This is a genomic window from Enterococcus sp. DIV1726a (assembly GCF_051710985.1).
Lineage (GTDB): Bacteria > Bacillota > Bacilli > Lactobacillales > Enterococcaceae > Enterococcus_B > Enterococcus_B hirae.
Genome location: NZ_JBIOLS010000001.1, coordinates 2515172 through 2617500, shown reverse-complemented (window position 1 = coordinate 2617500; position 102329 = coordinate 2515172). Strand labels below are relative to the sequence as shown.

Below are 102329 nucleotides of genomic sequence, written 5' to 3'. Positions count from 1 at the left end.
ATAGCGAGAAGGATACACCTGTAACCATGCCGAACACAGAAGTTAAGCTTCTTAGCGCCGATTGTAGTGAGGGGTTGCCCCTTGTGAGAGTAGGACGTCGCCACGCTTAAGTTATCCATGGAGGTTTAGCTCAGCTGGGAGAGCATCTGCCTTACAAGCAGAGGGTCAGCGGTTCGATCCCGTTAACCTCCATATGAGCCGTTAGCTCAGTTGGTAGAGCATCTGACTTTTAATCAGAGGGTCACAGGTTCGAGCCCTGTACGGCTCATATTTTTTGCGGGTGTGGCGGAATTGGCAGACGCACTAGATTTAGGATCTAGCGCCTTACGGCGTGGGGGTTCAAGTCCCTTCACCCGCATAATATGATTTTTTTAATGACATGCCGGCTTAGCTCAGTTGGTAGAGCATCTGATTTGTAATCAGAGGGTCGAGGGTTCAAGTCCTTTAGCCGGCATCATAAACACGCGGAAATAGCTCAGTGGTAGAGCACCACCTTGCCAAGGTGGGGGTCGCGGGTTCGAACCCCGTTTTCCGCTTTGCCAAAGTAACAACGCCGGGGTGGCGGAACTGGCAGACGCACAGGACTTAAAATCCTGCGGTGAGTGATCACCGTACCGGTTCGATTCCGGTCCTCGGCATTACAAATATGCGCCCATAGCTCAACTGGATAGAGTGTTTGACTACGGATCAAAAGGTTAGGGGTTCGACTCCTCTTGGGCGCGTTTATATCAACGGGAAGTAGCTCAGCTTGGTAGAGCACTTGGTTTGGGACCAAGGGGTCGCAGGTTCGAATCCTGTCTTCCCGATAGATAATAATTTTCACACGGGGCCTTAGCTCAGCTGGGAGAGCGCCTGCTTTGCACGCAGGAGGTCAGCGGTTCGATCCCGCTAGGCTCCATTTCATTTGAATAATGAATATCTTTTTTCGCGGTGTAGCTCAGCTGGCTAGAGCGTCCGGTTCATACCCGGGAGGTCGGGGGTTCGATCCCCTCCGCCGCGATTTTTAAAGAGCCTGGACCTTTAGCTCAGTTGGTTAGAGCAGACGGCTCATAACCGTCCGGTCGTAGGTTCGAGTCCTACAAGGTCCATAGTGACGTTGTAAGTTCCATATTGGAGGATTACCCAAGTCCGGCTGAAGGGAACGGTCTTGAAAACCGTCAGGCGGGTAAAACCGTGCAAGGGTTCGAATCCCTTATCCTCCTTACTTTGTGAGTTACTATAAAGTAGTTGATTCGCAATTATATTATCGCGGGATGGAGCAGTCTGGTAGCTCGTCGGGCTCATAACCCGAAGGTCGTAGGTTCAAATCCTGCTCCCGCAATTGACTTTGAATTTTCAAAGTCGACAATTAAAAAAACTAAAATCATGGTTTGGTAGTTCAGTTGGTTAGAATGCCTGCCTGTCACGCAGGAGGTCGCGGGTTCGAGTCCCGTCCAGACCGCCATGCGGGTGTAGTTTAGTGGTAAAACCACAGCCTTCCAAGCTGTTGTCGCGAGTTCGATTCTCGTCACCCGCTTTTAGTTTTTTTATGGGCCTATAGCTCAGCTGGTTAGAGCGCACGCCTGATAAGCGTGAGGTCGATGGTTCGAGTCCATTTAGGCCCATTAGTACAAAATCTTATTGGTTTTGGGGAAGTACTCAAGTGGCTGAAGAGGCGCCCCTGCTAAGGGTGTAGGTCGGGAAACCGGCGCGAGGGTTCAAATCCCTCCTTCTCCGTTTCAATATTTTACCTGGCCCGTTGGTCAAGCGGTTAAGACACCGCCCTTTCACGGCGGTAACACGGGTTCGAATCCCGTACGGGTCATGATTATAGTTTTATATTGGAGGATTACCCAAGTCCGGCTGAAGGGAACGGTCTTGAAAACCGTCAGGCGGGTAAAACCGTGCAAGGGTTCGAATCCCTTATCCTCCTTTCTTTGAGAGTTACTACAAAGTAGTTGATTCGCAAATTATATTATCGCGGGATGGAGCAGTCTGGTAGCTCGTCGGGCTCATAACCCGAAGGTCGTAGGTTCAAATCCTGCTCCCGCAATTGACTTTGATTTTTCAAAGTCACCAAATAAGAAACTAAATATGGTCTGGTAGTTCAGCTGGTTAGAATGCCTGCCTGTCACGCAGGAGGTCGCGGGTTCGAGTCCCGTCCAGACCGTTTGGCTCGGTAGCTCAGTTGGTAGAGCAATGGATTGAAGCTCCATGTGTCGGCAGTTCGATTCTGTCCCGCGCCATAATGCGGGTGTAGTTTAGTGGTAAAACCACAGCCTTCCAAGCTGTTGTCGCGAGTTCGATTCTCGTCACCCGCTTTTAGTTTTTTTTATGGGCCTATAGCTCAGCTGGTTAGAGCGCACGCCTGATAAGCGTGAGGTCGATGGTTCGAGTCCATTTAGGCCCATTAGTTTCACCTGGCCCGTTGGTCAAGCGGTTAAGACACCGCCCTTTCACGGCGGTAACACGGGTTCGAATCCCGTACGGGTCATTAAAGATACTTTCTAAAGTATCTTTTTTTATTTGTAAGAATGATTTCAAAAGACTTAAGATAGTTATCGTAGGCGATGATTGTTTTAGGTCTTTTTATTTGATTCTATAGGTGATCAGAAATAGAATGAAAAAAATTTGATTCTGCTGCAAAGGATTTGTTGTATACTTATGCTCCTAAACTTTGAACCTTTTTTATTTGCTATTCTTTAAACATGTAGCATAGTGAAGCGAAATGATTACCTGGGATAAAGGAAATAAACAGCATAATCAGTGAACTATTCAAATTTTTAAGTAATTACGTTAAAAAAACAAGCGTAAATTTCAAATATCTGCTATACTTGGTTCGTTGCAAGTTCCCGAGAGGATCCGTCATCGGCGGAGATGCCTTGTAACCGAATTTAACTAGGGGGAATCACTATGGGAGAAAGACATTTATTTACCTCAGAATCTGTTTCTGAAGGACATCCAGATAAAGTTGCTGATCAAATCAGTGATGCGATCTTGGATGCAATTTTAGCAAAGGATCCAAATGCACGTGTGGCTTGTGAAACATCTGTTACCACTGGTCTTGTATTGGTATTTGGAGAAATCTCAACCACTGCCTATGTGGATATTCAAAAAGTGGTACGTCAAACGATCAAAGAGATTGGCTACACACGAGCAAAATTTGGCTTTGATGGAGATACAGTAGCTGTATTAGCTGCAATTGATGAACAATCACCAGATATCGCTCAAGGTGTTGATGAAGCACTTGAGATTCGTGACGAAGCGAAGAGAGATGTATTGGATGAGATCGGTGCTGGAGACCAAGGATTGATGTTTGGTTTTGCAGTCGATGAAACACCTGAATTAATGCCTTTACCAATTGCATTAAGCCATCGTCTAGTTCGTCGTTTAGCTGATTTACGTAAATCCAATGAATTAACTTATCTACGTCCAGATGCAAAATCACAAGTAACAGTTGAATATGATGACAATGGTCAGCCAGAACGAGTGGATACCATCGTTATTTCAACACAACATGATGATGCAGTGGACAATGAAACAATTCGTCATGACGTCATTGAAAAAGTAATAAAAGAAGTTATTCCAGCTGAATTACTTGATGACAACACAAAATACTACATCAATCCTACTGGTCGCTTTGTTATTGGGGGACCTCAAGGAGATGCTGGGTTGACGGGAAGAAAAATCATCGTTGACACATATGGCGGCTATGCTCGTCATGGTGGTGGAGCATTTTCTGGGAAAGATGCTACTAAGGTTGACCGTTCAGCAAGTTATGCCGCTCGTTACATTGCGAAAAACATTGTAGCAGCTGGTTTGGCAAGAAAAGCTGAAGTTCAGTTAGCCTATGCGATCGGTGTTGCACAACCTGTATCTATTTCAATCAATACTTTTGGTACGTCAACTGTTCCAGAAGAAGACTTGATTGCCGCTGTGAGAGAAAACTTTGATCTACGACCTGCAGGTATTATTGAAATGCTTGATTTACGTCGTCCAATTTATCGTCAAACAGCAGCTTATGGTCATTTCGGTCGTACGGATATCGAATTGCCATGGGAAAAAACAGATAAAGTTGATGCAATTAAAGCAAGCTTAGCAAAATAGCTTTTTGATGGCTGGAATGGTTCTCTTTATGGGATCATTCCAGTTTTTTTTATCCAAACGACTGAAGAGAAATCCATGGTCGTTTTTGATTCGTGTTTTTGATAAATGATAAAGCCTATTTTTTTTGGCTAAAATTTATTTGGCAACAATAAAAAAAGGAGGAATAAGATGAAAAGAGAAACAAACGTCAAATTAGTAACGATCAGTGTGTTTATTGCAACTTTCATGACAGCAATTGAAGGAACGATCGTGACCACTGCGATGCCTACGATCGTCGGCTCTCTTCACGGTATGGAGATCATGAATTGGGTATTTTCGATTTATTTACTAACGAATGCGATGCTGACACCGATCTATGGCAAACTTGCAGATAAAGTGGGGAGAAAACCTATTTTTATCTTTGGAACGCTATTATTTATTATTGGTTCTTTATTTTGTGGACTTTCTCAAACCATGATGGGGTTGATTGCTGCTCGTGCTGTTCAAGGAATGGGCGCTGGAGCAATGATGCCAGTGGCGTTAACGATCATTGGCGATTTATATACGATTGAAAAAAGAGCAAAAGTTTTAGGTTTGAACAGTTCGGCTTGGGGAATTGCTAGTGTTTTTGGACCATTAGCTGGAGGTTTTATTGTAGAAACGATCAGTTGGCATTGGATCTTTTTTATTAATGTACCGATCGGGCTTTTATTGATGGTTTTGATCTGGCTTTATTTGAACGAACCACAGAGAGAACATGAGTCGAAACCGATGGATCTATTCGGTAGTTTTAGTTTGATGGCGATGTTGGTTGCTTTACTTCTTGGGTTTCAATTGTTAGGGGATCAAGGATTTACTCCAGTAGTAATCGGGCTTTTGATCGGAAGTCTTCTTCTATTATTTTTATTTATTGCAGCCGAAAAAAGAGCCAAAGACCCTGTGATCATGTTGCATCTTTTTGCTAATCCACTATTTGTGGTCGTGAATCTAGCAGCTGCTTTAGCTAGTGGGTTCTTAATGGGCATCGATGTGTATATCCCGATGTGGATGCAAGGGGTATTGGGGCTAAATGCTGCAGTAGGGGGATTGGTCTTAGCACCGCTTTCACTTGTTTGGATGGTCGGTTCTTTCTTAGCAAGTAAATGGATGACTCAAATGGCGACGAATTGGGTATTGCGAATTGGTCTATTGATTGCCTCTCTAGGAGGTGCCTGGCTCTGGTTAATGCCATTTGAAAGTAATTTTTTATGGTTCTTTGCTATTTCAACGGTCATTGGTGTAGGACTAGGAATCACCATGACTACCTCAACTGTTAGTGCCCAAAATAGTGTGTCTCGAGATCAACTAGGGGTAGCTACCTCGTTCAATACATTGGTGCGGACGATTGGACAAACTGTGATGGTGGCAGTCTTTGGCTTATTGATCAATGGAGTAACACAACGGGAGCTGAATGCGACTAATTTGACGAATGATGCAGATATCATGAATAAGCTAGTCAACCCACAAACAGCTAAAAACATTGCGTCAGAGTTGATCACGCCTTTACGGAAGATTTTATATGAAGGATTGCACCAAGTCTATTTTGTGGGGCTATTACTAGTAGTGATTGCTTTTGCATTGACATTTGTCGTTCGTGAAAAAAGTGATAGAATAAGAGAGTATTAGTACAAGAAAGTAGTACTAAATGTTACTTTGTGAGGTCGTTTGACCAATTATTTCACAACGATAACCGGTGTTAGAATAGTTGTTTTATCAAAATTTGTCATTATTGGTCAGGTCAAAAACACTATTTTTCACACCTTAGAGAGGATGTTTCAACGTGGCATTTATTCAAGCAAATATTTATTCGAATGTTTTAGAGATGGAAGTAAACCTGAATGTAATCCTTCCACAAACAACAAATAAAGTGATCGGTACGAGTTCACAACAAGCGACAACAGATGTTCCTGTGTTATACCTTCTGCACGGAATGGGAGGAAATCATAGTGTCTGGGAGCGTCGGACGTCGATTGAAAGATATGTCGCAGACCATGGATTAGCGGTCATTATGCCTTCTACTGATCTAGGTTGGTATACCGACACGGCCTATGATATGAAATACTGGACGTTTATTTCAGAAGAGCTTCCCGAAATCTGTCATGAACTGTTTCCACAATTAACGACAAAAAGAGAAAAGACTTATGCTGCTGGATTATCAATGGGTGGCTATGGTGCTTTGAAACTTGGGCTGGCAAAACCAGAAAATTTTGCTGCAATCATTTCTTTATCAGGAGCCATTTCAGTAGGCAATCGGATGGATGATTTATTGATGATTCGAAAGGCAAAATTCTGGGAGGGCGTATTTGGACCGTTAGATCAGATCAAAGGTTCAGTTAATGATCCTCAGTATTTATTAGAAGAATTAGTAAAGAGTGACAAAACAGCACCTCGTATCTACTTGGCATGTGGGGAATCAGATTTTCTTTATCAAGCAAATCAAGAAATGACTGATTCATTGAAAGCAAATGGGATTGGCGTAACCTTCGAACATGGTCCTGGCGAACATAACTGGGTATTTTGGGATCAGTGGATTCAACGTGCTTTGGAATGGTTATTTGAAGAAAAATAGGTGAAGAACCCTTGATCTTTCTTAGCTTTTGAGACTATTTTCCAGGACGATCGCTAAGGCTCGGACATTGTCTTGGCCTTAGCTTTTTTATAGGACGAATCATCAGGTAATAATTTGAAAGAGGTGTTTTTTTGGAAGAGATAAAGCATTGTAAAGAATCGATAGTCATTCAAACACATCGGATTTTTCCATTCGATCTTAATCCTTTTGGGTTTTTATTTGGTGGAAAATTGATGACGATGATCGATGATGCTGCGTCGATCTCTGTGACAAGACATTGTCGCAGAGGTGCAGTTACCGCTTCTTTAGACAGCTTGAATTTTTTGAAGCCATTGCATGAAAACCATTCTGTGTGTGTAGAATCTTATGTAAGTGGTACTCATCATAAATCGATGGAAGTATTCGTTAAAATTATTGGAGAAAATCTGACAACTGGGGAGCGTTACTTAGCCGCAACTTGTTTTACAACATTTGTCGCTGTTCCGTCTCATATGAATGAAGAAACGGAATTTACAGTACCTAAAGTCATACCTGACACGGCAGAAGAAAAACTAGTGTGCGCAGGATACGAAAAACGGCGCAAACAGCGCTTACAAGAACGAGAAGACTACCGAGCTTTTGCTGCTCAATTATCAACAGACCTTCCTTGGTTAAAAAATGAAGGAATAGATGATTAGAATGCTTCATCTAGGATAAGTGAGATGGCTAAACTAGTAGCTAAACTGACTATTACTTGTGGAATAGGAAGTTTTATTCACGTAGTCAACTCAAACAGTAAACAAAAAATCATGAAGGCAAGTTCGCGAACTTGCCTTCATGTCTTTTTTTGTTTACGATTCTTTTTGTACAGCCAACCCTTGAAGATAGATCGTCACGCTATCAAGAAAGAGTTGTTTTTCATTTTCTTGGTTCTGGTGAGCGGTGATACTAGCCTTTAGTCCAACTAGTGCATTTTCTTCGACATAACTTCTCATAGAAAGAATAGCATCTTTGAGTAAGTGATTACCGGTCATGATTTTGTGCCGAAGATTCTGTTCATGCTGTTGATCCATCAGTTGACCAATCAACAAGTTATGAAGAGCAAACACTGCTTGACGACTACGGTCAATCGAAAAGCCCGCTTGGATAAGAATCTGGATCATCATTTCTAAGTGTTCCAAACGACTCGCATAAGAAGGAACGGTATTGATTTCTAGCTCTGCACCACAAGGAAAGCGGGTGTAAAGGTCGTAGTAGTTTTCCATGAATTGAACAAGACGTTCTTGCCAAGGTAAACGAGGCTCGGGAATGATTAGTTCATTTTCCATGAATTCAGCCATTTTTTGGAGCAAGTCTTGCTTATTTTTGAAATACCAGTAAAGCGCAGGGGCTTTTACTTGAACTTTTTGAGCAAGGTTTCGCATAGATAGTTTTGATAGTTCTTGCGTTTCTGCCAGAATCGCAAAAGCAGATTTGATAATCATTTCTTGGGAAAGCTTTGGTTCCAAATTTAATCAACCTCTTGTATTGCAATATTTTTTTAAACATGGTAAATTGTTAGTCGGCCTTATTTTACAGTGTTAAATAAGACCTGTCAATTTTAATAAAAAGGGGTGTAACAACCAATGGGCTTAATTTTAAGACATGCAAAAAAATACAAAGTTGCTGTATTTATTTCATTGTTTTCTGTAGCGATTATGGTAAGTGCCGCATTATGGCAGCCGAAGCTTTTACAACAAGTATTAGAAGCTATTATTACAGAAGATAACGACAAGATGAAAACGATCGGTGTATACTTGATCAGTTTAGCTTTATTAGGACTGGCAGCTGGAGTTTCAAATACGATTTTTTCAGCGAAAGTGGCACAAGGGATTAGTGCTGATATTCGGGAAGAAGCATTTCGTAAAATCCAGACTTTTTCATTTGGAAATATCGAAAAATTCTCTGCTGGAAATCTGGTAGTTCGACTAACAAATGATATTACACAAATTCAAAACCTAGTCATGATTTCTTTACAATCGCTCTTTAGAATTCCATTTCTGTTTATCGGGGCTTTTGTTTTGGCAATGATGACGATGCCGCAATTATGGTGGATCATTGTCGCATTGATCGTAGCAGTTTTCTTGATTACAGCTTTATCATTTACCAGAATGGGTAAACATTTTATGATCATCCAAAAACTGATTGATAAAGTCAATAGTATTGCCAAAGAAAATCTTATGGGGATCCGTGTAGTCAAATCTTTTGTCCAAGAAGACAATCAATTGAAAGAGTTTAGTAAAGTCAGCGAAGATCTAACGAAACACAACATCATTGTGGGAACCTTGTTTTCTGTGATGATTCCATCCTTTATGTTGGCTGCTAATTTAGCAGTAGTTGGCGCAATCTTTTTTGTTAGTGATCTAGCAAAAGATGATCCAACCTTAATCGGTGGTTTGGCTTCTTTCATGAACTATTTGATGCAGATCATGATGGCAATCATTATTGGTGGAATGATGATGATGATGACATCAAGAGCTGCAGTTTCATTGAAACGGATCAAAGAGATTTTAGACACAGAACCAGATTTAACATACCAAGATGTGCCAGAACAGGATTTAACTGGATCAGTCACTTTTGATCATGTTTCTTTCCGTTATCCTGGCGATGATGCAGACACATTGAAAGACATCAGTTTTTCGATCCAACCAGGGGAAATGGTGGGGATTGTTGGTGCAACAGGAGCTGGTAAATCGACACTCGCTCAGTTGATTCCACGATTGTTTGACCCAACAGAAGGAAAAGTGGAAGTAGGCGGTGTAGATTTAAGACAAGTCAATGAAAAAAGCTTACGTCACACTGTATCCTTTGTTTTACAAAAAGCGATCCTTTTCTCTGGAACGATTGCGCAAAACTTGCGTCAAGGGAAAAAAGATGCTTCTGAAAAAGATATGGAACATGCTTCTGCGATTGCTCAAGCACAAGAATTTATCGAAAAATTAGCAGATCGCTATGAGGCTCCTGTGGAAGAACGTAGTAGTAACTTTTCAGGTGGACAGAAACAGCGGTTATCTATTACCCGAGGTGTCATTGGTGATCCTAAGATTTTGATCTTAGATGATAGTACCAGTGCATTAGATGCACGTTCTGAAAAGTTGGTTCGTGAAGCATTAGCAAAAGAATTAAAAGGCACTACTACGATTGTGATCGCTCAAAAAATCGCTTCTGTTGTCAAAGCAGACCGGATTCTTGTATTAGATGAAGGCAGATTAGTGGGTGAAGGAACACACGAAGAACTAGTAGCAACCAATCGGGTGTACCAAGAAATTTTCGAAACACAAAAAGGAACGGAGGAGTAGCCATGACTGATTTAATAAAAGCCAGTAAGTTTTTCTATCACTATTTAAAACGGTATAAGGTCTCCTTTTTCTTTATTTTTGTTACAGTTATCATTGCCACTTATCTTCAAGTGAAGGCACCACAATATATCGGAGAAGCCTTTCAAGAACTAGCCAACTATGTTGGGGCTTTGATGCAAGGAGTCGATGATAAGAGTCGCTTCGTTTCCATTATTTGGAAACTATTAATGTTTTATGTTTTAGCGAGTGCCGCAAACTTCATTTACAGTATTTTATTTACGCAAGTGGTGGGTAAATCGACGAATCGGATGCGTATTGGTTTATTCAATAAACTAGAAAAATTGACGATCCGCTTCTTTGATTCTCATCAAGATGGGGAAATCCTTAGTCGATTTACGAGTGATTTAGATAATATCCAAAATAGTTTGAACCAAGCTTTGCTCCAAGTAATCACCAATATCGTTTTACTTTTTGGGATATTGATTATGATGTTCCGCCAAAATGTTGAGTTAGCTTGGGCAACAATTGCTTCTACACCAGTGGCAGTTTTGATTGCTGTTTTGATTATCCAAAAGGCAAGAAAATACGTTGATTTACAACAAGACGAAGTTGGGAAATTGAACGGCTATATGGATGAAAAAATCAGTGGTCAACGTGTCATCATCACCAATGGATTACAGGAAGAGACAATTGATGGTTTCTTAGAACACAATGAGACTGTTCGTAAAGCAACGTTTAAAGGACAAGCTTATTCAGGATTGCTTTTCCCAATGATGCAAGGGATGTCTTTAGTGAATACCGCAATCGTCATTTTCTTTGGTGGATGGTTAGCACTGAATGGGGATCTGGAACGCTCGGTTGCTTTAGGATTGGTAGTTACGTTCGTTCAGTATTCCCAACAATATTATCAACCATTGATGCAAATTTCATCTGGTTATAGCATGATCCAATTAGCAATCACAGGAGCACGTAGACTGAATGAGATGTTTGCTGAAAAAGATGAAGTAAAACCAGCGAATGGTCAATCCTTTGATGGGATCGATAAAGGCTTATCTTTGGAACACGTTGATTTTGGTTATAACCCTGATAAATTAGTGTTAAATGATGTATCTATTGATGTAAATAAAGGCGAAATGGTCGCGTTAGTTGGACCGACTGGCTCAGGTAAAACAACGATCATGAATCTATTGAATCGTTTTTATGATGTGAATAGTGGTGCAGTAACGATTGATGGGACAGACATCCGTGAGTATGATTTAGATGCTTTACGAAAACATGTAGGAATCGTTTTACAAGAATCCGTCCTATTCTCGGGTACTATTCGCGACAATATTGTCTTTGGGAAACCTGATGCGACAGATGAAGAAGTGATCAATGCCGCTAAGCAGGCGAATATTCATGACTTTATCATGAATCTAGAAAAAGGGTATGAAACAGAAGTATCTGAAGAAAACAACTTGTTCAGTACCGGTCAGAAACAATTGATCAGTATTGCCAGAACGATCATTACGAATCCTTCATTGTTGATTTTAGATGAAGCAACAAGTAACGTGGACACAGTAACAGAAGCTAAAATCCAAAAAGCCATGGACGAAGCAATCAAAGGACGTACTAGCTTTGTGATTGCCCACCGGTTAAAAACGATTTTAAATGCGGATCGTATTGTTGTTTTACGTGATGGAAAAGTAATCGAAGAAGGAAATCATCATCAGTTGTTGGCAGAAGATGGCTTCTATGCTGAACTTTATCATAATCAGTTTGTCTTTGAATAATCTGTTTTTGATGAACAAATAAGCTAACTAATAGACTACTTAGAAGAGGGAATGGCTCTTTTCTAAGTAGTCTTTTTTGCATATAGAGATCTCTTTGACTTTGGCTATTGTGTGATAAGAATCGTTATTTTTCAGACTTGTCTGAAAAAGTTGAAGTAAGCTGTTTCAAGAAACCTGTTATATTTCATGTTAAATAAGGCGCTCCTTAAAAACTATAAAAAGGCAGGTAATGGGTATGAAGGTAAAAATAAGGCAAGTGTGCTTACAATTGATGATGCTCTTGACGATTTTGGTTCCTTTGTCCAACCCGCTCTTTTTGATGGGGCCGCTAGTCCATGCTTCCTCAAATGGTCATTTCCAGGCAACTGGACAACCAACAGGTTTTCAGTTAGGTGAGGCTTACGGGAACAATGATAACGGCGTCCAATTGATGATCGATCCTGAAAAAGACGGCACGTATACGAGTGATTTGCCCGAAACAGGCGTTCCAAGCGATACGAATGTCCGCCTTCAAATCAATTGGTGGTTGGTCGATGACGATATTTATCCTAGTGGCGATCTAATGGCTAATGAACGCTATACGATCATTGAAAATATTCCTGACACATTATTGATTCCAGCAGGTGGTCTATCGGGCGAATTGATGGATGAAACTGGACGATTTTCTTTTGGCACGTTTTATGTAAATGAGGATCGTAGTATAGCGATCCAATTTAATACCCGTATTTATAATTTTAGTGAGATTCAGGGTTCGTTTTCTATTGATACGAGTTTTGATAATATTACCGAAGAATTGATCGTAGATTTGGGAGAATATGGTGTAGTTGAAGTGCCAATCATTGTTAAAGGAGAAGAGATCGTTGAAAAACAGGGAATTAGTTTTAATCGGGACACTGGAATTGTTGAATGGGAAGCGTTGATCAACGAAGAACATCGGGCGTTGACAAATGTGAAAATCACAGATTTCTTTGGTGATAACCAGGAATTTGTGTCAGTTAGTATCCAAAAGAAAGAAGTGGAGGATGAACAGTTCCATCCTTTATTAGCAAGTGATTATAGTCAAGCGCAACAAGACAACCAAATAACTTGGACGATCAGAAATAATGAAACACCTAAACGAACGGCTTATCGATTAATCATCCGTACCAGAGTCAAAGATCTGAGCCAACCAACTGTTCATAATCAACTCATTGTCGAAAGTGATGAATTAGGTCGGACAGAAACGAATGATGTCGAATTTGATATCGTAAAACAAGACTTTTCAAAACGAATAGCTAAAAATCCAAATGGATCAGACAAAATTGATTTTTATCGGGCGACAGATGAGCCTGGTCAACCAACAGGGAATCGCGAAGCGTATGACTATGTACTCGTGACTTGGCAAATCGACACGTATTATTACGTCGATGGTGAAAAAGACCCTATCGTCGATCGATTATCCGTCATTCCAGCAAATGCTGCGAGCCATACCTTTGAACAAAATTCACTGCAGATCACTGGAACGAATGCGGAAGGCTTTACAGTCGGTTTCAATGCAGAAAACACAGAGATGACGCTCACACCACCAGGGGATGCGAATGGCACCTACCGAATCACCTACCAAACGAGGATACAAACGACGGATGGACAGGTTTCAGCGGATACGATCCAGTTTTCCAACCATGCGATCCAAGGAAGTTTTGGTGAAGGTAGCGCTGGCGGAATCATTCCTAACCCAAGCATGCCAGGGATCGTAAAACGTGGAGTTGGGGGTGACCAGACTCAGCAGATCCAACATTGGGAGATTTTGTTCAATCAGGAAAATAAATTAGTTGAACAAGTAGAAATCCGTGATTCTTCCATCATCTTTGAAGAGGATCTCGTGCGATTGTTCGATCCTAATAACTATCACGGCTACTATGAGAACAATGTTCGTCCTTTTAAATGGATCTATTATGCTCGCTCATTACTAGAATCGACATTAGTCATCACAGATGACGTAGGCAACACATTAGAAAAGGATGTTGATTTTGAGTTGGTTTTGCATAATCTTTCTGAACCAGGCGAACGATTGATGTTGCCGGATGGGAGTTATTTACATCAAGCGAATAGTGCTTATCAAACAGGGTTTACGATCCGCTTGATTGGAGATTACGAAACAACGGATCGAACCATTAAGATTCATTTTTCAACGAAAGAGCATCAGTTATCTAGTAGAGGTTATTTAAAAATCTGGGATGAAGACCCTTCTCAGTTCAATAGAAGTAATTACTATTCCAGCGATCCAGTAGTCCAAGGGATCTATCCTTGGTTAGGTGGAACGTATATCCATCCAGATATTACGTTCTTCAACTACGCCAAAGCAACTTGGCGGCAAGGAGACGTTCAGTATTCTCAAGATTCAGTTGGTTATGGAACATTTGGCAATTGGCACTATAGCCTCATAAACGATGGACATAAAAAAGGGTTATTCCTACAGCCAGGGCAAAAGTATGAAGAAGCAATCGCTGAAGATGCAGAACAAGCTGATGCTGGAAATATCGGAACGTTTGAATATTGGACAGATGAAAGTTTTTCAAATGAGAGCCGACAACCGGTCTACACTGGAATCGTTGATCGATACCAAACACTGTTTCGTCTAGAATTCAATCCTTCCAGTGGTCCATTACCAGCAGGAACCGTCATTGAAGATGATTTTTCGACCCTTGCTGGTTGGGAGTTTAAGCCAGACTCTGTTCACGTCTTTCAGGGGACCGCCAACCTAGCTGGTCCGATTGATCCTGATACGAATCAACACCGCTGGAAAATAGCGGCAGGAGATTATGCAGGGAGTGAACGACTAGTGGAAGGTACGGATTATCGCCTAGAATATGATCCGCAAACACAATTGATGCGGATCGTTCTCTTAAAAGAGAGTCATCGACCAATCGTTATCTTCTTCATTGCCGATTATGTTGCCACTCAAGAACTAGCTGATAATCCATTACTAGCAGGTTCTTATAAAAATATAGCGACACTGACAAGTCCTGGTGGGCGCAAGACAGAAGTAGAAACGCAAGTCACGATACCGACAGAAAGTTTAGTGATCAAGACGGGTGAAGTAGCAGACGACGGCGAACATATCACCTACCGCGTGATCGTGAATCCAGGTGGCGCCAAATACCAGAATTTGTATCTCTTTGATCTCATGGATCATGAAGAAGAAACGACGCTTCTGCTAGATCCCGATACTGGAAAATATCGAATCAACGTTTTTGAAGGAAAATACAATCCCCAGACTCAGCAATTTGAAAAAATACGCCGTTTAATCGATGAACAAGATTTTCTACTGTTGGCACCACAACAACTCTTAGTCCCATATTTGCCAGAGTACATTGGCGTAGATGGGCGAGGTGCTTATCAAATCTTTGAATGGCAAGCAAATCCAGAAAATGATACAAGTGAAGCTCATTGGATCAGTCAGCAAACAGGAAGAGCTTTAAGTGAGCCAGGTGTGAAGGCAGAAACCGCCTTTGATCAGTTAAATGCGGACGGGTTGATCAACTTATCGCAAAAAACCGCTCATTTCCAATTAGTTGTAGGTGATAATACCGGTCAGTCAGAAGTGACAGATAAAACATTGATCGTAGAATATACTGCCCAAACAACCGCTGATTCTGTCAATAATCGTGCAGGTGTTTTCTTGAATGGAAAACAAAAAGTGACGGAAGAATCCATTACGGACATCACGACGGGCGAAGGTTATGCTTCAGGAATCCACCGAATCGTGGAATTCTATAAAGCCGATCACGAAGGAAATGACCTTACAGGTTCAGAATTCCGTTTAGAGAAAAAATCTAAAGATTTTTTCCAAGAACAATTTCCTGAAAGAGTATTAGGGACATTTACGGTAGATAATCCTACTCAGATCGGTGGTGTTCATGAAGAAGAGGCTTATGGATTGACGAACGGAATCTATCGTCTGACAGAGATTACTCCACCAGCAGGTCCGTTTGCTGTACTACCAGAGCCCATTTATTTCAAGGTACAGGCATCAGGAACGACTAGTAGAGAAGAGGAAATTTTTTTCACCGATGAACAAGGGATTCCAGTGACACAAGAACGAGCAACGATCCAATTAGACAATGGACAGTTCAAGTTGACTGTTGAAAACCGACCAAAGCCTTTCATGATCGAAAAAAATTGGGATTTTACCACGCCTAATGCGGCAGTACCAGAGGAAATCAAAGAAGATTATGAAATTACGGTCAATTTATTAAGGGAACAACGGCATGAACAAAGCGATGAGTGGCGCTTGGATGCTTCATTCACACCCATGACTTTTACTTTAAATCAGGAGAATGAGTTTAAAGTGCTAGTCGAAGAGTTAGCCGATCTAGGTGAGGATTATCGTTATATCGTAAAAGAAACTAGCATCATCAATACCAAAACAGGAAAAAACCTGCAACCATATTTTGATTTAAGTAGTGGGGAAGAGGGCGATCAAGTTGATAATCTCAATAAGATCGTGAAAGATGCTAATCAGAATTGGCAAATCATCCTGAAAAATAGCACGACACCTGAAAGTACCCCTGAACGTGTCTATGTGGGATTTGAGAAACAATTTGAATTCAGCGATTTAGATTACTCGAGCATTAACTACATTACCTTTGAGTTATTTAGAAGTGTCGAAGAAGGGGAAAAGCAGAAAATCCAAACGATTCTCTTAACGCCAGGAGATACAGGTGAAGGGTTGAAATGGATCAGTAACCGCTTGGAGAAATTTACTCCAGATGGTCAAGCTTATCATTATTACATTAGAGAAATAAGTATCACGGATCACGAAGGTAGTGACCTTTCTGAACGATTTAGGCTAGCTGATACAGATTACATTTTGTTACAACCACATGAAGCTGTCCAAAACTTGGACGAAATGGAAGTCGTACCAATCATGAATACGGAAACGTCTGGCTTATTGCCAATGACAGGTGGACCTGGACTTCGCTTCTTTCTAATTGCAGCCCTCACTACCATTGTTTTATTACTAGGTTGGTTGTTCTATCGCTTGAGAAGTAAGTGAAATAGCAAATAGTAATCAGGACGGTCTGATGGCATTTCAGCAAATGAGAAAGGAGTAGAGGATATGCAGAAAAAAAGAATGTTTCAATGGCTGCTGCTAGGTCTGCTGTTAGTAACCGGATTCTTCCCATATAGAGGCTATGCTACTGATCCTGAGACTGTGACGTTCATCTTACACAAGAGAGTCCTTGTAGATGAGTCGATCACAGATCCACAGACCTCTCCATCAAATGGCAGACAATTGACAGAAAATGAATTGGCTAACTTAAATGGCCTTGGTCTGAGTGTTCCTTATAATGGCGCCACGTTTCATGTCTATCATTTGACGGATTATTATCTTCAATCACAAGAAGATGCGCAAGCTTTAGCTAAACGCTTGGGACAAATGAACCCGATCCAGATCGAACAATTTATTGCAGAGCAGCAATTAGAAGAAGTGACAGGTAGTCCTGTCCTAACACAGACTCATGCTGAATTTGGCGAAGGAGTGGGTGTGGTCGATGTTCCCAGAAAGCACAACGGTCACTATGGAATTTATCTGATCGTTGAGGATCATTCCCAGCAAACTAGTTATTTCAATGTGACAAATGCTGCACCGATAATGATTGGCTTGCCTCTAATGGACCCATTAAATGAAGTAGAGCTGACTCAGATCCATCTTTATCCTAAAAATGCTGGGTATTTTCGACAACCGTATTTTTACAAATATGGCAAAGAAGAAGACACTGAGCAGACCGAACCTCTCGAAGGTGTGATTTTTTCCCTGTTTCGTTATAACGAAGCTGGGGAAAAAATCTATTTAGCACAAAATCAGGAGGCGTTAGGGGATGTGTGGAAACAAAGTGATGATCCCTTAAATGATGAAGCAATCGCAACCTTCATCTCTGATGCTACAGGGCGTGTCAAGATAGCAGACCATTTTTTGATCGGTGGTGAATACTATTTTGAAGAATTGCAAACTCTTCCGGGGTATGAGATCAGTGAAGAAAATCGGCAGATTCCATTATTTATCCCAAATACTTGGAAAAATGAATCAGGTGAGTTTTTATTCATGACACTTAATGAACAAAAAATGTCGGAACCTTTTTCTGATGAACAGGACGAATCGGTAGAGAAAGGACCTAGAATCTATAACATTTCACGAGCAGGAGAGTCTCAAAAGGACGATGATCTGCCAACGGATGCTGGGGGAGGACAAGGAGGAACAGCGACAGGGACGGAACAGTTATTCAATCGTCTGTTACCACGTACTGCAGAAATGAGACAAGCGCTAGCTATTTTAGGCATTGCGTTGTTATTACTGGCTTACTTGTTAAGGAAGTACATGAACAAAACTAGGAGGGAAGAAGATGACTGAAAGTAAAAAGAATAAATTCAGGATATTCGTGATGCTTGCTACGTTGTTGTTTTCGGCATTCAGTATTTTAGGAATGAGTCTTCCAGTAGCAGCAGCCCCAGAGCATGTGAATGTCACGCTTCATAAACGTGTTTGGCAGGATGAGATCCCGAAAGAAGCGTATCAACAAAATACTGGTGAACTAATGGAAAACTTTGGCGGCGATCCGTTAGACGGCGTGACATTTTCTGTCTATGATGTCACAGAACAATATTTTCGTTCTATCAGAGAGGATGGGAAAACAGCACGAGAAGCCTTGGAAAGAATCCAGTCTGATGCGGCTTTATATAAAAGAGCCCCTGATTATGCCAGTGGCCCTTTGCAGACTCAAGTGACAGCAACAGCAAGTGGCGAGACCGATCCAAACAGACAGGGGATTGCGGTCTTTGACCAATTACCTCGAAAAGATGCCCAAGGTAGAGATGCTGTTTATCTCTTTGTCGAAGAAGAATCACCAGCGAATATATATGAAATGGCATACCCACTACTTTTGGCTTTGCCAGTCTATGCTGGTGATGGAGAACTAACAGAGATCCACCTCTATCCTAAAAATATTTTGAAAGAACATTCGAAAACTTTAGTAGATAGCGGTCGGTTTAATGAAGTAACAATCACTCAAGATGGGAATCAAGTAACCTACTATGATGTTGGAACAGATGACATCTTAAATTATCTGTTGACGGTTGCTGTTCCCCGTGACTTAGGTAACAAAGCATTTTTCGAAATCACAGATACACCAACTAATGGGTTGCGACTAACGACCCCTGATTCAATCGAAGTATTGATTGATGGTGTAGCGGTACCTAGTAGTTATTTTACGATTGATACAGCTACTCCGAATGGTGGGTTTACGATTACTTTCCACATTGACAATGAGGAAGTGGTTGAATTATTACAAGGAAAAACGCTCACGATTTCTTATGACATGTCGCTCACGGGTGAAGCAATCACTCAACTATCTGATAATACTGCCACAATCGATTTTGGCTCGGATCCTACGATCTTAGATGGACCAAAAGTCAAGACGAATGAGCATCAATTTAGAAAAATCAATAGTCATGATGGCAATCCATTAAGTGGGGCGGTCTTTCGGATTTTTAAAGATTCTGATGGTCAAGTATTGTACGCACGTCTGAATGAAGAGAATGTCTTGATTGGTTGGGATGATGTCGGGACAGAAATAACCTCAGGACCAGATGGCTATTTTGATATTCGGGGCTTTAAAGCGGGAACCTACACGTTGGAAGAGGTGACGGCTCCAAGTGGTTACGTCATTTTAGATCCTTATACCACTTTTGAAATTGATTCAACTGCTTCAGAGACACCTTTAGTTACGATCGAAAACCAACCTCAAGGGCTTTTACCGGAAACCGGTGGTATGGGCATCTATATTTTCCTGCTGATCGGGGGACTGATTCTCTTAGCAGCCTACGTCGTTTATCGACAAACGAAAAAAAAGCCAATGTAAACAGGTTTTGAAGGAGGGAATATCCAATGTCCCAAAAACAGCGACCAAAAAAGTGGCTTCGGATCGTGATGTATCTCCTTTTTTTAACAGGTGGATTAATTGCGAGTTATCCTTTTTATGTCAATGCCTTCAACCAACTCGTTGATCATTATCGTATCAATGAGTCTCAAAAAACGAAAGCAGAACAGCAACAGGCACGAGAAAGAGCCAAAAAGTATAATCAAGAACTAGCAGAAAGAGGCATGGGAGCAATCACGCTCCCAACCTATACTGGTCGGAAAGAAGCGGATCTCGCTAATTATTTAGCGAATCACTTGATTGGTTCGATCCAAATCCCTAAGATTAGGGTCAGTGTTCCGTTGTTTGACCATGCAAGCCCAACGATCCTCCAATATGGTGCTGGTGTTTTGGAAGGGACGTCCTACCCTACTGGTGGTAAAAATAACCATAGTGTGATCTCAGCCCATAGTGGGATTCCTGAAAGAAAACTTTTTACGGATTTTGATCAACTTGAGTTGGAAGATATTTTCATTATCACCTATGCAGAAGAAAAGTTGGCCTATGAAGTGAATGACATCACTATTGTGACACCTGATGATGTTAGCTCTCTAAAAATTTATCCAGAGGAAGATCTCGTGACTTTAGTCACCTGTACACCATATATGATCAATTCCCATCGATTATTAGTCAGAGGACATCGAGTGCCTTATACAGAAGAACTAGCCCAAAAAGAAGCGAATGCAGAACAAAGACAATGGTGGCTCAATCTCATGATCTTACTCATTTTATTGCTCTTTGTAGGAAGTCTATCCCTGTTCATTCTGCGAGTCATACGTGAAAAGCCAATAGAATAGAAAAAGACATGTTGGATTACTTGAGAGAACCAACAATGAGAAAAAGCCCATAACCATAGAAAGCTTAGTGAAAACTTTCTAGTTATGGGCTTTTTTATATTCGTCAATTAACAAAACTGTCCAAAAAACATTGATAAGCCATAAAGAAGCGAACGGAGTAATTGAACAAAGCCAATTATTTCAACATTTTTTCTTCTCCACACAATACAAAATCGGTGGATTGTTTTTTTGATTAATAAATTGATAGTTTAAAACATTATACTGATCTTGAGGGAGCATTTGACAAAACTGTTGTACCATATCCAGTTCTGATTTTCCACCTTCATGACCATAGTAGACGACGATAATCATGCGTCCTCGAGGGGCTAAACGTTTCAGTATCTCTTCCATTGCGATTTTCGTTGTTTCAGGTAAAGTAATGATTGCTTTGTCACTCTTAGGAAGATAACCTAGATTGAAAATCCCTGCTTTGATTGGTTGCTCTGGAGCCACGACATTCCCCAGTGTCTCATGACCTTGTAAATAAAGAGAGACTCGATCGGTCAATGCTTGTTCAGCGAGTTTTTCTTTCGTGGATTGCAAGGCAGCAGGTTGGATATCAAAACTGTAAACATGTCCGGTCTTCCCGACCAATTCAGCCATAAAAAGCGTATCGTAGCCATTACCCATGGTGGCATCAATAGCATGGTCACCTGGTTGCAGGATTTCTGTTAATAACGTATGGCTAAAGTGTAAAGCAGTTTGTAGCATTAGCAACGCACTCCTTTACGAACATCAAATTTCCCTTGATAACTATTGCGACGAACCAATTCTTCATCTATCGCATTCAAGACTTCCCACTTTTTCAAACTCCACATTGGTCCGATCAACGAATCCCAAGGCGCATCACCGGTAAGCCGATGGATAATGATTTCTTGAGGGATCATTTCCAATTGATCACAAATCACATTGACATAATCAGGACGGGTCATCAGTTGTAAACGACCTTCATGATAATCACGAAGCATCCTTGTTTTGCGCATCAAGTGCATTAAGTGAAGCTTGATTCCTTGGATATCTGAATCAAGGATCGTACGTCGGACATTTTCACGCATCATTTCTAATGTTTCACCAGGTAAACCGTTGATTAAGTGAGTGCAGACACGAATGCCATGTTTTCGTAATTTATTCACACCATCAAGGTAAGTTTGGTAGTCATGTGCGCGATTGATCAGTGTAGAGGTTTCTTCAAAAGTCGTTTGTAATCCTAATTCGACCCACAGATAAAGCCGTTCATTTAGTTCTGCGAGATAATCCACGACCGCATCTGGTAAGCAGTCTGGGCGAGTACCAATCGACAACCCGACAACACCAGGAAGGTTGATCACTTGTTCAAAACGCTCGCGAATGATTTCTACAGGTGCATGAGTATTCGTGAAATTTTGGAAATAAACGATATATTGGGTTACCCCTGGCCATTTTTGATGCATCATATCGATTTCTTTATGGAACTGAATAGGTAATGGGTCTTCGGGAGCGACGATCATATCACCTGATCCAGAAACACTACAAAAAGTACAGCCCCCGTGAGCCACTGTACCATCACGATTGGGGCAGTCAAATCCTCCATCGATTGGCACTTTGAAAATTTTCCCGCCAAATTCATTTCTTAACGCATAATTCCATGAGTGGTAGCGTTTATTTCCATCTGAATATGTAAATTCCATTGTTATCCTTCTTTCTTAATGGTGCTAAATTCATCACTTTCTTCTACTCGTATTGAACGATTCAGATCATTATACCTGATGAATGACGTAAAATCTAAGCACTTTATAACGAGAATCGTTCTTAGGATCAAGTAAAGAGACAGATTAACTAATCATCAAAGAAAAAAGTTAACTGTCTCTCCACAATTTTTTATTGATTTGGATGATTTGTAACAAAAGTTCTCACTAAAAAATACTTGTGTGAGATCAAGACGTTTTCTGCGTGTTTAGCCATTTTTCTTTTTGGGTTCGATAAATTGGATACGTGAAGCATAACCACGAGAGGCTAAGTAAAAAGCCACCTAGAATATCACTTGGAAAATGAACGCCTAAATAAATACGGCTAATCCCAACACTTACTATAATAAACGCTAGAAGTATTTGAATCAATGGACGAAAGACCTTTTTTTGAATAATGACAGGAATTAGAAAAATCAGTGTACCATATAAAATCATACTACCAGCTGCATGACCACTAGGAAAACTGTAACTGTGCTCTACCACAAGGTGTTCAAGGGTTGGGCGAACGCGCATCACGAATAGTTTGATCACAGGATTGATGATCCCAGCAATGGCAATAAAATTAACCGCTAACCAAATCATTTCAGGTCTTTTTTTCTTCCACCATAACAAAAATGAAACCAGCAAGAAGACTAAGATGACCGTGAGTGGATTGCCAAATTTTGTCATAAACAGCTGATAAGCATTCCAATGGGGGTAGGGAGCGCGGATCATTTCTGTTATTGATTGATCAAATCCCGCCAGTAAAGAAATACGGTATTTGACAATGTAGCCTAAGACTAAAAAGAGCAGTAAAAAACAAGCTCCAGCTACATGAAAAGTTGTACGTTGCTTCATAAATATCCTCCTTTTCAACAATGACTCATTATAGCATTATTCGCTCTATAAATAATATCCATAATTATTTATAGAAACGAGCACTTAATCAAAAAATAAAAAAGGTATTTTATTTGTAAATCACTTTGTAATCTCCTAGACATTTTCAAGTAATATAACTGACATACTTTGACTGGGAAAGTTTAAATCGATTATTTGTTAAAAGTCGTTAAAATCAAGCGGGGAAAGGTGCTATTTTTTTCTCAGTGTTGAACATTACGAAAGGTTACAGTCTGATTACAATAAGCAGTCACACACTTAAATAACTTTTAATAAAGATTAAGAGAAGTTATAATTATTATAATAGTATAGAAATTGTAGATAGAAGTTGGAGGATAGAAGATGGAAAACATTGCAAGAAAAGAACGTAGACGTTTAAATGAAACCAAACGTTTTCGTAAAGTAAAACGTAGTGCTGCACTTGTCGGTACGGCGATGGTCGGCTGTTCTGTGGCAGCGCCATTGATTCAGCCTGTACAAGTAGATGCTGATCAAACCCCCACACAATTCGGTGCCAGAATCAATACAGCAGCGTTTATTGCTGAGATTGCTACGTATGCACAACCAATTGCTCAAGCCAACGATTTATATGCCTCAGTCATGATTGCTCAAGCAGTCGTCGAAAGTGGTTGGGGAAGTAGTGCCTTGTCACAAGCACCTTACTATAATCTATTTGGGATTAAAGGAAGTTATCAAGGTCAAACTGTTTATATGGATACACTCGAATATCTTAACAATAAATGGGTATCTAAAAAAGAACCTTTCCGTCAGTACCCTTCTTTTGCAGAGTCATTTAATGACAATGCCTATGTTTTAAGAAATACCTCTTTTGGTAATGGCTATTATTATGCAGGTACTTGGAAAAGCAACACTAAATCTTATACTGATGCTACTGCTTGTTTGACAGGTCGTTATGCAACTGATCCAGGGTATGCTGGAAAACTAAACAATATTATTACAACCTATGGATTGACCAAATACGATACACCAGCTAGCGGCAACGCTGGAGGCGGTGCAACGATTGGAAATGGCGGGAATACGGGAAATACATCCAATTCTGGAAGTACTAGTGGGAACTCAGGCGGTTCTGCAACTACGACTGGTACGACTTATACCGTCAAATCAGGAGACTCCGTTTGGGGAATCTCTCATTCATTTGGAATCACGATGGCGCAGTTAATCGAATGGAATAATATCAAAAATAATTTTATCTATCCAGGACAAAAATTAACGATCAAAGGTGGCCAATCTGCAGGTTCTTCAACCACTAACACTGGTAATAATGCTTCTTCTGGAAATACTTCTGGCAACACGAATACGTCTGGCAGTACGGGACAAGCAACTGGTGCAAAATATACGGTTAAATCAGGCGATTCTGTTTGGAAAATTGCGAATGATCATGGGATTTCGATGAATCAACTGATCGAATGGAATAACATCAAGAATAACTTTGTTTATCCAGGTCAACAGTTGGTTGTTTCAAAAGGTAGTTCTTCAGCAAGCGGTTCTACTTCTAATACATCGACAGGTAATACATCTAGTAATACGGCAAATACAGGAAGTACTACTTCTGGAAGTACTTATACTGTCAAAGCAGGCGAATCGGTTTGGAGTGTTTCGAATAAATTTGGAATTTCCATGAACCAACTGATTCAATGGAACAATATTAAAAATAATTTTATTTACCCAGGGCAAAAATTGATTGTCAAAGGTGGCTCATCTTCAAGTAATGCGTCCGCTTCGACAGCTAATAACAAGAACACCGCATCAAGCAATACCAGCTCAACTGCGATAGGGCAAGCGACTTATACTGTCAAGGCAGGCGAATCAGTATGGGGTGTTGCAAATAAAAATGGGATTTCCATGAACCAGTTGATTGAATGGAACAATATTAAGAATAACTTCATTTATCCAGGACAGAAATTGATCGTCAAAGGTGGAAGCAGTAAAGCAAGCGCAACAGCAACAACCAAACCAACAGCTTCAACGCCAGCTTCTACAACTCCAACGGCTTCTGCAACGGGTGATACGAAGTATACTGTCAAAGCAGGCGAATCGGTGTGGGGCGTTGCCAATAAACACCATATTACGATGGATCAGTTGATTGAATGGAACAACATCAAAAATAATTTTATTTATCCAGGACAAGAAGTCATCGTTAAAAAAGGCACTGCACAATCAACACCAGCGAAATCAGATGAAAAAACCTATACCGTCAAAGCAGGCGAATCAGTGTGGGGCGTTGCCGATAGTCATGGAATCACCATGAATCAATTGATCGAATGGAATAATATCAAGAATAACTTTATTTATCCGGGACAACAGTTGATCGTCAAAAAATAAGCAATGACACATGGCAGGAAATCAGTAAATGTGTGAAATAATATTTGAACTTGTAGCATTTATTTGTTACTATGAATCTACACTTTTGAGTAAATAAAAATCAACGCCTGAAAAGGAAGTAGTAAAAAGTCGAAAGTTTTAGAGAGCACATGGTTGGTGGAAATGTGTACGGACGCTTTTGAACTCGCCTTTGAGTTGCGCCTACTGAAATCACAAACAGAGTAAGTAGGAGCGGTGACGACCGTTACAACGTTTGAGGCCTTTGTGAAAAGGCAAAATTAGGTGGTACCACGTAGATTACGTCCTATAAAAAGAGCAATCTTTTTATAGGACTTTTTTGTTTTCTTCAGATGAAGAAGCAAAAAAGTGAGGGAGACCTCACTACACTTCGACAGATTGATGTGGAAGTACAAATAGATCAGGGGGATAGAAAATGAGTTATAACCATAAAGAAATCGAAAAGAAATGGCAAAAATACTGGGCAAAAAACAATACCTTCAATACCCATGATGATTCTGAAAAACCAAAGTTCTATGCGTTGGATATGTTTCCATACCCATCAGGTCAAGGATTGCATGTTGGACATCCGGAAGGCTATACAGCAACAGATATCTTATCTCGTTTTAAACGAAGTCAAGGATTCAATGTCTTGCATCCGATGGGATGGGATGCGTTCGGACTACCAGCCGAACAGTACGCATTAGATACAGGAAATGATCCAGCTGAATTTACACAAAAAAACATTGAAACATTTCGTCGCCAAATCAATTCTTTAGGGTTTAGTTATGACTGGAATCGTGAAGTCAACACAACTGATCCAGAATATTACAAATGGACACAATGGATCTTTACAAAATTGTACGAAAAAGGCTTGGCATATGAAGCAGAAGTAGCAGTTAACTGGGTACCTGAGCTTGGTACGGTGATCTCTAATGAAGAAGTGATCGATGGAAAAAGTGAACGTGGCGGCTATGATGTCGTCCGCAAACCAATGCGTCAGTGGATGCTAAAGATCACTGCATACGCAGATCGTTTACTTGATGATCTTGATTTAGTAGATTGGCCAGATAGCATCAAAGAAATGCAACGCAACTGGATCGGTCGTTCAGTAGGAGCAAATGTTGAATTTAAAGTTGCTGGAACAGACAAAACGTACACGATTTTTACCACACGACCAGATACATTATTTGGCGCAACGTACTCTGTTTTAGCTCCTGAATTAGACTTGGTGCAAGAAATCACGACGCCAGAACAAAAAGCAGCAGTTGAAGCATACATCGAAGAGACAGCTAAAAAATCAGATTTGAAACGTACAGATCTAGCGAAAGAAAAAACGGGTGTCTTTACTGGAGCTTATGCAATCAATCCAGTTAATGGAAAAGAGATCCCGATCTGGATCGCTGACTATGTGTTAGCTTCTTATGGTACTGGAGCAATCATGGCTGTGCCTGCTCACGATGAACGTGATTATGAATTTGCAAAAACCTTTGATTTAGAAATTCTTCCCGTGATCGAAGGAGGAAATATTGAAGAGGCTGCTTATACAGAAGATGGTCCTCATATCAATTCTGAATTTTTGAATGGCATGAATAAAGCAGAAGCCATTGCTAAAATGAATGAATGGTTAGAAGAAAATAGTTGTGGGAAAAAAGAAGTCAGCTATCGTTTACGTGACTGGTTATTCTCACGTCAACGTTACTGGGGGGAACCAATTCCGATCATTCATTGGGAAGATGGTACAGTCACAGCTTTACCAGAAGAAGAGCTGCCATTACGTTTGCCTAAAACGACTAATATCAAACCAAGTGGAACAGGAGAATCGCCACTTGCCAACATCGAAGAATGGGTGAATGTTGTCGATCCTGTGACTGGCAAAAAAGGTCGCCGTGAAACCAATACAATGCCACAATGGGCAGGAAGTTCTTGGTATTATTTACGTTATATCGATCCACATAATAAAACAGAATTAGCGAACTATGAGAAATTAGAACGCTGGTTGCCAGTAGATATCTACATTGGGGGAGCAGAACATGCCGTTCTTCACTTGCTGTACGCTCGTTTCTGGCACAAATTCTTATATGATATCGGTGTTGTACCTACAAAGGAACCATTCCAAAAATTATACAACCAAGGAATGATCTTGGGAGAAAACAACGAAAAAATGTCTAAATCACGTGGCAATGTCGTTAATCCAGATGATGTCGTGGCCAAATATGGCGCAGATACATTACGATTATATGAAATGTTTATGGGCCCATTAGACGCATCGATTGCTTGGAGTGAAAATGGACTAGAAGGAAGCCGCAAATTCTTAGATCGTGTTTGGCGTTTGATCGTGGATGAAAACAATAAGATGCGTGATCGAATCACCACTTTAAATGATGGAAAATTAGATAAAGTGTATCATCAAACCGTCAAAAAAGTTACGGAAGATTACGAAAATCTTCACTTCAATACAGCCATCTCTCAATTAATGGTGTTTGTCAATGAAGCGTATAAAGTGGATGCACTACCTTATGAATATATCGAAGGATTTGTTCAATTGTTGGCACCGATCGCACCACACATGGGTGAAGAACTATGGGCAATCTTAGGAAATGAGGAAGGTATTTCTTACGCAGCTTGGCCAACTTATGATGAGTCAGCTTTAGTCGAAGATGAAATCGAAGTTGTCTTCCAAATCAATGGTAAGGTCCGAGGAAAAGCTAATGTTTCACGTGACTTACCAAAAGATGAACTTGAAAAAATAGCGATGAACAATGAAACGATCAAAGAAAACATTGCTGGCAAAACTGTTCGTAAAGTGATCGTTGTACCAAATAAATTAGTAAATATCGTAGCTAATTAAAAAGCAGGAACAAGTGAATTATAAGAGATTGTTGAAGGAGCTTTCGATGAAACCCAGAGCCACTTTCAGAATGAAGAACAGATCATTAAAAACAATTTTGGCTGTTTCAGTATTTTAAGATGTTTTATAAGTCGCAATCAGTTCAGCAAGTTTATAACTGACTAAACGTAGGAAAAGAGATTATGACAAAAGTGTCTAGCTCCGAGAAATAAGCCGGAGAAGAGGTTGAGCCAAGTGTTGGCTCAACCTCTTTCTTCGGCTTATTTTCCGTTAGAGCTTGAAACACCGTGGATAAGATCGTGAAAGAGGCGGATAGCTCCGAGCAGATGCTTAAATACTATTTATTTGTCTTGGGTCGCTTCCTCTCAAACTCTTTTATAGAAAAATAAAGTGAAGAGAAACTAAAACAAAGAAAATTTCAATTGAAGAGTTAGAACCATTCACCGAGTGGAAGTTTGCTGACGTTTTTTTTTGTGAATGATTATCCAAGATGAACAGTTATTTTTTGTTAGTTACAAAAGTGAAAAAAACAAAAAGTGTTTTATTAAAATTGCTTATGTCTCATAATATTTGCATCGTGATACCTTTTGAACGTAAACAAATGACACATTTTTTTAAAACATTGTTATTTTTATTTAGTTAGCATGTTTTCTTTTTTTTTTAATACCAAGCTATAGTATTACGCTATTTTGTTTTTTTTATTTTAGAAAAATGACAGGCCGATGAAACAACCGCAAATCTGTTAAAAATTACCATTCTATCGGTAAAAAAAGGTTTTGTTCTAAGCGGATAATCGTAGATAATTTTAGTGTAGGTGTTTCATATGTTTTTGGAGGTGAGTATACGTAAGATTAAAATGAAAAATTTTTCTTTACATAGTGATTTTTGTTATGTTAATAGTCAAATAAACTATCATCTCATGAGCAAAAAAGTAACCTTTTACAAATATTAGGAACGTTCACACTAGGAATGTTCATAAGAAATAATAAAAATTTTGTTTATTTAATCTTTCCTTTTAGAGAATTTGAGCAAGGAAAAAGAGTGAGTGTATTAGTAAGAGAGGAGGACAGAAAATTTGAAAAGCAAGCATTTGCGAACGATAACAACCTCTTTGTTGTTGTTCCAAAATTGTCTTTATCCATTAACCGTTTTTGCTGAGGAAGCACCACCAGAACTAGATACGGAGTTTGTACAGGATTTACAAAATCAAGGGGAACAACCAGTGATGCAAGAACCTGTTTCACCTGAAACAGCTGCAAACGACTCAACAGAAGAGTCAATCGAGGTAGAGGAGCCAGTAGAAGAAAATACAGAGGAAATCGTAGAAGAAGCACCTGTAGTTGAGGAAGTACCGATTGTTGAAGAACAAGAAGCGGAAGAAGTACCAACTGAAATACCAACTGAACAGCCAACTGAAGTAACGGAACCTGTGACTCCATGGGAAGATCCTGTACCACCAGTCCTTCGACAAAGTGCTGAGTTAAGGAAGAATAATTTACCAAACCTAGATAAATATCGACCTGATCTGATAGCAAATGGGAAAAAAAGTTATATTGAGAAAACGTTAGCGACACAGATTAATCGCACTATTATGTTGGGAGCTGCCGTTGGTTCGAAGACTTCCTTTACTGTGAATGTGCCTACCTATGAGAAGGTCACTCAAGATAAAGATCATGGTTGGATTTCTTGGATAGCAAGTAATCTAACCACAACGGATGATTATCCATACGATACGATGTATTATGGGAATCATTCATCTTACCGCGGAACGTATACGTTAACGATTCCATCTGATCAAAGTGTCAATGGGTACCAAGTGACGGTTACGAAGCCTAGTATTTCTTCTTATGCCGCATCTTTTACCGTCACGATCACTAGGCTGGCATCGACCAGTGCAAAAGAAGATCGATTAGTACTTAACGGAGACGTGAAACTAGGGACGACGGCTGTAGCCTCCCAATACTCTGTTTTAGACTCGATCCCGATCGAAGATGTTTCGTATGTCAATGCTTTGCTGGGAACGATTACAGTGAAGAAAGAGCAACCTGAATTTGAGATCAAAAATGAAGTGACCGTTGAAGCACAAAGAGGAAAAGAACTGTCTACGAGCATCCTAAAATCGTGGTTTTCTACGATATCGGAGAATTCAGGGAATTATGACTATAGTCTGTCTTCCGGACCGGCAGAATGGGCACCTGGAGCAACTGGAAAAGCTACAGTTATTGTCAAAAATAAAACAACGAATAACACGCAAGAATTTACGACTAACTATACTGTTGTAGATACTACTGCACCAAAATACACAGTAATCAGGGATGCACCATTGGAGGCTAGACGAAAAGGGAGTCTCACTGATGAAGAACTAAGGAGTATATTTGAAAAACTAGAAGATAACTGGAGTAAACCGGAGGATCTCCAGATTGAGTTATTTGATTATAACGGTTCCAACGTTCCTTGGGAGATTGCTGGGATTCAACCAGGTGTTGAAATTGTCAAGGTACGTGTGACCGACCAAGCAGGGAATGCTGCTACGGGAAGTGGTTATCGTATCCAAGTGGTTGATACTACGCCTCCTGATGGGAAACTAAAAGACAAAATCGTGATTGAACAAGGAATGGAACTGAAAGATTTAAGAGATTTACTAGAGGGTGATCCAACCGACAATTGGTCCTTGCCAGAAAAAATCAGTCTTTCGTTGGCTGTTGATGGTGGAAAGCAAGTCTCGGAATTACCTAGGGGAGAGCATAAATTTACGCTAACCTTGACGGATGAGGCTGGAAATCCTAAAGAGCTCAAAGGTACGTTACACGTCGGTGATGCGTTTAAAATCAAATCGGAAGTGGTTGTCCAAGCACAAAGAGCCAAAGAGCTATCAACTGAAATTCTCAAAAGCTGGTTTGAACAATTACCAAACAATCCTGACAGTTATGACTATCGTCTGTCTTCCGGACCGGCAGAATGGGCACCAGAGACTAACGGACAAGCAACAGTCGCTGTCACAAATAAAGCAACAAATGAAACAAAAAAATATGAAACGAAATACTCCGTCGTAGACACTAAAGCACCCACCGCAACACTTAAAAAAGAGATCGTGTTTGAAGCAAGGCGTACAGGTGCGCTCACGCAAGCAGAACTACGAGAACTGTTGATTGAGAGTGATCTGCAAGATAATTGGAGTTTACCAGAAAAGATTACGATCGGATTGACTAACATCGGATCCGCAAATGAACCGTTTGAACTTGTTGGAAAGGCACCAAGTATGTACAGTAATATTTTTATTACCTTAACAGATGAAGCAGGAAATACGAGTCGATATCTGAAAAATATTTCAGTCGTTGACACGCAAGCACCAGAGGGCAAGCTTAAGGAGTCACTGTTTTTTGAAAAAGGCAGTAAAGAGCCAGATTTACGAGAGTTATTAGATGGCGAACCCACCGACAACTGGTCGCTACCAGAAAATATCAAACTTGCGTTAAGCTTCAAGGACGGCAAGCAGTTTTCAGAATTACCTGAAGGGGCGCACGAGTTTACGTTAACCTTGACGGATGAAAGAGGAAATGCTAGAGAACTTAAGGGTAAGTTGTACATCGGTGAACGGTTTGAAATAAAGTCTGAAGTGGTTGTTGAAGCACAACGAAGCCAAGAATTATCTCGGGCAATTCTAGAATCATGGTTTGATAAACGACCAAAAGATACCGATGATTATGAGTATCGTCTGACTAATGGACCGAAAGAATGGGCACCTGGAGCAACTGGAGAAGTAACAGTTGCTGTGAAAAACAAAACAACGAATCACACGCAAGAACTTACTACTAAATATACAGTAGTAGATACGAAGGCACCGACAGCAGAGTTTGAACGGAGTGTTTCATTTGAAGCAAGACGTACAGGCAGTCTTAGCCGAGAAGAGTTAATGAGTGTGATTAAAGAAGGGACTTTACAAGATAATTGGAGTTTACCAGAAAAGATTACGATTGGGCTGGAGGATCTTCAAGGAGGAAAGTTTGAAATTGCTGGGAAAGTGCCTTCATCTACTGCGTATGTTGTAGCCTCTGTTCTAACAGACGAAGCAGGAAACCAACAACACTTTTCACCTATAAATCTATTGATCGAGGATACAACACCTCCAGAAGGAAAGCTAAGAGATTCACTTGTCTATGAGCAAGGAAGTGAAATGCCGGATTTACGAGAGTTGTTAGATGGCGATCCAACTGACAATTGGTCCTTACCAGAAAATATCCGACTTGAGTTAACTTTCGAGAATGGCTTAGAATTTTCTGAGTTGCCTGCAGACGATCATCGATTTACGCTGAAATTGATTGATGAATTTGGCAATAAAACAGAACTAGACGGAATATTGACGATTACATCTAACGCACAATACATCGATGTCACCATTCCTGCACGTATGAGTTTTGTACAGGAGGATATTCTAGCTGGTATCGCTTCACCAAATTATGAGATCAAAAATAATTCCAACCGTCCGGTATCCGTTTATGTGGATGCCATGACTAGTCTTGAAGAAACCGAACGATTAACTGAACTGACATTAGGTTTGCAAAATACGGATCATGAACAAGAGGTAGTTTTAGTATCAAATGGTCAAAATCTATCAGAAACCGTTGAACTTGTCACTTTAACAAGTGAACAGAATGCTTATGAGTTCTCTTTCTTTGGAACAGCAGGTGACAACATCTTGTCGGAAACCTTAGATGCGCCAATCAGACCTAGTTACTTGATGCAGTTGCATTTTAAAACACCATGAGATATAGACCTATTCAAAAGAGATCGTGAAAGCATCGGATAGTCCCGAAAACAAACAGAAAGAATTTTTTAACCAACTAAAAAAGAAACTGAGGCAAGTTTTAGCTCAGTTTCTTTTTTTGTATGTTTTTTTCTTCCTAATCGATACGGAAGTATTTCTTTTGTAAAGAAAACGTTTACAATCTATACTTTAAATAGAACGAAAAGGAAGGAGCAAATAAAATGAAAAAAGCATTGATTATTTGTGCAGCAGGGATGTCATCTTCTATGATGGCTTCTAAGACCACGGATCTATTCAAACAAAAGGGGGAAGAAATCGAAGTCGATGCGGTATCTGCGACAGAAGGCGATAAAATGATCAAGTCAAGCGACTTTGATTTATTTCTCATTAGTCCTCAAACCACGATGTTTTTAGATAAGTTTGTTAAACTAGGAAAAACGGTTGATAAACCTGTGGTTAGTATTCCCTTTCAAGCGTATGTTCCGATTCCCACAGGTATTCAGAAATTAGCGGATTTGATTGAAGAAAATATCTAACTAGGAGTGGATAAAGATGAAACAGATCGAAAAAGCATTGTTAGGGCTATTGATCAACTATCAAAAAAAATATATCACTAGTCATGAGCTTGCTTCTGAATTGTCTTTATCTGATCGAACAATCCGTAAATACATGGTTGATGTCAAAGAGAAAATTGAAAAAAATGGGGCAAAAATCATTGCCAAACAAGGACAAGGATATCAGTTGGCGATCTTAAAGCCTTTGGCATTTGCATTTTTTTTAAAACATCAAAATATCGCAGCTGATCAAGGCATGTCTGAAATGGAATTTTTTGAAACTGAAGATCGTCAAAAATATCTGTTAAATAAGTTATTGCTAGAAGATGAAGCCATTTTTATGGATGAATTAGAGTCGGAACTCTTTATCAGCCGTTCTAGTTTATCCAATGATCTAAATGAGATAAAGGCAAAAATTGAGCCCTATGCGTTAAAAATTTGTTCTAAATCGCGACAAGGAATGTGGATCGAAGGATCAGAGCAAAACAAGCGCCATTTTATTATGGACACATTTTTTGGTGATCAAGCAGCGAACTCTTTAAAAGATTATTTAGTGAACAGTCACTTTTTCAATGAATTCAATTTTGAAGAGGTTTTAATCATTATTTTAGATGAAATCCGAGAAGCAAATTTAAAAGTTTCTGATTTTATCATGCAAAATCTAGCATTACACCTAGCCTTAACGATCAAGCGAATCAACGAAGGATTCCCCATTGAAGCTTTAGATTTTAGTGAAGAGTTAGTGGATCGCCGTGAATATCAGGTAGCAAAAAAGATCGTTCAACGAATGAATCGTGTGACAAAAGTACCTTTTCCAGAAGCGGAAATTCATTATCTGACGTTGCATTTGATTGCTAAGTCTAATCCCATCGAAAAAATAAATGATGAGATGCTTTACGAGGAATTAGCAAGAGTGATTGAGCAGCTTGCCGACTTTTTTGGCGATTCACTGATTGAGGATCAACAATTAAAAAATGGTCTGCTTAATCATTTGACGCCAATGGTGGTTCGTCTACGGCAAGGGATTACTTTAGAGAATCCGTTGACTGAGGATATAAAAAAAGAAAATATGGTCGCCTTTGAACAGACGAAAAGAATATTTAGTCAAATGCCTATGTTACGACAATTCACGATCAATGAAGATGAATGGGCGTATCTTACCTTACACATCATGGCAGCTTTAGAAAAAGTCAGAACAGCGAAAAAAATACGGGTATTGATCATTTGTGCAACTGGTTATGGAAGTGCGCAATTGTTGAAGAATCGTGTGCTTGCTGAGTTTGGCGAAATGCTCTTAGTGACCAATGTCAAAGGTTATTACGAGATCAATGAAATGACTTTGATGGGCGTAGATATGATTATTTCATCAATCGATTTATCAACGATGATTTTTAAGATCCCCGTATTACATGTGAGTGTCTTTTTGAATCCACTAGATAGCCAAAAAATTCGACAGACGATTGCGGACTTACAACCTTGTCCGTCAAAAAGAATAAAAACTATTTGCACAGATTCTCCGAAAAAAAGACAGGATTATCATGGCCAGCTTTCTGAAAGATGGTACAAAGTCTATTCTGAAAGACCAACTAAAGAGACGGTGATTTTAGACCTACTCTCGCTTTTAGAAAAAGACGAAGTAAAAGATTATACCCTTGAAATGATGGCACAAATCAGCAAGCGAGAGAAAATGGGACAGATTGTCTTCAGTGAAACCGTTGCAGTCCCACATCCAGCTATTCCAGTAGGGGTCACGACAAAAATTGCAGTCGCAGTGATTCCTGAGGGGATGTTTTGGGATGATTACCAACAGATCAAATTTGTTTTTCTCGTGTCACCATCTTTTATTGAAAACGAAGAAATTACTATAGTGACAAAAGCAATTGTGCAATTAATTGATCGCACAGATTTGCAACAACAAATTTTAATTGAACCAACGTTTGAAAATTTTAGCAATCATTTTGACGAGGTGATTGAATAAGGAGGAATACGTGTGACTGGAAATATGACGAGTGAAGAATTACAAGTCATCGCTTTTGATATTATTTTGCATAGTGGAAATGCCCGAACATTGATTCATGAAGCCTTCAAACTTCTACGGCAAGGAGAAAAAGCGGAAGCGAGTCAACAATTAGATAAAGCAAATGAAGCTATTTTAGAAGCGCATAAAGCCCAGACAAACTTGCTAAAAGAATATGCAAGTGGGCAAAAAATCGAGATGGAGATCATTATGGTCCATGCCCAAGATCATTTAATGACAACAATGACCCTTTTAGAAGTTGCAAATGAAATGAGTTATTTGTATCAACAAAAAGCTTGAAAGAGGAGATTAAGGTGGATGAAACTAAGAAGCAACAATTAGCTTTAGAAAAGAAACAATTTAGTTTGAAAATCATGTACTTCAATCGTTATCTTGTGATTCGTTATTTGACAGCCTTTTTCTTTTTCATCAATCTTAATTGGCTAGTACTACTATTAATCGCAAGAAGCAGTGCCTGGCTGCTGCCGCTTAGCTTGCTGGGTTTGATCGTTCCTGCTATCGGTGAACAAGTCATACTTTATCGTACGCACACGAACCGAGCACCTTGGACGAGCAATTATTTTAAGATTCAAGGAATGATGAACGTAGGAATCAGTGGCTTACTACTTACCCCATGGTATCGCTCATTTTTTCCATTTATGGCTAATGATCATAGCACCAAGCTATTTTTACTCGCATTATTTGTAAGCGGTATCTTAATTTGTGGCTTTTGCTGGTTCCGCTTAGAAAAAATTGAACGTAATCAAGACCGTCAATATCAACGTGTTAAACAATATGAAAAGATTTCACAATTAGGGAAGGGGAGTAACTAATGTTTAAATTTTTGGAAAAGTATTTGATGGGACCGATGGGAAAAATTGCACAAATGAAAATCGTTCGGGCGGTAATGGCAGCAGGGATGGCTTCGATTCCATTTACGATTGTCGGGTCGATGTTTTTAGTTTTGAATATCTTACCTTTACCATTTCCATTTCTTGAAGGGTTTTTCAACGCTACATTTTTTAAAGTCAGTGATTTGTACATGATCATCAACACGATGACCATGGGGATTTTATCCATTTATTTTGCTATTGTTTTTGCTTATGAACTGACTTCAATCGAACGAGATGAACAAGGGTTGAATGTCAATCCTTTAACTGGTTCGCTGCTTGCGGTATTTGCTTTCTTCATGTGTATTCCGGAATTAGTGTTATCCGATGGGAAAGTAAGCTTGATCGCTAGTATCTCAGATACGGAAACTGTCGTGAACGGGATTCGGATGGGCTCATTTGTCGAGCGGCTAGGCACTTCCGGTATCTTTACAGCAATCATCATGTCATATATAGCTGTTGAATTATATTGCATCTGTGTCAAACGGAATTGGGTCATCAAGATGCCTGATGTAGTACCTCCAGGTGTTTCTCGTTCCTTTACAGCTTTGATCCCTACATTTGTGATTGGCTTCGTCGTGATGCTTGTTAATGGTCTGTTGGTTGTATTAGGAACAGATATCTTCAAAATGATTGCGATCCCATTCGGGTTTGTTACTCAATTAACGAACACATGGTTAGGGATCATGGTGATCTATTTCTTGATCCATGCACTATGGATCGTGGGTATCCACGGCGCCAATATCATTACTTCTTTCTTGACACCAATCGTATTAGCGAACATGGCAGCAAATGCACAGGGAGCGAATTTCCCGCTTGCTGGCGAATTTAATAATTCCTATGTAACAGTAGGAGGATCAGGGGCCACATTAGGATTGATCTTCTTCATTGCCTTTTTGGCTAAATCCGATCAATTAAAAGTACTAGGGAAAGCTTCACTAGTTCCAGGTATCTTTAATATCAATGAGCCAATTATTTTTGGGATGCCAATTGTTTATAATCCATATCTGGCTGTTCCATTTTTCCTAGCACCGATGGCATCGGCTTCACTAGCTTATTTTGCCATTCGCTTCGAGATCGTTAAGCCAATGCTGGCGCAAATGCCTTGGCCTTCGCCAGTTGGTGTGGGCGCATTTGTCGGTAGTGGGGGAGACTGGAAGGCGGCTGTTTTAGCAGTATTATGTGCAATTTTAGCGTTCTTCATTTGGTTACCATTCATCAAATACTATGACAATAAACTGTTGACTGAAGAAAGAGAAAAAGCAGCCGAATTAGCTGCGGAATAAAGCCATGTGATTTGCTTCAATTAACTCAATAAAAACAAAGATAGAAAACTACGATAAATATGAAGCGGGACTGAGACAAAAGTTGTCTCAGTCTCTTCTAGTATCTCTAAAAACGAATAAACGGTGATACAAAAGTAGCATCTTCGGAAATAAGCCGAAATTTACCGAAAATTTGAGAAGCAATTTTCGGAAATTCCTTCTTATTTCTTGATGCTGAACACTTTTGTCTCAACCTCGCTTCAATACGTTTCGCATCTCGTATTTTTTATTGTAAACAAGTGGTATTCATTGAAATACTCAGTCTTCAATCAATTCTTTGACGACTTCATAATCGCCTTTATAAGGAACATCTATCCCATTGATTTTTTGATAAGGATCGACTCCTTTTCCAGCGACTACAACGGAATCTTCGGGATTGCTGATCGCTAATGCTTGTCTGATCGCTTCTGGACGATCCATTTCATAATGAACCTCAAGCTCAGCATTAGTGATAGCTGCATTGATTTCTTCAGCGATTTTTTGCGGATCTTCAAACGCTGGATCATCCGCTGTTAAAAAGACGACGTCAGCCGTTTCTGATAATACTTTACCGAAATCCTGACGGCGAGAAACTGCTTTGTTTCCGGGGCTACCTAGAACAACGATGACCCGACCCTTCGGATGTTCTTTTTTGGCAAATTCTAATAATGTTTTTAAACTGAGATAATTATGGGCATAATCGACATAAACATGACTACCATTTTTTTGGATCAACTGATCCATCCGTCCAGGCACACGTGCTGCTTTGAGTCCTTTTTGGGCATCCTCGATGGAGGCGCCAGTCAACGCAGCCGCAATGATAGCACTTGCTGCATTTTCTTGGTTGAAATCACCGGCTAATTGGATCTCATAGTCTGCTTCGATATCAAGTTTTCCGTTGTGTTTGATCAAGTGAAAGGCATGGTTCCCTGAAGTTAAACTTTTTACTTCATAATCAGATTCGGCAGAACGTCCATAAGTGATGTAAGGGACGTTTGCTAACTCAGCCGTTTCCTGTAAAAGATCGAAATGATCACTTTCATGATCTAAAATCACAGTTTTAGAATTTAAAATCAATTGACGTTTGCAATAGAAATAATCATCAAAAGTTGGATGTTCAATGGGGCTGATATGATCAGGAGAGATGTTTAGGAAGATTCCTACATCTAGCGTTAAACCATATACCCGTTGCGTTTTGTAAGCTTGTGAGGATACTTCCATCACTAAATGTGTCATGCCATTTTTTACCGCTTCCGCCATCATGCGATACAAGTCTAATGATTCAGGCGTTGTTAAATGGGATTTAAAAAAAGTTTGTCCATCTAAAGTCGTGTTCATTGTTGAAAGCAACGCTGTTTTATTGTTTGTCGCATGATCTAAAATGGCTTTGGTAAAATAAGCTGCCGTTGTTTTTCCCTTAGTTCCAGTGTAGCCGATCACTTGCAATTGTTTTTGGGGATACTGATAAAAAGCCATGGAAAGGATCGCCATCGCTTTGCGAATATCAGTCACGATGATACCAGTTGCTGTATTTTCGTAAGGCTGTTCAGCGACGTAGTAGCTCAAACCATTCGAGATCGCACTTGTTAAATACTCTTCTTTGAAATTCAGACCTTTACAAAAAAACAACGTCTCATGATCTACTTGGCGTGAGTCATAACTTAACTTTTTGAATACAAATTGCTCAGGAGCATCTAAATGCCAACCTTGAACAGAAACAAATTCTTTTAATAAATTTTCTTTGATCAATAATTTACGGATATCTTCTAAAGAGAAGCTCATTGAATCATCCCTCACTTTATTATTCATTGGGTTCTGATCCATTATAGCATATTTCAAAAGGCTTACGGGAAGGGAAGAAAGAGAATAAAGTTGATTGCAAAAAGGAAAAAGCTAGCGTAAGACGATGACCTCACTGATTACAGGGCTAGTTTTTTGTAAAAAGATGAGAGGAAGAAAAGATTTACTCAATTTTTTTGATATTAGTATAGAAATGTTTTAACCTTTAAGTACAAGGATATTCTGTTTTCAAGATGTCTTTGATTACTATAGAGAGGAGAATAAGGAAATTCCTGATTCCAATAAGAAATGATAGATTGATTAAGAAAAATATGAAAATGAAAGGGAAATAGAATGGTTGAAATAGAAGAGAAGCAAATTCTAGTTTTGGGGTTGAAATCAGAAAGAGATAAGTTTATTCTCTCGTATTCAGATGAAAAGTTAACCCGAGAAAACTACATTGATACTTATAACAATAAAATAAAAGAAGCTATTTTACAGGAAGCTGAAAAATTGACCACTAAAGAGAGGTGGCAGAATTTTACCAAGAATTTATATTCCTATATTCCCATAAATATTAAAATGGATCCTATAGGGAAACATTATCTTCAATCTTTGCAAGAAAAAGAGAAAAATAAATTAGAAAATATTTATAAAGATGTACATATATTGAAGTTAAAAGAAAAATGTTTGTTCGAAAAAGATGGAGAAGTTATTTCCCCTATTTTACATGCCAAAAGAGGATGTAAAATAGGGATCGATGCTGCTATAAAAAATGCCAATACTCAATTATTTTTTGTTATAGACGGAATAAATATGCGGAATGTTGTTCATAAAAAAGATTTGTATAACCGAAGTATTACAAATAGAGAACTGAGATATATTTATCGTCATCGCTACGCTTTAGAGGGGAAAATCACATTTTTTTCTAATGGAAAACAATGTGAAGCACCTTGGGAAAAAGATCCGCAACTATGGAGTGAATACAAGCATTCCTCACAAAGCTTTATTTATAAATATAGAGATATAATTAGTAAAAAACAAGGCATGTTGAAGTCTGGAGAACATTCGAGTATAAAACAACCACTCAATCACTTAACGGAAAAGGCTATCAATGAACAGAAACACAGGAACAGTTTGTTATCTAATTCTAATGAAAATATAAAAATAAAACAAAACAAAGAGTTATCTAAAGAATAGTGAATTTACAGAAAAATCACACAAAAAAGATTGCCAGTTTCCCATTTTGCTATTAAACTGTTAGTAATGTTTTGAAGAAAGTTGGAATCTGATCGATGACTAATCAACGAAAACCAGCAATGGAAAATTTAACACCTCAAGAAAAAATGGCTCGTGGCTCTGCTTGGATGACAGCTAGTAATATCATTTCCCGGTTACTCGGTGCGATCTACATTATCCCATGGTACGCATGGATGGGAGAGAATGCGAAAGCTGCCAATGGATTATTCAATATGGGCTACAATATTTATGCTTTATTCCTACTGATTTCAACAGCTGGGATTCCGGCGGCGATCGCAAAGCAAACCGCTCGCTACAATTCATTAAATGAATATGGGACCTCTCGGCGTTTATTTATTCGAGCATTACAGATGATGGGTGTACTAGGACTCTTATTTTCATTATTTATGTATGTGGCTTCGCCTTGGCTCGCACATGCTTCTGGTGGCGGAGCAGAATTGATTCCAACGATGCGATCACTCAGTATCGCGGTACTTGTTTTTCCTTGTATGAGTGTCATACGTGGGTATTTCCAAGGAAATCAAGAAATGATGCCGTATGCACTTTCCCAAATCGTGGAACAAGTCGCACGGATCTTTTACATGTTGCTTGCGACCTTTATTATTATGAAAGTCATGAAAGGCGATTATGTCACAGCAGTTACTCAGTCGACTTTTGCTGCATTTATCGGAATGTTAGCAAGTATTTTGGTTTTGTTGTATTTTTTGAAAAAACAACAGGCGTATTCAGCGGCACGTGTCCAGTATAGCCATAACCAAGTCAATGTAGCGACAAAAGAATTGTTACTAGATACGATCAAAGAAGCGATTCCGTTTATTATTGTTGGGTCAGGAGTGACGATCTTTAAATTAGTAGATCAGTTTACCTTTATTAAAATCATGTCAGCAACGACGGAATATTCCAAAGATCAGTTATTGGATCTCTTTTCAATTTTTAGTGCAAACCCAGATAAATTGACGATGGTCGTGATTGCACTTGCTACTTCCATCGCTTCTACTGGGTTGCCGTTGATCACCGAAGCGGTGACGATCAAAGATCATCGTGGTTTAGCGAAACTGACAAGTGGCAATTTACAATTGTTTTCGTTCTTTATGTTTCCTGCTACCTTTGGCGTGATCCTGCTAGCCTATCCTTTGAATACGTTGTTTTATGCACCTGATAAACTAGGAAGTCACGTGTTGATCCAAGCCAGTTTTGTGGGGCTGTTCCTTGGTCTATATATGTTAGTTTCCAATATGCTTCAAGGGATGTTTGAAAATGCCGCAGCGATCCGTTATCTTGCAATCGGTTTTGTCGTGAAGGTGATCTTGCAATATCCAGCAATCCGTCTGTTTGAAGTCTATGGTCCACTATTTGCGACGATGATCGGTTTTGCTGTTTCTTGCACGCTGATTTTAAAAAAGATGCGTCAAGTGGCACGTTTCAAACCAAGTTTTGTTTGGCGTAGAACGTTATTAATTTTTATTTTGACACTGATCATGCTGGTAGCAGCTGGGGTCACGAAATCTGTTTTCGGTTTATTCCTCAATCAAGATAGTAAGATTCAGTCATTGTTCTTGATTTTATTTGTAGCTGGTGTTGGCGGTACGGTGTACGCATACTTAGCGTTAAAAATTCGATTAGCTGAACGTCTTTTAGGACCAAGTATGGTTCGATTACGTCATCGATTAAGGATCAAGTAGTAAATAAAATTTGAAAAAAGAAGTTAGGAATAATGTCCCCCATTATCCCTTAACTTCTTTTTTCAATCAAAAGGAGAAGAAACATGCGATTAGACAAATTTTTAGCGGATGTCGGATTAGGCAGTCGCAAAGAAGTCAAGGCACTGATCAAAAAAGGGCACATCAAAGTGAACGATCAAACCATTAAAAGTGACAAATTCCAAGTAGATGAATGGAAGGATCAAGTGACTTATGAAGGCGAACAGTTCATTTACCAAAAAGATTTTTATTATATCCTCAATAAACCAGCTGGAGTAATTTCAGCCACTCAAGACAACTACGATCAAACAGTACTTGATCTATTCGATGATACTTCTTATCGGGAAGATCTTTTTCCTGTCGGGCGTTTAGATAAAGATACAGAAGGGTTATTGGTTGTGACAAATGATGGCGGTTTGGCGCACCGTTTACTTTCCCCAAAAAAACACGTCGAAAAAGAGTACTTCGCTGAAGTTAACGGTATCATGACCGAAGCCGATGTACAGGCATTTAGTCAAGGATTGACGATTGATGGTGGCGAAGAAACCAGACCTGCTCAGTTATCCATTGTTTCAGTCAATTCGGAAGATGAAACATCGGTGATTCGCTTGATCCTGCATGAAGGAAAATTCCATCAAGTCAAACGGATGGTCAAAGCCGTAGGAAAAGAAGTCACTTATCTTAAAAGAATCCGAATGGGGAATTTCCTGCTCCCAGAAGACTTGGCACTCGGCGAGTATCGGCAAATGACAGCTGAAGAAGTCAAGCAGTTAGAGGGAAAGGAATTGTAATCAAACGAAATACGATGAAGAAACAAAAGCCAGCTAGCCTGTTTTTAGGCTCATTGTCAAATGATAAAATGATAGTTAGGGTATCTTTGATAAGCTAAGTAAAAGACATCTTGAATCCTTCGATGAATTGGTTTGCCCAATTCATTCTAAAGGAGTTCAGGGTGTCTTTTCTTATTACAGCCACATCACTTTAGTTTATATAAAGCAATATAGTTGCTGTTAACAAAAGAGTGAATAGAAGCAGTATAGGATTGATCGTCTGTTCAAAACTCCTGTTCAACTAATCGTGAGTATTGTCTATCTCAAAACGAATATATCTTGTACAGTAGCAACTTAAATACCTACTAGAATATCAGTGATTTTCATTCTAATGAGCGGCTGATTTTTCTGCATGTTCGACTTATTTATCGGTTTATCTATACCTAACACCCTTTTTTTATGCTCATTTCATTCGTGTTTATTTAGAAATTACTGCCATTAGCCAACGGTTTTTTGAAAAAATTGATCGCTAAAATTGAACCTCTGCCTAATTTTGTTATCTATATTTTGTATCATTTTATCTATAATTTGTTTATTTATTCCTTTTGTTGTAAGCGCTATAATTGGCTTGTGAATGACACGAAAGGAGTTTTACGATGAAAAAAAGAAAGGGGTTAAATCATTTTTTTGCTAATCTATGGCGCTACAAAGCTTTAGTACTGATGGCTGTGCCGGGGATGCTATGGATGATTTTTTTCTTTTATATCCCAGTATTAGCAAACGTAGTAGCATTTAAAAACTTCCATATTTCTGCTGACGGGTTTTTAGCTAGTTTAAGAGAAAGCCCTTGGGTTGGTTGGGAAAATTTCCGCTTCTTATTTACTTCTGATCAAGCTTTCTTGATCACTAAAAACACCATTTTATATAATGTTACTTTTATTCTTTTGAATTTATTGATTTCCGTTGTTTTTGCCATCATTATGAGTGAATTACGGAATAAACGACTGGTAAAAGTTTACCAAACAATGTCGTTACTTCCTTACTTTCTATCATGGGTCATCATTGGGTATTTTGTTTATGCCTTCTTGAGTCCTGACAAAGGAATCTTTAATCAGTGGATCACTGGGCATGGTGGAGAAGCGATCAACTGGTATAACGAACCGAAGTATTGGCCGTTTATTCTTGTCTTTATCGGTACGTGGAAAGGGATTGGCTATAACAGTATCATTTATTTTGCTTCTGTTATGGGGATCGATCCTACTTATTATGAAGCAGCGATGGTGGATGGTGCCAGCAAATGGCAACAAATCAAACATGTGACGATTCCACAGTTGATTCCGTTGATGACGATCTTAACGATTCTAGCTGTCGGGAATATTTTCCGAGCAGACTTTGGTTTATTCTACAATATCCCGAGAAATTCCGGGGCACTTTATGATGTCACACAAGTATTGGATACTTACATTTATAATGGCTTGACCTCTACTGGTGACTTTGGAATGACAGCTGCAGCGGGATTGTATCAATCCGTTGTCGGGTTTGTTCTATTGATGATCACAAATACGATTGCTCGTCGTTTCGACAGCGAATCAGCATTGTTCTAGGGAGGAGAAAGAAATGAAAAAAAAGAAAGTCGAACGAGTACAGATTCGTTCATTTAACAAAACAACCAATTTTTTCTCTAACTTGTTGATCGCATTGTTTGCTCTTTCTTGCATCTTACCGTTTCTATTCGTGATTGCGATTTCTTTTACGAAAGAATCCGCTTTGACACAATATGGCTACAGTTTTTGGCCAAAAGAATTTAGTACATTTGGGTATACTTACTTATTCGGTCAAATGCAAGACAAGATTTTCCAAGCTTTATTTGTGACGATCCTTGTCACTGTTCTAGGGACTTCGATCAATAGTACAGCGACTTCTTTATACGCTTATGCGATTTCACGATCAAACTTCCCATTTCGGCGCTTCTTTACCGTATTTTGTTTGATCACGATGTTGTTCTCACCAGGGATGGTTGCGAACTATTTAGTAATGACGAATCTCTTGCAGTTAAAAGATACGATCTGGGCATTGATTTTGCCAATGGCAGTCAGTCCGTTCAATATCATCGTGATGCGAACGTTCTTCAAACGCTCGGTTTCAGATTCGATTATTGAATCTGCAAGAATTGATGGAGCTAGTGAGCTGCGAATCTTTGTGCAAATTGTTTTACCACTAGCAATTCCAGGGATTGCAACGATCAGTTTGTTTGCTGCCTTAGGGTATTGGAATGATTGGTTTAATGCGTTGCTTTATATTCAAGATGATAAACTGGTTCCTTTGCAATATTTATTGATGAAGATCCAAAGCAATATTCAATATTTGACACAAAATTCAGGAGCGGGCAGTCAATTGACAGGCGGACTTGCTTCTGTTCCGGGAGAATCAGCTCGAATGGCGATCGTCGTGATTTCTACTTTACCGATTGCGATCAGCTATCCATTCTTCCAGAAACATTTTGTTAAAGGATTAACGATTGGTGGAGTAAAAGAGTAATGCAATAAAAATATAAAACAATTTAGGAGGAAGAAAAATGAAGTTATGGAAGAAATTAGCCTTTACTGGCGTTTCTGCAATGATGGTTGGAACATTGGCAGCCTGCGGATCGGGGACAAAAGAAAAAGCTGAAGCAAGTGATTCAACAACCCTTCAAATGTATCAAATCGGTGATAAACCAGAGAATTTCGATCAGTTGATGGACATTGCAAATAAACGGATCGAAGATAAAATCGGAGTCAAAGTCAATATCAACTACATCGGTTGGGGCGATTACGAGAAGAAAATGAATGTCATTATCTCTTCTGGTGAAAACTACGATATTGCCTTTGCCAACAACTATGTATCAAATGCGCAAAAGGGTGCATTTACTGATTTGACAGAATTAGCACCAAAATATGCGAAAGAAGCGTATGATTCTTTAGATGAAGCGTATATCAAAGGAAATTTAGTTAACGGAAAATTGTATGCCTTTCCAGTAAATGGCAATGTGTTTGCCCAACAAGTGTTGACTTTCAACAAGCCGTTATTAGACAAATACAATTTATCGATTGATGGGATCGAAACTTATCAAGATGCGGAAAAAGTGTTACAAGAATTCCATAAAAAAGACCCAAATACAGCTGCTTTTGCGATTGGACAAGGATTTAAGGTCCAAGGAGATTTCGATTATCCATTAGGGAATACATTACCATTTGCGGTTGATTTGAATGGCGATGACACTAAGATCATCAATCAATACGACAACAAAACGTTTATCGAATTATTACGTACGATGCACAGCTGGTATAAACAAGGATTGATTCCTAGCGATGCTGCTACTAGTAATAAAGATTACCCACTTGAAGGGAATACTTGGTTAATGCGTGGCGAAACGCAAGGACCATACGATTATGGCGATACGATCTTGACTAATGCAGCGAAACAAGAATTGGTTTCAAAAGCAATTACTGTTCCATTGAAGTCAACTGGACAAGCACAAATGGCCAATTTTGTCGTATCAAATACCTCTAAAAACAAAGAAAAATCAGTTGAATTTTTAGGTTTATTAAATAGCGATCCAGAATTATTGAATGGTTTAGTTTGGGGTATCGAAGGCGAAGCATGGAAAAAAGATGGTGATGACAAGATCAAATTATTAGATGGGTACCAACCAAACATGCACATGTCTGCTTGGAATACCGGTAACAATGAAATCTTATACACACAAGATACGATCACAGATGAAATGATCGCTGAAAGAGATAAATCAATCGAAGAAGCAAAAACTTCTCCAATCTTAGGCTTTAGTTTCAATACAGATAGCGTAAAAACAGAACTAAGTAATATCTCAAATGTCATGAATCAATACCTAGATGGATTAAATACTGGGACAGTTGATCCTGATGAAACATTACCAAAACTAAAAGATGCTTTGAACAGAGCAGGTTATGACAAAGTATTAACAGAAATGCAAAAACAATATGATGCATTTCGTAAGGAAAGTAAATAATTCAAGAAACTGAATCAGTTTCTAGAAAGAAGCAGAACTTTTTCCGAAATTTGCATGTCGAATTTTTGGAGAGTTCTGCTTTTTGATTAGTGTCCGAAGAAATGAAAGAAAAGCAACCAAGTAGCTAAAAGTTCATTAGGCTTTTTATCAAACTGGTTCTTTTACTTTTTTACTACTCTTGTATAATGAAAGGGAATACAATGTTTTTTATGGAGGGAATCGCATGTTAGGTAAAGCACTAGAAACATTATTTATCAGAGTGTGGGTGGTCATGAAATTAACTTTTTATTTTTGGATCTATACACTGATGGGAGCCATCGTATTAGGGATTGGACCTGCTTATAAAACAGTCAACGAATTGTTTTATCTTTATGGTTTTGAATATAAAGAGATTACGTTTAAGCGAGGGTGGGAAACATTTAAACAAACATTTGCCCGTGGGAATGTGTTGTTTGGTTTATTTTTAGCGGGGACATTTTTGCTTGGCTATAATTTATACTTATCTGTTCAAATTCAAGGAATCCTTTTTTTGATTACTGATTTTATCCTGATTTTTAGTTTACTTTATATTTACTCCACTTATCAGTATAGCTTGATTTTAGATAGTGAATACGAAATTTCGATTCCTAACCTACTTAAGTTAAGTTTTGTTTCAGGCTTTTCCAGTTTTTCGACCTTTTTGAAATTGTTGATTGGCGGAGGCATTATTTTTTGGCTAACTTGGAATTATAAAGGACTGATTCTCTTTGGTGTGATTGGCTTATTGACTGTTTGGAATGGGCTGGTAACCAAACAATGGCGGGAAAAACTGGATATGCAGTTAGAAAGCTATGAATAAATGGCGTATTTTATTTTCACAAGGAACACTTCTGAATCGTCTTTTCCGAAAATATGCGCTCGTCCTGATTTTATTAACAACGGTGGCGACTGCTATCATTAGTGTTCATACGTGGGTACAAACGCAAGAGCAAGCCAAGCGAACGACAAGTGAGGCGTTACAAAGTACCAGTCGTACACTGAACGATAAAACGACACTAAGTAAAATCATTAAAGACCAATTGTTGGGGAACTCTGATAAAATCGAGAATGCGACTACTTATCTGACAAAACCAATCAATGAATATTTGATGTACGCTTATGATCAACAACAAAAAACGACCGATTTTGTCTCTTTTCCTTATCTAATGAGAGATATTTATGTCAGCTATGAGGAAGTCAGCTCCGTCTATGTTGTTTTCAGTCAATTGCCTGAGTATCTGGAATCTTCTAGAGCAAATAAAGGTGGGGTGATTAAAAGTGGTACGCCTAAATTGACAGATGCGTTTTATATCAAAATGTCGATCACGCAAGGTGGAAGCGAAGTCGGGAGCATGTTCGTCGGTTTTGAAAAAGCGGAATTGGATGCGGCATTAAAGAGTTTGAATACCTTTAGCGGCTTATCATTGTATATGATCTCTGGTACCACCAACCGTTTATACACATTCCATGATCAAGGAATGACAAAGGATAAACTAGCAACCCAAGAACAATTGATTACAACCAGCCTTCAAGAAAATTCCACTTTGCCACTGATAAACCTTGAAAAAAATAATTTCATCCAGTACCAACAGTTACCCGATGATTACCGGATATTGGCTACTTTAGATCGTTCGATGGTTAGACGAGCGGTTATCCAAGATTTAGCACCATTGATTTTCGGTGTATTTCTATTAGATGTCAGTCTGCTATTCTTTTTATACCAAACCTTCAAGCGCTATTCGCAACAAGTAGATCTCGTGATGGATGCAATGAATGAAACGGCCAAAGGGAATTTGGAGACGCGGATCGATACCACCCAAACGGAATATGAATTAAAAGACCTTTCTATAGGGATCAATGAGATGTTGGATAGCATCAACCAATATGTTGAAGATATCTATAAATTGGAAATCAAACAGCAAGATGCCCACATGCGTGCATTACAAGCACAAATCAATCCTCATTTTCTCTATAACACGTTAGAGTATATTCGGATGTATGCGTTAAGTGAAGGCAGCGAAGAATTGGCAGATGTGGTGTATGCTTTTTCGGCCTTGTTGCGAAACAATACTAATCAAGAAAAGACGATCAGTTTAAAGGAAGAACTGGACTTTTGCGAAAAATATGTCTATTTATATCAGATGCGTTACCCCAACCGGATCGCCTATCATTTTTCCATTGATCCATCATTAGCAAGTATCGAAGTACCGAAGTTTGTGATTCAACCATTGATCGAAAATTATTTTAAACATGGGGTCGATTTTACACGTTTTGATAATGCCTTAAGTGTGAAAGTGTTTCGTGAAGGGCAACGAGTCCAGATTATTGTGAAGGATAACGGCAAAGGGATCACACCGGAACGCTTGGCAGAGATCGAATCAAGATTGGCGCATCCTAAAGTCGAATTGTACCAATCGATTGGATTGCAAAATGTGAATGAACGTTTGCGTGCTAGTTTTGGACATAGTTATCAGATGAAGCTAAGTACCAATCAAGAAGGAGGATTGTCTGTCACTATTACATTTAAAGAAAAGGGGTAGGAACATGTATCGAGTGTTATTAGTCGACGATGAATATATGATCTTGGCAGGGTTGCAAAAAATTGTTGATTGGGCAAGTTTGGGATTTCAGGTAGTCGCAACGGCAGAAAACGCGATGCAAGGATTGTCTGTTTTAGAAAATCAATCCATTGATTTAGTTATAACAGATGTCACGATGCCCGAAATGAATGGTTTAGAATTTATCGAGGCGGCTCAAAAGGAACATCATGCGTTTGAATTTATGATTCTTTCTGGTTATCAGGAATTTGATTATTTAAAAAGTGGGATGCAATTAGGGGCCATCAATTACTTGATGAAGCCAGTTAATAAAACCGAACTGATTGCTAGTTTAACCAAAGTGAAGCAGCAATTAGATCATCAAATTGAACAGAAAAACCAGCAAGAAATCTATCAAGAAGTCCTTTTTAGTCAGTGGCTCAATGAAGAATTAGATGAAGTGAGTGAAGAAGAGATTTTAGAAAAAGTCGGAGGGAAACAACGAAGAGTTTTACTCGCTCAAGTGTCTAGATCCGTCGGGAAATCAGTGAATCAGTGGCTGAAAAACCACCAAGAACTTTTTTATTATCAACGAAACTTTGGAGACATGGAACGCTTTACTTTGTTGCTGGAAGAAGCGTCAGTTTCTGCATTTTGCCGCTTCATTCAAGAGAAGAGTATGGAAGAAAACTGGTTGATCAGTATTGGAGATGAAACAGCAGATCCTGATAAAATCCCTGAGAGTTATCAACATGCCAAAGATAATTTACAACTGCATCAATTTTACGGCGAAAAAGACCAACATATCTTTTTTGCCGAACAAGAAGCAGCGAAAGAACAGGCAATTGATTTTTCTTCGTTTAATCGTGTGTTGAAAAGCGGGCAATTGGCTAGTGCCCAACAAATGATTACTCAATTTTTTGACCAATTCCAAACTGCTGTGATGACACCGGATGATATCCGTCATTTTAGTTTTTTGTTGTTTATGGATATCCACCGGGAATTGATTCGGCTAGAAGACGATGAATATTTAAAAGGGATTCAACAGATCAATCAAGCAAAAACAGTCCAAGAACTGCATCAACTCTTACTATCTTTGATCAAGGAGCAGCAAAAACAAGTCCGATATAGCGAGAATGTCGAACGAGTGATGACGATCTTACACGAACACTACCGAGAACCTTTAACCTTGAAAGAAGTTTCAGAAAGCCTACATTTGAATGTGATGTATTTGGGGCAATTATTCAAAAAAGAAACGAAAAAAAGTTTTTCAACTTATTTAAATCATCTCAGAATGGAACAAGCGAAATGGTTGCTGCTGCATAGCAATCAAAATATCAATGAAATTTCTAGTGAGATCGGCTACAACAACACAACCTATTTTTCAAAGTTGTTCAAAAAAATCGTCGGCAAGTCACCAAAAGAATATCGTGAAAAAAATGGAATGATTGTATAAAATCAGCTACTGTGGTTCAGGGGGAAGTGCTCATCACCCTCATCAAGTAAATCCAAGGTGCCGCATGTCTTGAAGCTTGTTTAAATTAGTATAATTCGGTACAATTTTTCTAGATGATGTTTAGAATTTTGAAAGAAAGCGAGCATGAAACTTTCTTTTTTCTGGTTGGTGAAAAGAGGATGCAGGATGGATTTTTTACGTAAATATGGATTTTATTTTTTATTGTCAGGAGTAGTAAGTGATTTTCTGACGCCGTATGTTTTAGGGATTTTTTATCCCAAACTTAATCAAATGACTGCTGTGATCAGTCTTTTTGGGGATGTTGGTAGTCCCGTACGAAAAGCATTTTTGATTTGGTCGGTCATATCTGGCTGCTTGTATGTTTTGGCAATGCCAGCGTTATATCAAGCTTTTGTTACTACTTCAAAACCACTTGCTTTATTAGTGACAGCTGCCATCGGTCTATATGGTGTTACAGATTGTATTTTTACCGGGTTATTTAGTGTGGACACGAACGAAACTTCTTGGAATTTTTCGACTTGGATCCACAATCTTGGTTCAGGGATTGGGTATGGTGGATTTATTTTGTTCCCTTTATTTGTTTTCTTATTGTATCGCAAAATGGGCGATGCGCAATTAACTCAATCGTTTTTTATTTTACTAGTTGCCAGCTTGGTTTTTGCAGGAATTTATGGCGCAGCACGTATTCCCGGATTAAATCAATTGCCGGTTTTGAATCAGTTAGGTTTTTGTCAACGGATCAGTTTCTTCTTTAATTATTTACCAATTGTGTGGTTAAGTATCTTACACATTAGGGCATAGCGGACTGTAGCCCTAACTAAATGCTGGAAATTAGTAAAACTGATTGAAACCACAGGACAAATGTGTCAGACTAAACCTTGACCGCACATCGTGATGTGCAAATGTATATCGTAGGGGAGTCTAATGAAAGACATGAGAAATATCAAATTAACGATCGAATATGATGGGAAACGTTACTCAGGCTGGCAACGTCTGGGAGATGACGATAAAACGATCCAAGGCAAAATCGAAGCAATCATCTCACAGATGACTGGAGAAAAAATTGAGATCATTGGATCGGGGCGCACGGATTCTGGGACACATGCCAGAGGACAAGTGGCAAACTTTAAAACGACTTCTCAAATGAGTCGCAATGAAATGCTAACTTTTCTCAACCGCTATTTACCAAGAGATATCGTGATCAAGAAAGTGGAAGAAATGCCTGAACGCTTTCATGCTCGATACAATGCGACAGGGAAAAAATATAGCTATTATGTGTGGAATAATCCCATTCCAACTGTTTTTGAACGAAATCATAGTTTCTATTTTCCGCAAGAACTAGACCTGGAAAAAATGAATGAAGCTTGTCAAAAACTAATGGGAAGTCATGATTTTATCGGGTTTTCTGCCTTGAAAAAATCAAAAAAATCAACAGTTCGTACGATCCATGAACTCTCAATCGAACAAGAAGGCGGCATGTTGCACTTTACCTTTGTGGGCAATGGCTTTTTGTATAAGATGGTTCGGATCTTGATGGGTACACTCTTGGAGATCGGTACAGGAAAGTTACCTGTTTCGGCGATTGATGATATTTTTGAGAATAAAGTAAGACAACAGGCAGGAGAAACCGTGCCGGCACATGGTTTATTTTTAGACGAAGTGTATTACCAATAAACATTCATATCAAATAGAACAAACTGAGAGAGTCGTTTGATTGCCTATAGCAGGCAAAAGAATGGCTGTCTCAGTTTTTTTGAGTAGCCTACTCTCTCCCACGACTCCTCTAAGCGGTCTATTCGCAATTTCGCTAGTTTCGTGATACATTCAGGACGAATTTACATATTTGACCAAGAAGTGAGGGGAAAAGTGATGGAGCAAGAGCTAGCAGAATTATACAATCTCATTTTAAACCCTAATACCCGTGAATGGGAGCGGACATTGTTGATCCAAGCGAAAAACCAAGTAGGGGAAAGAAAACAAAGAAAAGAAATCCTTGAAATGATTGAAGTCTCTTTACGACCGCTAGCACTTCGGGGGAATTTGACGCCTGACGTCATGGACTTTTATTTGAAGATCACCCATGATCCGATGGGACAAGTGTCTTACGACTTTGCGAAACACCAGATCACCGATGAACGATATCAAGAAAAAGCCGTCTTTGCCGGGGGCTGTTTCTGGTGCTTAGTCGAACCGTTTGAAACACGGCAAGGGATTATTTCCGTGTTGTCCGGATATACTGGCGGGGAGGTCGAACATCCTAACTATGACCAAGTTAGCAGTGGCACGACTGGGCATGTGGAAGCAGTGGAGATTATTTTTGATCGGCGAATGATAAACTATGAAGAACTATTAGCGATTTTTTGGCAAGTCACCGATCCAACAGATGCCTTTGGACAGTTTCAGGATCGTGGGAATCAATACCGCTCTATCATTTTTGTAGAAAATGAAGAACAAAAAATACTAGCAGAAAAATCCAAGCAACAAGTGATTGCTTCGCATCAGTTTGCGGAACCAATCGTCACACAGATCAAGCCAGCAACAACTTTTTGGCCTGCTGAAAATTATCATCAACAATTTTACAAAAAACAACAAAAACGTTATAAGAAGATCAAGAAGTCTCATCAACAATTTTTATTTTTTAAGCGGGCAAAGAAAAAATGGTCTGGGGAAGACGAATAAGTAATCGTGTAAGTAGAAGATGTTCTGTAAAAACCAGTCATTCCCTTAAAATTGCTAGAAGATTTAATAACGATTAAAATCTAATAATACTTTTAAGTAAGCGCTGTTGATTAAGTGGTACACTTATTTGAGAAACCTCTCTCAAATAAAAGAAAGAAGGTACCTATGATGAAGAAAAGGCGTTTATTGGTTTTTAGTGTTCTTTTTGTATTTTCAGTATTTTCAATATTTTCAACATTTTTTGTGGTCCATACTTATGAAAAATCAGAAAGCACCCAAACAATTATCACTGAAAGCAAACAGCATTTACTAGACAATGTGGTGGCAAAACAACGTAATAATCGAGTAAATTTGTTGGATTCGGGGTCAGGCATTTCTGCTTCTGAAAATAGTAGACCGCCAAAAGATTTTATTGATGTTTCCTCACATAATGGTTATTTATCTGTCGAAGCATATGAAACAATGAAAAACTATGGGATCACAGGTGTAGTAGTTAAGTTAACAGAAGGGGATTCTTATAGGAACCCACTGGCCCCTGAACAAGTTGCGAATGCTATCCAGGCGGGGTTGAAAGTGAGTGTCTATCATTATGCTTGGTTTAATTATGCAGAAGACACCGAAAAAGAAGCCTACTATTTATTAGCCTATCTAAAAGAATTAAATTTACCTTATTCTACTGTAGTTGTGAACGATAGTGAAAATCCTCAAATGAATCTAGCAAGAGTGACTGAAAATGCGCAAGTGTTTAGTCAGGCCATTCAAGCAGCTGGTTTTTCCCAGGTGGTTCATTATTCCAATCTTTCATGGTTTACGAATGGAACTTTAGACTTGGATGTCTTAGGAAAAGAGAATTGCTGGGTAGCACAATGGCCTCAGAATCCTTCAGAAAACGAACTTTTACATATAGAAAAAGCTGCTTGGCAATGGGCAAGTGATTTATACTTTCCAGAATTTACCGAAAAACAATTCGATATCAACACCGATTACCTAGGGATATTTACCAAATGATCCATGGTGATGATTGAGGCTAAAGAGGATTTTTGTTAGTAATTCGCAAACGATAAGCGTATAATGCACATAGAACGATAGTTATCAAAAACGAAATACACGTACGCATACTAGGAAAAAGAAGTGACGAGTCACATTTTTGAAAGCGTATACTTGGTTAAGAGGAGGATAAAAAATGTATGTAGCAAATCAGCAGCGATATGAAAAAATGACGTATCGAAAAACTGGAAAATCTGGGTTGAGATTGCCTTTGCTGTCTTTAGGATTATGGCAAAACTTTGGTGATTATGATCCTATAAGTAATCAACGGGAAATTTTACGTGGCGCCTTTGATATGGGGATCACACATTTTGATTTAGCCAATAACTATGGTGGTCCAGCAGGAGCAGCAGAGAAAAACTTTGGTCGGATCTTTAAAGAAGATTTTCAAACGTATCGTGATGAAATGATTATTTCAACCAAAGCAGGTTATCACATGTGGGAAGGGCCTTATGGAGAATGGGGTTCCCGTAAATCGATCATTGCTAGTTGTGATCAAAGCCTCAAACGGATGGGGTTAGATTACGTAGATATCTTTTATCATCATCGTCCTGATCCAGATACACCTTTGGAAGAAACGGCAGAAGCGCTTATGCAATTAGTTCGTCAAGGGAAAACACTGTATATTGGGATCTCCAACTACAACGGGGAAGACACGAAGAAAATGTCTGCTATCTTACGTGAAATGAACGCTCCATTTATTATCCACCAAATGCGTTACAATATGTTTTCAAGAGAGTTATTAGAAGAAGATTTAGCACCTGTTTTAGAAGAGGCCGGTCTGGGAGCTATTACTTTTAGTCCTTTAGCGCAAGGGTTATTAACTAAACGCTATTTACATGGGATTCCAGAAGATTCTCGAGCCCATCGTAAAGAAATTCCTTTTCTATCAGAAGATCAAGTGACACCTACATTGGGTAAGATCAAGCAATTACAGGATTTAGCTGATTTGCGTGGACAGACGTTAGCACAAATGGCTTTAGCATGGAATCTACGACAAGAGTCAGTGACCAGTGTGCTTGTAGGCGCTAGTCGACTTAGTCAATTAGAAGAAAGTGTTCGGATGATGGATAATCTTTCCTTCTCACCTGAAGAAGAACAGAAAATTGAACAAATCTTAGGACACTAACGAAAGCTGTTTTTTCCTTTTTCTCAGAAAAATAACGTAAAGGAGGAGTTGCCATGGCTCATCAAGATTACGTTCATCTGAAAACAATTGATACAGATATTCGTTCATTTATTTTACAAAAAAATAAGAAACTGACCATAGAGTCCCAAATCCCTTTTATTACCTTTATGAATTATCATTTTGAGTATATAAAAGAAAAAATCATTCAAGACCAGAATGAAACAAAAAAAATTAATCAAGAAATGCTAGAGCAGTTGAAAAATAAGCAAATCATTAGTCAAAATTTAAATACAACGATCAATCAAAAAGCGACTTTTGGTCAAAAATCAGCAGATGCAATTGCCAAGTTTGGTGGTAGTTGGCCGTTTATCTTTCTCTTTGTAGTGATTTTAGGTAGTTGGATCTTGTTGAATACGTTACATTTTTTTGGTCTATCATTTGATCGATATCCGTTCATTCTTTTGAACTTAGTGCTTTCTTGTTTAGCTGCTATCCAAGCACCGATCATTATGATGAGTCAAAACCGACAAGCAACTAGAGATCGGATAGCAGCCGACCATGATTATCAAACAAACCTAAAAGCTGAGTTAGAAATTAGTTTGTTGCATGAAAAAATCGATTATTTGATGTCACAGCAATGGCAACAAATGCTGGAATTACAACAATTACAAATTGAGTTATTAACCCAATTAAATGAAAAATTCCAAGAAACGACAAAAAGTGAATAGTAGGACAAGCAGATGAAAATAAGCTGGGATTCGCTCAAAGGAGTCATTTTTGCGAAACTACGGCTTATTTTTTTTGATACCATGAATTAGCTACATAAAGTTATCAGAGAAATGATCAACGTTTGCACACTAATTTTAGTGTGCAAAGAAAAAAGAAGTGTGCATCTATACAGTGTCCTCTTGAAAGCGTTAGCACGACAAGGGATTAAAGCGCTTTAAAAGTTGGCACGGTAATTGCTTTATATAAAAGTGTAAGATACAAGAAAGGGAAGTGTAGAAAATGGAAAAGAAAACAATCATGCTTGTATGCTCAGCTGGAATGAGTACTAGTTTATTAGTAACAAAAATGCAAAAAGCGGCAGAAGAAAAAGGAATCGAGGCTGATATCTTTGCAGTATCTGCTTCAGATGCAGACAATCAATTAGAATCAAAAAATGTAGACGTTTTACTTTTAGGTCCACAAGTACGTTTTATGCAAAATCAATTTGCTGAAAAATTAGCACCAAAAGGAATTCCTTTAGATGTAATCAATATGCAAGATTACGGTATGATGAACGGTGCCAAAGTATTAGAACAAGCAGAATCATTAATCAATAAATAATGGAGGAAACCAACAATGCAAGAGCAAAAAAATCTTGAAGCAATCATGGGTTTGATCATGTTTGGCGGAAATGCAAAAAGCGATGCAATGGAAGCGATTGCTGCAGCGAAAAAAGGAGATTTTGAGTTAGCTGATGCAAAAATCAAAGATGCAGAAGAATCTTTAGTGCAAGCTCATCACTCTCAAACAGAAATGTTAACACAAGAAGCACAAGGTAATCATATGGAAGTGACTTTATTAACGGTTCACAGCCAAGACCATCTGATGACTTCGATTGCATTTACAGATCTAGCAAAAGAAATCATTGATTTATATCGACGTTTAGATGCTTAAAGTAAACTGGTGAAATAGAAAAGAGGAAAGAAACATGGATAAATTTGTTACATTTATGGAGAAACATTTTATACCTGTGGCATCAAAAATTGGTGCTCAACGTCATTTAGTAGCGATTCGTGATTCATTTATGGTCAGTATGCCTTTGATGATTTTAGGTGCGTTAGCAGTAATGATCAATAACTTGCCTATTCCTGGTTTCCAAGAATTAATGAATAAAATTTTTGGTGGCGAAGCTTGGAAAGGATTTGGCGCAGCTGCTTGGAATGGTACATTTGCGATTCTTTCAGTTTTGATCGCCTTTCTACTTGCTTATCATTTGGCAAATGGTTATCGTAAAGACGGCGTTTCTGCTGGAGTAATTTCTTTAGGTTCATTCTTCGCATTAGGCGGAGCGTTGGGCATGAGCTCAAACGGTTTATTTATTGCAATTATTGTTGGGATTATTTCAACAGAAATCTTTGTTCGTTTAAGTGGAAATGAAAAATTAATCATCAAAATGCCTGATGGCGTGCCACCAGCTGTAGCTAAAGCCTTTGCTTCATTATTACCTGCAATGATCACGATCTCATTCTTTGCTTTGATTGCTGCGATCTTTGCTGCATTTGGTGTAGATGATATCGTAGGCGCGTTTTATACAATTGTCCAAGAACCATTCATGGGACTAGCCAATTCTTATCCTTCAGCTTTGTTGTTAGCATTCATTACACCATTCTTATGGTTCTTTGGATTACACGGAGCAAATATGGTAGACCCTTTGATGCAAACAATCAATGCACCAGCAATCGAAGCGAATGTTAATGCGATCGCTGCTGGTCATAGCGCACCATACATTGTAAACAAACCTTTCTTTGATAGCTTTGTCAACTTAGGTGGTACAGGGGCAACATTAGGTCTGTTACTAGCGATTTATTTAGTGGGACGTAGAAATAAACCTTATATGGTTGTTACGAACTTGTCGATCGCACCAGGTGTTTTCAATATCAATGAACCAACAATGTTTGGTTTACCAATCGTATTGAACCCAATTATGTTTATTCCGTTTATTTTAACCCCAATGGTTTTAGTATCTGTTGCTTATTTTGCTACTGCTACCGGACTAGTTCCAGCTGCAACGGTGATGCCACCATGGGTAACACCACCAGTAATCGGTGGGGTATTAGCAACAAAAAGTATCGCTGGCGGTGTCTTAGCTGCTATCAACTTAATCTTATCTGTCTTGATTTACCTACCATTTGTGAAAGTAGCGACAGTTCAAGAAAAAAGAAAAGAAGCATTAAACGGCTAAAAGCACATAAAAGAAAGAAACAGCACATACAATCAAAAGTAGCTATTCTTTAGTGAAAAGATCTTGTTTCGTTTAATGAGCGATCAAAAAAACCAGTTGTCTGACAGAGGTCATGACAACTGGTTTTTTTTTTTATAAATGGCTCAAGGATAGCTTTCTTTTTTCTTAGTGAAAAGGATGCATAAAAAGCGGTTTTTTTGGAGTTTTAAAAAAACCATTTCGATAACAAGCGTGCTATAATAGTGCAAATGTATAGGGGAGTGAAAGGACGAAATGAAAGGTTATGAGTTGGTTAAGATCAGAGAAAGACCTGAATGGTTGGAACAGGCAGCGCAATGGTTTACGTCAAAATGGCATCTTCCGCTTTCCTTTTACCAAGAGAGCATGGAAGATTCTCTTCAATCATCTAACGCTGTTCCTCAATGGTATATAGTCGTGACGTCAGAACAAAAAATTATCGCTGGAGCAGGGGTCATCGCAAATGATTTTCATGATCGCCCAGATTTGACTCCGAATGTTTGTGCGTTGTTTGTTGAAAAAGAGTATCGTAATCAAGGAATTGCCAAAGAGATTTTATCATTTATTCGAGAGGATATGGGAGCGCTTGGGATTTCTCAGCTCTATGTAGCGACTGACCATACAGGTTTTTATGAAAGATATGAGTGGGAATATCTGACGACGGTACAAGATAATGAAGGGATCCCGGTTTATTTATATCAACTAGCGATTTTTACAACGTGATCGGAGTTGATTACTCAAAAGGGTTCTTTATCTGATCAGTAATCTTTTGTTTCTGGTGAGCAATGCCAAGAAAAATCGGAAATTGTTTCTTGATGCTATTTTTGTTGGTATATTGGTTATTCGAGTATTATTTAGTGGACGGTACCATTTTTTAGCTTCAAAAAAATTCCAGGAGCAATAGAAAGTTCTATCAGTCCTGGAATTTAGAATGGTTGATTTGTTGGAAAAGCATGAATGAGCTCGCTGTCCTAAATAGGCGTTCCGTCTTTTTACCGAAAAATTAGGAAGCTTTCTTATTCATTCTTTTTTTCACTCTTTTTTTGTTTTTTTTTCTCGTCATAGATGAAGACATTACGTACTATTTTCAAAATAGGTCGTGCAGTCAAAAAGATCGCTCCTACTAGATAACAATAGGTACTATAACGGTCTGGAATATCTGTTAACAACGCTACGCTTCCAAAAATATAAAAAATCCCTGTTAATAAATCAACTGCAAGAGACAATAATGTATAGCGGTTCTGGAAATAAAGACGAAAACGTTGTCCAGCAATTTCGATATCTTCTTCTTTCCCAATATCTATTTCATGGCTTTTTCGTTTTATTTCTGGCATCTCTCACTCACCTATCTGTGAACAAAGCTAAGGTTTCAAAACAACTTTGATATTTTTATCTTCTTTTTTGTCAAAAATCTCGTATGCTCGGGCAGCATCAGCTAAAGGCATCGCATGTGTGATGATTTGGGTTGGATCGAACAGACCCGCAGCAATCATCTCGTAAATTTTAGGCATCAAATGAACGATCGGTGCCTGACCATGCTTCACTGTGATATCTCTCATGAAAAATTCTTGTAGTGGGTAGGAAGAAGCCGGGGTCATATAAACACCAGTGATTTGTACGGTTCCAAATTTTTTGACAGCTTGCGCAGCCATTTGGATCGGTGAAATCGTCCCGCTTTGCAAACTAACGAGATTCTTAGCTTTTTCTTTCACTGGTTCCAAGCCATCCATCCCTACACAATCAATGATGACATCAGCGCCACCTTTTGCTAATTCGTAAAGTTCTTTCCCAGCAGACTGAGTATCTTCTAACAAATAAGTTTCTACATGATTGTAACGAGCGGCTTTATCAATACGATGTTGGACCGGATCGACAGCAATCACTCGCTCTGCTCCTGCCATAGAGGCAAATTTTTGTGCAAACAACCCAACTGGTCCTGAACCTAAGACCACTACAGTGTCGCCTTTTTTTACGTTAGCATTTTGAACGCTCCAATAAGCAGTTGGAAGGATATCAGATAAGAAAAGGACTTTTTCGTCTGCAAGATCATTGTCAGGTACGATAAACGAAGTGCTATCAGCAAACGGTACCCGAAGATACTCAGCTTGACCACCCCAATGATTCCCATTTAAACGGCCAAAGCCAAATAAACCACCATAAAGTTGATCTGGATTTGAGCGATCACATTGACTTTCCATCTCATGGGTACAGAAATGACAATGCCCACAACTAATATTAAAAGGAATAACGACCCGCTGTCCCTTTTTTAGTTTTTTTACTGCAGGACCTACTTCTTCAACAATCCCCATTGGTTCATGACCAACGACATATCCTTTTTCTAAAACAGCCTCCCCATGATGATAGAGGTGAAGATCCGAGCCGCAAATCGCAGTAGCGGTAATTCGAATAATAGCATCTGTCGGTTCCACGATTTTTGGATCATCTACGTTTCTGATTTCCATTTTTTGGTTTCCTTGCCAGGTAACAGCTTTCATGAAATAAAACTCCTTTCTTCAAACCCTATAACATGTCATTTTTTGAACGAACAGCTAATTTCATTCTAAAGGAGGAGCTGGCTTTTGAGTAGTGAAACGCTTTTAGTAAAGGGAAAATCACTTTAAAATAACTGGTGTATTATTTGGTTTACATTGAGAAGCTTTATAGTTAGAAGTATAATTAAATTATGTTGATTTCTTAGGTTAAGTAAATAACAGATTAAAAAATAGATCAAAAGGGAGGTTATTTGTGATAAAAGAAAAAAAGGGAGAACAAATCAGAAAACTGATGGTCACATTTGCTTGTTCAGTGACTTTGTTTGTGATTATTTCCGTAGGAATCATTCAAGTGACGTTTTTTGATCAGGCGTATTTACTCGGTCAAATCGAAAAAACAAAGTATAGCGAATTGATCCTCGCAGAAGCTGCTCAGAATTTTCGGAAAGAAAACACAGAAGAAAGTGAATTTTCAGAGGTCGTTGCAACGGCACTTTCACCAAGTTTTGTCGAAGAAGCCCTTCGACCATTTATCCAACATACATATGAAGAAACAAATTATGAGCTAAGAGACAGCAATGAGGTGAGTGAGAAAATTGCTCAAGCTGTGGCTACAATTGCAACAAAAAAACAACTGACTATCGATAAAGAGGAGAAAAATAAAATCGAGACAATGATCTTTATTTACATGTATCACTTCCAAAGTGCATTAGGTGATCGATACTTGACTATTTTTATCGAAAACATCGTGTCTGCTCGAAAAATAGTGGTACCTCTTTTTTACATCTGTCTGGGTCTATTGGCGTTTTGGCTAGTCTATTTATATCGGTTAATTAACAAAACACCCTTTTCATTCCTGCGTTACGGTATGTTTATTTTGGGAACGACTGGAAGTATGTTTTTTGTTTTAGCAGGATTGCTTTATATACAAGACGTTTTACATAATATAGCTTTTCATTCACAAGCGATTTTGCAATTAATGACACATTACGTGCAAGATCTACTGATGTATCCAGCGATTATTGGGGGCATTCTTTTGTTTTGTGCTGTATTATTCGGTGGGGGAAGTAAGCTTCTGCAGAAACGGCAAAGTAAAAAGTGGCTGAAAACTGGAAGTAGTACCTTAAAAAAAGCCTAAGATAATAGCTAAATAAAAATCATTCGTTGAATGATGAAATACTAAAAAACGACTGTCACTCCCGTTACTAGGAAGTGACAGTCATTTTTTGTTGCGGTTGTTCCTTGTTGATACCTTATTGCATCGATCATTCAAACATTTTCTTAGCAGCACGCATCAATGTAGGAATATCTTTGTCATATCTTGGTGTTTTAACAAGACGTGACATTGGAATACCAGCAAAATGGAAAGCAGCGATCTCGCCAGAGCGTACGGCACTTTGTTCCGTAAAGATCATTTGATAAGGTTGTTCGACAAATTCTCCAGTAAATGCCAAGTTCGTTGAGTGTTGAGGAATCACTTTTGGTCGGTCGCTTTTTGCTCGATTATTAAATAATGCAGAAGCATAAGGCATATACACAGGAATATTATTCACAACGCTATCAAAAATCTCGGTTTCCTTCGTTCGAATATTTTCAGGACCAGGATCGACTTTAGAAAGTTGTCCGATCAATTCTTCTAACATTTCTTTACCAGTCATCTTGATATATTGCTTATCCACAAATTCTCCACGACGTCGAGGGTATAAGAAATATCCCCAAATGACGGTTTCGTTTGGTTTTTGTGAAGTAAAATGTGGTTGGTGATGAACGACGATCGACATATTGACATCTTTTTGTCCGAGTGGCGTGATTGGTGTAGTGGAGATAAATGAATTCAATGCATTACCAGGGACTTGTGTCGTGATCCGAGTAATTTCATTTAAAAGCAAATGATCCTTAGTTGTTAAAGTGAAACTAACCCATTCGCTGGCATCACGATCGGCAAAAAATTTGTCAGGGTTACCTAAATTATAGAAACGTTCACTGGCTTTCTTCCACAAACTAGAAGCAGCACCATAATCCATATTTTCAACAGCTGGTGTATCGTAGTCACCTAGTGTAGCCGAATCAGTAATTGATCCGTTAGTGAAAAGCACACCCGTATCACCATCAACCACGACGTGTTCTTCCTCATTGGTTAACGTGTTGATCATTTTTAAGCCAGTCACTGTAATTTCATCTTGCATCGGAGTTTCTTTGAATTCCCAATCGACTACGCGGCGGTTCAAAATGATTTGACATCCTTGGTCTTTTAAATAATTGATCAATGGCAACATGATACTTTCATACTGATTGTAGCGAGTTCGGTTTACTCCTACCAAATGTTCGATTTGTGTAAATTCATAAATCATTTGATGCATATAGCGACGAAGTTCTTGAGCAGAACTACGAGTACGAAAAGCAAAAGTTGTTTCCCACATAAACCAAAAGTTTGTCTCAAAGAAGTGAGGATCATCTTTGAAGTATTCTTCAATTGTGACATTATCTAATTTTTCTTCTTCTGAATCAGGCATGGCGATCAGCTTAGTCAATAACAAACGATCTTTATTGTTAAATCCTAGTTTGCCTCCGTCAATAATCCCTTTGCCGCCTTCCATCAAACGTGCTTTATCAAATGTTCGGTGTTTTGCATCAAAATCTCTAGTATCTTCAGCCGCAGTCATTCCTGGTTCGGTGACAGAGGGGATTCGGCTTAAGAGATCCATCAAATCCACGTATGTTCGATAATTGAGCATACGTCCACCACGGGCGATATAGCCCTTTTTGTTTTCTAAGGGATGATTTTTATTCCAATATTCATCGACAACGGTATCCGTTGGGGCACCATCATTGGAGCCATGGTCATCTAAAGAATAAAACGTAATCTGATCACCACGCCAGTTTCCTTCTTGAATCAAATAAACAGCAGCTGCCATATTGGCGATTCCAGCGCCAATCATTATTGCTTTACTTTTTCTCATTGTGATTCCTCCAGTATTTTACAAGTGAACAGTCTGACGATTCGTTTCTTTGACTAGATCGATTCAAATTCATCATACAAATGACGATCATCTTCTAACAAGCCTGTCTTTTTACCAAGATAAACAGCACCCAATGTTAATATGCCTAGTCCAATACCTAGTTTGATCCATTTTTTACTCATAAGATGTTCCTCCTTTGTTTTTTCTCTCGTCCTTCTATGTAAAAGGATAGAACCTTTCATTCTAATTGCCAAATGATAGGGTAACCAAATATCCAAACTTTGGACAGATTGAACAGAGTGTCTAATTTTGAGCAAAAGTAAGTCAATGGAATCGAAAAGTTGGTCAGCTGAAAAAATGGAAAGCTTGGGAAGGAAATCAAGATTGGCAGAAAATCTGGAAAGAATGGTTTGCCAGATAGCAATGAAAGGATATGTAAGAGGTTTGTGTTATTTTATATCTGATGAATCATTAGATAATTAGAATTATTTTTTTAAAAAAGTTTTATTAAATTTGATTTTAAAATCAAAATTCTAAATAAAATGCTTTCAAAAATAAAAATCGCATAAATTTTTTGTGTTATAGTAAAACTGTTAAAAATTCTATATATAACAAAAAAAGGCAAAATAAAAAAGCACCGAGACAGTGCTTGCTTTAAAAGCTGATAACGGACAATGCCTTATTTTAACTCGCTATGTTGATTTGAATGCTACCAACAAATTGATTATAGCATAATACCAAAGAGTTACAAGTAGAAAAAGAAAATCACTTTGTCTAACTATTCATGATGGTTGGCAATTGTAAAGAAGACAACTTGCTAAGTTGTGTAAATGTTAAAAGAAGGGATGGATAGTGAATGACAAAGGACTATACGATTGGTTTAGATATAGGAACCAATTCTGTGGGCTGGGCGGTACTAACAGATGATTATCAATTAATGAAAAGGAAAATGAGCGTTCACGGAAATACTGAAAAAAAAGAAAATCAAAAAAATTTTTGGGGCGCACGATTATTTGATGAAGGTCAAACAGCGGAGTTTAGAAGAACTAAGCGAACGAATCGCCGAAGATTGGCTCGCAGAAAATATCGACTCAGCAAATTACAAGATCTTTTTGCTGAAGAACTCTGCAAACAAGATGACTGCTTTTTTGTACGTTTGGAAGAAAGCTTCTTAGTTCCAGAAGAAAAACAATACAAACCAGCATCGATTTTCCCCACGTTAGAGGAAGAAAAAGAATATTATCAAAAATATCCGACAATCTATCATTTGCGCCAAAAGTTAGTCGATTCAACGGAAAAAGAAGATCTCCGATTGGTTTATCTGGCATTGGCTCATCTATTGAAATATCGTGGTCATTTTTTGTTTGAAGGAGACTTGGATACGGAGAATACCTCTATTGAAGAAAGTTTTCGTGTTTTTTTAGAACAGTATGGCAAACAATCAGATCAACCACTGATCATTCACCAACCCGTTTTAACTATTTTGACAGATAAATTATCGAAGACGAAAAAAGTGGAAGAAATCCTCAAATATTATCCTACAGAAAAAATCAACAGCTTTTTTGCTCAATGTTTAAAATTGATCGTTGGGAATCAAGCAAACTTTAAACGTATATTTGATTTGGAAGCAGAAGTAAAACTCCAATTTTCAAAGGAAACCTATGAAGAAGATCTGGAGTCTTTGTTAGAAAAAATCGGTGATGAGTACCTAGATATCTTTTTGCAAGCGAAGAAAGTCCATGATGCGATCTTATTATCAGAGATTATTTCTTCAACTGTCAAACATACGCAAGCAAAACTGTCTTCAGGGATGGTCGAACGGTATGAACGGCATAAAGCTGATTTGGCAAAATTCAAACAATTCGTGAAAGAAAACGTACCGCAAAAAGCAACGGTTTTTTTCAAAGATACCACCAAAAATGGTTATGCTGGTTATATCAAAGGAAAAACAACCCAAGAAGAATTTTATAAATTCGTCAAAAAAGAGCTAAGTGGGGTAGTAGGAAGTGAGCCTTTTCTAGAAAAAATCGATCAAGAAACCTTTTTATTGAAACAACGTACTTATACCAATGGGGTTATTCCTCATCAAGTACATCTAATAGAATTGAAAGCGATCATTGATCAACAAAAACAACATTATCCATTTCTAGAAGAAGCAGGACCAAAAATCATTGCGTTATTCAAATTTCGAATCCCTTATTATGTCGGTCCTTTGGCAAAAGAACAAGAGGCTAGTTCTTTTGCTTGGATCGAGCGGAAAACAGCTGAAAAAATCAATCCGTGGAATTTTTCAGAAGTCGTAGATATCGAAAAATCAGCGATGCGTTTTATTCAAAGAATGACAAAGCAAGATACGTATTTACCGACAGAAAAAGTACTTCCTAAAAATAGCTTACTTTATCAAAAATATATGATTTTCAATGAACTAACCAAAGTGAGCTATAAAGATGAACGAGGTGTGAAACAGTATTTTTCCGGTGATGAGAAACAGCAGATTTTTAAACAGTTGTTTCAAAAAGAGCGAGGGAAAATCACTGTCAAAAAATTACAAAACTTTTTGTATACGCATTACCATATTGAAAATGCCCAGATTTTTGGTATTGAAAAAGCATTTAATGCTTCGTATAGCACGTATCATGATTTTATGAAATTAGCAAAAACAAACCAAAAAGCCATGCAAGAGTGGTTGGAACAACCCGAAATGGAACCGATTTTTGAGGATATCGTAAAAATACTCACCATTTTTGAAGACCGGCAAATGATTAAACATCAATTAAGTAAGTATCAAGAAGTCTTCGGTGAAAAGTTGCTCAAAGAATTTGCAAGAAAACATTATACTGGCTGGGGAAGATTCTCAGCTAAATTGATCCATGGCATCAGAGATCGAAAAACGAATAAAACGATCCTTGATTATCTAATCAACGATGATGACGTTCCGGCTAACCGTAACCGTAATTTGATGCAGCTGATCAATGATGAGCATCTATCTTTTAAAGAAGAAATTGCAAAAGCAACGGTGTTTTCTAAACATAAATCATTAGTTGACGTCATACAAGACATACCAGGAAGTCCGGCGATCAAAAAAGGAATTTGGCAAAGTCTTAAAATCGTGGAAGAACTGATTGCGATCATTGGATACAAACCAAAGAATATCGTGATCGAAATGGCAAGAGAAAACCAAAAAACGCATCGGACGAAACCACGTCTTAAAGCTTTAGAAAATGGGTTGAAACAGATAGGAAGCACGTTATTAAAAGAACAGCCAACAGATAACAAAGCGCTCCAAAAAGAACGGTTGTACCTGTACTATTTGCAAAATGGCAGAGATATGTATACGGGAGAACCGCTAGAAATCGAGAATCTTCACCAATACGAAGTGGATCATATCATACCGAGAAGCTTTATTGTGGATAATTCTATTGATAACAAGGTGTTAGTTGCTAGTAAACAAAATCAAAAGAAGCGAGACGATGTGCCGAGTAAACAAATAGTCAACGAGCAACGGATCTTTTGGAATCAACTGAAAGAAGCCAAATTGATTAGTCCAAAAAAATATGCGTATTTAACCAAAATTGAACTGACACCAGAGGATAAAGCCCGTTTTATTCAGCGGCAATTAGTCGAAACGAGACAAATCACGAAACATGTTGCGAATATTTTACATCAATCGTTTAATCAGGAAGAGGAAGGAACAGATTGTGATGGGGTACAGATTATTACGCTAAAAGCAACATTGACGAGCCAATTCAGACAAACTTTTGGGCTTTATAAAGTACGTGAGATCAATCCACATCATCATGCGCATGATGCGTATTTAAATGGTTTTATTGCGAATGTTTTGTTAAAACGGTACCCTAAATTAGCACCTGAATTTGTCTATGGAAAGTATGTCAAATATAGTTTAGCAAGAGAAAATAAAGCTACCGCTAAAAAAGAATTTTATTCCAATATTTTAAATTTCCTTGAATCAGACGAACCGTTTTGCGATGAAAATGGGGAAATTTATTGGGAAAAAAGCCATCATCTCCCACGGATCAAAAAAGTTCTTAGCTCCCATCAAGTGAATGTAGTGAAAAAAGTCGAACAACAAAAAGGTGGTTTCTATAAGGAAACGGTCAATTCAAAAGAAAAACCTGATAAACTGATCGAACGGAAAAATAATTGGGATGTGACGAAGTACGGTGGTTTTGGAAGTCCAGTCATTGCCTATGCCATTGCGTTTGTTTATGCCAAAGGGAAGACACAAAAGAAAACCAAGGCAATTGAAGGAATTACCATCATGGAACAAGCGGCTTTTGAAAAAGATCCGACTACATTTTTAAAAGACAAAGGCTTTCCTCAGGTGACAGAGTTTATCAAATTGCCAAAATATACCTTGTTTGAGTTTGATAATGGGCGCAGAAGATTCCTGGCAAGTCACAAGGAGTCGCAAAAAGGGAATCCTTTCATCTTATCGGACCAATTAGTAACCTTGTTATACCATGTGCAACATTATGACAAAATCACCTATCAAGAAAGTTTTGATTACGTCAATACTCATCTTTCTGATTTCTCAGCCATCTTAACCGAAGTTCTCGCTTTTGCAGAAAAGTATACACTTGCGGATAAAAACATAGAGCGAATTCAAGAACTCTATGAAGAAAACAAATATGGAGAGATTTCGATGATCGCACAATCCTTTTTGCAGTTGCTACAGTTCAATGCGATAGGTGCTCCAGCAGACTTTAAATTTTTCGGAGTAACGATCCCTCGAAAACGTTATACCAGCTTAACGGAGATTTGGGATGCTACGATCATTTACCAGTCGGTCACTGGTTTATACGAAACGAGGATAAGGATGGGTGATTTATGGGCTGGCGAACAGTAGTAATCAATACCCATTCTAAACTGACTTATGCAAATAATCATCTAGTGTTTAAAAATGCGCAACAAACGGAAAAAATCCATTTGTCTGAGATCGATATCCTTATTTTAGAAACTACCGATATCACGATCACGACAATGTTGTTGAAGCGTTTAACAGATGAAAAAATCTTAGTGATATTTTGCGATGACAAGCGATTGCCGTCATCGCAATTATTCTCCTATTATGGGCGACATGATAGTAGTTTGCAGTTATCTAAACAAATTCAGTGGGAATCGGACTTGAAGGGCGTAGTTTGGACAACGATCATTGCCCAAAAGATCCATAACCAATGTCGTTTTTTACAAGAAAATGATTTTGTTGAAAAGGCATCTGCGCTTTCCAAGTTATCAGAAGAATTGGAAACATTTGATCCGACAAATCGTGAGGGACATGCGGCAAGAATCTACTTTCAAACGTTGTTTGGTAATCAATTCACGCGGGAGGAGTCGAATGAAATCAATGCGGGGTTAGATTATGGTTATACGCTGCTAATGAGTTTGTTTGCAAGAGAAATCGTTAAAAATGGTTGTATGACACAATTCGGTTTAAAACATGCGAACCAATTTAATGATTTTAATCTAGCAAGTGACTTGATGGAACCATTTCGTCCGCTAGTTGATCAAATTGTTTATACATATCGTGATCAACCTTTCCCAATTATCAAAAGAAGGCTGTTTGATTTGGTTTCACAAAAGTATTTATATGGGAAAAAAGAAATGTTCTTAACGAATATCGTGACGGATTACACCAATAAAACGATTAAAACATTGAATAATGAAGGGAAAGGAGTTCCTTATTTCGGAATATGAGTTATCGTTACATGAGAATGTTATTAATGTTTGATCTGCCGACAGAGACGAGCGATGATTGAAAAGTTTATCGAAGGTTCAGAAAGTTTTTACTGAGTGAAGGCTTTATCATGCATCAATTTTCAGTATATAGTAAGTTGTTGTTGAACGGTACTGCTAATCAAGCGATGCTCGGTCGATTAAAAGCCCATCATCCTAAAAAGGGCTTAGTTACCTTACTAACGGTCACTGAAAAACAATTTTCACGAATGGTTTATTTGTGTGGGGAAAAAGACCTGAGTCCAGCTAATTCAGACGAACGAGTCATTTTTTTAGGAGAGGATGTGGAGGATGAACCTTAGCTTTTCTTTATTAGAACAACCGATAAGCTTTGAAAAAACGCTGATTTTTGTAATTGAAGATGTGGAAGTTTTTTCAAAAGTCGTTCATGGAGTTTACCAGTATGGTGAAAATAGCATGTTAAAGTTTTTCAATGATAAATTACAGCTACTCAAACCATCAGAATTGATGGTTGTGACGGATATCTTAAGTTTTGATAGCCAAGCTCCGACTACATTGAAGCTGATCTATGCTGACTTAGAGCAACAATTAAATGAAAACATCGAACTAAAATCAAGGATTGATCAATTAACCACCAAGGTTCAGGAATGGATTAGTGAGGAACTCTTAGAACATGAATTAGATTTAGTCTGTAAAGAAATGAGTATGGTTGAGCTATTCAAAGCATTAAAAATAAGAATTACGACGCAACCAGAATCAATTTTTCAAAAAATAATGGAGATTTTACAGATTTATAAGTATCTAGTGAAAAAGAAATACTTGGTTTTTATTAATGTTGGAGCGTACTTAACAACCACAGAAATGGCTGAACTACAGGAATATATTTCTTTGTGTCATATGCCTGTCCTTTTTATCGAACCACGAAAAATAAAAGGATTGAAGCAAACTGTTTTAGATCAAGACTATTTTTTGTGTGAAGAAATGTGGTAAAATAAGAACAATCAAAATAACAAAAAAACAGCATGAATGAAGCATTCAAGACGAAAGTTTTGCTATGGACGAGTAGCGCGATTACGAGATCTTGTGAGAAAAAAATTTTTTCTGCGAGGTTTTAGAGCTATGTTGTTTTGAATGCTTCCAAAACAACCGCATTACCTTCAGAAGAATTTGCATTGTTTTAGAGCTATGTTGTTTTGAATGCTCCCAAAACAAGTAAAGTTAGCAACTAAACTATTAACAGGTTTTAGAGCTATGTTGTTTTGAATGCTTCCAAAACTTTTTTTATGCTTGCTTTCGTTGGTGGACGGTTTTAGAGCTATGTTGTTTTGAATGCTTCCAAAACCATTGCCTTATTTACAACAAAGTGGAAAGTGTTTTAGAGCTATGTTGTTTTGAATGTTTCCAAAATGTAGAAGCGTTGTGCTTTACTCGATCGCTGTTTTAGTTTTGTGTTATTTTGAGTGCTGACCTCATCAACTATGATAAGAGGTAGCTTTAGAGTTATGTTGTTTTGAATGAATGAAGATGCCTACTTTATCATGAAAAGTAGGCTCTTTTTTTACTTATATATAGGAAAGTGTCTTCGGTTGTTGAATCTGCTAAGTTTTGATCATTGAAAGGGGGAATCGTGCCTTTTAAAAATGAATGGGTATGTTTACGGAACAGGACACAATTGTTCAGTCTTATCAACATTGAAACGAATTCATTTTCTCAAAGAAAAGATGAGTTGCTAATTTCGTGCTTTTTCTCTATCATCAAACAGTAGGCATTTGTTCGTGAACTAAAATGAATGTGAGAGGGGACAGTGAGATGTTTGATACAAATTTGATAACTTATTTGGACTGGTTGATCGCAATTTTGAATATTGCTTCAATCATTATTTTGCTGGTAGGGATTTTTTTAGTCTTAAAAAATCTTTTTGACTGGCACCCACTGAAAAAAGACTACGAACAGCGTAATTTCCGAAATGCGGAAGTACGCAAATTATTGGCTAGTTATATTTTGCTGAGTCTAGAGGTGCTAGTGGTAGCAGATATCATTGAATCAGTTATCAAACCAACTTGGACAGATATTTTAAAATTAGCAGTGATCATCATTATTCGAACGATTATTTCCTATTTCTTGAATTTAGAAACACAAGATAAAAAGCAAGTAAAGGTAGGAACACATAATGGAAATTAATTTGATCGAGAAACTTGCCCCTTATTTGGAACTATTAGTCATCGTATTAGACGTTTTTGCTATTTTAATCATTCTCTGGGGTGCCTGGTTAGCTATCAAAGATTTTCTCTACTTTTCTTTTACGGAACGAAGAATCAAAGCAGAGCGGATTAACCAAAACAATGCAATCAAAAAAATGTTAGGTGGCTATATCTTGTTGAGTTTAGAAGTCCTGATCTCAGCTGGTATCATTGAGTCCATTATCAAACCAACCTTGGAAGATGTCTTCCAGTTAGCTGCTTTGGTTGTGATCCGAACGATCATTTCGTTCTTTTTAAATAAAGAAATCGGCTCGGATGCACGACAATAAGTTATAAGTATCACTCAATTAGTTTATTATGGTGCGCCAACGTAGAAACATTTGCAATATAGAAAAAATCTCAAAACGACTTTCCATGTTTTGAGATTTTTTGTTTTGCTTTTTAATTGCCTAACATCAGCCAGTTTATAGAACGAACGTTATTAGACAGTTGTGCTAACAACTTGGTTTCTTCACTGGAAGCTGGCTTTCAGCGAAGCATACGCCGTTTTTTCCCAGCACGGCTTATCGAACTGCTTGAACTGCCCAGACAATCGATTTTTCAATTGTGTCTACGGAAACGGGAACAATTGTCGGAAACTGTTCTGCTTCTGGCGTATAGAGAGTTTTTTCACATAAAATCCGAGTGTTTTCTTGTTGTGCAGCACTTTTTATTGCTTCGTCTAAGTGCTGATAAACAACGGGATCGACTTCCATATCGAAAGTAGTGACGGACTCTAAGGCTTCTCGGTAAATCAGATATTTTACGTCTGAGTTGGTAACGATACGGACGTGGAGTTTTGTTTTATTAATGCGTAAAATGCCACTTAATTCAATAACGAAAGCGTCCAAACAATTGATTTTAAGTCGTAGTCTATAAGGTAATTGGGCTAACCATTGGTTGAATAAAGGCTGTATTTCGGCTAATAAGGATTGCTGTTCTGGGGACAAAAGATAAAATTTTTCAGGTACAAAGAGTTGATAATTATCCCATGCGGTGCGCATCAAACGAATTAAAGCGCGTTCGAATGCTCGGTTACCGATGAATTTTCGATTGAAATAGCTTTCAAACTGGGTAATCAGTTGCTTGATTGATTGGCTATCTTCAATGAAAACTTGATGGAGGTGACAGAAGTCTTCTTCGATTGCTTGGTAAGAATTGAAGCCATAATCACTGAGATTAAATAAGATCAAAGCAAAGTATACTTCATTTTCTTGATAATAATGTTTTAGTTTAGTTGTATGCCATGCATCCATCACATATTGATAAATGGGGCGTTTTTGAAGTTCGGCTATAAAATCTTGTTCAATCGATAAGGGATGCTTTTTTTGAGACAAATAGCTGATCAACAATCCAATACGTAAGATCTCACGATTGTCTTTATCGTAGATACGCCTACTATTAAAGGTTACCGATTCGATAAATTCATCTATTGCCAGGAAGTAGTCTGCTGGAAGTGTTGGGATCTTCAAGGTACCCGTTCGATAAGTCACATTCAATAATAATAAACGACGTTCGATCTCCGTAAATCGTGGAGAGTGGTGTTGGATTTGAATGTCACAATCTTCAAAATAAGCAAGTACTTGTTTTTTTAATGAATACGCTTTGCTAACAGAAATATACTCGATTTCAGTCAGTTGGAGATAATCAGGTTCATTTTCAAGATATAACTGACAAGTTTTAAGAAATAAAGAAGGGCGTGCTAATTTTTGTATCAGGCGAAAACGAGGGATCGTAGGATCAAAATACAAGGAACAAGTATCTTTTTCTCGTTGGCTATAGATGATCTCATCCTTGAGTTCAGTTCGAATCGCTTTGATGTCATTGAGTAACGTTGTTTTGCAGACTTGTAATAAATGTGACAGTTCGTCTAAATCGATTTCTTTTTTGTGATAGAATTGACCGCAAAGAAATAACTGGCGTAAAATATTTTTTTCCAAATAGTCTTCAAACATTAAAACTCCTCCGCTTTGTAGATGGTTGAACAATGTACCATTCATTATGCCATGATTTAAAGTTTAAAACACCTTTATTTTTTTTCATATGAATGAAAAAGCTTGTGTTGACAAGCTTTTTTGTTATAAAACGATGTTTTATAAAAATATAAAGAGAAAAAATCCTTGTGAAAAAAATACAATAAAAGTAAAAAATGGATGAGTAAACGGATAAATAAAATAATTATTTTTTTAATATACGTATTTATTTTTAAACACACTTAAGAAACAACAGTTTTTTATCTCATGTTTTTATAAAATATTCGTTATTATGAGTAGAAAATTCTGAAAAATCAGACTTTCTTTATTTTTTTCTAAAAAAAGGGGTTATTTTACAATGTTATAAAAAAAATTATCTCATTTTTTGTTCTATAGTCAGTAGTGTGATACAGATGGATGGTTTCATCTGCAGTTACAAAATCGTTGGCCAACGAGAACAATATGGAGGTAATAGACATGAAAGATATGGATATCAAAGCCGTCTTTATTGGCGACAAATCAGAAAATGGCGCATTTTACAAAATGCAATTGAACAAGATGGTCGATGAACATTTAGGCTGGAGAGAGAATTATCTTCCTGGTGACGTTGCAGCCATTAGTGAAGCCGACAAACAAGCACCTCGATATATCGCCACTCGTGAGCATATGGTGGAAGTCTTGGATGAAGTCAGTCAACGGATGCGTGCAGGATCAATCCCTTGGCATTCTGCTGGGCGTTATTGGGGTCAAATGAACGCTGAGACATTGATGCCTGCCTTGCTTGCTTATAACTTTGCTATGCTTTGGAATCCGAATAATGTGGCATTGGAATCTTCTATGGCAACTTCACAAATGGAGGCAGAAGTAGGGCAAGATTTTGCTGATTTATTCAATATGACCGGTGGCTGGGGTCATATTACAGCAGATGGCTCGATCGCAAACCTTGAAGGTCTTTGGTATGCACGTTGTATCAAATCTATTCCCCTTGCAGTGAAGGAAGTTTATCCTGAAAAAGTCAAAGATAAAACAGATTGGGAACTATTGAATCTTTCTGTCGAAGAAATCTTAGAAATGGTTGGAACCTTCAGTGATGAAGAATTAGATGCTGTCAAAGCAGCTTCATCTCGTAGTGGGAAACACCTCCAAGAACTTGGCAAATGGTTAGTGCCACAAACGAAGCATTATTCATGGATGAAAGCTTTAGACATTTGCGGGATTGGGTTAGATCAAATGATCGCTATCCCAGTTCAAGAAGATTATCGTATGGATGTTGCTATTTTAGAAAAAACGATCCGTGAATTAGCCGCACAAAAGATTCCAGTCCTAGGTGTGGTAGCGGTCGTTGGGACTACGGAAGAAGGCCAAGTGGATAGTGTAGATAAAATCGTCGAATTGCGAGAAAAATTATATAAAGAAGGAATTTATTTTTATCTTCACGTTGACGCAGCTTATGGCGGGTATGCACGTGCATTGTTCTTAAATGAAGCAGGCGAGTTTGTACCTTATGAATCTCTGCCAGACTTTTTTGAAGAACATCATGTATTTAATTATGATGTTTCCATTGATCAAAGTGTTTACGATGGGTTCAAAGCAATCTCTGAGGCAGATTCGGTCACGATCGATCCGCATAAAATGGGCTATGTTCCTTATGCTGCTGGAGGTATCGTAATCAAACACAAAGAAATGCGTAACATTATTTCCTATTTTGCTCCTTATGTTTTTGAAAAATCAGTAAAAGCACCGGACATGTTAGGCGCCTATATTTTAGAAGGATCAAAAGCCGGGGCAACGGCTGCTGCTGTTTGGACTGCCCATCGTGTATTGCCATTGAACATTACTGGTTATGGTCAATTGATTGGTGCCTCGATTGAAGCAGCTCAACGTTTCCGAGCATTTTTAGAACAATTGAGCTTTACCATCAAAGGGAAAACGATTGAAGTTTATCCTTTGAATCATCCAGATTTTAATATGGTCAATTGGGTATTTAAAGTCAAAGGATGCACGGATTTAAAAACGATCAATGAATTGAATGAAAAAATGTTCAATCGTTCTTCTTATATGGAAGGGGATGTTTATAGTGAACATTTCATTACTTCACATACGACCTTTATGAAAGAAGAATATGGAGATTCCCCACTTCCTTTCATTGAACGGATAGGTCTTTCGAAAGAAGAATGGCAAAAAGAACAAAAAGTGACATTGCTAAGAGCGGCAATTATGACACCATATCTTAATGATGACAAGATTTTCGAGTTCTATACGCAAGGCATTACCAAAGCCATGGAAAAAACACTCAATGAAATCTTATAACAATAAAAATTAACCGATAAACTGTCTAGTGAAGAACGGTGTTACAGGAAGCTATGATCAAAGAAGATAGATGATGCACGTTGAATTGTTGTATTCAGAGTAGAAAGAGTGGATGTTCAAACGCTTTTCCGATTCAAGATATCAAGATTATGTCAAACTCAGATAGTTGAAGACTAGTGAGTAATCGGATAAACGCAAGCAGTTCTTTTTCAAAATGAAATACTGCCATTAATTTTTTTCGTTCATAGCTTTTCCCCCCTGTAACGTTCAAATTAGATAGTTTATTCTGTGTTGATGGAAAGAAGGAAAATAACAATGACAGATTCGAAAACTTCACAAATCACTACACTGACATTCATCGGTATGACTTGTGCCTTAGTTGCTAGTGTTCGGAACATTCCTGATGTTGCAGCCACGGGTTGGACGATGCTTTTCTATATGCTTGTAGCGGTATTATTTTATGCTTTTCCTATTTCGTTGATCTCAGGTGAATTTGCTGGGATGTTTCCCCAAAAAGGTGGACCAGAACTCTGGGTCTCAAATTCTTTAGGACGAAAATGGGGCTTTGTTGTCTCATGGCTTTTATGGGTCCAAATGTTTCCAGGGATGGTGATGGTCGCTTCAGCGCTAGCACCTTTATTGGGTAATATGATTGATAACGTTCCTTTAGGGTTGAACAGTAAATTTACTTTGATCGTTATTCTAGTCGTGTATTGGATCATTACATTATTAAATTTGAAATTTGATATGGCTAAAATTGGTGGGAAGATCGGTGTTTGGTTAGGTCTATATATTCCATTAGCAATTATGCTTCTTTTAGGTATTTTTTCATGGATCAAAGTCGGTATCCAACCACATGCAACATTAGGTCATTTTTCTTGGGCTAAATTGATCCCTGATGCAGAAACAGCGAAATCATTCGTTTACTTTGCACCAATCATGTTTATCTTTACGGGGATCGAGATGTCATCTGTCTACATCACCCGTTTGAAAAATCCTGTAAAAACTTATACTAAAGGGATCTTTGCTGCATTGATTTTTCTCTTCTTTGTGAATACGTTGAATGCGTTAGTCGTAGCAAATGTGGTACCTAAAGGCCAAATGGAGTTGAATAATATTGCGCAATCCATTTCAATCTATTGTCAGATTCTAGGATTACCACATATCATCGTTAATATTTTCAGTCTATTAGTCTTTGTAGGTGTAGCTGTCCAATTATCTGCATGGGCTTCAGGACCAGCAAAAACAGTCACTGCAAGTGCGAGAAAAGGAGCATATCCACCAAAATTCAATTTTTGGAAAACGAACCAATTTGATGTGTCAAAATCAGTGATCTTAACACAATCAACGATTATTTCGATCTTTGCTTTGTTTTATTTGTTGATACCAGGTGTCAATCAGGCATTTCTGATGTTAGTGAACTCCACGACAGTGATTTATTGTATTGTATATGTCATTATGGGGATTGCTATTTTGAAATTAAGAAAAGCCAAACCTGAACTTGCCCGACCATTTAGAATCGGTAAAAAAGGTGGCAAGGGTGATTTAGGTGCATGGATCGTTGTACTTGTTCTTTTTGCAGCAATTGGCTGTTCGGTAGGTTTGACGATGCAAGCTGGAACGTTGATCAACTTTATCGCAGTAACGGTGATTAGTTTGATCTTATTCATTGCCCCATTATGTATTGATAAAATCAGAAAACCATCATGGGAACAAGAAGTCCAACAAAAATTGAATCAAGAATAAAGAAAAGGTGAGTAAGATGGAAAGAACCACAATGAAGAAAACTTTGACGAACCGGAATATCCAGATGATTGCGCTAGGAGGTGCGATCGGGACTGGACTATTCTTAGGTTCTGCCAAAGCAATCAAGTTGGCGGGACCTGCTGTCTTGCTTACTTATTTTGTTTGCGGCCTCGCTATTTATGGGTTGATGTATGCGATGGGTGAGCTCTTTTTATCCAATAATGAGTTTCAATCGATCGGCGATTTCATCCAATACTATTTAGGCGAACGATGGGCATTCTTAGTCAACTGGACGTATTGGTTATGTTGGATGGGTGCTGGATTGACCGAATTGACAGCGATTGGTTTATATATCCGCTTTTGGTTACCAGCACTCTCTCCTTTAATCAGTGGGATCTTCGCACTTATTGCCTTAGTGATCATTAACGTAGTTGCGGTTCGTTGGTTTGGTGAGTTGGAATCCTTGTTTTCAACTATCAAGATTTTTGGGATTTTATTATTTATTCTTTTAGGGATTGGCGTTTGCTTTTTGTACTTCAAGTCACCAAAAATTGGTGTCAGAGAAAATTTTGATCAGCTCCAAACTATTTTTCCATTTGGACTAACCGGCTTAGTTGCTGCTTTTCCAATGGTTTTATTTAGTTTTGCCGGAGTTGAAATGATCGGTTTAACGGTGGGCGAAACAGCAGATCCACAGAAAAACCTTAAAAAAGCGATCCAATGTTTACCCGCACGTATCCTCTTTTTCTATATTGGAACGATCGTGGCGATTTTGTTAGTCGTTCCTTGGCAATCTTTAGATTTAAAAGAAAGTCCGTTGGTCACGATGTTACAGTTCATTCATTGTAGCAAAGGGGCAGGAGTCATCAACTTGATCATCTTGGTTGCTTCACTTTCTTCCACGAATAGTGCCATTTATAGTACGAGTCGTATCTTATATAATACGGCAAAAGAAAAAAATCTTTCAAAATGGTTTCTAACATTATCTTCGCAGGGTGTGCCCTTGCACGGTATCTTATTTACTGGAGGCATGTTTTTATTAGGTCTTTGTTTACATTTTTTTGTATCAGATAGTCGGATTTTATTTCAATTACTTGCAGGCATGACCACGATTTCGTTCTTATTTGTCTGGTCAGCTATTTTATTTGCCCATCTAAAATTAACGAAAAGTCAGTTGAAAAAATGGAAAGATCGACTCATTCTATGTTTTTTTGGTTTGGTAGGAATCAGTTTGTTTTTTGAACCAACTACTCGTGTGATTCCCGTAGTTTCCGTTGTTTGGTTTGGTGTCTTGAACTTGATCTATCAACGGATTCGTCAGACCGCTCCAAAATGATTCGATATTTTCCCCTTATTTTTTTCAGGGTCCTCTGAAATAATTGACGTTAAATCAAGTCTCTCCTACCTATAATAAAAGTATCACAACCGAAAGAGGAGGGATTGCGATGGTCTGGTATAAAGAAACAGCCCAAGAAGTGATGAAGACACTCAAAACGACTCCAGATGGGCTAAACCAAGATGAGCGTATCAGTCGTTTAAAAGAAAACGGCTATAATCATATAGAAGTAAAAAAGAAAGTTAGTCCATTACGAAAGTTTTTGAAGCATTTGACAGAGTTATTGATGATTATCTTATTGGTTGCTTCTTTGTTAAAATTTTTTACAGGAGAAGTGATTGAAGGAAGTATTATTCTGGCAGTCGTTCTCGTCAATAGTTTTGTTGGTTATTGGCAAGAGCGAAAGGCTGAGGAAGCGTTAAACGGCTTAGAAAAACTTTTAGGACAGAACGCGGTGATTTTCACAGAAGGGATCAAAGAATTGGTTCCAGCTAAAGAATTAGTGCCAGGTGATTTGTTAGCGTTGAAAGCAGGCGATGTTGTACCTGCAGACGTTCGCTTGATTGAGGTCCATGACTTCATGGTAGAAGAAGCCGCATTGACGGGGGAGTCGGAAGCAGTTGAAAAGACTAGCGAACGATTGACGACAACCGTCTCAACCGGTGATCAGAAGAATCTGGCATTTTCTGGTACCTTAGTTCAAACAGGGACTGCGATTGGTGTGGTTATCGAAACGGGAGATACCACTGAAATCGGGAAAATCAATCAGGCACTACAATCAGTCCAACAACAAACTACACCACTCGTTAAAAAAATCAACCAACTAAACAAGCAGATCTTTCGTGGGATTCTTTTCCTTAGCTTGTTCTTACTCTTTTTCACGACATTTAGATATGGCTTGGAAATGAACTTCTTATTTTCGACGATTATTGCTTTGATCGTTTCGATGATCCCGGAAGGTTTACCAGCAGTACTCACGATGATCCTTTCTTTAGGTGTGAACGAAATGGCTAAAGAGCAAGCGATTATTAAAGGTTTGCCTTCTGTGGAAACTCTTGGCTCTATGACCGTGATTTGTTCGGATAAAACAGGAACCCTGACAAAAAACGAAATGAGTGTTGTCGAAACAGTGACGGATCAAGAAGAAACCATGTTGGCAATCATGAAAAACTGCCAAGAGATCCAAACCAAAGCAAATCAAAACGTGGCCGAATTAACAGGAAACCCGACCGAACTTGCTTTACTGCGTTACACGGCAAAAGCATCACTACCTTTGGAGCCAGTCAAAGGAAAAATCCCGTTTAGTTCAAGCTATAAATACATGGCAACAATGCATGACAAACAGGAACATGCGATTGTTTATGTCAAAGGGGCACCAGAAGTATTACTAGCAAAAGCGAACTTGACACCGAAACAAGTCGGAAAATGGCAAGAGGAAGCGATGAAACTCGCCCAAAAAGGACAACGAGTCTTAGGCTTTGCTTATAAGACACTTGCTCCTGATCAAGAATTGGGACATGATCAATTGAATGAACTGACCTTTGTAGGGATTGCAGGAATTATCGATCCACCAAAAGAGAGTGCGATCCGAGCAGTCAAAGAATGTCAAAATGCAGGGATCTCGGTGAAAATGATCACAGGAGACCATAAAGACACTGCGCAGGCAATTGCTGAACAAATCGGTCTCAAACACACAAAAAACGTGTTAGAAGGAATTGACATTGATCGCTTATCAGATGAAGAACTAGCGAAACAAGTGAAATCAGTAGATGTATTTGCCCGAACGACACCGGAACACAAGTTACGGATCGTGGATGCTCTTCAAAAAAATGAAGAAATCGTTGGAATGACGGGTGATGGTGTGAATGATGCGCCAGCTTTGAAGCGTGCTGATGTAGGAATTGCTATGGGAATCAAAGGGAGTGAAGTGAGCAAGCAGGCAGCGGACATGGTACTGGGTGATGATAATTTCCATACGATCGCTAAAGCGGTCAAAGAAGGGCGGAGGATTCTCGACAATCTTCAAAAAACAATCAATTTTTTCTTACCAACAGCTTTAGCCCAAGGACTGGTCATTATTTGGGCACTACTCGTTAACCAGCCGTTACCACTGACACCTGTCCAAATTTTATGGGTGAACATGGTTACTACGATCACGTTATCCTATGCTTTAGGATTTGAAAAAGCTGGTAAGGACACGATGAGTCGCTCACCGAGAGATCCAAAGCAAGGGATTCTCACCCGCTACAGTGTGTTTCGAATCTTTTATGTGTCATTGCTGATCATGATTCCTGCTTATTTACTAGCAATGAGCTTTGAAGGACAAGCGCTCCAACAAACCATGCTCTTACAAAATATCGTAGCTGCTCAAGCTGTGTATATGATCAATTGCCGCGAGTTACTGGATCCTTCATTGAATCGTAGTTTATTTGAAAACAAAGCGTTGTTCTTGTCACTCGGGATGTTAGTCCTCTTGCAAGCAGGAGTGATTTACTTACCGATCGCACAACAGCTAATTGGGACAACAAGTCTTTCCCTGACAGAGCAACTACCGATCTTACTAAATATTCTATTACTTTTTGTAATCGTTGAGATCGAAAAGCGGATCAGTAAGATGATCGCCAAAAAAAGAAATGCTGAGTTACCCACGTAAAAAGTACCACCACAAACAGGAAATAAAAGCTTATAAACGTACTCTTTGGCCATTACCAAATAGACATTTATAAGCTTTTGTTAGTTACTTGATCATTGAACGATGTTAAGACAGAGCATAAAAAGACTAAGTGTGAGTTACAAATACGATCGCAACGATAAGTCACTTAAACGATCCAATTCATTTTTTGTCGGGATCGTTGAAAGATAAATGACAGGCATTGGCGGCGTATCGATCGGAATATTTGAAACTAATAAATCATTTTTCTTGATAGTGATATCTGACAATTGACTCAATTCAATTGGCTCCAAGATCACTCGTTTTCCTAAATAAGCATTTAATTCTTGTTGCAAAAAAGCTTTCCATGAAGGTTCCCCTTGAAAAATAAAATAAATCGTTGCTTGATACGGCTGCACGGCTAAAAGTGTCTGTTGGATCAATAAAGAAAGTAAATAAAAGAAATAAGTCTCATTGGTGACCTTTTTGACCATGCTCGTCGATTCTTTAACTTGTTGCAACAAAGCGAATTTATGAGGATATAACTCTGGGTATTCTTGTTCATATTCTTTTAAATAATAGTGATATTGCTTGGTTGTTTGTTCGATCAATAACGGTGATTCATAGTATTTCAGGAGTAGTAAAATCAAATTTTCCGGTAAGTTTGTTTGTTCTAACTCTTTGATAGCTAAGCTTTCTGATAGACGATTTACAAATTCACGAATGTTTGTTTCTGCAGGGTGACGGTGTAAAATATCCAAGATCATAGGCGGGTAAGAGTTGTTATAGTTCCAGCTGTCAAGAAAACAGGAAAAAGCAAACGCTGCTTCTTTATCTTTAAGATAGACCCCTTCAGTTCGGTACAGTTTTTCTAATTCAGGAGCATAGAGTAAAAATAATTGATCCTGGGTAGAAAACAATGAAGTCGGGATTCGACAACCAGCTTTGATCCGAATCGTGTTGATAAAAAACCAACAAATCCCGAATACCTCTTCGGTGTCAACAGCTAACTCAGCTTGTCGTAAAAGTTTGAGGAACCGGAAGTAGTGAGATTCATGGATCGAGTAATCCTCGAAGAAATAGTTGTTATGGGTAAACGGCATAAGTAATCGATGATAAAATAGCCGAATGGTTTCTTCTTCACCTGAAAACGACAAACGGTGGCGGTTTTGTTCGATCTGTAATTCGTAGACGACTAATTGTTGATTCAATTTTTTGACATGACGATTCAATGTTTCATAAGACAAGCCGTTACGTGCTAAAAAGGTGGGGGTAGCGACTTCTTTAATCGTTAATAATTCTTTCAATAATTGGACACTGATCGACTGTGTCAGAAAAATTTCCCACAGTTCATTTGTCAGGAGATTCTGTTCGTTTTTTAGTTGAATCCCTGATTGGTCACTATTGATTAGCCAGCCTTTAGGTAATTGGGTTTTGATTGTTTGAAGATCAGAAAAAATCGTACGCTCTGTGGTATTGACAGCTTCGGCTAACTCGTTCACAGTTATTTGCGAGTGATTCAGTAATAGTTCCACTAAAGAGACTTGGCGTTTGATATCTTTTTCAGTAATGATTTTTTTCATTAAAGAATACATCGGATCAACCTTTCTTTGTTAAGTATGACAAGTGAGGAAGACACTCGTTTCGCCGTATCTTCATAATGAAACTTGATTATTTTAGATAGCGCTTACCATTAGTATAATGAAAAAAGGCACAATATCAAATAAAGGATGAGTTTTTTTGATTTTTTTACTTCAATCAGCCTTCGTTTATTTAAAGTAGAAGTTAGCTAAAAAATTTGACTTATACTAAAATAAGTAAAAAGATAGTCATGTGAGAGGAGTGAGTAGAATGGAAACTAGACTAAACGATTATCGCCGCTTACTAGCGATTGCTCAAGCTGGATTGCTTTATGGGAAAGACGTGTTTGACAAAGAACGATATGAAGAGCTGCAAGAAATCTCGTTGAAGCTGCTGAGTGAAGTGGGATTGGAAACAAAGGAAGAATGGACAAGCCTAATAGAAGCGCATGAAGGATATCCAACACCAAAAGTTGACGTACGTGCATGGATCAAACAAGACGAGAAGATTTTATTGATCGAAGATACAAAAACACAAGAATGGTCATTACCAGGAGGATTTGCAGAAGTTGGTTTGTCTCCTAAAGAAAATATACGTAAAGAAGTCAAAGAAGAAACTGGATTAGAGGTAGAAGTAGGTCAATTATTAGCGATATTTGATACGAATCTGCGCACAGACATCCCTCAAGCCTTTCAGTACTATAAAATTGTTTTTTCTTGCGCTATCTTGTCAGGTACATTTGTGGCAAACCATGAAACTTCTAATATGAAATTCTTCCACTTAAATGATTTACCAAAACTCTCGCTGAAACGTACGACCAAAGAGCAACTATTGATTTTAGAAAAAGCTACCTTGCCTTATTGTGATTGATCAGGGAAGGTAGTTTTTTTATTTTTAGTGATTTTTTGTTGCAAATGCAATAAAAAAGAGTAAAATCATACTAAAGCTAGGTAAGGGAGGGCTAAAATGGACGAAATCATTCGAGAGATTGGAGCAATTGCCCGTGCCTTGGACTCGATTAGTAACATTGAGTTTCAAGAAGTTGATTTGACAAGAGGACAATACCTGTATTTAGTACGAATCTGTGAACATCCTGGCATTATTCAAGAAAAGTTAGCTGAGATGATCAACGTTGACCGAACAACAACGGCACGTGCGGTGAAAAAATTGATAGCAAAAGACCTGATAAAAAGCATGCCAGATAAAAACAATAAAAAGATAAAAAAACTTTACCCAACGGATCGTGGAAAAAAAGTCTATCCGTTTATCCTTCGAGAGCATCATTATTCCAATCAAGTAGCTGTCAAAGGGTTATCCCCGCAAGAAGTTTTGCAATTACACACACTTTTGCAAAAAGTTCGGAAAAATGTGAGTGAAGATTGGCATTATATAAAAAAAGGAAACAAAAGAATTTATTGAAAGGACTGGAGCGGTGAAAACAATCGAAATCGTAGGGATCAAAGAAACGGAAGTAGAAAAATTACAGGCAATTAGTATCGAGACCTATCAAGCTACCTTTGGTGAACACAACAGTGAAGAATTGATGACGGCCTATTTGGATGAAGCTTATGCGCTCGATAAATTGAGGCGAGAACTACAAGAGGAACAGTCAGAATTTTATTGGGCAGTACTAGATGACCGGATTGCTGGCTATCTAAAATTAAATATAGGGCAAGCACAAACAGAAGCAATGGGAGAAGGATTTCTAGAGATCGAACGTATTTATGTCCGATCGCCATTTAAATCTAAAGGGATTGGATCTAGATTGATCGAATTTGCTGTGCAAAAAGCGCAAGAAAAACAAAAAGAGGCGATTTGGTTAGGGGTATGGGAACATAACTATCCTGCCTTAGCTTTTTATAAAAAACATGGATTCCAACATCATAGCCAACATATTTTTTATATGGGAGATGATGCTCAGACAGATTATCTATATGTCAAAAATTTACAGAAATAAAAGGAGCAGAAACATGGAAAAAATCATCGCAGAACAAAATTTTTGGGAAGTCTTTCCAGAAGCAACAATTGAAGTTTTGGTAGTCGAAGGTATCGATAATCATGTAGATAAAGCCAAAGAAGAACACTTCCATCAACTATTGAATGATGCAGCGAAAGAAGCAAGAGGATATTTGACAGAAGAAACATTCAGTCAAAATGAAGTCATTGCCCAATGGCGTCAAGCTTTTTCACGTTTTAAAACCAAAAAAGGAGCCCGTTCATCAATTGAAGCGTTATTAAAAAGAGCTAGCCAAGAACGTGAATTTTTCCCTATCAACCCATTAGTCGATATCTATAACAGTATTTCTCTAACATTTGGTGTGCCGTGTGGAGGAGAAGATCAAGAAAAAATCAAAGGGGATCTTCATCTAGGAAAAGCTCACGGTGGTGAAAGTTTCTTACCTCTAGGAGCAGAAGATGATGCACCAGCTTTACCAGAAGAAATCATTTATTACGATAACGAAGGAGCAATCTGTCGCAGTTTCAACTGGCGAGAAGCGCAACGGACAATGTTGACGGAAGACACGACTAAAGCCATTTTGGTTATTGAATCAGTCACAAAAGAGCAAGCATCACGTGGCGCAAAAGCAATGACAGAATTGAAAAAACGCGTGGAACAAACATTTGGCGTAGAAGGGAAAACATTTACGCTAACAAAGGAACATCCAGAAATGAACATTTGAAGTAGGAGCGAAACGTAGGAAGGAAAAGTCGCTCAACCAATAAGATCACATAGAAAAACGAGGGATTTTTCTATGTGATCTTGTTTTCTCTAACGAGTGTAGTTTTGAATGGTTTCGTTTCGCTGTTGTGCTATCAAATCTTATCAAAACAAGACAAACTGACAAAGAATCGTCACAGTCTGTCAAATCTTGTCGGATTTTTCGATTCTTAAACCGAGAATTCTTTGATTATCCGCTTTCATGATATACTTAATGAAAAGGATCAACACCATCAAAGGAGGATCAGAGATGATCGGTAAAACCAGAGTCATGCTTTATGCAGAAAATGTTGAAGTGCTTAGTCAATTTTTTGTCGAAACTCTAGGCGCAACAGTTAGTGAAACGATTGAGTTACCAGAAGAATTTCAAAGTACGATCGTGCAACTTTCACCAGAATTTGAATTAGGGATTTTTCCAAAAGTTTTTGTCCAACGATTTTCGCCAGAAGTGTTAGGTACGACTCCTTCGATCATTTTCTTTACGGATCAATTTGAGGAGATCTATCAAAAAATAGAGAATGCTGGTGAAATCATGGAGAACAATGGCGTAGAGACGTTCAACTTTTCTGATCCAGAAGGAAACTATTTTGTGATCGGTAAGTTGTAATGTTTGAAATCAGAAGAGGTCCTGATGTTTGAAAAGGAGATGCACAGGACAAGGAATTTAAATAAATGAATAACAAATTTTTGAAGGAAAGGAGAGACTGTCATGAATCTAATCGCAAAAATGGAAGAATATTCACAGAGACGACGAGAAGAAAAAAGTGAAAAAATCCGTATGAAAAACTTGAAGACAGGGAAAAAGCCAACAAAAGGTTGGGGGAAAATGGTAGATACAGGATATGGCGGCTTGAATTCGTTGACTCATTCTAGTGAAATTAGTAAATATTTTTCGGCAGAAAGTGACATCAAGGGATTCATTGCTGAAGAACAAAAACGCATCGGAAAAGAGCAGCTAAAAGAATAGCTAAAGCAAACCGATTTGGTACGCTATTTTGTTTGAAATGCTCCTTTTCTATTAAAAAAACTGTTAAATCAGTACATAACGATCAAAAAAACTTAAAGTTCGGATTTTGCTTAAAATCCGACTTTTTTGTTTACTTATGTTCTGATTTAGTATATGATTAAACACGTTGTTTTTAAATAATTCAAAATTTTGAGGGACTTTTTTATAAATGTTCGGTTTTAGGGGGATGAAAGATGAAGGAAAAACTACTTTCCTACTTCGAGATTGAAAAATTAGGTACCACCGTCAGAAGAGAAATACTTGCAGGCTTTACAACATTTATCTCAATGGCATATATCTTATTTGTCAATCCAACAGTTTTGGGTGCATCAGGAATGGACGAAGGTGCGGTGTTTACGGCTACAGCATTAGCAAGTGCGATCGGCTGTATTTTAATGGGGGTCTTAGCGCGTTACCCGATTGGTACTGCCCCAGCATTAGGGATCAATGCCTTTTTTGCTTATTCCGTTTGTTTAGGAATGGGGATTCCTTGGGAAACAGCTTTAGCAGGCGTGTTCGTTGCTTCTTTGATTTTTATTTTGATCACGATTTTCAAATTACGTGAAATGATCATTGATGCAATTCCAGCTGATTTAAAATATGCGATCTCAGGTGGGATTGGCTTATTTATTGCTTTCCTTGGCTTAAATGAGGGAGGAGTCATCGTTTCAAATGAATCCACATTAGTGGGGTTAGGATCACTAAGCGTAGGTTCAACATGGTTGACGATTTTTGGGTTAGTTGTGACAGCGATCTTATTGATAAGACGTGTTCCAGGAGGTATTTTTATTGGGATGGTAGCTAGCACAATTCTTGGATTAGTGACTGGACTTATTCCTATGCCTTCTCAATTAGTTTCGGCTGCACCAAGTTTAAAGCCAACATTCTTAGTTGCATTGAAACATATCGGAGACATCAACTCGCTACAAATGTGGGTAGTCGTATTAACCTTTTTATTAGTTACATTCTTTGATACAGCAGGCACGTTAGTCGGTTTAGCTAATCAAGCTGGTTTTATGAAAGATAACAAAATGCCTCGTGTTGGGAAAGCGTTGGCTTCTGATTCAACAGCTATGCTTGCAGGTTCTTTATTAGGAACTTCACCAGTTGGGGCTTTCGTTGAATCTTCTGCCGGAATCGCTGTTGGTGGCCGTTCTGGGATCACTGCAGTAACGACCGGGATCTTATTCCTATTCGGTTTATTCTTTTCACCGTTGCTATCAGTAGTGACTTCACAAGTAACAGCACCAGCACTGATCATTGTCGGTGTATTGATGGCACAATCGTTACGTCAAATCGAATGGGGCAAGTTAGAGATCGCCATTCCAGCTTTCTTGATCTTGATCGGTATGCCGTTAACTTACAGTATCTCTGATGGGATCGCATTAGGATTTATCTTCTATCCAATTACTATGATCGCAGCAAAACGCGGAAAAGAAGTATCACCGATCATGTATCTGTTATTCTTTGTCTTTATTGGCTTCATGTGGATACTGAACATTAGTTAACTTGATTTAGTTGATTAATTTTTATGATGTGTGACAAGTAAAAAAACCTTGGCAAATGGAGATCTCGCTATTGTTAGCGAGAAAACAAATGCCAGGGTTCTTTTTTGGAAAAAATTGTTATCGGTAACAACTGAAAGTAAAAGACGATAGCATCAAGGTTTAGGCGTGGTGAAAGAAATAAGGAGAATAATGGCTATTTACTCTCGTTTTTGAAAGCGTTACAATTTTTGCGAGGTATATAATCTTTAACCAATGGAGGAAAGTATGGAGAAAAAATGGTGGCATCAATCAGTTGTCTATCAAGTATATCCTCGTAGTTTTCAAGATACGAATGGGGATGGAGTCGGGGATTTACAAGGAGTGATCGCTCGATTAGATTATCTGCATTATTTAGGGATCGATACGATATGGTTATCTCCCGTATATGAATCTCCTAACGACGATAACGGTTACGATATCAGTGATTATCAAGCAATCATGGCCGAATTTGGCACGATGGCTGATATGGAGGAACTGATTGCAGAAGCAAAGAAACGTGAAATAAAAATCATTATGGATCTCGTCGTCAACCACACATCAGATGAACATGCTTGGTTTATCGAAGCTCGTCAAAGTAAGAAAAATCCGTATCGGGATTATTACATTTGGCGTGACCCAATCAATGGAAATGAGCCTAATCAATTACGGTCGATATTCAGTGGCTCTGCTTGGCAGTTTGATGAAACAACTAGCCAGTATTATTTACATCTTTATAGTAAAAAGCAACCAGATTTAAACTGGGAAAATCCCCACTTACGTCAAGAAATCTATCAGATGATGAACTTTTGGATCGACAAGGGAATTGGTGGTTTCCGAATGGACGTGATCGATACGATTGGGAAGTTACCTGATCAAGAAATAACAAGTAATGGTCCCAAACTTCATGACTATTTACAAGAGATGAATCAAGCTACTTTTGGAAACAAAGATCTGATGACAGTGGGCGAAACTTGGGGAGCAACCACGGACATTGCGAAGCTTTATTCTGATCCCAAGAGAAATGAACTATCGATGATCTTTCAATTTGAACATGTCGGTTTGGATCAACAGGCAGGAAAAGACAAATGGGATTTAAAACCATTGAGTATTCCTGAGTTGAAACAGGTATTATCAAAATGGCAAACTTCTTTAGGGAATGAAGGGTGGAACAGTCTATTTTGGAATAACCATGATTTGCCAAGGATCATCTCACGTTGGGGGAATGATCAAGATTATCGAGAAGAAAGTGGCAAAATGTTTGCGATTTTGCTGCATATGATGAAAGGGACACCTTATATTTATCAAGGAGAAGAAATCGGGATGACAAACTACCCGATCAAGGATATTTCTGAAGCGCAAGATATTGAAACGATCAACATGTATCACGAACGGTTAACTTTAGGATTTACTCCGGAAGAAATCTTGTGTTCGATCAATGCAAAAGGGCGTGACAATGCGCGTACACCGATGCAATGGGATAATAGTGAACATGCTGGATTTACCACAGGAACTCCTTGGCTACACGTCAATCCAAACTACCAAACGATCAATGTGAAAACAGCCTTAGCAAAGAAAGATTCTATTTTTTATACGTATAAGCAATTGATCGAGTTACGGAAAAACAATGAACTCATCGTCTGGGGAGATTACCAGTTGGTAACAGATACGCCCGATGACGTATTTGCCTATTATCGGACGTTGAATAATGAACAATGGTTAGTCGTTTGCAATATGTCTGAAAAAAATCAGCCATACACATTGGCTGATCAAGCGATGACACTGGTCATTTCAAACTATCCACAAAAACAGATACCAACAGGCAAAATGAATTTACGTCCTTATGAAGCTTTTGTTTTGAAGACGAGCAAATAAATGACTTGTCCGAACACCTCAAAAAAGAGTATGATAAAAGAAATTTAGACAAGTGTGAGGACCATGATGAAAGTATTGTTTGATTTGATTCCAAAAAAACAAGAGGAAATGGTACTTTTTCAAGTTCATGAAAAGGTACCATTTTTAACTTCGATTGCTGATATTTTAGAGAAATACAAAGTGGAAACTATTTTAGTGAGAGACTATAAAAAAGAAAGAGATGTCTATTTAGATTTATTCTCGATTTTTTATATCGAATATCTTGATCGCAAATGTTTTTTTTATACGGAAAATGAAGTGTATGAGCGAAGATTGACACTAGCTCAGTTAATGAAAGAACTCCCAGAACCATTTATCCAAATATCGAAAACGACTATTTTAAATATCTATATGGTTAAAGAAATCAATTCGTCGCTTTTAAATGGAAATCTCTATGTCACATTACAAAATACAGAAGAGTTACTCGTTAGCCGTTATTTTTCCAAAGCATTAAAAGAAAAAATTGATCAGACTTTTCGCAACAAGTGACAAGAAAAATGCAAGAAATGACAATCAAACTAGCTTCAATAAGGAAACCTTGTAGAATAAATGTACCTGATAGCTGGTAAGATGAAAAGGAGAGCCCGATGAAATTGATACAACGTATGATGAGAAGTATTGGTATTGGAAGCTTTGCTTTCTTGCTGTTCAAATTAGTTTCACAAACCCATGAGATCACGAGAAATGAGATTCTTTTTGTCTTCTTTCTCTCGGCTTTTATTGGCGTAGTATCGTTGATCGAGCGAATTGAGAAGCTTAATTATCTTCAGATTATACTGCTACATTTTATTAGTACGTATGCCTTTAGTTATTTCTTGTTGGTGCTGTTGAATGGAAGTGTTTCTGTTCATTTTGAGAGATACACGCTAACCTTTGTGAGTATCTATTTCATTGTGTGGCTTTGTTTGATCATCAGGAACTTTTTACGAGCCCGATTGTTAAATAAACGAATCCAAATAATCAATACACGGCATTCAGGAATTTCAGGAAAGAAAGAAGAATAAAACGTGGAACATCTACAAAATTATCTCATTGTGTTAGTATTGATTCTCTTTTTTTTACAGAGATTACTTAAAGAAAGAGCAATCAAAGACACGATGAAAAGTGAAATCATCATTGTATTAGTTGGACTTTATTTAATCATAAGCAACTGGCAAGAAATCATTAAGACTAACCATACACTTATCCTTATTGTTTTGTCTGTTTTGCTGGGATTCATCTTTGGCGTGTTACGTGCCCAAACTGTAAAAATCTATCAAAGACAAAGTGACCAGCAATGGGTAAAAAAGGGAACTTGGCTGACCGTCCTTGTATTTATCATAGGGGTCATCGTCAATCGTGTCAGCGTATTGCCTTTTGGTGAAAGCGTACCTGCAGTTGCTGAAACTTTGCATATCGGTGTCTCATTATTAGGTGCCAAAGTAGTTTATCTGAAAAAAGTATAAACCAATCAGCGCATAAACAATACCAATCAGTCGCAGTTTTTTTCTTATTCGGCGGTACCTAGTGACAATTTTTTTGAATCATTCTTTTATGAATGGAATAAGACCTCTCTTCAACAAGGAGAGCATGTGAAAAGATAACAGTATGAAACATCAAGAAAGTAAGAAGACTTCAAAAATGATAAGAAATACCAAGACAATTTTTTGCCGTATCTGTTCTCTACTTATCTTATTTCAAATTTTTGGTGCAGCTCATTGCTTGAAGGTGCTTGAATCTTGTTTCTGCGTTTTTATATCCCCTAAAACAGGTTATATTATTCTTTCTAGGAATTTTACATGCTCTTATTTTCCCTTGTTACTACAGCCTTTTTTGACAAATAACAAAAATCATACTATGATATGTTACGCGGATATTAGGGGGAGAAAACATGGAGAAACCGATTGAACAAGCGTTAAATGATTGTCTGTTTTTTAGTGTGAAAAAATTAGATCGCCTGTTGAATAAAATGGCAGATGAAGCATTTAAGAAAACGGGTTTGACACCGACATATGGGTTTATTTTATTAATTTTAAAAGAAAAAGATGGGTTACCACAAAAGGATATCGCCCAATTACTTTGTTCTGCACCTTCAACGATTGCTCGTTTTGTCGAAAAATTGGAATACAAAGGCTATATCAAAACAGTCAGTGATGGACGCTTGTCATTAGTTTATCTGACGGATCAAGGACGGGAATTTGTAAAAGAAATCGATAGTAGTTGGGAAGAACTACATCATGCATATCAAGAGATTCTAGGATCTGTAGAAAGTGAATGTTTATCTAAAGCAATCAATTCAGCCACTGAAAAACTACAAAAAAAATAAATTTTTTTAATCTCGTTAGTTGTATGCGCAACTAATTATGTGTTTTAATAAACGAAGAGAACTGAATGGAGGAATCACCATGGCAAATTTTAACGAAACAATCACTTTTCCTTCTGGTGTGACATTACCTAACCGTTTGATGATGGCACCTATGACCACCCAGTTAAGTTTTTATAATGGTGTGATTACGGAAGATGAGATCACGTATTACCAAGAACGTTCGAAGGGACTAGGCGCTGTTATTACAGGGGCTGCGAATGTGCAAGATATAGGAAAAGGCTGGCCCGGTGAACTTAGCATAACGCATGATGAAATGATACCTAGGCTCAGTGACTTGGCAAAGGCAATCAAAGAAAATGGGGCAAAAGCGATCGTACAAATCTTCCATGGCGGACGTATGACGAGTCGAGCAACGTTATCAGGCGAACAAACTGTTTCGGCTAGCGCAATCCCTGCAGAACGACCTAATGCGGAAACACCACGTGCCTTGTCAGAAGACGAAATCTTAGAAACAATCAAGGCTTTTGGTGAAGCAACTAGAAGAGCGATCGAAGCTGGATTTGATGGTGTAGAATTACACGGTGCTAATACGTATTTGATCCAACAATTCTTTTCGCCACATTCTAATCGTCGTGAAGATCAATGGGGCGGAAGCTTAGAAAATCGCTATCGCTTTATTGATGAAGTAGTGAAAAGTGTGTTTCAAGCTGTCGAAACATACGCAACAAAGCCTTTTATCGTAGGTTATCGCTTTTCACCAGAAGAATTTGAAACGCCTGGTATCCGTTTTGAAGATACCATATGGTTAATGGAAAAATTACGTGAAACAAAATTGGATTACCTTCATGTTTCATTAAGTACGTATGATCGTGTTGCTCGTTCTGAGCAATACAATGAGCAATCGATGCTTCACTATCTCCATGAAACATTGCAAGGAAAAATACCATTAGTGGGTGTAGGGAATGTCCGTAATCGCCAAGATGTTGAAGCGGTTTTATCTGATGCAGAGCTTGTCGCAGTTGGACAGCAACTATTAGTTGATCCCGAATGGGCGGTCAAATTAATGGAAAATCGCGATACAGAACTTGTGACCAAACCATTTGCAAAAGCATATCAAGAACTCTATTTACCTAATCCATTGTATAATTTTTTACAGATCCGTTATCAATCAAATACTAATAGATAAGTGAAGATCTGTTAGTAAAGAAAGAAGAGAGAACAATGAAAGTATTGATCGTCTTAACGAATGTGGAAAAATATAAAGGAACCGACCGTCCAACAGGTCTGTGGCTGAGTGAGCTGACTCATTTTTACGATGCTTTAGTTAAAAATAATATCTCAGCTGATTTTGTCAGTCCTAAAGGTGGGTATGTTCCTTTGGAGCCGAAGAGTCTGGAAGCGATGGATGAAATCGATTGGACGTATTATCAGGACGAAGATTTCCGTAACCGAGCGTTAGGAAGCACCTTGAGTCCAGCTGAAGTCGACCCAAACGAGTATCGTGCGATTTATTATACCGGTGGACACGGAACCATGTGGGACTTTCCTGAAGCAACGGATCTAGGAAAAATTGCTTCATCGATCTATCAGAATGACGGAATCGTTTCAGCTGTTTGTCATGGTGTAGTCGGATTACTTCCTGTAGTTGACGTTTCTGGTCAACCGATTTTAGCGGGGAAAACGGTCACTGGTTTTAGTAACGAAGAAGAAACAGCGAATGGAACAACGGACAAAGTACCTTTTCTAACAGAAGATGCCTTGAAAGAAAAAGGAGCAAACTATCAAGCAGGACCAGCTTTTACAGCGGTCGTACATGCAGATGGACAGTTGTTGACCGGACAGAATCCTCAATCTGCCCATCAATTAGGAATCAAAGTCGTTGAATCTTTGAAGAAGTAAGTTGTTAAGGGAAAAAGTTAAGCAAAAAACGAAAATAAACAGTTCCGACGTAGGCCTTCTTATTACAGCATTATAGTAAGTCTGCCAAAAAACAATCCAATTTAACAATAGAAGAAAACTTTATAAAGTAGAGGGTGGAATCTGAAACGTCCTCCAAAATTTAGATTTTTTAGTCTAACTGTTTGGAGTCGCTTCAGATTTTGCCCTCTATTTCTATAAAAAAATAAAAAGAATGGACAACGTAAGTCTAAAAATTGATTTTTTTATGGAGTATGAGAGGAAAAAAACCATGGTAAAATAAAAGCGGATACATAGAAAGTAACTAAGGAAGAAAGGAATGATGAAATGAAATTGCTAGAAAAAGAAACGTTCTATTATGAATGTAATGAATATCTAATTGAGCCGGTCAATTGTGCTTTTTTTACTGAGGAAAAGGATCGAGGATACGAAAGTCATCGCGAAGCAGTCTTGGCCTTTCTTACGTATGCTAATCGGGTATGGTGTATCTGGACACCAAAATTTGTGCCTGGATTAACTCAAAAATTAGCCGAAGTGCCAGAAGTTGAGATCACACTAACCCCAGAAGTCGAGGGAAAAATAAAAGCTGGGGTAGATGCCCAAGTAAAAGCAGATATGCAAGGAAAGATCAGATACCTTCAAGCAGGCGGACGAAAAGTAGATCTCAAAAAGCTACAAATGGAGTATGAAGAACGCAAACAAGAGCGTTACCAATTGGTAAAAGAGCTTAGAAAAGAGCGTGAAGCCTTATTGATTATGTTTCCTCAACTGTATGAACGAACTGAAGAAGTAACGCTTACTTATATGGAAGAAACCTCGTTTGATACTTATGACGGCTTTCCCATACGGGTCAATCCCGAAATGATGAAAGCTGATGAAATCAGTTCCACCACTTTTTTTGCCAAGGGTGGGGAATACCAAATTGCTTTTTGTAGTTATCTCCAGACCCATCGAACAATCGAAGATTTCAAACGAGTCAATCAACTCCTGTTTCCTAATCGAAGTGAGTTAGTCATTTATCAATGGCATACTGATTTTACTAACTTTTATAATGAAGGTAGAAGAGATGATGGAGCGTATCTATGGTCGATCTATGATAAGAAACAAAAACGATTTACGGTCATTGATATTGAACTGTTTATCCCGTAGATGATACAAAATGATTAAAAAAGGAGAGTCAAGGGTAGAACTTCCTTGGCTCTCTTTTCTTTAAGGGAAAATCAACGAAATCAGGTGTTTGTTTGTGGTTCGATTCTTCCATACGACACTATTATTCATAGATCAAAGTATTTGTTTCTTCTTTATATCTTTTTAGATCTGGAAAAGCAGTGACAATGTAATACTTATGATTTTTTCGAAGTTCGTTCTTCCTTTTTTTGTGAAAAAGTAGTTTTAAATAATTTTATAATTAAAAAGGTTTTATGATGGAATTAAAGGAAAATAGTATGGGGAAGTATAGGAGAGTGATGAAATGGAATTATTAGAAGAAGAAACATGGAATTTCAGAAAAAAAGGTTTTGCTATGAATTATGCTTTTTTTTATGAAGAGAATTATCAAAAGATAATAAGTCATCAAGAAGCTGCATTAGCTTTTCTTAATTACAAAAATAGACTGTGGGCGCTTAGAATTTGGGCGATTAAAACAAAAGATGGAAAGTTTACTAGTAGGGAATATGAAAAGAAGTATCAGGAAACAAGAGAGGAAAAGATTATTTACACTAATTTGCGTTCATTTGATGAAATCAAAGGTTATCCTATCCAAGTAAATCCAGAGTTAATGAATAGCAAAAAAATATCTGTCGAAGAATTTTTTGAAGAAAAAGGAACATATGAACATGCGTTTATGGATAATCCTCAAAATTTATATGGGAAAAAGGAAGATTTTATTGAAATAAACCAGCAACTTTTTCCAGAAAAAAAAAGGTTGGAAATCTATCTTTGGAATAATGAATTTATCCAATATTATAATGGGGGGCGAGAAGGACTTGGAGCATATTTATGGACAATCTATGATGTGGAGTACAAAAAGTTTATTGTAATTGATGCTTCGTTAATAATAGATTAATGAGACTGGGACGATAGTTCTTTCTCAAAAAGAAGATAAGTTCGATTTTGATTTTTATTGTCAAAATCGAACTTATTTTTTTATTCTGCAAAAGTTGCCTACTTGATCTAACACCACGGCTGTTCTTGTGATCGAAGATTTGCTTCGTTTTTGAGTACATTTTTTGAAACATTAACGGTTACATGATACTCTTCAAATAGGCTATTGGAAAAGAGGGAAATGGATGAGGATCGTGATCATTGGTGGTTCTTTTGCGGGGATCTATGCAGCAATTTCTTTGCGAAAAAGTTGTCCTGACAGTGAAATCATACTTTTGGAAAAACAAGACAAGATTGGGTTTATACCGAGTGGACTCAATTTACTGTTAAAAAAGCAACTCACAAGTAAAGAGCAACTTTATTGGTTGACTAAGGAAGAATTGCAAGCGCTATACGCAATTGATGTGCAAGTACGCACGGAAGTCGTTTCACTTGAAATAGCCACGAAGACAGTGTTTATCCAAAATGGGCGTCAGCTTACTTTTGATACGTTAGTGATTGCAACGGGTTCGAGTCAGCAATTCAAAAATGGAAACAAAAGTACGCAGATCCGTTCTGTTAAAGATATCCACTTAAAAGAATCTTTGGAACAAAGTCTTGCGAAGGCACAAAAGATTGCTGTGATTGGTGCGGGACAAGTAGGACTTGAATTAGCAGAAGGGTTATATCATCAGCAAAAAGAAATCCATCTCTATGAAAGCCGACCAACATTGTTGTTCCGTTATTTCGACCCCGAAATGGTTGAGCCGTTAACACATGAGTTATTGCAACGCCATATCCAATTGTTTTTCAATGAACAAGTGCAAACGCTCGAAGAAAACGAGCAAGTGGTCGTAGTGACGGATCAAAAAACAGAAAGCTATGATTTAGTTCTGCTAGCGAATCACACGCGTCCAGACCATCATCTCTGGCAAGATCAGTTGAAGCTAAATGAAGATGGTACGATTTGGGTCGATGAGTATTTGCAGACGTCAGCGAAGGATATTTATGCGATCGGTGATGCGATCCAAGTGACGTTCCAACCGACTCAAGAAAAAATGTATGTCTCTTTGGTCAATAATGCACTACGTACGGCACAAGTGGTCAGTCAAACGATTAGTGGCAAACGTACGAAAGATCCGGGAACCTACCGAGCAATTGGAAATCATTGGTTTGGTTATTTTCTGGGAAGTGTCGGGCTAACGGAAGAAGAAAGTATTTTTTATCCGCAGACTGTCCGTAAAACATATTTGCTTGCCCGCTTAGCTGCGACCAATAGTGAAACGGCGAAAATCAAAGTGATGAGCAATGAAAAGGGACAATTACTTGGTGCGCAGTTGCGAAGTCGAGAGGAGATATTCGATTTATTGGATCGATTCACTCTCGCTATTGAGGAAGGCTGGACGTTAGAGAAATTATTCGAACGGGAGTTATTCTTCCAGCCAGAATATCGGTTGCCGCTTCAATTGATAAAGGTGGTTGATACGCTCGATGAAGATTGAACAATTATTAGAGAAAAAAGAGCAGTTGCAAGTGTTGATTCTTAGGGAAATGGTGTTGCATGGTGGAACTGTAGGAACGAATCAATTAAGGGAACAAGTCAATCTTTCTAAAACATCATTTGATCAATATATAGCAGAAATCCCAATGATCGGTATGATGATGGGGAAGAAAGTAGCAATCAAAAGAAATGAATTTCAAGTCACATTAGAGTTGGCTGAAGATGTCAGCTTAGAAAAAATCATTCTATTCTTAGTTCAACAAAGCTTGAAATTCAATCTGCTTGTTTATTTATTAGAGCATCATCAAGCATCGATCGTTCGTCTAGCGACAGCTTTTAATATCAGCGAATCTTCTGTCTTTCGTAAGATCAAAGAATTGAATCAGTTACTGCAAGAATTTTCTCTACAAATCAAAAATGGCCAACTCTATGGCGAGGAATTGCAAGTTCGTTATTTCTACTATGTGTTATTCCAATTTATCTCTGAATCACAACGTCCCCTTTTTTTACAACAGACGCCTGATAAAGCGCCACTTATTTTAGGATTGGAACGAGCCTTAGAAACGACATTCTCTCAAGAGTCAGCTAGTAAAATCGCCTGCTGGCTAGGGATTACTCGTAAACGGCTATTGAGTGAAAAAACGACGTTTGCTACATTGAAAGAAAAGAAAATACTTTACCAAAAGGATCGTTTGTATCAAGCACTTGATCCGGTCATTTCGCTTTATTTAAGTCGGACAGCTGCTGAGATCAGTGGCTATGAGCCTTTAATGTTTTACAGTTTTTTTGTCTCGTTTGCTGTGTTATCAGAAGAACATTTTTATCAATATGATTTAACCCGAAGCAAAAAATTACCAACAGCTGTATTAGATACGTACATTAGAGAAACGATGTTGTGGCACTATCGTCCACGAAAGTTGAAGATCAAGGAAGAAAAAGCAGTCGGTTATCAATTAGCTCAAATCGATAACGAGTTTTATTTTTTTCGAGGAGTCATGATGATCTATGAGCCAGAACATCTCTTGCAACAACAGAAAAAGATGTTAGGCCGCTCCCTTAGTCAATTACTCGAACGATTGAAAGAAACAACGCTGACACAACTACCTGCTAAACAAGGTGAAGAAGCTGCTTTAAGTTATCTCATGATTCAGTATGCCAATATTCTTATGATGATCGATTTTTATATTGCGAAATCGGTCACTATCGGAATCGATATTGAAACATTACCGATTTATCGAGTGGCATTTCAACAATTTTTGTTAAGAGAACTAAAAGGAATCAGTGGAATTGAGATTGAAAATCGACGACCAGGAAAAAAGTATGATTTAGTGATCACATTTAATCAAGAAGATCCTCATCAAAATTATTATTATTTATCAGAGTTTGCTTCAAGCTATGATATCGCAAGGTTAAAGCAAAAAATCGAAGAAGAAAAAAAAGCAAAAAACTAAAAACTGTCAAAAAAACAGAAAATAAATGTTTTTTTGGCAGTTTCTAAAAAATGAAACGGTGTAAGATAAAGATAAATTTAGAAAGCGTTTGCAGATAATGGAGGAGATCAGAATGACAGAATCAACATACATCATGGCGATTGACCAAGGAACGACAAGTTCACGAGCAATTATTTATGACAAAAAAGGTAGACATATCGGGAGTTCACAAAAAGAATTCACGCAATATTTTCCTAAGGAGAGCTGGGTGGAACATGATGCGAATGAAATCTGGAACTCCGTACAGTCGGTCATTGCAGGGGCATTCATTGAATCTGGGATCAAACCGAATCAAATCGCAGGCATCGGAATCACCAACCAACGTGAAACGACGGTGATCTGGGAAAAAGATACTGGACGTCCGATTTATCATGCTGTGGTATGGCAATCTCGTCAATCCGCATCAATCGCTGATAATTTGAAAAAGGAAGGCTACCAAGACTTTTTCCATAAAAAAACAGGTTTAGTAATTGATGCCTATTTTTCTGCTACAAAAATACGTTGGATTCTTGACCATGTAGAGGGAGCGCAAGAACGTGCTGAAAAAGGCGAATTGCTTTTTGGTACGATCGATTCATGGCTGGTATGGAAATTAACAGACGGTCAAGCACATGTGACGGATTATTCCAATGCAAGTCGGACGATGTTGTTTAATATTCACGATCTTGATTGGGACCAAGAAATCCTTGATCTCTTGAACATTCCTCGAGCAATGCTGCCAAAACCGACTTCTAATTCGGAAATTTATGGTTATACACAAGGGTATCATTTCTATGGAAGTGAAGTGCCGATTTCTGGAATGGCTGGTGACCAGCAAGCTGCTTTGTTTGGACAAATGGCTTTTGAACCTGGAATGGTCAAAAATACGTATGGTACAGGATCATTTATCGTCATGAATACTGGGGAAGAACCACAACTATCCAAGAACAATCTATTAACGACGATTGGTTATGGAATCAATGGCAAGGTTTACTATGCACTGGAAGGGAGCATTTTCGTAGCCGGTTCTTCCATCCAATGGTTGCGAGATGGGTTGCAAATGTTACAAAAAGCAAGTGATTCCGAAGAGGCAGCAAAACGTTCCACAAGTGAGGATGAAGTCTATGTCGTGCCAGCATTTGTTGGGTTAGGGGCACCTTATTGGGATCAAGCTGCGAGAGGTTCGATGTTTGGGTTGACACGTGGGACGACCAAAGAAGACATTATCAAAGCAACCTTACAATCGATTGCATACCAAGTAAGAGATATCATTGATACGATGCAAGAAGACACAGGGATCAAAATTCCAGTCTTGAAGGTCGATGGAGGAGCAGCGAATAATGAATATTTGATGCAATTTCAGACAGATATTTTAAATATTCCGATCCAACGAGCAGAAAATCTGGAAACTACGGCATTAGGTGCTGCCTTTCTAGCTGGTTTAGCTGTTGGTTTTTGGAAAGATACAGATGAAATCAGAGAATTTTATGAAGCAGGCAAGATGTTTGAAGTAGAGATGCCTGAAGAGCGTAGAGAAAAATTATATGGCGGTTGGAAAAAAGCGGTAGTAGCAACACAAGCATTTGAGTAAAGGGAGGGAATGTCATGTTTTCAAG

At 38.3% G+C, this 102329-nt stretch carries 78 protein-coding genes, 25 tRNA genes, 1 rRNA gene, 1 pseudogene, 1 riboswitch and 1 other annotated feature (2 of these 107 running past the window's edge); of the genes and pseudogenes, 94 read left to right on the top strand and 11 right to left on the bottom strand.

What is annotated here, in order from left to right; genetic code table 11:
* The 30 genes from rrf to IGJ27_RS11765 all read left to right on the top strand — a co-directional run.
* A 5S ribosomal RNA gene (gene rrf, locus IGJ27_RS11910) occupies positions 1–106 on the top strand; it begins 10 nt to the left of the window's first position.
* Between the two features lie 13 nt (positions 107–119).
* Positions 120–192, top strand: a tRNA-Val gene (locus IGJ27_RS11905).
* Positions 193–195: 3 nt separating this feature from the next.
* Positions 196–268, top strand: a tRNA-Lys gene (locus IGJ27_RS11900).
* 8 nt (positions 269–276) lie between these two features.
* Positions 277–358: transfer RNA gene (locus tag IGJ27_RS11895), tRNA-Leu, on the top strand.
* Between the two features lie 23 nt (positions 359–381).
* A tRNA-Thr gene (locus tag IGJ27_RS11890) sits at positions 382–454 on the top strand.
* A gap of 10 nt (positions 455–464) precedes the next feature.
* Positions 465–536 (top strand) — tRNA-Gly (locus IGJ27_RS11885).
* A gap of 16 nt (positions 537–552) precedes the next feature.
* Positions 553–638 (top strand) — tRNA-Leu (locus IGJ27_RS11880).
* A 10-nt stretch (positions 639–648) separates the two neighbouring features.
* Positions 649–722 (top strand) — tRNA-Arg (locus IGJ27_RS11875).
* Positions 723–732: 10 nt separating this feature from the next.
* Positions 733–806, top strand: a tRNA-Pro gene (locus IGJ27_RS11870).
* A gap of 19 nt (positions 807–825) precedes the next feature.
* Positions 826–898 (top strand) — tRNA-Ala (locus IGJ27_RS11865).
* 28 nt (positions 899–926) lie between these two features.
* Positions 927–1000, top strand: a tRNA-Met gene (locus IGJ27_RS11860).
* A gap of 14 nt (positions 1001–1014) precedes the next feature.
* Positions 1015–1088: transfer RNA gene (locus tag IGJ27_RS11855), tRNA-Ile, on the top strand.
* Positions 1089–1112: 24 nt separating this feature from the next.
* Positions 1113–1202: transfer RNA gene (locus IGJ27_RS11850), tRNA-Ser, on the top strand.
* A 45-nt stretch (positions 1203–1247) separates the two neighbouring features.
* Positions 1248–1321 (top strand) — tRNA-Met (locus IGJ27_RS11845).
* Positions 1322–1367: 46 nt separating this feature from the next.
* Positions 1368–1444: transfer RNA gene (locus IGJ27_RS11840), tRNA-Asp, on the top strand.
* A gap of 1 nt (position 1445) precedes the next feature.
* Positions 1446–1516: transfer RNA gene (locus IGJ27_RS11835), tRNA-Gly, on the top strand.
* A gap of 14 nt (positions 1517–1530) precedes the next feature.
* Positions 1531–1604: transfer RNA gene (locus tag IGJ27_RS11830), tRNA-Ile, on the top strand.
* A 24-nt stretch (positions 1605–1628) separates the two neighbouring features.
* Positions 1629–1716: transfer RNA gene (locus IGJ27_RS11825), tRNA-Ser, on the top strand.
* 16 nt (positions 1717–1732) lie between these two features.
* Positions 1733–1804, top strand: a tRNA-Glu gene (locus tag IGJ27_RS11820).
* 18 nt (positions 1805–1822) lie between these two features.
* Positions 1823–1912: transfer RNA gene (locus IGJ27_RS11815), tRNA-Ser, on the top strand.
* 46 nt (positions 1913–1958) lie between these two features.
* Positions 1959–2032 (top strand) — tRNA-Met (locus IGJ27_RS11810).
* Between the two features lie 43 nt (positions 2033–2075).
* A tRNA-Asp gene (locus tag IGJ27_RS11805) sits at positions 2076–2149 on the top strand.
* Between the two features lie 3 nt (positions 2150–2152).
* Positions 2153–2225 (top strand) — tRNA-Phe (locus tag IGJ27_RS11800).
* 4 nt (positions 2226–2229) lie between these two features.
* Positions 2230–2300, top strand: a tRNA-Gly gene (locus IGJ27_RS11795).
* A 15-nt stretch (positions 2301–2315) separates the two neighbouring features.
* Positions 2316–2389: transfer RNA gene (locus tag IGJ27_RS11790), tRNA-Ile, on the top strand.
* A 12-nt stretch (positions 2390–2401) separates the two neighbouring features.
* Positions 2402–2473: transfer RNA gene (locus IGJ27_RS11785), tRNA-Glu, on the top strand.
* Positions 2474–2816: 343 nt separating this feature from the next.
* A riboswitch (SMK box riboswitch) is annotated at positions 2817–2895 on the top strand.
* Positions 2893–4086, top strand: a complete 1194-nt coding sequence (gene metK, locus IGJ27_RS11780) for a methionine adenosyltransferase (RefSeq protein ID WP_034868017.1) — start codon at positions 2893–2895, stop codon at positions 4084–4086. Its footprint overlaps the riboswitch before it by 3 nt.
* Positions 4087–4254: 168 nt before the next feature.
* A complete protein-coding gene (locus IGJ27_RS11775) occupies positions 4255–5730 on the top strand; it encodes an MDR family MFS transporter (RefSeq protein ID WP_081128890.1) in 1476 nt (491 codons plus the stop codon).
* A 154-nt stretch (positions 5731–5884) separates the two neighbouring features.
* Complete coding sequence (locus tag IGJ27_RS11770) at positions 5885–6673, top strand: alpha/beta hydrolase (protein WP_010736957.1); 789 nt, start codon at positions 5885–5887, stop codon at positions 6671–6673.
* A gap of 131 nt (positions 6674–6804) precedes the next feature.
* On the top strand, positions 6805–7350 hold the full coding sequence (locus IGJ27_RS11765) for an acyl-CoA thioesterase (protein ID WP_010736958.1): 546 nt from the start codon (positions 6805–6807) through the stop codon (positions 7348–7350).
* A 153-nt stretch (positions 7351–7503) separates the two neighbouring features.
* Here IGJ27_RS11765 and IGJ27_RS11760 read toward each other — a convergent pair whose 3' ends face one another.
* On the bottom strand, positions 7504–8160 hold the full coding sequence (locus IGJ27_RS11760; protein WP_178306325.1) for a TetR family transcriptional regulator: 657 nt from the start codon (positions 8158–8160) through the stop codon (positions 7504–7506).
* 117 nt (positions 8161–8277) lie between these two features.
* Here IGJ27_RS11760 and IGJ27_RS11755 point away from each other — a divergent pair, with 117 nt between their 5' ends.
* The 6 genes from IGJ27_RS11755 to IGJ27_RS11730 all read left to right on the top strand — a co-directional run bounded on the left by IGJ27_RS11755 (position 8278) and on the right by IGJ27_RS11730 (position 20517).
* The gene (locus tag IGJ27_RS11755; protein WP_034868009.1) at positions 8278–9990 is read left to right on the top strand and encodes an ABC transporter ATP-binding protein; all 1713 of its coding nucleotides are present in this window, start codon (positions 8278–8280) and stop codon (positions 9988–9990) included.
* A gap of 2 nt (positions 9991–9992) precedes the next feature.
* Positions 9993–11762 carry an ABC transporter ATP-binding protein gene (locus IGJ27_RS11750; protein ID WP_081128884.1) on the top strand — a complete coding sequence of 590 codons (1770 nt, stop codon included), beginning with the start codon at positions 9993–9995 and terminating at the stop codon, positions 11760–11762.
* 229 nt (positions 11763–11991) lie between these two features.
* On the top strand, positions 11992–16800 hold the full coding sequence (locus IGJ27_RS11745) for a prealbumin-like fold domain-containing protein (protein ID WP_438791708.1): 4809 nt from the start codon (positions 11992–11994) through the stop codon (positions 16798–16800).
* Positions 16801–16863: 63 nt separating this feature from the next.
* Positions 16864–18156 carry a pilin N-terminal domain-containing protein gene (locus tag IGJ27_RS11740; RefSeq protein ID WP_178306327.1) on the top strand — a complete coding sequence of 431 codons (1293 nt, stop codon included), beginning with the start codon at positions 16864–16866 and terminating at the stop codon, positions 18154–18156.
* Complete coding sequence (locus IGJ27_RS11735; protein ID WP_178306328.1) at positions 18149–19663, top strand: SpaH/EbpB family LPXTG-anchored major pilin; 1515 nt, start codon at positions 18149–18151, stop codon at positions 19661–19663. Before IGJ27_RS11740 ends, IGJ27_RS11735 begins: the two co-directional genes overlap by 8 nt.
* Before the next feature lie 26 nt (positions 19664–19689).
* Entirely contained in the window at positions 19690–20517 is an 828-nt protein-coding gene (locus IGJ27_RS11730; RefSeq protein WP_178306329.1) for a class C sortase, read from the top strand.
* Positions 20518–20697: 180 nt separating this feature from the next.
* Here IGJ27_RS11730 and IGJ27_RS11725 read toward each other — a convergent pair whose 3' ends face one another.
* The 3 genes from IGJ27_RS11725 to IGJ27_RS11715 form a co-directional block, all read right to left on the bottom strand.
* Complete coding sequence (locus tag IGJ27_RS11725) at positions 20698–21267, bottom strand: class I SAM-dependent methyltransferase (RefSeq protein ID WP_010721030.1); 570 nt, start codon at positions 21265–21267, stop codon at positions 20698–20700.
* Complete coding sequence (locus IGJ27_RS11720) at positions 21267–22223, bottom strand: TIGR01212 family radical SAM protein (protein ID WP_010736968.1); 957 nt, start codon at positions 22221–22223, stop codon at positions 21267–21269. Before IGJ27_RS11720 ends, IGJ27_RS11725 begins: the two co-directional genes overlap by 1 nt.
* 246 nt (positions 22224–22469) lie before the next feature.
* Positions 22470–23120 carry a phosphatase PAP2 family protein gene (locus IGJ27_RS11715; protein ID WP_010721028.1) on the bottom strand — a complete coding sequence of 217 codons (651 nt, stop codon included), beginning with the start codon at positions 23118–23120 and terminating at the stop codon, positions 22470–22472.
* Between the two features lie 381 nt (positions 23121–23501).
* Here IGJ27_RS11715 and IGJ27_RS11710 point away from each other — a divergent pair, with 381 nt between their 5' ends.
* From IGJ27_RS11710 to celB, 8 genes are all read left to right on the top strand, one after another.
* Positions 23502–25502 carry a muramidase-2 gene (locus IGJ27_RS11710; protein ID WP_178306330.1) on the top strand — a complete coding sequence of 667 codons (2001 nt, stop codon included), beginning with the start codon at positions 23502–23504 and terminating at the stop codon, positions 25500–25502.
* A gap of 99 nt (positions 25503–25601) precedes the next feature.
* Positions 25602–25812: a binding site (T-box leader), on the top strand.
* A gap of 123 nt (positions 25813–25935) precedes the next feature.
* Positions 25936–28350: a leucine--tRNA ligase gene (gene leuS, locus IGJ27_RS11705; protein WP_178306331.1), complete on the top strand. Its 2415-nt coding sequence runs from the start codon at positions 25936–25938 to the stop codon at positions 28348–28350.
* A gap of 1075 nt (positions 28351–29425) precedes the next feature.
* Entirely contained in the window at positions 29426–33115 is a 3690-nt protein-coding gene (locus tag IGJ27_RS11700) for a hypothetical protein (RefSeq protein ID WP_178306332.1), read from the top strand.
* Between the two features lie 221 nt (positions 33116–33336).
* Positions 33337–33651: a PTS cellobiose transporter subunit IIB gene (locus tag IGJ27_RS11695; RefSeq protein WP_010721024.1), complete on the top strand. Its 315-nt coding sequence runs from the start codon at positions 33337–33339 to the stop codon at positions 33649–33651.
* A gap of 16 nt (positions 33652–33667) precedes the next feature.
* A complete protein-coding gene (locus IGJ27_RS11690; protein WP_178306333.1) occupies positions 33668–35647 on the top strand; it encodes a BglG family transcription antiterminator in 1980 nt (659 codons plus the stop codon).
* A gap of 24 nt (positions 35648–35671) precedes the next feature.
* Positions 35672–35986, top strand: coding sequence for a PTS cellobiose transporter subunit IIA (locus tag IGJ27_RS11685; protein ID WP_014834421.1), 315 nt, complete (start codon positions 35672–35674; stop codon positions 35984–35986).
* Between the two features lie 14 nt (positions 35987–36000).
* The gene (locus IGJ27_RS11680) at positions 36001–36519 is read left to right on the top strand and encodes a hypothetical protein (RefSeq protein WP_178306334.1); all 519 of its coding nucleotides are present in this window, start codon (positions 36001–36003) and stop codon (positions 36517–36519) included.
* A complete protein-coding gene (celB, locus tag IGJ27_RS11675) occupies positions 36519–37862 on the top strand; it encodes a PTS cellobiose transporter subunit IIC (protein WP_010721020.1) in 1344 nt (447 codons plus the stop codon). The genes IGJ27_RS11680 and celB overlap by 1 nt, the downstream gene beginning before the upstream one ends.
* 297 nt (positions 37863–38159) lie before the next feature.
* Here the strand turns inward: celB and IGJ27_RS11670 are convergent, their stop codons facing one another.
* Positions 38160–39662: a UDP-N-acetylmuramoyl-L-alanyl-D-glutamate--L-lysine ligase gene (locus IGJ27_RS11670; protein ID WP_034700494.1), complete on the bottom strand. Its 1503-nt coding sequence runs from the start codon at positions 39660–39662 to the stop codon at positions 38160–38162.
* A gap of 351 nt (positions 39663–40013) precedes the next feature.
* Here IGJ27_RS11670 and IGJ27_RS11665 point away from each other — a divergent pair, with 351 nt between their 5' ends.
* The 19 genes from IGJ27_RS11665 (at position 40014) to IGJ27_RS11575 (ending at position 59997) form a co-directional block, all read left to right on the top strand.
* A complete protein-coding gene (locus IGJ27_RS11665) occupies positions 40014–40859 on the top strand; it encodes a hypothetical protein (protein WP_096709858.1) in 846 nt (281 codons plus the stop codon).
* A gap of 95 nt (positions 40860–40954) precedes the next feature.
* The gene (locus tag IGJ27_RS11660) at positions 40955–42601 is read left to right on the top strand and encodes a putative polysaccharide biosynthesis protein (RefSeq protein WP_034700493.1); all 1647 of its coding nucleotides are present in this window, start codon (positions 40955–40957) and stop codon (positions 42599–42601) included.
* A gap of 83 nt (positions 42602–42684) precedes the next feature.
* The gene (locus IGJ27_RS11655; protein ID WP_094940683.1) at positions 42685–43410 is read left to right on the top strand and encodes a pseudouridine synthase; all 726 of its coding nucleotides are present in this window, start codon (positions 42685–42687) and stop codon (positions 43408–43410) included.
* A gap of 635 nt (positions 43411–44045) precedes the next feature.
* A complete protein-coding gene (locus IGJ27_RS11650) occupies positions 44046–44993 on the top strand; it encodes an ABC transporter permease (protein ID WP_010721015.1) in 948 nt (315 codons plus the stop codon).
* 13 nt (positions 44994–45006) lie between these two features.
* Entirely contained in the window at positions 45007–45927 is a 921-nt protein-coding gene (locus IGJ27_RS11645; protein WP_438791707.1) for a carbohydrate ABC transporter permease, read from the top strand.
* Positions 45928–45964: 37 nt separating this feature from the next.
* Complete coding sequence (locus IGJ27_RS11640; protein WP_178306335.1) at positions 45965–47419, top strand: ABC transporter substrate-binding protein; 1455 nt, start codon at positions 45965–45967, stop codon at positions 47417–47419.
* 223 nt (positions 47420–47642) lie between these two features.
* Positions 47643–48257 (top strand): YesL family protein, encoded by a 615-nt coding sequence (locus tag IGJ27_RS11635; RefSeq protein ID WP_096709863.1) that lies wholly within the window; start codon positions 47643–47645, stop codon positions 48255–48257.
* On the top strand, positions 48250–49977 hold the full coding sequence (locus tag IGJ27_RS11630) for a sensor histidine kinase (RefSeq protein ID WP_034700488.1): 1728 nt from the start codon (positions 48250–48252) through the stop codon (positions 49975–49977). Before IGJ27_RS11635 ends, IGJ27_RS11630 begins: the two co-directional genes overlap by 8 nt.
* A gap of 4 nt (positions 49978–49981) precedes the next feature.
* Positions 49982–51430, top strand: coding sequence for a response regulator transcription factor (locus IGJ27_RS11625; protein WP_034700486.1), 1449 nt, complete (start codon positions 49982–49984; stop codon positions 51428–51430).
* A 186-nt stretch (positions 51431–51616) separates the two neighbouring features.
* On the top strand, positions 51617–52252 hold the full coding sequence (locus tag IGJ27_RS11620; protein WP_010721009.1) for a DUF998 domain-containing protein: 636 nt from the start codon (positions 51617–51619) through the stop codon (positions 52250–52252).
* A gap of 132 nt (positions 52253–52384) precedes the next feature.
* Positions 52385–53125 (top strand): tRNA pseudouridine(38-40) synthase TruA, encoded by a 741-nt coding sequence (gene truA, locus IGJ27_RS11615; RefSeq protein WP_025480461.1) that lies wholly within the window; start codon positions 52385–52387, stop codon positions 53123–53125.
* 195 nt (positions 53126–53320) lie between these two features.
* On the top strand, positions 53321–54130 hold the full coding sequence (gene msrA, locus IGJ27_RS11610; RefSeq protein WP_178306336.1) for a peptide-methionine (S)-S-oxide reductase MsrA: 810 nt from the start codon (positions 53321–53323) through the stop codon (positions 54128–54130).
* 168 nt (positions 54131–54298) lie between these two features.
* Positions 54299–55138 (top strand): GH25 family lysozyme, encoded by an 840-nt coding sequence (locus IGJ27_RS11605; protein WP_178306337.1) that lies wholly within the window; start codon positions 54299–54301, stop codon positions 55136–55138.
* A 175-nt stretch (positions 55139–55313) separates the two neighbouring features.
* Entirely contained in the window at positions 55314–56306 is a 993-nt protein-coding gene (locus tag IGJ27_RS11600; RefSeq protein WP_178306338.1) for an aldo/keto reductase, read from the top strand.
* A 53-nt stretch (positions 56307–56359) separates the two neighbouring features.
* The gene (locus IGJ27_RS11595; RefSeq protein ID WP_178306339.1) at positions 56360–57034 is read left to right on the top strand and encodes a DUF1003 domain-containing protein; all 675 of its coding nucleotides are present in this window, start codon (positions 56360–56362) and stop codon (positions 57032–57034) included.
* A gap of 280 nt (positions 57035–57314) precedes the next feature.
* A complete protein-coding gene (locus IGJ27_RS11590; protein WP_010721003.1) occupies positions 57315–57635 on the top strand; it encodes a PTS sugar transporter subunit IIB in 321 nt (106 codons plus the stop codon).
* A gap of 15 nt (positions 57636–57650) precedes the next feature.
* Positions 57651–57968, top strand: a complete 318-nt coding sequence (locus IGJ27_RS11585) for a PTS lactose/cellobiose transporter subunit IIA (RefSeq protein WP_010721002.1) — start codon at positions 57651–57653, stop codon at positions 57966–57968.
* A 34-nt stretch (positions 57969–58002) separates the two neighbouring features.
* On the top strand, positions 58003–59256 hold the full coding sequence (locus IGJ27_RS11580) for a PTS sugar transporter subunit IIC (protein WP_088745534.1): 1254 nt from the start codon (positions 58003–58005) through the stop codon (positions 59254–59256).
* A gap of 273 nt (positions 59257–59529) precedes the next feature.
* Entirely contained in the window at positions 59530–59997 is a 468-nt protein-coding gene (locus IGJ27_RS11575; protein ID WP_010721000.1) for a GNAT family N-acetyltransferase, read from the top strand.
* Between the two features lie 293 nt (positions 59998–60290).
* Here the strand turns inward: IGJ27_RS11575 and IGJ27_RS11570 are convergent, their stop codons facing one another.
* Both IGJ27_RS11570 and IGJ27_RS11565 read right to left on the bottom strand, forming a co-directional pair.
* The gene (locus IGJ27_RS11570) at positions 60291–60608 is read right to left on the bottom strand and encodes a YrhK family protein (RefSeq protein ID WP_010720999.1); all 318 of its coding nucleotides are present in this window, start codon (positions 60606–60608) and stop codon (positions 60291–60293) included.
* A 27-nt stretch (positions 60609–60635) separates the two neighbouring features.
* The gene (locus IGJ27_RS11565) at positions 60636–61769 is read right to left on the bottom strand and encodes an alcohol dehydrogenase catalytic domain-containing protein (protein WP_161652356.1); all 1134 of its coding nucleotides are present in this window, start codon (positions 61767–61769) and stop codon (positions 60636–60638) included.
* A gap of 250 nt (positions 61770–62019) precedes the next feature.
* On the opposite strand from IGJ27_RS11565, the gene IGJ27_RS11560 reads away from it, so the two are divergent.
* Complete coding sequence (locus IGJ27_RS11560) at positions 62020–62904, top strand: hypothetical protein (RefSeq protein WP_438791706.1); 885 nt, start codon at positions 62020–62022, stop codon at positions 62902–62904.
* 127 nt (positions 62905–63031) lie between these two features.
* Here the strand turns inward: IGJ27_RS11560 and IGJ27_RS11555 are convergent, their stop codons facing one another.
* Together IGJ27_RS11555 and IGJ27_RS11550 are read right to left on the bottom strand one after the other, a co-directional pair.
* The gene (locus IGJ27_RS11555) at positions 63032–64726 is read right to left on the bottom strand and encodes an oleate hydratase (RefSeq protein WP_010720996.1); all 1695 of its coding nucleotides are present in this window, start codon (positions 64724–64726) and stop codon (positions 63032–63034) included.
* A gap of 53 nt (positions 64727–64779) precedes the next feature.
* Positions 64780–64908: a hypothetical protein gene (locus IGJ27_RS11550; RefSeq protein WP_010720995.1), complete on the bottom strand. Its 129-nt coding sequence runs from the start codon at positions 64906–64908 to the stop codon at positions 64780–64782.
* Positions 64909–65582: 674 nt separating this feature from the next.
* On the opposite strand from IGJ27_RS11550, the gene cas9 reads away from it, so the two are divergent.
* The 6 genes and pseudogenes from cas9 (at position 65583) to IGJ27_RS11520 (ending at position 72971) form a co-directional block, all read left to right on the top strand.
* On the top strand, positions 65583–69593 hold the full coding sequence (gene cas9 / locus IGJ27_RS11545) for a type II CRISPR RNA-guided endonuclease Cas9 (RefSeq protein WP_178306340.1): 4011 nt from the start codon (positions 65583–65585) through the stop codon (positions 69591–69593).
* Positions 69575–70441 (top strand): type II CRISPR-associated endonuclease Cas1, encoded by an 867-nt coding sequence (gene cas1 / locus IGJ27_RS11540; RefSeq protein WP_053766204.1) that lies wholly within the window; start codon positions 69575–69577, stop codon positions 70439–70441. Before cas9 ends, cas1 begins: the two co-directional genes overlap by 19 nt.
* Positions 70438–70782 (top strand): annotated as a pseudogene (gene cas2, locus IGJ27_RS11535) (CRISPR-associated endonuclease Cas2). The gene cas1 and the pseudogene cas2 overlap by 4 nt, the downstream one beginning before the upstream one ends.
* The gene (csn2, locus tag IGJ27_RS11530; RefSeq protein ID WP_438791705.1) at positions 70772–71431 is read left to right on the top strand and encodes a type II-A CRISPR-associated protein Csn2; all 660 of its coding nucleotides are present in this window, start codon (positions 70772–70774) and stop codon (positions 71429–71431) included. The pseudogene cas2 and the gene csn2 overlap by 11 nt, the downstream one beginning before the upstream one ends.
* A gap of 819 nt (positions 71432–72250) precedes the next feature.
* Positions 72251–72622 (top strand): DUF1622 domain-containing protein, encoded by a 372-nt coding sequence (locus IGJ27_RS11525; RefSeq protein ID WP_010720990.1) that lies wholly within the window; start codon positions 72251–72253, stop codon positions 72620–72622.
* Complete coding sequence (locus IGJ27_RS11520; protein WP_010720989.1) at positions 72612–72971, top strand: DUF1622 domain-containing protein; 360 nt, start codon at positions 72612–72614, stop codon at positions 72969–72971. Before IGJ27_RS11525 ends, IGJ27_RS11520 begins: the two co-directional genes overlap by 11 nt.
* Before the next feature lie 234 nt (positions 72972–73205).
* Here IGJ27_RS11520 and IGJ27_RS11515 read toward each other — a convergent pair whose 3' ends face one another.
* Complete coding sequence (locus IGJ27_RS11515; protein WP_178306342.1) at positions 73206–74636, bottom strand: helix-turn-helix domain-containing protein; 1431 nt, start codon at positions 74634–74636, stop codon at positions 73206–73208.
* Positions 74637–75131: 495 nt separating this feature from the next.
* Here IGJ27_RS11515 and tdc point away from each other — a divergent pair, with 495 nt between their 5' ends.
* The 4 genes from tdc to IGJ27_RS11495 all read left to right on the top strand — a co-directional run bounded on the left by tdc (position 75132) and on the right by IGJ27_RS11495 (position 82699).
* Entirely contained in the window at positions 75132–76964 is a 1833-nt protein-coding gene (gene tdc, locus IGJ27_RS11510; RefSeq protein WP_010720987.1) for a tyrosine decarboxylase, read from the top strand.
* 315 nt (positions 76965–77279) lie between these two features.
* Positions 77280–78710 carry an amino acid permease gene (locus IGJ27_RS11505; RefSeq protein WP_010720986.1) on the top strand — a complete coding sequence of 477 codons (1431 nt, stop codon included), beginning with the start codon at positions 77280–77282 and terminating at the stop codon, positions 78708–78710.
* Between the two features lie 16 nt (positions 78711–78726).
* Positions 78727–80046, top strand: a complete 1320-nt coding sequence (locus IGJ27_RS11500) for an amino acid permease (protein WP_178306343.1) — start codon at positions 78727–78729, stop codon at positions 80044–80046.
* Positions 80047–80155: 109 nt separating this feature from the next.
* A complete protein-coding gene (locus IGJ27_RS11495; protein ID WP_034700471.1) occupies positions 80156–82699 on the top strand; it encodes an HAD-IC family P-type ATPase in 2544 nt (847 codons plus the stop codon).
* Between the two features lie 137 nt (positions 82700–82836).
* Here IGJ27_RS11495 and IGJ27_RS11490 read toward each other — a convergent pair whose 3' ends face one another.
* A complete protein-coding gene (locus tag IGJ27_RS11490) occupies positions 82837–84291 on the bottom strand; it encodes a helix-turn-helix domain-containing protein (protein ID WP_178306344.1) in 1455 nt (484 codons plus the stop codon).
* A 256-nt stretch (positions 84292–84547) separates the two neighbouring features.
* Between IGJ27_RS11490 and IGJ27_RS11485 the strand changes: the two genes are divergently transcribed.
* The 20 genes from IGJ27_RS11485 to glpO all read left to right on the top strand — a co-directional run.
* The gene (locus IGJ27_RS11485; RefSeq protein WP_010720982.1) at positions 84548–85147 is read left to right on the top strand and encodes an NUDIX hydrolase; all 600 of its coding nucleotides are present in this window, start codon (positions 84548–84550) and stop codon (positions 85145–85147) included.
* Between the two features lie 96 nt (positions 85148–85243).
* Positions 85244–85696, top strand: coding sequence for a MarR family winged helix-turn-helix transcriptional regulator (locus tag IGJ27_RS11480; RefSeq protein ID WP_010720981.1), 453 nt, complete (start codon positions 85244–85246; stop codon positions 85694–85696).
* Positions 85697–85709: 13 nt separating this feature from the next.
* On the top strand, positions 85710–86234 hold the full coding sequence (locus tag IGJ27_RS11475; RefSeq protein ID WP_178306345.1) for a GNAT family N-acetyltransferase: 525 nt from the start codon (positions 85710–85712) through the stop codon (positions 86232–86234).
* A 13-nt stretch (positions 86235–86247) separates the two neighbouring features.
* On the top strand, positions 86248–86958 hold the full coding sequence (locus tag IGJ27_RS11470) for a B3/B4 domain-containing protein (RefSeq protein ID WP_178306346.1): 711 nt from the start codon (positions 86248–86250) through the stop codon (positions 86956–86958).
* Between the two features lie 288 nt (positions 86959–87246).
* Positions 87247–87603: a VOC family protein gene (locus IGJ27_RS11465; protein ID WP_010720978.1), complete on the top strand. Its 357-nt coding sequence runs from the start codon at positions 87247–87249 to the stop codon at positions 87601–87603.
* A gap of 102 nt (positions 87604–87705) precedes the next feature.
* Positions 87706–87963 (top strand): hypothetical protein, encoded by a 258-nt coding sequence (locus tag IGJ27_RS11460; protein ID WP_178306347.1) that lies wholly within the window; start codon positions 87706–87708, stop codon positions 87961–87963.
* 233 nt (positions 87964–88196) lie between these two features.
* Entirely contained in the window at positions 88197–89510 is a 1314-nt protein-coding gene (locus IGJ27_RS11455) for an NCS2 family permease (RefSeq protein WP_010737017.1), read from the top strand.
* A gap of 264 nt (positions 89511–89774) precedes the next feature.
* Complete coding sequence (locus IGJ27_RS11450; protein ID WP_178306348.1) at positions 89775–91400, top strand: glycoside hydrolase family 13 protein; 1626 nt, start codon at positions 89775–89777, stop codon at positions 91398–91400.
* Between the two features lie 66 nt (positions 91401–91466).
* The gene (locus IGJ27_RS11445; RefSeq protein ID WP_010737019.1) at positions 91467–91928 is read left to right on the top strand and encodes a LytTR family DNA-binding domain-containing protein; all 462 of its coding nucleotides are present in this window, start codon (positions 91467–91469) and stop codon (positions 91926–91928) included.
* 98 nt (positions 91929–92026) lie between these two features.
* Entirely contained in the window at positions 92027–92443 is a 417-nt protein-coding gene (locus IGJ27_RS11440; RefSeq protein ID WP_010720973.1) for a DUF3021 family protein, read from the top strand.
* Between the two features lie 3 nt (positions 92444–92446).
* Positions 92447–92884, top strand: coding sequence for a DUF1453 domain-containing protein (locus IGJ27_RS11435; RefSeq protein ID WP_178306349.1), 438 nt, complete (start codon positions 92447–92449; stop codon positions 92882–92884).
* Positions 92885–93309: 425 nt separating this feature from the next.
* Positions 93310–93744, top strand: coding sequence for a MarR family winged helix-turn-helix transcriptional regulator (locus IGJ27_RS11430; RefSeq protein ID WP_081128822.1), 435 nt, complete (start codon positions 93310–93312; stop codon positions 93742–93744).
* A gap of 79 nt (positions 93745–93823) precedes the next feature.
* Positions 93824–94930, top strand: coding sequence for an NADH-dependent flavin oxidoreductase (locus IGJ27_RS11425; protein WP_178306350.1), 1107 nt, complete (start codon positions 93824–93826; stop codon positions 94928–94930).
* A 35-nt stretch (positions 94931–94965) separates the two neighbouring features.
* Positions 94966–95643 carry a type 1 glutamine amidotransferase domain-containing protein gene (locus IGJ27_RS11420; RefSeq protein ID WP_010720969.1) on the top strand — a complete coding sequence of 226 codons (678 nt, stop codon included), beginning with the start codon at positions 94966–94968 and terminating at the stop codon, positions 95641–95643.
* A gap of 345 nt (positions 95644–95988) precedes the next feature.
* Positions 95989–96810 carry a hypothetical protein gene (locus IGJ27_RS11415; protein WP_178306351.1) on the top strand — a complete coding sequence of 274 codons (822 nt, stop codon included), beginning with the start codon at positions 95989–95991 and terminating at the stop codon, positions 96808–96810.
* 322 nt (positions 96811–97132) lie between these two features.
* Entirely contained in the window at positions 97133–97726 is a 594-nt protein-coding gene (locus tag IGJ27_RS11410) for a hypothetical protein (RefSeq protein ID WP_178306352.1), read from the top strand.
* A 223-nt stretch (positions 97727–97949) separates the two neighbouring features.
* Entirely contained in the window at positions 97950–99245 is a 1296-nt protein-coding gene (locus tag IGJ27_RS11405; RefSeq protein WP_178306353.1) for an FAD-dependent oxidoreductase, read from the top strand.
* Complete coding sequence (locus IGJ27_RS11400) at positions 99235–100695, top strand: helix-turn-helix domain-containing protein (RefSeq protein ID WP_178306354.1); 1461 nt, start codon at positions 99235–99237, stop codon at positions 100693–100695. Before IGJ27_RS11405 ends, IGJ27_RS11400 begins: the two co-directional genes overlap by 11 nt.
* Before the next feature lie 112 nt (positions 100696–100807).
* Positions 100808–102304, top strand: coding sequence for a glycerol kinase GlpK (gene glpK, locus IGJ27_RS11395; protein ID WP_010720962.1), 1497 nt, complete (start codon positions 100808–100810; stop codon positions 102302–102304).
* Between the two features lie 14 nt (positions 102305–102318).
* On the top strand, positions 102319–102329 hold the beginning of the coding sequence (gene glpO, locus IGJ27_RS11390) for a type 1 glycerol-3-phosphate oxidase (RefSeq protein ID WP_010737029.1). 1813 nt of this gene lie beyond the right edge of the window; 11 of the gene's 1824 nt are visible here — the first part of the coding sequence; the start codon lies at positions 102319–102321; the stop codon falls past the right edge of the window.

Coding starts and splice junctions, on each gene's coding strand:
- metK (WP_034868017.1), top strand. CDS start 2,893: ATGGGAGAAAGACATTTATTTACCTCAGAATCTGTTTCTGAAGGACAT.
- IGJ27_RS11775 (WP_081128890.1), top strand. CDS start 4,255: ATGAAAAGAGAAACAAACGTCAAATTAGTAACGATCAGTGTGTTTATT.
- IGJ27_RS11755 (WP_034868009.1), top strand. CDS start 8,278: ATGGGCTTAATTTTAAGACATGCAAAAAAATACAAAGTTGCTGTATTT.
- IGJ27_RS11750 (WP_081128884.1), top strand. CDS start 9,993: ATGACTGATTTAATAAAAGCCAGTAAGTTTTTCTATCACTATTTAAAA.
- IGJ27_RS11745 (WP_438791708.1), top strand. CDS start 11,992: ATGGGTATGAAGGTAAAAATAAGGCAAGTGTGCTTACAATTGATGATG.
- IGJ27_RS11740 (WP_178306327.1), top strand. CDS start 16,864: ATGCAGAAAAAAAGAATGTTTCAATGGCTGCTGCTAGGTCTGCTGTTA.
- IGJ27_RS11735 (WP_178306328.1), top strand. CDS start 18,149: ATGACTGAAAGTAAAAAGAATAAATTCAGGATATTCGTGATGCTTGCT.
- IGJ27_RS11730 (WP_178306329.1), top strand. CDS start 19,690: ATGTCCCAAAAACAGCGACCAAAAAAGTGGCTTCGGATCGTGATGTAT.
- IGJ27_RS11725 (WP_010721030.1), bottom strand. CDS start 21,267: ATGCTACAAACTGCTTTACACTTTAGCCATACGTTATTAACAGAAATC.
- IGJ27_RS11720 (WP_010736968.1), bottom strand. CDS start 22,223: ATGGAATTTACATATTCAGATGGAAATAAACGCTACCACTCATGGAAT.
- IGJ27_RS11715 (WP_010721028.1), bottom strand. CDS start 23,120: ATGAAGCAACGTACAACTTTTCATGTAGCTGGAGCTTGTTTTTTACTG.
- IGJ27_RS11710 (WP_178306330.1), top strand. CDS start 23,502: ATGGAAAACATTGCAAGAAAAGAACGTAGACGTTTAAATGAAACCAAA.
- leuS (WP_178306331.1), top strand. CDS start 25,936: ATGAGTTATAACCATAAAGAAATCGAAAAGAAATGGCAAAAATACTGG.
- IGJ27_RS11695 (WP_010721024.1), top strand. CDS start 33,337: ATGAAAAAAGCATTGATTATTTGTGCAGCAGGGATGTCATCTTCTATG.
- IGJ27_RS11690 (WP_178306333.1), top strand. CDS start 33,668: ATGAAACAGATCGAAAAAGCATTGTTAGGGCTATTGATCAACTATCAA.
- IGJ27_RS11685 (WP_014834421.1), top strand. CDS start 35,672: ATGACGAGTGAAGAATTACAAGTCATCGCTTTTGATATTATTTTGCAT.
- celB (WP_010721020.1), top strand. CDS start 36,519: ATGTTTAAATTTTTGGAAAAGTATTTGATGGGACCGATGGGAAAAATT.
- IGJ27_RS11670 (WP_034700494.1), bottom strand. CDS start 39,662: ATGAGCTTCTCTTTAGAAGATATCCGTAAATTATTGATCAAAGAAAAT.
- IGJ27_RS11665 (WP_096709858.1), top strand. CDS start 40,014: ATGGTTGAAATAGAAGAGAAGCAAATTCTAGTTTTGGGGTTGAAATCA.
- IGJ27_RS11660 (WP_034700493.1), top strand. CDS start 40,955: ATGACTAATCAACGAAAACCAGCAATGGAAAATTTAACACCTCAAGAA.
- IGJ27_RS11655 (WP_094940683.1), top strand. CDS start 42,685: ATGCGATTAGACAAATTTTTAGCGGATGTCGGATTAGGCAGTCGCAAA.
- IGJ27_RS11650 (WP_010721015.1), top strand. CDS start 44,046: ATGAAAAAAAGAAAGGGGTTAAATCATTTTTTTGCTAATCTATGGCGC.
- IGJ27_RS11645 (WP_438791707.1), top strand. CDS start 45,007: ATGAAAAAAAAGAAAGTCGAACGAGTACAGATTCGTTCATTTAACAAA.
- IGJ27_RS11640 (WP_178306335.1), top strand. CDS start 45,965: ATGAAGTTATGGAAGAAATTAGCCTTTACTGGCGTTTCTGCAATGATG.
- IGJ27_RS11635 (WP_096709863.1), top strand. CDS start 47,643: ATGTTAGGTAAAGCACTAGAAACATTATTTATCAGAGTGTGGGTGGTC.
- IGJ27_RS11630 (WP_034700488.1), top strand. CDS start 48,250: ATGAATAAATGGCGTATTTTATTTTCACAAGGAACACTTCTGAATCGT.
- IGJ27_RS11625 (WP_034700486.1), top strand. CDS start 49,982: ATGTATCGAGTGTTATTAGTCGACGATGAATATATGATCTTGGCAGGG.
- IGJ27_RS11620 (WP_010721009.1), top strand. CDS start 51,617: ATGGATTTTTTACGTAAATATGGATTTTATTTTTTATTGTCAGGAGTA.
- truA (WP_025480461.1), top strand. CDS start 52,385: ATGAGAAATATCAAATTAACGATCGAATATGATGGGAAACGTTACTCA.
- msrA (WP_178306336.1), top strand. CDS start 53,321: ATGGAGCAAGAGCTAGCAGAATTATACAATCTCATTTTAAACCCTAAT.
- IGJ27_RS11605 (WP_178306337.1), top strand. CDS start 54,299: ATGAAGAAAAGGCGTTTATTGGTTTTTAGTGTTCTTTTTGTATTTTCA.
- IGJ27_RS11600 (WP_178306338.1), top strand. CDS start 55,314: ATGTATGTAGCAAATCAGCAGCGATATGAAAAAATGACGTATCGAAAA.
- IGJ27_RS11595 (WP_178306339.1), top strand. CDS start 56,360: ATGGCTCATCAAGATTACGTTCATCTGAAAACAATTGATACAGATATT.
- IGJ27_RS11590 (WP_010721003.1), top strand. CDS start 57,315: ATGGAAAAGAAAACAATCATGCTTGTATGCTCAGCTGGAATGAGTACT.
- IGJ27_RS11585 (WP_010721002.1), top strand. CDS start 57,651: ATGCAAGAGCAAAAAAATCTTGAAGCAATCATGGGTTTGATCATGTTT.
- IGJ27_RS11580 (WP_088745534.1), top strand. CDS start 58,003: ATGGATAAATTTGTTACATTTATGGAGAAACATTTTATACCTGTGGCA.
- IGJ27_RS11575 (WP_010721000.1), top strand. CDS start 59,530: ATGAAAGGTTATGAGTTGGTTAAGATCAGAGAAAGACCTGAATGGTTG.
- IGJ27_RS11570 (WP_010720999.1), bottom strand. CDS start 60,608: ATGCCAGAAATAAAACGAAAAAGCCATGAAATAGATATTGGGAAAGAA.
- IGJ27_RS11565 (WP_161652356.1), bottom strand. CDS start 61,769: ATGAAAGCTGTTACCTGGCAAGGAAACCAAAAAATGGAAATCAGAAAC.
- IGJ27_RS11555 (WP_010720996.1), bottom strand. CDS start 64,726: ATGAGAAAAAGTAAAGCAATAATGATTGGCGCTGGAATCGCCAATATG.
- IGJ27_RS11550 (WP_010720995.1), bottom strand. CDS start 64,908: ATGAGTAAAAAATGGATCAAACTAGGTATTGGACTAGGCATATTAACA.
- cas9 (WP_178306340.1), top strand. CDS start 65,583: ATGACAAAGGACTATACGATTGGTTTAGATATAGGAACCAATTCTGTG.
- cas1 (WP_053766204.1), top strand. CDS start 69,575: ATGGGCTGGCGAACAGTAGTAATCAATACCCATTCTAAACTGACTTAT.
- csn2 (WP_438791705.1), top strand. CDS start 70,772: ATGAACCTTAGCTTTTCTTTATTAGAACAACCGATAAGCTTTGAAAAA.
- IGJ27_RS11525 (WP_010720990.1), top strand. CDS start 72,251: ATGTTTGATACAAATTTGATAACTTATTTGGACTGGTTGATCGCAATT.
- IGJ27_RS11520 (WP_010720989.1), top strand. CDS start 72,612: ATGGAAATTAATTTGATCGAGAAACTTGCCCCTTATTTGGAACTATTA.
- IGJ27_RS11515 (WP_178306342.1), bottom strand. CDS start 74,636: ATGTTTGAAGACTATTTGGAAAAAAATATTTTACGCCAGTTATTTCTT.
- tdc (WP_010720987.1), top strand. CDS start 75,132: ATGAAAGATATGGATATCAAAGCCGTCTTTATTGGCGACAAATCAGAA.
- IGJ27_RS11505 (WP_010720986.1), top strand. CDS start 77,280: ATGACAGATTCGAAAACTTCACAAATCACTACACTGACATTCATCGGT.
- IGJ27_RS11500 (WP_178306343.1), top strand. CDS start 78,727: ATGGAAAGAACCACAATGAAGAAAACTTTGACGAACCGGAATATCCAG.
- IGJ27_RS11495 (WP_034700471.1), top strand. CDS start 80,156: ATGGTCTGGTATAAAGAAACAGCCCAAGAAGTGATGAAGACACTCAAA.
- IGJ27_RS11490 (WP_178306344.1), bottom strand. CDS start 84,291: ATGTATTCTTTAATGAAAAAAATCATTACTGAAAAAGATATCAAACGC.
- IGJ27_RS11485 (WP_010720982.1), top strand. CDS start 84,548: ATGGAAACTAGACTAAACGATTATCGCCGCTTACTAGCGATTGCTCAA.
- IGJ27_RS11480 (WP_010720981.1), top strand. CDS start 85,244: ATGGACGAAATCATTCGAGAGATTGGAGCAATTGCCCGTGCCTTGGAC.
- IGJ27_RS11470 (WP_178306346.1), top strand. CDS start 86,248: ATGGAAAAAATCATCGCAGAACAAAATTTTTGGGAAGTCTTTCCAGAA.
- IGJ27_RS11465 (WP_010720978.1), top strand. CDS start 87,247: ATGATCGGTAAAACCAGAGTCATGCTTTATGCAGAAAATGTTGAAGTG.
- IGJ27_RS11460 (WP_178306347.1), top strand. CDS start 87,706: ATGAATCTAATCGCAAAAATGGAAGAATATTCACAGAGACGACGAGAA.
- IGJ27_RS11455 (WP_010737017.1), top strand. CDS start 88,197: ATGAAGGAAAAACTACTTTCCTACTTCGAGATTGAAAAATTAGGTACC.
- IGJ27_RS11450 (WP_178306348.1), top strand. CDS start 89,775: ATGGAGAAAAAATGGTGGCATCAATCAGTTGTCTATCAAGTATATCCT.
- IGJ27_RS11445 (WP_010737019.1), top strand. CDS start 91,467: ATGAAAGTATTGTTTGATTTGATTCCAAAAAAACAAGAGGAAATGGTA.
- IGJ27_RS11440 (WP_010720973.1), top strand. CDS start 92,027: ATGAAATTGATACAACGTATGATGAGAAGTATTGGTATTGGAAGCTTT.
- IGJ27_RS11430 (WP_081128822.1), top strand. CDS start 93,310: ATGGAGAAACCGATTGAACAAGCGTTAAATGATTGTCTGTTTTTTAGT.
- IGJ27_RS11425 (WP_178306350.1), top strand. CDS start 93,824: ATGGCAAATTTTAACGAAACAATCACTTTTCCTTCTGGTGTGACATTA.
- IGJ27_RS11420 (WP_010720969.1), top strand. CDS start 94,966: ATGAAAGTATTGATCGTCTTAACGAATGTGGAAAAATATAAAGGAACC.
- IGJ27_RS11415 (WP_178306351.1), top strand. CDS start 95,989: ATGAAATTGCTAGAAAAAGAAACGTTCTATTATGAATGTAATGAATAT.
- IGJ27_RS11410 (WP_178306352.1), top strand. CDS start 97,133: ATGGAATTATTAGAAGAAGAAACATGGAATTTCAGAAAAAAAGGTTTT.
- IGJ27_RS11405 (WP_178306353.1), top strand. CDS start 97,950: ATGAGGATCGTGATCATTGGTGGTTCTTTTGCGGGGATCTATGCAGCA.
- IGJ27_RS11400 (WP_178306354.1), top strand. CDS start 99,235: ATGAAGATTGAACAATTATTAGAGAAAAAAGAGCAGTTGCAAGTGTTG.
- glpK (WP_010720962.1), top strand. CDS start 100,808: ATGACAGAATCAACATACATCATGGCGATTGACCAAGGAACGACAAGT.